This window comes from Flavobacterium sp. KS-LB2 (genome assembly GCF_036895565.1).
Taxonomy (GTDB): domain Bacteria; phylum Bacteroidota; class Bacteroidia; order Flavobacteriales; family Flavobacteriaceae; genus Flavobacterium.
Genome location: NZ_CP145904.1, coordinates 2,479,871 through 2,595,213, shown reverse-complemented (window position 1 = coordinate 2,595,213; position 115,343 = coordinate 2,479,871). Strand labels below are relative to the sequence as shown.

General features: G+C 34.3%; 92 protein-coding genes (2 of these 92 running past the window's edge). 40 read left to right on the top strand and 52 right to left on the bottom strand.

Features of this window, described 5'->3' with window-relative positions:
- A protein-coding gene (locus tag V5J73_RS11015; protein WP_338645863.1) for an MFS transporter crosses the window boundary here: on the top strand, positions 1–998 show its 3' portion. Its footprint begins 214 nt before the window's first position; 998 of the gene's 1,212 nt are visible here — the last part of the coding sequence; the start codon falls outside the window, past its left edge; the stop codon is at positions 996–998.
- A 258-nt stretch (positions 999–1,256) separates the two neighbouring features.
- Positions 1,257–1,895: a peroxiredoxin gene (locus V5J73_RS11010; RefSeq protein ID WP_338645862.1), complete on the top strand. Its 639-nt coding sequence runs from the start codon at positions 1,257–1,259 to the stop codon at positions 1,893–1,895.
- Positions 1,896–1,980: 85 nt separating this feature from the next.
- Here the strand turns inward: V5J73_RS11010 and V5J73_RS11005 are convergent, their stop codons facing one another.
- The 7 genes from V5J73_RS11005 to V5J73_RS10975 all read right to left on the bottom strand — a co-directional run bounded on the left by V5J73_RS11005 (position 1,981) and on the right by V5J73_RS10975 (position 10,175).
- Complete coding sequence (locus V5J73_RS11005; protein ID WP_338645861.1) at positions 1,981–2,862, bottom strand: DMT family transporter; 882 nt, start codon at positions 2,860–2,862, stop codon at positions 1,981–1,983.
- Complete coding sequence (gene nudK / locus V5J73_RS11000; RefSeq protein WP_338645859.1) at positions 2,862–3,443, bottom strand: GDP-mannose pyrophosphatase NudK; 582 nt, start codon at positions 3,441–3,443, stop codon at positions 2,862–2,864. Before nudK ends, V5J73_RS11005 begins: the two co-directional genes overlap by 1 nt.
- A gap of 61 nt (positions 3,444–3,504) precedes the next feature.
- The gene (locus V5J73_RS10995; protein ID WP_338645857.1) at positions 3,505–4,776 is read right to left on the bottom strand and encodes an adenylosuccinate synthase; all 1,272 of its coding nucleotides are present in this window, start codon (positions 4,774–4,776) and stop codon (positions 3,505–3,507) included.
- 58 nt (positions 4,777–4,834) lie between these two features.
- Positions 4,835–5,290, bottom strand: a complete 456-nt coding sequence (locus V5J73_RS10990) for a Fur family transcriptional regulator (protein WP_338645855.1) — start codon at positions 5,288–5,290, stop codon at positions 4,835–4,837.
- A 119-nt stretch (positions 5,291–5,409) separates the two neighbouring features.
- Entirely contained in the window at positions 5,410–7,629 is a 2,220-nt protein-coding gene (locus tag V5J73_RS10985) for a RelA/SpoT family protein (protein WP_338645854.1), read from the bottom strand.
- Positions 7,630–7,721: 92 nt separating this feature from the next.
- Entirely contained in the window at positions 7,722–9,269 is a 1,548-nt protein-coding gene (locus tag V5J73_RS10980; protein WP_338645852.1) for a serine hydrolase, read from the bottom strand.
- A gap of 120 nt (positions 9,270–9,389) precedes the next feature.
- A complete protein-coding gene (locus V5J73_RS10975; protein ID WP_338645850.1) occupies positions 9,390–10,175 on the bottom strand; it encodes a TrmH family RNA methyltransferase in 786 nt (261 codons plus the stop codon).
- A gap of 208 nt (positions 10,176–10,383) precedes the next feature.
- Between V5J73_RS10975 and V5J73_RS10970 the strand changes: the two genes are divergently transcribed.
- Genes V5J73_RS10970 through V5J73_RS10950 form a run of 5 tightly spaced genes read left to right on the top strand, consistent with a single transcriptional unit; the run spans position 10,384 to position 15,332 of the window.
- Positions 10,384–10,986, top strand: a complete 603-nt coding sequence (locus tag V5J73_RS10970; RefSeq protein WP_338645848.1) for a trimeric intracellular cation channel family protein — start codon at positions 10,384–10,386, stop codon at positions 10,984–10,986.
- A 35-nt stretch (positions 10,987–11,021) separates the two neighbouring features.
- The gene (locus tag V5J73_RS10965; RefSeq protein WP_338645847.1) at positions 11,022–11,972 is read left to right on the top strand and encodes a GNAT family N-acetyltransferase; all 951 of its coding nucleotides are present in this window, start codon (positions 11,022–11,024) and stop codon (positions 11,970–11,972) included.
- Positions 11,969–13,093: a DegT/DnrJ/EryC1/StrS family aminotransferase gene (locus V5J73_RS10960; protein ID WP_338645846.1), complete on the top strand. Its 1,125-nt coding sequence runs from the start codon at positions 11,969–11,971 to the stop codon at positions 13,091–13,093. Before V5J73_RS10965 ends, V5J73_RS10960 begins: the two co-directional genes overlap by 4 nt.
- 3 nt (positions 13,094–13,096) lie before the next feature.
- The gene (locus V5J73_RS10955; RefSeq protein WP_338645845.1) at positions 13,097–14,584 is read left to right on the top strand and encodes an oligosaccharide flippase family protein; all 1,488 of its coding nucleotides are present in this window, start codon (positions 13,097–13,099) and stop codon (positions 14,582–14,584) included.
- Between the two features lie 46 nt (positions 14,585–14,630).
- On the top strand, positions 14,631–15,332 hold the full coding sequence (locus V5J73_RS10950; RefSeq protein WP_338645844.1) for an acyltransferase: 702 nt from the start codon (positions 14,631–14,633) through the stop codon (positions 15,330–15,332).
- 1 nt (position 15,333) lies between these two features.
- On the opposite strand, the gene V5J73_RS10945 is transcribed toward V5J73_RS10950, so the two are convergent.
- The gene (locus V5J73_RS10945; protein ID WP_338645843.1) at positions 15,334–16,233 is read right to left on the bottom strand and encodes a glycosyltransferase; all 900 of its coding nucleotides are present in this window, start codon (positions 16,231–16,233) and stop codon (positions 15,334–15,336) included.
- 46 nt (positions 16,234–16,279) lie between these two features.
- Between V5J73_RS10945 and V5J73_RS10940 the strand changes: the two genes are divergently transcribed.
- The 3 genes from V5J73_RS10940 to V5J73_RS10930 are packed head-to-tail and all read left to right on the top strand — an operon-like array spanning position 16,280 to position 18,892.
- A complete protein-coding gene (locus V5J73_RS10940) occupies positions 16,280–17,386 on the top strand; it encodes a glycosyltransferase (protein ID WP_338645842.1) in 1,107 nt (368 codons plus the stop codon).
- A 4-nt stretch (positions 17,387–17,390) separates the two neighbouring features.
- Positions 17,391–17,795: a sugar 3,4-ketoisomerase gene (locus V5J73_RS10935; protein WP_338645841.1), complete on the top strand. Its 405-nt coding sequence runs from the start codon at positions 17,391–17,393 to the stop codon at positions 17,793–17,795.
- On the top strand, positions 17,792–18,892 hold the full coding sequence (locus V5J73_RS10930; protein WP_338645840.1) for a glycosyltransferase family 4 protein: 1,101 nt from the start codon (positions 17,792–17,794) through the stop codon (positions 18,890–18,892). The genes V5J73_RS10935 and V5J73_RS10930 overlap by 4 nt, the downstream gene beginning before the upstream one ends.
- Here the strand turns inward: V5J73_RS10930 and V5J73_RS10925 are convergent.
- Together V5J73_RS10925 and V5J73_RS10920 are read right to left on the bottom strand one after the other, a co-directional pair.
- Positions 18,889–19,779: a glycosyltransferase family 2 protein gene (locus V5J73_RS10925; RefSeq protein WP_338645838.1), complete on the bottom strand. Its 891-nt coding sequence runs from the start codon at positions 19,777–19,779 to the stop codon at positions 18,889–18,891. The two genes, V5J73_RS10930 and V5J73_RS10925, sit on opposite strands and share 4 nt — an antisense overlap.
- Positions 19,779–20,462 (bottom strand): cell division ATP-binding protein FtsE, encoded by a 684-nt coding sequence (locus tag V5J73_RS10920; protein ID WP_338645836.1) that lies wholly within the window; start codon positions 20,460–20,462, stop codon positions 19,779–19,781. Before V5J73_RS10920 ends, V5J73_RS10925 begins: the two co-directional genes overlap by 1 nt.
- Before the next feature lie 248 nt (positions 20,463–20,710).
- Between V5J73_RS10920 and V5J73_RS10915 the strand changes: the two genes are divergently transcribed.
- From V5J73_RS10915 to V5J73_RS10860, 12 genes are all read left to right on the top strand, one after another.
- A complete protein-coding gene (locus V5J73_RS10915) occupies positions 20,711–23,725 on the top strand; it encodes a tetratricopeptide repeat protein (protein ID WP_338645835.1) in 3,015 nt (1,004 codons plus the stop codon).
- Positions 23,726–23,805: 80 nt separating this feature from the next.
- Entirely contained in the window at positions 23,806–24,669 is an 864-nt protein-coding gene (locus tag V5J73_RS10910; protein ID WP_338645834.1) for a PhzF family phenazine biosynthesis protein, read from the top strand.
- Positions 24,670–24,768: 99 nt separating this feature from the next.
- Positions 24,769–26,529, top strand: coding sequence for a TonB-dependent receptor (locus V5J73_RS10905; protein ID WP_338648618.1), 1,761 nt, complete (start codon positions 24,769–24,771; stop codon positions 26,527–26,529).
- 117 nt (positions 26,530–26,646) lie between these two features.
- Positions 26,647–27,096, top strand: coding sequence for a hypothetical protein (locus V5J73_RS10900; protein WP_338645833.1), 450 nt, complete (start codon positions 26,647–26,649; stop codon positions 27,094–27,096).
- Positions 27,097–27,293: 197 nt separating this feature from the next.
- Positions 27,294–28,970 carry an asparagine synthase B gene (gene asnB / locus V5J73_RS10895; protein WP_338645831.1) on the top strand — a complete coding sequence of 559 codons (1,677 nt, stop codon included), beginning with the start codon at positions 27,294–27,296 and terminating at the stop codon, positions 28,968–28,970.
- A gap of 172 nt (positions 28,971–29,142) precedes the next feature.
- Positions 29,143–30,768 carry an amidohydrolase gene (locus V5J73_RS10890; protein ID WP_338645829.1) on the top strand — a complete coding sequence of 542 codons (1,626 nt, stop codon included), beginning with the start codon at positions 29,143–29,145 and terminating at the stop codon, positions 30,766–30,768.
- Positions 30,769–30,962: 194 nt separating this feature from the next.
- A complete protein-coding gene (gene asnB, locus V5J73_RS10885; RefSeq protein ID WP_338645827.1) occupies positions 30,963–32,579 on the top strand; it encodes an asparagine synthase B in 1,617 nt (538 codons plus the stop codon).
- Positions 32,580–32,761: 182 nt separating this feature from the next.
- Positions 32,762–34,705, top strand: coding sequence for a DNA topoisomerase (ATP-hydrolyzing) subunit B (gene gyrB, locus V5J73_RS10880; protein ID WP_338645825.1), 1,944 nt, complete (start codon positions 32,762–32,764; stop codon positions 34,703–34,705).
- A gap of 90 nt (positions 34,706–34,795) precedes the next feature.
- Positions 34,796–35,731 carry a malate dehydrogenase gene (gene mdh, locus V5J73_RS10875; protein ID WP_338645823.1) on the top strand — a complete coding sequence of 312 codons (936 nt, stop codon included), beginning with the start codon at positions 34,796–34,798 and terminating at the stop codon, positions 35,729–35,731.
- Positions 35,732–35,957: 226 nt separating this feature from the next.
- Positions 35,958–38,930, top strand: a complete 2,973-nt coding sequence (gene secDF / locus V5J73_RS10870; protein ID WP_338645822.1) for a protein translocase subunit SecDF — start codon at positions 35,958–35,960, stop codon at positions 38,928–38,930.
- A 134-nt stretch (positions 38,931–39,064) separates the two neighbouring features.
- The gene (locus V5J73_RS10865; RefSeq protein ID WP_338645820.1) at positions 39,065–39,679 is read left to right on the top strand and encodes an acyloxyacyl hydrolase; all 615 of its coding nucleotides are present in this window, start codon (positions 39,065–39,067) and stop codon (positions 39,677–39,679) included.
- A 141-nt stretch (positions 39,680–39,820) separates the two neighbouring features.
- A complete protein-coding gene (locus V5J73_RS10860) occupies positions 39,821–42,061 on the top strand; it encodes a T9SS type B sorting domain-containing protein (protein ID WP_338645818.1) in 2,241 nt (746 codons plus the stop codon).
- Positions 42,062–42,119: 58 nt separating this feature from the next.
- On the opposite strand, the gene lgt is transcribed toward V5J73_RS10860, so the two are convergent.
- From lgt to V5J73_RS10835, 5 genes are all read right to left on the bottom strand, one after another.
- A complete protein-coding gene (gene lgt / locus V5J73_RS10855) occupies positions 42,120–43,046 on the bottom strand; it encodes a prolipoprotein diacylglyceryl transferase (RefSeq protein ID WP_338645816.1) in 927 nt (308 codons plus the stop codon).
- Between the two features lie 68 nt (positions 43,047–43,114).
- Positions 43,115–43,363 carry a membrane protein insertion efficiency factor YidD gene (gene yidD / locus V5J73_RS10850; RefSeq protein ID WP_338645814.1) on the bottom strand — a complete coding sequence of 83 codons (249 nt, stop codon included), beginning with the start codon at positions 43,361–43,363 and terminating at the stop codon, positions 43,115–43,117.
- An 83-nt stretch (positions 43,364–43,446) separates the two neighbouring features.
- Positions 43,447–44,925, bottom strand: coding sequence for a cysteine--tRNA ligase (cysS, locus tag V5J73_RS10845; RefSeq protein WP_338645812.1), 1,479 nt, complete (start codon positions 44,923–44,925; stop codon positions 43,447–43,449).
- A gap of 123 nt (positions 44,926–45,048) precedes the next feature.
- On the bottom strand, positions 45,049–45,720 hold the full coding sequence (folE, locus tag V5J73_RS10840; RefSeq protein ID WP_338645810.1) for a GTP cyclohydrolase I FolE: 672 nt from the start codon (positions 45,718–45,720) through the stop codon (positions 45,049–45,051).
- Between the two features lie 232 nt (positions 45,721–45,952).
- Positions 45,953–47,158, bottom strand: coding sequence for a pyridoxal phosphate-dependent aminotransferase (locus V5J73_RS10835; RefSeq protein WP_338645808.1), 1,206 nt, complete (start codon positions 47,156–47,158; stop codon positions 45,953–45,955).
- Positions 47,159–47,285: 127 nt separating this feature from the next.
- Here V5J73_RS10835 and V5J73_RS10830 point away from each other — a divergent pair, with 127 nt between their 5' ends.
- Positions 47,286–48,617 carry a PDZ domain-containing protein gene (locus V5J73_RS10830; protein WP_338645806.1) on the top strand — a complete coding sequence of 444 codons (1,332 nt, stop codon included), beginning with the start codon at positions 47,286–47,288 and terminating at the stop codon, positions 48,615–48,617.
- 60 nt (positions 48,618–48,677) lie between these two features.
- Here V5J73_RS10830 and V5J73_RS10825 read toward each other — a convergent pair whose 3' ends face one another.
- Complete coding sequence (locus V5J73_RS10825; protein ID WP_338645804.1) at positions 48,678–49,064, bottom strand: DUF1573 domain-containing protein; 387 nt, start codon at positions 49,062–49,064, stop codon at positions 48,678–48,680.
- 160 nt (positions 49,065–49,224) lie between these two features.
- On the opposite strand from V5J73_RS10825, the gene V5J73_RS10820 reads away from it, so the two are divergent.
- Both V5J73_RS10820 and V5J73_RS10815 read left to right on the top strand, forming a co-directional pair.
- Positions 49,225–51,858, top strand: a complete 2,634-nt coding sequence (locus V5J73_RS10820) for a valine--tRNA ligase (protein ID WP_338645802.1) — start codon at positions 49,225–49,227, stop codon at positions 51,856–51,858.
- Positions 51,859–52,083: 225 nt separating this feature from the next.
- Positions 52,084–52,461, top strand: coding sequence for a hypothetical protein (locus V5J73_RS10815; protein ID WP_338645800.1), 378 nt, complete (start codon positions 52,084–52,086; stop codon positions 52,459–52,461).
- Between the two features lie 131 nt (positions 52,462–52,592).
- On the opposite strand, the gene V5J73_RS10810 is transcribed toward V5J73_RS10815, so the two are convergent.
- The 14 genes from V5J73_RS10810 to V5J73_RS10745 all read right to left on the bottom strand — a co-directional run bounded on the left by V5J73_RS10810 (position 52,593) and on the right by V5J73_RS10745 (position 71,148).
- Positions 52,593–54,845, bottom strand: a complete 2,253-nt coding sequence (locus V5J73_RS10810; protein WP_338645798.1) for a TonB-dependent siderophore receptor — start codon at positions 54,843–54,845, stop codon at positions 52,593–52,595.
- Positions 54,846–55,217: 372 nt separating this feature from the next.
- Positions 55,218–56,228 (bottom strand): FAD:protein FMN transferase, encoded by a 1,011-nt coding sequence (locus V5J73_RS10805; protein ID WP_338645796.1) that lies wholly within the window; start codon positions 56,226–56,228, stop codon positions 55,218–55,220.
- 54 nt (positions 56,229–56,282) lie between these two features.
- Positions 56,283–57,413: a chromate efflux transporter gene (gene chrA, locus V5J73_RS10800; protein WP_338645794.1), complete on the bottom strand. Its 1,131-nt coding sequence runs from the start codon at positions 57,411–57,413 to the stop codon at positions 56,283–56,285.
- Positions 57,410–57,835, bottom strand: coding sequence for a DoxX family protein (locus V5J73_RS10795; protein ID WP_338645792.1), 426 nt, complete (start codon positions 57,833–57,835; stop codon positions 57,410–57,412). Before V5J73_RS10795 ends, chrA begins: the two co-directional genes overlap by 4 nt.
- A gap of 262 nt (positions 57,836–58,097) precedes the next feature.
- Positions 58,098–60,281: a PepSY domain-containing protein gene (locus V5J73_RS10790; RefSeq protein ID WP_338645790.1), complete on the bottom strand. Its 2,184-nt coding sequence runs from the start codon at positions 60,279–60,281 to the stop codon at positions 58,098–58,100.
- 228 nt (positions 60,282–60,509) lie between these two features.
- Positions 60,510–60,992, bottom strand: a complete 483-nt coding sequence (locus V5J73_RS10785) for a DUF2271 domain-containing protein (RefSeq protein ID WP_338645788.1) — start codon at positions 60,990–60,992, stop codon at positions 60,510–60,512.
- A gap of 16 nt (positions 60,993–61,008) precedes the next feature.
- The gene (locus V5J73_RS10780) at positions 61,009–62,502 is read right to left on the bottom strand and encodes an ankyrin repeat domain-containing protein (protein ID WP_338645786.1); all 1,494 of its coding nucleotides are present in this window, start codon (positions 62,500–62,502) and stop codon (positions 61,009–61,011) included.
- 451 nt (positions 62,503–62,953) lie between these two features.
- A complete protein-coding gene (locus V5J73_RS10775; protein ID WP_338645784.1) occupies positions 62,954–63,433 on the bottom strand; it encodes a DUF6265 family protein in 480 nt (159 codons plus the stop codon).
- 238 nt (positions 63,434–63,671) lie between these two features.
- Positions 63,672–65,963, bottom strand: coding sequence for a DNA topoisomerase 3 (locus tag V5J73_RS10770; protein WP_338645782.1), 2,292 nt, complete (start codon positions 65,961–65,963; stop codon positions 63,672–63,674).
- Between the two features lie 762 nt (positions 65,964–66,725).
- Positions 66,726–67,154, bottom strand: coding sequence for a hypothetical protein (locus V5J73_RS10765; protein WP_338645780.1), 429 nt, complete (start codon positions 67,152–67,154; stop codon positions 66,726–66,728).
- A 154-nt stretch (positions 67,155–67,308) separates the two neighbouring features.
- Positions 67,309–67,743, bottom strand: coding sequence for a hypothetical protein (locus V5J73_RS10760; RefSeq protein ID WP_338645778.1), 435 nt, complete (start codon positions 67,741–67,743; stop codon positions 67,309–67,311).
- 181 nt (positions 67,744–67,924) lie between these two features.
- Positions 67,925–69,046 (bottom strand): hypothetical protein, encoded by a 1,122-nt coding sequence (locus V5J73_RS10755; RefSeq protein WP_338645776.1) that lies wholly within the window; start codon positions 69,044–69,046, stop codon positions 67,925–67,927.
- A gap of 126 nt (positions 69,047–69,172) precedes the next feature.
- Positions 69,173–69,892, bottom strand: a complete 720-nt coding sequence (locus V5J73_RS10750; RefSeq protein WP_338645774.1) for an SLATT domain-containing protein — start codon at positions 69,890–69,892, stop codon at positions 69,173–69,175.
- 170 nt (positions 69,893–70,062) lie between these two features.
- Positions 70,063–71,148 (bottom strand): PIN domain-containing protein, encoded by a 1,086-nt coding sequence (locus tag V5J73_RS10745; RefSeq protein WP_338645772.1) that lies wholly within the window; start codon positions 71,146–71,148, stop codon positions 70,063–70,065.
- Positions 71,149–71,655: 507 nt separating this feature from the next.
- On the opposite strand from V5J73_RS10745, the gene prfA reads away from it, so the two are divergent.
- Positions 71,656–72,732, top strand: coding sequence for a peptide chain release factor 1 (prfA, locus tag V5J73_RS10740; RefSeq protein ID WP_338645770.1), 1,077 nt, complete (start codon positions 71,656–71,658; stop codon positions 72,730–72,732).
- Between the two features lie 109 nt (positions 72,733–72,841).
- On the opposite strand, the gene V5J73_RS10735 is transcribed toward prfA, so the two are convergent.
- The 9 genes from V5J73_RS10735 to V5J73_RS10695 all read right to left on the bottom strand — a co-directional run bounded on the left by V5J73_RS10735 (position 72,842) and on the right by V5J73_RS10695 (position 78,629).
- Positions 72,842–73,111, bottom strand: coding sequence for a hypothetical protein (locus tag V5J73_RS10735; RefSeq protein ID WP_338645768.1), 270 nt, complete (start codon positions 73,109–73,111; stop codon positions 72,842–72,844).
- 285 nt (positions 73,112–73,396) lie between these two features.
- Complete coding sequence (locus V5J73_RS10730) at positions 73,397–73,741, bottom strand: hypothetical protein (protein WP_338645766.1); 345 nt, start codon at positions 73,739–73,741, stop codon at positions 73,397–73,399.
- A gap of 12 nt (positions 73,742–73,753) precedes the next feature.
- Positions 73,754–74,290 (bottom strand): hypothetical protein, encoded by a 537-nt coding sequence (locus tag V5J73_RS10725; protein WP_338645764.1) that lies wholly within the window; start codon positions 74,288–74,290, stop codon positions 73,754–73,756.
- A gap of 71 nt (positions 74,291–74,361) precedes the next feature.
- The gene (locus V5J73_RS10720; RefSeq protein ID WP_338645762.1) at positions 74,362–74,658 is read right to left on the bottom strand and encodes a YtxH domain-containing protein; all 297 of its coding nucleotides are present in this window, start codon (positions 74,656–74,658) and stop codon (positions 74,362–74,364) included.
- A 27-nt stretch (positions 74,659–74,685) separates the two neighbouring features.
- Complete coding sequence (locus tag V5J73_RS10715) at positions 74,686–74,829, bottom strand: lmo0937 family membrane protein (protein WP_338645760.1); 144 nt, start codon at positions 74,827–74,829, stop codon at positions 74,686–74,688.
- Positions 74,830–74,855: 26 nt separating this feature from the next.
- Positions 74,856–75,494, bottom strand: a complete 639-nt coding sequence (locus tag V5J73_RS10710) for a porin family protein (protein WP_338645758.1) — start codon at positions 75,492–75,494, stop codon at positions 74,856–74,858.
- A 327-nt stretch (positions 75,495–75,821) separates the two neighbouring features.
- Positions 75,822–77,606, bottom strand: a complete 1,785-nt coding sequence (locus V5J73_RS10705; RefSeq protein ID WP_338645756.1) for a sensor histidine kinase — start codon at positions 77,604–77,606, stop codon at positions 75,822–75,824.
- Position 77,607: 1 nt separating this feature from the next.
- Positions 77,608–78,054, bottom strand: coding sequence for a response regulator (locus tag V5J73_RS10700; RefSeq protein WP_338645754.1), 447 nt, complete (start codon positions 78,052–78,054; stop codon positions 77,608–77,610).
- Positions 78,055–78,065: 11 nt separating this feature from the next.
- Positions 78,066–78,629 carry a helix-turn-helix domain-containing protein gene (locus V5J73_RS10695; RefSeq protein WP_338645752.1) on the bottom strand — a complete coding sequence of 188 codons (564 nt, stop codon included), beginning with the start codon at positions 78,627–78,629 and terminating at the stop codon, positions 78,066–78,068.
- Positions 78,630–79,160: 531 nt separating this feature from the next.
- On the opposite strand from V5J73_RS10695, the gene pyrF reads away from it, so the two are divergent.
- The gene (gene pyrF / locus V5J73_RS10690; protein WP_338645750.1) at positions 79,161–80,003 is read left to right on the top strand and encodes an orotidine-5'-phosphate decarboxylase; all 843 of its coding nucleotides are present in this window, start codon (positions 79,161–79,163) and stop codon (positions 80,001–80,003) included.
- A gap of 55 nt (positions 80,004–80,058) precedes the next feature.
- On the top strand, positions 80,059–80,853 hold the full coding sequence (locus V5J73_RS10685) for an ABC transporter substrate-binding protein (RefSeq protein ID WP_338645748.1): 795 nt from the start codon (positions 80,059–80,061) through the stop codon (positions 80,851–80,853).
- Here V5J73_RS10685 and V5J73_RS10680 read toward each other — a convergent pair.
- A complete protein-coding gene (locus tag V5J73_RS10680) occupies positions 80,848–80,997 on the bottom strand; it encodes a hypothetical protein (protein WP_338645746.1) in 150 nt (49 codons plus the stop codon). The two genes, V5J73_RS10685 and V5J73_RS10680, sit on opposite strands and share 6 nt — an antisense overlap.
- 106 nt (positions 80,998–81,103) lie before the next feature.
- Here V5J73_RS10680 and V5J73_RS10675 point away from each other — a divergent pair, with 106 nt between their 5' ends.
- The gene (locus tag V5J73_RS10675) at positions 81,104–81,889 is read left to right on the top strand and encodes an alpha/beta fold hydrolase (RefSeq protein WP_338645744.1); all 786 of its coding nucleotides are present in this window, start codon (positions 81,104–81,106) and stop codon (positions 81,887–81,889) included.
- 261 nt (positions 81,890–82,150) lie between these two features.
- On the opposite strand, the gene purU is transcribed toward V5J73_RS10675, so the two are convergent.
- Positions 82,151–83,005: a formyltetrahydrofolate deformylase gene (purU, locus tag V5J73_RS10670; RefSeq protein WP_338645742.1), complete on the bottom strand. Its 855-nt coding sequence runs from the start codon at positions 83,003–83,005 to the stop codon at positions 82,151–82,153.
- Between the two features lie 121 nt (positions 83,006–83,126).
- Positions 83,127–83,834, bottom strand: coding sequence for a DUF4197 domain-containing protein (locus tag V5J73_RS10665; RefSeq protein WP_338645740.1), 708 nt, complete (start codon positions 83,832–83,834; stop codon positions 83,127–83,129).
- A 288-nt stretch (positions 83,835–84,122) separates the two neighbouring features.
- Between V5J73_RS10665 and V5J73_RS10660 the strand changes: the two genes are divergently transcribed.
- From V5J73_RS10660 to V5J73_RS10650, 3 genes are all read left to right on the top strand, one after another.
- The gene (locus tag V5J73_RS10660; RefSeq protein ID WP_338645738.1) at positions 84,123–87,575 is read left to right on the top strand and encodes a methylmalonyl-CoA mutase family protein; all 3,453 of its coding nucleotides are present in this window, start codon (positions 84,123–84,125) and stop codon (positions 87,573–87,575) included.
- Positions 87,576–87,859: 284 nt separating this feature from the next.
- A complete protein-coding gene (locus V5J73_RS10655; protein ID WP_338645736.1) occupies positions 87,860–88,726 on the top strand; it encodes an alpha/beta hydrolase in 867 nt (288 codons plus the stop codon).
- Positions 88,727–89,645: 919 nt separating this feature from the next.
- A complete protein-coding gene (locus tag V5J73_RS10650) occupies positions 89,646–94,790 on the top strand; it encodes a T9SS type A sorting domain-containing protein (protein ID WP_338645735.1) in 5,145 nt (1,714 codons plus the stop codon).
- A 130-nt stretch (positions 94,791–94,920) separates the two neighbouring features.
- Here V5J73_RS10650 and V5J73_RS10645 read toward each other — a convergent pair whose 3' ends face one another.
- Positions 94,921–95,496: a DUF1543 domain-containing protein gene (locus V5J73_RS10645; protein WP_338645734.1), complete on the bottom strand. Its 576-nt coding sequence runs from the start codon at positions 95,494–95,496 to the stop codon at positions 94,921–94,923.
- 87 nt (positions 95,497–95,583) lie between these two features.
- Here V5J73_RS10645 and V5J73_RS10640 point away from each other — a divergent pair, with 87 nt between their 5' ends.
- Positions 95,584–96,084: a hypothetical protein gene (locus V5J73_RS10640; protein WP_338645733.1), complete on the top strand. Its 501-nt coding sequence runs from the start codon at positions 95,584–95,586 to the stop codon at positions 96,082–96,084.
- Between the two features lie 74 nt (positions 96,085–96,158).
- On the opposite strand, the gene V5J73_RS10635 is transcribed toward V5J73_RS10640, so the two are convergent.
- Both V5J73_RS10635 and V5J73_RS10630 read right to left on the bottom strand, forming a co-directional pair.
- Positions 96,159–97,106: a TerC family protein gene (locus V5J73_RS10635; protein WP_338645732.1), complete on the bottom strand. Its 948-nt coding sequence runs from the start codon at positions 97,104–97,106 to the stop codon at positions 96,159–96,161.
- A gap of 140 nt (positions 97,107–97,246) precedes the next feature.
- The gene (locus V5J73_RS10630) at positions 97,247–98,260 is read right to left on the bottom strand and encodes a glutamine synthetase beta-grasp domain-containing protein (protein WP_338645731.1); all 1,014 of its coding nucleotides are present in this window, start codon (positions 98,258–98,260) and stop codon (positions 97,247–97,249) included.
- 668 nt (positions 98,261–98,928) lie between these two features.
- On the opposite strand from V5J73_RS10630, the gene V5J73_RS10625 reads away from it, so the two are divergent.
- Positions 98,929–101,118, top strand: coding sequence for a glutamine synthetase III family protein (locus V5J73_RS10625; protein ID WP_338645730.1), 2,190 nt, complete (start codon positions 98,929–98,931; stop codon positions 101,116–101,118).
- Positions 101,119–101,225: 107 nt separating this feature from the next.
- The gene (locus V5J73_RS10620) at positions 101,226–102,068 is read left to right on the top strand and encodes an OmpA family protein (RefSeq protein WP_338645729.1); all 843 of its coding nucleotides are present in this window, start codon (positions 101,226–101,228) and stop codon (positions 102,066–102,068) included.
- 225 nt (positions 102,069–102,293) lie between these two features.
- Here the strand turns inward: V5J73_RS10620 and V5J73_RS10615 are convergent, their stop codons facing one another.
- Positions 102,294–102,575 carry a DUF4242 domain-containing protein gene (locus tag V5J73_RS10615; RefSeq protein WP_338645728.1) on the bottom strand — a complete coding sequence of 94 codons (282 nt, stop codon included), beginning with the start codon at positions 102,573–102,575 and terminating at the stop codon, positions 102,294–102,296.
- A 388-nt stretch (positions 102,576–102,963) separates the two neighbouring features.
- On the opposite strand from V5J73_RS10615, the gene V5J73_RS10610 reads away from it, so the two are divergent.
- Positions 102,964–104,142, top strand: coding sequence for an AIR synthase related protein (locus V5J73_RS10610; protein ID WP_338645727.1), 1,179 nt, complete (start codon positions 102,964–102,966; stop codon positions 104,140–104,142).
- Positions 104,143–104,204: 62 nt separating this feature from the next.
- Positions 104,205–104,561 carry a hypothetical protein gene (locus tag V5J73_RS10605; protein WP_338645726.1) on the top strand — a complete coding sequence of 119 codons (357 nt, stop codon included), beginning with the start codon at positions 104,205–104,207 and terminating at the stop codon, positions 104,559–104,561.
- A 191-nt stretch (positions 104,562–104,752) separates the two neighbouring features.
- Here the strand turns inward: V5J73_RS10605 and V5J73_RS10600 are convergent, their stop codons facing one another.
- Entirely contained in the window at positions 104,753–107,593 is a 2,841-nt protein-coding gene (locus V5J73_RS10600; RefSeq protein WP_338645725.1) for a M16 family metallopeptidase, read from the bottom strand.
- Between the two features lie 293 nt (positions 107,594–107,886).
- On the opposite strand from V5J73_RS10600, the gene V5J73_RS10595 reads away from it, so the two are divergent.
- Positions 107,887–108,483, top strand: a complete 597-nt coding sequence (locus tag V5J73_RS10595; RefSeq protein ID WP_338645724.1) for a GNAT family N-acetyltransferase — start codon at positions 107,887–107,889, stop codon at positions 108,481–108,483.
- 17 nt (positions 108,484–108,500) lie between these two features.
- On the opposite strand, the gene V5J73_RS10590 is transcribed toward V5J73_RS10595, so the two are convergent.
- The 5 genes from V5J73_RS10590 to V5J73_RS10570 all read right to left on the bottom strand — a co-directional run bounded on the left by V5J73_RS10590 (position 108,501) and on the right by V5J73_RS10570 (position 112,939).
- Positions 108,501–110,654 carry a PAS domain S-box protein gene (locus tag V5J73_RS10590; protein WP_338645723.1) on the bottom strand — a complete coding sequence of 718 codons (2,154 nt, stop codon included), beginning with the start codon at positions 110,652–110,654 and terminating at the stop codon, positions 108,501–108,503.
- A 203-nt stretch (positions 110,655–110,857) separates the two neighbouring features.
- Entirely contained in the window at positions 110,858–111,265 is a 408-nt protein-coding gene (uraH, locus tag V5J73_RS10585; protein WP_338645722.1) for a hydroxyisourate hydrolase, read from the bottom strand.
- Positions 111,266–111,287: 22 nt separating this feature from the next.
- Positions 111,288–111,815 (bottom strand): heme-binding protein, encoded by a 528-nt coding sequence (locus tag V5J73_RS10580; protein WP_338645721.1) that lies wholly within the window; start codon positions 111,813–111,815, stop codon positions 111,288–111,290.
- A 64-nt stretch (positions 111,816–111,879) separates the two neighbouring features.
- Positions 111,880–112,449 (bottom strand): Crp/Fnr family transcriptional regulator, encoded by a 570-nt coding sequence (locus tag V5J73_RS10575; RefSeq protein ID WP_338645720.1) that lies wholly within the window; start codon positions 112,447–112,449, stop codon positions 111,880–111,882.
- A 253-nt stretch (positions 112,450–112,702) separates the two neighbouring features.
- Positions 112,703–112,939, bottom strand: coding sequence for a hypothetical protein (locus V5J73_RS10570; RefSeq protein WP_338645719.1), 237 nt, complete (start codon positions 112,937–112,939; stop codon positions 112,703–112,705).
- A gap of 641 nt (positions 112,940–113,580) precedes the next feature.
- On the opposite strand from V5J73_RS10570, the gene tgt reads away from it, so the two are divergent.
- Both tgt and V5J73_RS10560 read left to right on the top strand, forming a co-directional pair.
- Positions 113,581–114,711 (top strand): tRNA guanosine(34) transglycosylase Tgt, encoded by a 1,131-nt coding sequence (tgt, locus tag V5J73_RS10565; RefSeq protein WP_338645718.1) that lies wholly within the window; start codon positions 113,581–113,583, stop codon positions 114,709–114,711.
- Between the two features lie 102 nt (positions 114,712–114,813).
- Positions 114,814–115,343 carry the 5' portion of an LptF/LptG family permease gene (locus V5J73_RS10560; RefSeq protein WP_338645717.1) on the top strand. Its footprint extends 559 nt past the window's final position, so the window shows 530 of its 1,089 coding nt (coding positions 1–530); it begins with the start codon at positions 114,814–114,816; the stop codon falls past the right edge of the window.

The window sequence follows — 115,343 nt, the reverse complement described above, 5'->3', positions numbered from 1 at the left end:
CAATCTTGCAACCGTTAGTTGGTTTGTACACGGATAAAAGACCAAAGCCTTTTTCTCAAATTTTTGGAATGTTGTTTACCTTGTCTGGTATTGTCTCTTTGTCCTACGCTTCAAGTTTTGAAATGATTATTGTATCAGTAGTTTTGGTTGGGATTGGTTCTTCCATTTTTCATCCTGAAGCTTCCCGAATCTCCTTTTTAGCCTCTGGTGGAAAGCGTGGTTTGGCACAATCCATTTTTCAGTTGGGTGGTAATGCTGGGACTGCAATAGGACCTTTGTTGGTTGCCTTGATTGTAGTGCCAAATTCTCAGTATTACATTATTTGGTTTGCCATTGTTGCGTTAATTGGATTGCTAGTTTTGAGTAGAATCGCACTTTGGTATCAAAATCATTTGAGTTTGAGAAGTACCAAGAAAGCGGTCATAGATTTGCCGAATTTATCTCAAAAAACAATTGTAATCTCCGTTGGAATTTTGTTGGTTTTGATATTTTCAAAATTCTTTTACATGGCTAGTATGTCTAGTTATTTTACGTTTTATCTCATCGAAAAATTTGGATTATCGGTTCAAGAAGCGCAATTTCATTTGGTTTTATTTTTAGCGGCTTGTGCTTTGGGAACATTAATTGGAGGGCCATTAGGGGATAAATTCGGTAGGAAATATGTGATTTGGTTTTCGGTTTTGGGAGCCGCACCTTTTACCTTATTGTTGCCGTTTGTCGATTTGTTTTGGACAGGCATTTTATCGGTAGTAATTGGAATTATAATTTCTTCAGCATTTCCGGCAATTTTGGTATATGCACAAGAATTATTGCCTAAAAAACTCGGAATGGTTTCTGGTCTTTTCTATGGTTTTGCCTTTGGAATGGGTGGTTTGGGTTCTGCTTTATTAGGAAATCTTGCCGATCACACCAGCATAACGTACGTGTATTATCTTTGCGCTTATTTACCTTTGATAGGAATTATAGCGCTCTTTTTACCCAATCTAAAGAAAAAATAACACTTCTTTTTAGGAGCTTTTTCCTGCTCTGCACTGTATTCCCGATTTAGAAAAACTACGGCTGAAAAAGCCTTGTTTTTCTAAATCGGGAGATGCCGTTGCGATCAGGGCTATTGCGTTTGGTTTTCTCATGACATTTTTTTAGAAGTATTGCTTTCTGGTTTTCATAAACATTAGTACAATTTTAAGATTAGATTTATGCTTTATTGCTTTTATTTCAATACCTTACAGTGTTACTAATCAATAAAATAAACTATTATGGCAACAGTACGATTAGGCGATATTGCTCCTGATTTTGAAGCAGAAACGTCACAAGGGAAAATAAAATTTCATGAATGGTTAGGAGATTCTTGGGGAATTCTGTTCTCCCATCCTGCTGATTTCACACCTGTTTGTACCACAGAGTTAGGAACAGTTGCAAATTATTATCCTGAATTTGAAAAACGAAATGTAAAAGTAATTGCATTGAGTGTTGATGGGGTAGATTCGCACATGGAGTGGATCAAAGACATTAATGAAACTCAAAATACAACTGTAAATTTCCCTATAATTGCCGATGAAGACAAGCATGTTGCTGAATTATACGATATGATTCATCCCAATGCGAGTGAGAGTTTCACCGTTCGTTCGGTTTTTATAATTGGACCTGACAAAAAAGTTAAATTGACCTTAACCTATCCAGCATCAACTGGTAGAAATTTTGATGAATTATTGCGTGTAATTGATAGTTTGCAATTGACAGCTAAATACAGCGTAGCAACACCGGCTAACTGGAAAGATGGTGATAAAGTGGTCATTTCTACCTCGATTAAGGACGAAGATATAGCTGCTAAATTTCCAAAAGGCTACGAAAGAGTAAAGCCGTATTTAAGAATTACACCGCAACCTAATAAATAGTAAACTTTTAGAATTCTTTATAAATAGAAAGCAGAATGAATTTGTTTTTCATTCTGCTTTTTTATTTTGTCAAAAGTTTACTGTTTTACTTCTTATTGGTAATTAATAACCCGGAAATAATGATTCCCATGCTTATGATTTGGGTTAGTAAAATGGCTTGATTTAGAAAAAAATACGCCAGAATTCCACTGAATACCGGAATTAAATAATAAATTAAGGCTGTTTTTGACGTCCCAATTAATCGAATGGCTTCGTTCCATAAATAAAATGAAATCAAGGAAGCGCAAATGCCAACGTATGTGGTTACCAAAACTGTTTTAGTATCAAAAATTACTTTTTTGTGATAGAGGTGCTCATACATATAAAAAGGGAATAGTAAAATTGTACCTATTAGAAAGACACTGAACAAAAATACTTTTGGACTTAATTCATCTGGTTTTTGTCGAACTAATATCGTGTAATAAGCAAAAAAGAAGCAAGCCACAAGCATTAATAAATCCCCAATGGTGAAGCTGATATGGAGTAAAGCTTCTAAAGAGCCTTTGGAAATAAGTACTAGAACTCCTGTAATTATGGTTGTAATTCCCACTATTTTTATATTGGACACTTTCTCTTTAAAAATAATCCGAGAGAGTACCACAATAAATAACGGAATCGAAATAGCGATTAGCGATAAGTTGACTGCACTTGTTGTTCTTCCTGCAAAGTAAATCAGTGTATTAAAAATAGTGATACCCAATACTGCTGTAAGTGTAAGGTACCGAATGTGTTGTTGCACAATTTTGAAATTTTCAACAGTGCTTTTTAAGGCAAATGGTGCGAAAACGATACACGCAACAGTCCAGCGCCAAAAAGCCAATCCAATAGGAGGAATGTGTCCTTTAATGCCACTGGCAATTACCATGTTTACGGACCATAACAAGGTAGCGAATAAGGCAAATAAAACTCCTTTAGTCGTATTATTCATTAAACCAAATTATGAATTTTTGCATATTGTAGCAACATAATCGTCTTTGCGTCTTGCATTTGACCCGATTCAATCATAGCATAAGCTTCGTCAAAAGGCATTTCCATTACGTCTATATTTTCTTCTTCATGTGCTACTCCGCCACCGTCACTCACTTTCATAGATTCATCGTATTCACCAACAAATAAATATAAAATTTCAGTTACAGCACCAGGAGACATATACGTTTCCATTACCTTTTTGACTTTAGAAATACGATATCCTGTTTCTTCTTCGGTTTCTCTGATGATGCATCGCTCCGGATTATCTGCGTCCAAAAGTCCGGCACAAACCTCAATCATCATTCCAGTTTCATTGCCGTTAAGATAGGTTGGCAAGCGAAACTGTCTCGTTAGAATAACTGTTTTTTGTTGTGTGTTATACAGTAAAATGGCGGCGCCGTTTCCTCGATCATAAACTTCTCTTTTTTGGGTAATCCAAGAGTCGTCTTTTTTTTGATAGTCAAAAGTAACTTTGTTTAATATATACCAATTGTCAGATAGCAATTCGGTTTTTTGTATTTTGATTGTTGGATTTTTCATTCGTTTGGATTGGTTTTTAAACTAAAAAAAACGCTCTGAATTTTCAGAGCGTTTCGTAATCTTATTTTAGAATAGTTTGCTTTCTGTCTGGACCTACAGAAACAATTTTGATAGGAACTTCTACTTCTTTTTCAATGAATGCAATGTATTCTTTCAATTCTGTCGGCAACTCATCATATGTTGTCATACCTGTCAAATCCTGTTTCCATCCTTTGAAATCCTGATACACCGGAGTTACATTTTCTGGTTCGATGTTATAAGGGAAATGAGCAATTTTCTCTCCTTTATAGTTGTATTCCGTACATACTTTTAAGGTTTCAAATCCTGAAAGTACATCACCTTTCATCATCATCAATTGCGTTACACCATTCACCTGAACAGCATATTTAAGCGCTACTAAGTCTAACCAACCACAACGTCTTTGTCTTCCGGTTACAGATCCAAATTCATTTCCTACACGTGCCATTGTTGCACCATCTTCGTCGAAAAGTTCTGTTGGGAATGGACCACTTCCTACGCGTGTTACATAGGCTTTGAAAATTCCGTATACTTCTTTGATTTTATTTGGAGCAATCCCTAAACCGGTACAAGCACCAGCAGCAGTAGTGTTAGAGGAAGTTACAAATGGATACGTTCCAAAATCAACATCCAATAATGAACCTTGCGCACCTTCACATAATATTGATTTACCTGCTTTTTGAGCTTGGTGTAAATATTCTTCACTATCAATAAAATCTAATTTTTTTAGTTCTTCGATAGCTTCAAAAAATTCTTTTTCTAATTCTTCTAAATTGTATTGGATTGCAACATCGTAGAATTTAATCATTGCTTCATGCTTGTCAGCCAAAGCTCTGTAGCGATCTGCAAAATCTTCTAATTCAATATCACCTACACGAAGACCGTTTCTTCCGGTTTTGTCCATATAAGTTGGACCAATACCTTTTAATGTAGAACCAATTTTTGCTTTCCCTTTCGAAGCTTCAGAAGCGGCGTCTAATAAACGGTGTGTTGGTAAAATTAAATGTGCTTTTCTTGAAATGATTAATTTGCTTTTGATGTCTAAATTAAATTTTTCAAGACCTTCAATTTCTTTTTGAAAAACAACAGGATCAATTACTACTCCATTTCCAATGATGTTTACAGCAGTCTTGTGAAAAATACCAGAAGGAATAGTTCTAAGAACATGTTTTATTCCGTCAAATTCCAAAGTATGTCCTGCATTTGGGCCTCCTTGAAAACGAGCGATGATATCATAATTTGAAGTTAAAACATCAACAATCTTTCCTTTTCCTTCATCTCCCCATTGTAATCCTAGTAATAAATCTACGGTCATTCTATCTGTTATTTGTAGTTAGTTTTATATTGAAGGGACAACTAGTCTGTTATCCGTACTATTTTTGTTTTTTTATTCCGTATAAATACAAGGAATGATTGGTAATCTCTATGTCAAATATTTCTTCGATTGTTTTTTTGATTGTTTGAATTCTCGGGTCACAAAACTCAATTACTTCACCAGTATCCGTCATTATTATATGATCGTGCTGTTTATCAAAATATGATTTTTCATAATGCGCCTGATTTTGTCCAAATTGGTGTTTGCGGACTAAAGCACAATCCAATAGCAGTTCAATCGTGTTGTATAGCGTTGCTCTACTCACACGATAGTTTTTATTTTTCATTTTGATATAAAGATTCTCTACATCAAAATGTTCTTCGCTATCGTAAATTTCCTGAAGGATAGCATAACGTTCAGGAGTTTTGCGATGTCCTTTTTTTTCAAGATACATTGTAAAAACATTTTTTACAATTTCTTGGTTTTTGGTGTTATCTGTGGAAATGAGTGTCATATGCGGGCAAAGATAAATTTTTTAGTTTAAAGTATAAAGTTTCCCGTTTGTTTAGTTTCAAGTTTTTTTATTTCCTTATTGTACAAACGAAGATTTGAAATAAAAAACGGAATTTCTCACTATGTTTTATACTCTCGTGTTACCTTGTCGATTCCATCAATTTTTTTGATGTTGCTGATCATTTTTTTTAAAATAGTATTGTTTTGAACAATTACCGCAACTTGGCCATGAAAAATTCCTGCATCGGTACTCAAAGAAATACTCTGAATGTTAACATGCATATTGTTTGAAATAACCTTTGTTAATTGATTTGTGAGTCCTAAAACATCCATTCCGGTGATGTTTATGATGGCTTTGAATTCTTCTTGTGACGAGTCAATCCATTTGGCTGTCATTATTCTATAAGCATAGTTGGATTGCATCCCAATAGCATTCGGGCAATCTTTTTTATGTACTTTTATTCCTTCGTTGATGGTTACAAATCCAAAAACGTCGTCGCCAGGAATAGGATTGCAACAAGGCGATAGTTTATAATCCAGTTTGTCGTGTTCTTTACCAAAAACAAGCATGTCATAATTACTGCTTATGACTTGTTTATGAATGTCCTCGTCAGCGGTACTTGGCGAACGTTTCATTTTATTTTTGAAAAAATTAATGAACGTATTGCTTTTTTGTGCTGCATAATCTTTGAGTTGCTGGTTTTCAATGGCGCCAATTCCAACTCTATAAAATAAATCCAAACTCGTTTTTAGCTTGAAAAAGTTAACCAATTCATTAACCACTTGTTCACTCATGGTTATTTTTAAATGTTTTAGTTTTCGAGTAAGGAGTTCCTTTCCTTCTTCACCAATTTTCTTGGTATTTTCGTTTAAAACATTTTTTATTTTTGTTTTGGCTCTGGATGTAGTTACATAATCAAGCCAGTTGATGGTGGGTTTTTGATGTTGTGAAGTAATAACTTCAATCTGGTCACCACTTTTTAATTCAAAGTTCAAAGGAACTAGTTTCCCATTAACACGCGTTCCTCTAGTTCTGATTCCTATCTCAGAGTGAATGCTAAATGCAAAATCAAGTGAAGTGGCACCTTTGGGCAATGACTTTATTTCTCCTTTTGGAGTAAATACAAAGATTTCTTTCGAATATAAATTCATTTTGAAATCCTCGACAAAATCTACAGCATTTGTTTCTGAATTTTCCAGCGCTTCTTTGAGTAAATTAAGCCAAACATCTAGACCGCTTTCTTCAGTAGCACCATTTTTATATTTATAATGTGCGGCATATCCTTTTTCGGCAATTTCGTCCATGCGTTCGCTTCGAACTTGAACCTCTACCCAGCGCCCTTTTGGACCCATTACCGTAATATGTAACGCTTCATAACCAGTAGATTTTGGTGAGGAAATCCAGTCGCGCAAACGACTTGGACTTGGTCTATAGTGGTCTGTTACAATAGAATATATTTTCCAGGCCAGGAATTTTTCCTCATGCGGATTTGATTTGTAAACAATACGGAGAGCGAATTTATCATATACTTCATCAAAGCTTACGTTTTGCGCTTGCATTTTTCGACGAATAGAATAGATGGATTTTGGACGGCCTTTTATAATATACTCAATTCCTTCTTCATCCAAAGCTGTTTTAAGAACTGCTGTTATATCAGCAATATAGGCATCTTGCTCTTCTTTTGTTTCTTTTATTTTGCTGACAATATCATTGTATATTGCTGGTTCAGTATATTTTAACCCTAAGTCTTCCAGCTTGGTTTTTATGTTGTATAAACCCAATCGATGGGCTAAAGGAGCGTAAATATATAAGGTTTCTGATGCAATTTTTGTCTGTTTGTCCTCTTGCATGGATTCCATTGTTTGCATATTGTGCAAACGATCTGCTAGTTTAATGAGAATTACACGAACGTCATCGTTCAGAGTTAATATCATTTTACGGAAATTTTCCGCTTGTAGTGATGCATTTAAATCTTTCTGCACTAACGATATTTTTGTTAATCCCTCTACGATTTGAGCTACTTTAGGATTAAATAAACGTTCGATATCTTGCACTGTGGTAGGTGTATCTTCTACCACATCGTGCAATAAAGCTGCAGCTATAGAGGTTGCTCCCAATCCTATCTCAGATGCAACAATTTTTGCCACAGCAATAGGGTGGAAGATATACGCTTCACCTGATTTTCTTCGTTGTTCTTTGTGTGCTTCTACGGATACATCAAATGCTTTTCGGATGAGTTTTTTGTCTTCATCACTTAGCGTTTGGTAACTTATACGCAGTAACTCTTTGTATTCTTGAGCAATTGCTTTATTTTCTTTTTCTATATCTATTTCTGTCATTGCGGCATGGTTCATTTCCTAAAAATAGCAATAAGCTTGCAGATATGCAAATCTATATTTGAATTTAAGACATAAGAAATTGTGATTTCTATTTAATTTATTCTTTTGAAATCTAAATCCTGAAAATCATAACTAAAATCTGTTAGCTCAGAAATAGGCTTCATCGTTAATCGCACTGCTTTTCCAGTGGCATCACATTCAAAAAATAGATGAGCATCAGCATGAAAATAAGCATTATCCCATTTTACCACATAATTAGTGTCTTTGTAGAAAAAAACTTCACCAGTAAGTTGTGGAGAACGTTTTGAGGCAAAATATAATCTCCCTTTTCTTTCTGAAAGTACCACTTCTCCAAACCAATTGTCTTTGTATGTTCCTGTAAAGCTTTTGAAATCGATTTTAATTTTGTCTTTTTTATTCTTGGCTACGGTTGCCCAAACTTCATCGGTTACTTTGTCAGCAGAAGCTTCATTTTCTTTTAAACTCGCACTGTAATTAGTCACATAATCCTCGGATTGGATGCCTAAATAACTGTCTTTTATAGTGTTTGTAATTGCTCTGAAGGCGGCACCTGATTGCTGATTGGTTAATACAATAATTCCCAAATTCAGTTCTGGTATAAGGGTAACCTGAGTCACAATTCCTTCTAATCCGCCGGTGTGCGTTACTTGTTTGTATCCTTTTATATCGCTTAAAAACCAGCCCAATCCATAACCACTAAAATGAGTATTGTACGGAGGTCTTGTGGTCGCAGGAATTATAGTTTGTAATTGCCACATTTCATCATGCTCTTTTTTAGAAAATAATTGCTTGTTATCAACACCATATTTTCCGTTGTTCATTTGCATAATGGTCCATTTACTCAAATCATTTACACTGGAGTAAATCCCTGCTGCCGCATCAAAAAGTTGGTTTTGGTACCGTTTGATTACTTTTAGTTTACCATCAATAGGGACGTGCGGCGCAATGATGTTTGTAGTGTCTTTTAAACGTAAAAAAGAAGCAGCACTATGATTCATTTCTAAAGGTTTCATCATGCGTTCTTCTACAAAATCACACCAGCTCAAACCACTCGCTACACGAATAACTTCACCAGCAACTATGTACAGTAAATTGTCATAATCATATTGCGTTCTAAATGCTGAAACCGGTTTTAAATACTGTAAGTTCTGAATGATATCTTGCGCTGTAAAGTCACTTCCGTCAGGCCAAATCATCAAATCGCCTGCGCCAAGACCCAATCCACTTCTGTGCGTCAATAAGTCCCGAATTGTAAATTCATTCGTTACATACTCATTGTACATCTTGAAATTTGGAAGGTATTTGATTACTTTATCGTCCCAATTTACTTTTCCCTCATCCACTAACATCGCCAAAGCGGCGCTTGTAAACGCTTTGCTATTGGATGCAATTCCAAAAAGTGTATTGGCATCTACTTTTTCATTAGTCAAGATTGATTTTACACCATATCCTTTGGCGTGAATGATTTTTCCGTCTTTAACAATTGCAACTGCAATTCCAGGAACATTGAATGTTTTTAAAGTGCGCTCCACTAATTCATCGACTTGAGGCGAGCTGATTTGTGCGAAAGAAAGAGTGGTTGAGATTAAGACAATTGCAAGGAATAATTTATGTTTCATATTTTCTGCGTATTTTGTAAAATGGTAATTTTTATTTTTTATGTTTTTTAAATCTGCAATGCTTCGCCAGTTTGAACTTTCAGTTCTCGGGTCTAAAATCGTTAATCTGCAATCTAAAATTTAAAACCCTCTTTGTCTTTTAGCTTCAAAAATTAAAATCGCTGCTGCAACCGAAACATTCATTGAATCGATTTCGCCTTGCATGGGAATAATAATATTTTGGGTTGCTGCTATTCGCCATTCCTCTGTCAGTCCTGTGGCTTCCGTTCCTACGACTAGTGCCGTTGGAGTCGTGTAATCCTGTGTATGATACGAAGTTGAATTCTGTAAAGTAGCACAATAAAAATTGATGTTTCTTTCTTTCAAAAAAGCAATAATTTCTGACGTGGTTCCAGTGGCGATTTGGTTCGTAAATAAACAACCCACGCTGGAACGCACAATATTTGGATTGTATAAATCACTTTTTGGATTGGCAATAATCACCGCATCCAGATTAGCAGCATCAGCGGTACGAAGCAAAGCACCAATATTTCCCGGTTTTTCGGGAGCTTCAGCAACCAGAATCAAAGGGTTTTTAGATAATTTCAAATCCGATAACTGCATCGATTTGGTTTTGGCTACAGCCAAAATGCCTTCGGTAGTATCGCGATATGCCAGTTTTTGATAGACTTCTTTGTTGATTGCTATTAGTTCTGCAGAGTCGTCTAATTGTCTGGCTTCGGTTTCCGAACAAATTTCAGGTAAAAATAATACTGTTTCAATTTGATAACCGCCTTTTACGGCAATTGAAATTTCGCGTTTTCCTTCCATTAAAAAGGTTCCAGATTGTTTGCGAGCTTTAGCTTTGTCCTGTAATTGCACTAAAGATTTTATGTAAGGATTTTGTATCGAAGTGATTTGTTTCAAGAGGTACAACTATTTAGTATTTAGGAAACAAAGATACACAGAGAAAATTCAGTTTACTATTTTTTGGATTCGAATATTTAACTGCTAAAATATGTATGTATGAAATCTATAGAATAAGAGTTGGTTACACCAGTATTTTCTTTAATTTTGCTTCAATCATATTCCATTTATAGTATTTTTTTATTCATTTTTAAATCCAAAAAATAATATGTTCCATTTATTAGACATCATTGGTACGATGGCTTTTGCCATGTCTGGCGCCTTGACAGCAATGAATAAAAAGATGGATCCTTTTGGAGTATTTATCATTGCATTTGTAACTGCTGTGGGTGGTGGAACCTTGCGTGATATCCTAATTGGCCGCACTCCAGTGGGATGGATGCTGGATTTAAAATATGTTTATGTGATTATCATCGGATTTATAATGGCGATTATTTTTAGAAAAAAATTCGATAGATTGCGAACTTCCTTATTTTTATTCGACACCATTGGATTGGGTGTTTTTACTTTAATTGGACTTGAAAAAGGAATGAATATTGGACTTCATCCAGTTATTTGTGTGGCTTTAGGAACCATGACTGCTTGTTTTGGAGGGGTTATTAGAGATATTTTGTGTACTGAAATCCCCGTTATTTTCAGAAGAGAAATTTATGCTACGATTTGTATTTTGGGAGGAATTGTTTTCTTTATCCTTCGAGAATTTAATTTAGAAAACGATGTTTTGTACCTGGGAACCTCTTTAGTTATAATCTCCGTTCGTTTGATGGCGGTAAAATTCAAATGGTATTTGCCTACTTTAGAACATAAATAAAAATTGCTTACTTTCACGAAGTCTAAAATTAAATAGTGAAAAACTACGCTGTCAAACAATACCAAGAAAACGATTATACAAATTGGAATACCTTTATCGGTCAAGCCAAAAATGCTACCTTTTTGTTTCACCGAGATTTTATGGAATACCACAAAGATCGATTCGAGGATTTCTCTTTGATGATTTTTGAGGACGAAAAACTAGTGGCTGTTTTACCTGCAAATAGAGTTGGAGATGACGTTTTTTCGCACAAAGGTTTAACGTATGGCGGATTAGTTTATTTGCCTAAATTAAATGGAGAAAAAGTAGCAACGATTTTGGATGCTGTTCTGTCTTTTTTTAAAGAAAATGCGATACAATCCTTTTATTACAAACCAATTCCTTTGTTTTATGTGTCAAATGGAAATTCCGAAATTGATTTTTTCTTGAATAAAAAAGGAGCGTTTTTGGATAAAAAAGAAATGAATTTGGCCATCAATTTAGCCATGCCATTGACTATTTCAAAAAGTAAATTAAAGCATTTCAGGAGAATTGAAGAACTCGATTTAGAACTAGTCGAAGAACAGCAATTAGAGTCATTTTGGGAATTGGTCTTAGAGCCAAGACTATTAGAAAAACACAATGCAAAGCCCGTACATACGCGACAAGAAATTACAGCACTCAAAGAAAAGTTCCCGAATAATATCAGACAGTTTTCAGCGTATTATGATGGTACTATCATTGCAGGTATAACACTTTTTGAAACAAAAACTGTGGTGAAATCACAATATGGAGCCACCACTAAAAAAGGCGAGGAGATGCGTGCGTTGGATTTTTTATTCATTAATTTGATACAAAAATACAAGAGCGAAGGTAAACTTTTTTTTGATATGGGAATTGTGAACGAGGATAATGAAAAAGGATACCATGCTGGACTTTTGAAGCAAAAAGAGGAATTAGGATGCTCCGTTTACAGTCAGGATTTTTACAAAATGAAGCTGATATGATACGATTTCTTGATTTAAAAAAAATAAACGAACCATATGAAATTGCTTTTCAAGAAAAATTGAAAGTGGTTTTAGCTAATGGTTGGTATGTTTTAGGGAATGAAGTTAAGGAATTCGAAACGAGCTTTGCGAAGTATTGCGGAACACAATACTGCATCGGAACTGGAAATGGTTTTGATGCATTGGTATTGATTTTTAAAGGATACATTCAACTTGGAAAACTGCAAAAAGGTGATGAAATCATTGTTCCTGCAAATACTTATATTGCAAGTATTCTAGCTATTTTAGAAGCTGATTTAATTCCTATTTTGGTCGAGCCAAAATTAGAAACCTACAACATTAACCCCAATTTAATTGTAGAAAAAATCACCTCAAAAACCAAAGGAATTCTTGTTGTTCATCTCTACGGACAATTGGCAGAAATGGATGCGATATATGAAATTGCTCAAGCAAATGATTTGCTGATCATTGAAGATGCTGCTCAGGCTCACGGAGCAATCAAAAATCAAGAATCAAAAATCAAGAATCAGAAATCAAGCGTAGCATATAGTTTTTATCCGAGTAAGAATTTGGGTTGTTTAGGCGACGGCGGCGCAGTTACCACAAATGATGTGGAGTTAGCTCAAGTCATTCAATCGCTCCGTAATTATGGTTCGGAAACCAAATATTACAATGACTACATTGGTGTAAATTCAAGATTAGACGAACTGCAAGCGGCTTTTTTAAATGTGAAATTGCCTTTTTTAGATGCTGATAATGAACAGCGCAGAACAATTGCCAAACGGTATTTGTCTGAAATTAAAAACGACAAAATAATTCTTCCAACAGTATCATTGCGAGGAACGAAGCAATCTAATCACGTTTTTCATTTGTTTGTTATTCGCACGCAAAACAGAATAGATTTGCAGGATTATTTGCATCAAAATGGAATTCAAACGGTAATCCATTATCCAGTTCCGCCCCATCAACAAAAAGCATTTTCTACTAAAGCTTCGGGATGGCATAATCTCACTTTTCCTATTACTGAAAGAATTCACAATGAAGTGTTGAGTTTACCAATAAGTCCAGTTTTAACAATGGATGAGGTGGCTTTTATTATTGAAGTTTTAAATCGATATTAACGAATGTCTGAAACCAAAACTTCATATCATCAAATTTTAAAAACGACTTCGCTTTTTGGTGGTGTTCAATTGCTCACGATTTTCATTGCTGTAATCCGAACTAAATTAATTGCTATTTTTGTAGGTCCGGCGGGAATGGGCATTATTGCTTTGTTGAATTCTGCTATTGGTATCATTAGTGGTTTCTCGGGTTTAGGAATTGAAACAAGCGCAGTCAAGCATATTTCAGCAGAATACAAAAATGAAGATTTGAATACGGTTGCGGTTACGGTTTCAGTGGTTAAAAAAGTAGCATTAGTAACAGGAATCATTGGATCGCTAGTGACGTTGCTTTTTTCAAATTGGTTGAGCCTTATTACTTTTGGCAATACAGACCAAATGCTTTCGTTTATGTTACTCTCCATTGTGTTACTTTTTAGGCAATTGACAGTGGCAGAATTAGCGATTTTGCAAGGGTTGCGAAAAATGCGCTTTTTAGCTAAAGCGAATTTATATGGAAATATTTGCGGCTTGCTACTCTCCGTTCCGTTGTATTATTGCTATGGAATTGACGCTATTGTTCCCACGATAATTGGGATTTCGTTATCGGCTTTATTATTTTCTTTTTACTATTCGAAAAAAGTAGTAATCGAAAGAAGGAGCGTAACAAAGCCGGAATTAATGATAGAGGGAAAGCGTATTATTAAGTTAGGATTTATGCTTACAATAAGTGGTTTGTTGACTTTATTGACTACGTATTTAATCCAAATTTATGTTGGAAAACAAGGTGGTTTAGAACAAGTAGGATTTTATAATGCCGGCTTTACGTTATTGAATTCGTATGTTGGAATTATTTTTACGGTGATGAGTACTGATTATTTTCCGAGATTAGCTTCCATTAGTAATCAAAATGAGGCAGTCAAAACGAGTGTTTCGCAACAATCGTTTCTTTCGATATTGATAATAACTCCTATAATAATTTTGTTTTTAACATTGATTCCGCTTATCGTTAAAGTGGTATTTACACCTGCATTTACTACTATCATTCCGATGGTTTGTTTTGGAATTTTGGCAATGCTATTTCGGGCAGTCTCATGGTCTATGGGATATATTTTGATTGCCAAAGGAGATTCAAAAATGTTTTTAAAAACAGCAATAGGTTTCAATACTGTATCGTTACTATTAAATGTTTTAGGCTATTATTTCTATGGATTGGAAGGACTAGGTTTTAGTTTTTTAGTCTATTATGTGATTCATTTTTTTGGTTTAAAAATAATCACTAAAAAAAGATATGGTTTTTATTTTGATAGTGATTTTTACCAAATATATTTAATTTGTATCCTGATGTGTTTTGCGACTTTTTTGTTTCGATACATTCCGAATCCAATTTTAAAATATAGTTCAATGGCAATAATGGTCGTGCTCTCTATTGTTTTTGTTCTGTTTCAAATGAATAAAAAGGTGGCACTAAAAGGATTTTTCAATGCTTTAATCAAGAAAAAAAATGATTAAAACGGTACAACATAATTATAGAAAAGCAAGATCAATTTATAAAAAAATGCAACTCTTTTACTCCGTAAATTGGACAAAAACGTTGTATTTTAATTTCAAAAAATTTCCTTTTGCTGTTGCTAAACAACTTCCCGTTTTTTTTTATGGAAAAGTAAAATTCACTGCAATAACCGGGGAAATCCATATCATTGGACCTATTAAAAAGGGGATGATTGGTTTTGGGCAGCCGTACGAAATGAACACGCTGCACAAAGGTATTGCCGAAATTAATATTTTGGGTACTATTGTTTTTAATGGATACGTACAATTTGGCAAAGATTATTTTATGTATATTGGAGAAGATGGATACTGTGAATTTGGTCACATGTCATCCTTAGCTTCAAATACAAAGTTAATCTGTATCGAACGAATTGTATTGGGAAATTACGCCCGTTTTGGTTCGGAAGCTCAAATTATGGATACCAATTTCCATCAGATGATGAATACTCAAACTGGCGAAAAATTTAAAATGACGGCACCTATTTCAATTGGGAATTACAATTACGCATCCAACAGAGTGACGGTGTTTCAAGGAACGAAAACGCCTGATTTTTGTACGATAGCTTCAAATAGTTTATGCAATACCGATTATACTTCTTTTGGATCCAATATTTTAATTGGAGGCATCCCTGCAAAATTCATAAAAGATTCTATTTCTAGAGATTGGGAAGGTGAAAAAGCAGCATTGGATGCTTATTTGATGATCTAGTTTAGGAAAAAAGCACTTGTAATCTTAGCTTTATTTCTAAAGAAATATATTTTAATAGTAGTATGTAGTTTACCGTTTTATAGGCCAAAATCAATTCAAAATGGATGCGTTTTAGAACGGCTTTATTCTCTTTTTTTGTTTTATTTAGCGCAATTGCCTTTTTTAGAATTAAATAAGTAGAGTGATTTATTTTTCGGCCTTTAGCATCATTTTTCTTAAAAAAATGAGTTCCTAATGAATTCTCGACCGTCCTTTTTTGGATTAAAATTTCATCAATAAAATCGAAATCATATATTCGAGAGGCGCGAATCCAAAAATCTAAATCTTCATAAGCCAGCGACTCGTCATATCCATTTAAAGAATCAAATACTGTTTTTTTTACCATCGATGAAACGGAACACATGCAATCTCCACCAGTAAGAACAGACTCATAAATGTTGCCCGTGATTCTGGGAGTTATTACTTTTTTGAGATAGTTTACAGGAAAATAATAAGAGTCAAAAACACCTTTTTCAGTAATTAATGTAGCATTGCCATACACAATCCCAATATTTTTATAAGCTGTATTTTTGAACGCATTTATTTGTGAGCTAACACAATGCGGCAATAAAACATCATCGGCCGCCAAGTCAATTATAAATTCACCATTGGCTTTTTTTAAGGCTTTATTAAACGATTTGGTACTGCCTAAATTAAAGTCGTTTGCAATAAATTGGATTTTCGGGAAATCAATACGCCATTTTTCAATTACAGCTTTTGAATTATCGGTACTACAATCATCAACAATAATAAGTTCTATACTAGGATAATCTTGATTAATAACTGAAAACAAACTCTCCAAGATATATTCCTGCTGATTGTAACACAAGCAAATAATGGTGACCAAGGGATTGTCTTGCATATTTTTTTAAAAGAGTTATATTTGATACGAAAATAAGAAATCGATAATGATATTGCCCAACAAAAAAATTAAAATTGCTTTAATTGGTTATCGATTAAGTACTGGCGGAGCCGAAAAGGTGATGGCGGTATTGTCTCAATTTTTTCAAAAACAAGGATTAGAGGTTCATAATATCATCGTTCTTGATTCCGTTTCGTATGCCTATTCAGGAAAACTAGTCAATCTAGGTAAGCTAAAAAATGCATCCAACGGCCTTTTAAATAAATGGAAACGGTTCACTTTTCTTAAAAAATACCTAGACGAAAATCAATTTGATTTCATCATCGATTTCCGATTTAGGATAAAACCCATTCAAGAAGTGCTGATAGCGAAATGGCTTTATAAAACGAAAACTATTTTTACAGTTCATAGTTTTTTAATGGATCATTACCTACCAAACTGGACTTTTCTCAGCCGCTTTATATACGGAGATTGCTATAAAGTAGTCAGTATTTCGGATGAATCCAAAGCTTTAATAGAGAAGAAACACCAGCTTAAAAATGTTATCCGAATTTATAATCCAATTGATATTGATGAAATTACCTTAAAAAGTAAAGCGGAAAATGAGCTTGAATTTGATTATATTATTGGCGTGGGCCAAATGGAAACAAACATCAAACAATTTGATAAACTGATTGAAGCGTATGCTAAATCTGTTTTGTCAACAAATAATATTCATTTGGTTTTACTCGGCGATGGTGAACATAAGCAAATGCTTTTAAATGTGGCTAAAACAAGAAATATTGCCGAGAAAGTACATTTTTTAGGCTATCAGGACAATCCATTTAAATATTTAAAAAAGGCACGATTTTTTGTTTTGAGTAGTTTGAATGAAGGTTTGCCTAATGTTATTTTAGAATCTTTGGCTTGTGAAACGCCAGTTATAGCTTTTGATTGTTCATCAGGACCACGCGAAATGATTCAGCATAAAGAAAATGGACTGTTGGTTGCCAACCAAGATATAGAAAAACTTTCTGAAGCGATGAATTTATTGGTGGAAGACGAAAATTTATATCGATATTGCAAGCAAAATGCGTTGCAAAGTGTGCAATCTTTTTCGGTTTCAACTATTGGAAAACAATGGTTGAATCTAATGAAAATCAGCTTAAAATAGAATTATGACAACATTAAAAGACATACAACTTTTACAAATTCCTGTTGTGGAGGATAGGCGTGGGAATTTAGCATTTATTCAAGATGATGTTATACCATTTGAATTCAAGCGTGTGTATTATCTTTTTGATGTGCCTAGCAATTCCTTTAGAGGCAGTCATTCGCACATCAATCAATGTGAAGTGCTGGTCGCTTTGAGCGGAAGTTTTGAAGTCGTTTTAAATGACGGAACAGAAAAAAAATCATTTCTATTGAATAAACCTAATGTCGGATTGTATATTTCAACAGGAATTTGGAGAGAATTAGAAAATTTTTCTTCGGGGGCGGTTTGTTTGGTTTTGGCTTCTGATGTTTATGACGAAGAAGATTATATTCGGGATTTTAATCAATTTTTGGAATCAAAAAAATGAAACTTTTATACGTTGTTCCCAACATAAATAATGAAGGAGGTGTTGCAAGAGTCCTTTCGGTAAAAACCAATTATCTAGTTGAAAAAATGGGATATGAAGTGCATATTCTGACTCAAAATGAGGGTTTTTCTCCGTTGTTTTATGCTTTTAATTCCAATATTATTTTTCATGATATGGTATTGAAAGGGAACCTATTTCAGTTTTTTAATTCATTTTCCAAAGGGTTAAAAACTAAAACTAAAACCATTCAGCCCGATGTCATTATCGTTTGTGATAATGGTTTAAAAGCGTACTTGATTCCTTTTATTTTAAAAATCAAAATTCCTCTTGTGTTAGAAATGCACAGTTCTAAGTTTATCGAGGAAAGAAAATTGGATAAAAATAGTTTTACTAAAGTGGTTGCAAGTGGTGTTCTTATTTTTAAAAAAATCGGAATACAGCAATACGATCGATTTGTAGTTGAAACAAGCGGTAGTATTGCAGAATGGAATATCAAAAATACTATTGTTATTCCGAATCCTTTATGGTTTGTTTCCTATAAAGTCAGTGCTTTAGAAAATAATAAAGTCATTGCGGTAGGTCGACACACGTACGAAAAAGGATTTGACAGGCTCTTACAAATCTGGAAAAAAGTAGTTGCAAAATACCCCGATTGGATATTAGAAATTTACGGTAAAGCATCAGAAAGTATCGATTTAAAATCCTTGGCTGAAAATCTAAATGTTTCGGAAAATGTTGTTTTTCACGAACCTGTTCAAGATATTGAACAAAAATATTTAGAAGCTTCTTTTTATCTGATGACATCTCGATTTGAAGGTTTTGGCATGGTTTTAATTGAGGCGATGGCTTCGGGATTGCCATGTATTGCTTATGATTGTCCATGTGGGCCAAAAGGTATTTTATCTAATGGCAAAGATGGGTTTTTGATTAAAGATGGAAACGAATCAGATTATGTAAAAGCAGTAGAGCGATTAATTGAAAATGTTACACTAAGAAAAGAAATGGGTAAAAAGGCAAAAGCATCTAGCGAAAAATACCACATCGATGCTATTATGGAAACTTGGAATCAGTTATTTATTGAAATCAAAAACAATTAATTTGTAGCGTTGATTGAGCATAAATATCCAACTCGATACCAATTAAAAAGAAATAAATTAGGATGGTTTCCAGTTAAGTTTTGAACTACATATTTTTCGAAAATAGAATGTATTTTGGAAATGATAAACGTAGTTTTTGTTTTTTTTAGAAAATGATACAATTGAATCAGTCGTACAAATTTGACATCAATTTTTTCTTCTTCGTATAACGAAATCAAATTTTCTAGAGACTCTTTAGTTTTATTCAGATAAACCAAATTAGTATCTATATCTCCATGTTCAACAGGATTTTCAATGTGATTTACTTTAGACTTTAAAAGACTTAACTGATACGAAAGTTGGGTGTCATCATGACCGTATTTTTTTATGTTCTTGTCAAATTTTACTTTGTTGAAACAGTTTTTTTTTATGACAGTATTGTTAAAAAGTAGCGATTGATACGGTTTTTTCTTTCGGTTCGCTGCAGATTTATCTTCAATATATTTCCCGTATTTCCAGCGTAGTTTTTGATTATTGGAAGGGCATTTTTCAGGATGTAATCTACCTCCATAAATAACATCAAAATCCAAAAGATTGTTGATGTATTTTTTTATGTAATGTTCATGAATAATAATAGAGTCTCCATCGATGAAAAGCAAGTAATCAAATTTTGCCTGATTGGCAAGAGAATTTCTGTTCTCTCGATGGGCTACATTTTCTTTTAAGGAGATAAAACTACAATTGGAAAGTGCGTTTACTTTTTCATTCAAAGCGTTTACACTTGAATTAGAAGCGTCGTCTTGGCATAGAATTTCAAATGCTATTTCGCAATCCGTACACTGTTTGTGCAATGCTACAACAAGAGGATACACATTGTAATTGTATATTGGAACCAGAATAGAAAGCATTATGCCGTTCTCTGAACTACTTCAAAGATTTTTGCATCTTCACATTTCAGCGTTTTCGAAGGGAATTTCATCAATAATGCATAATCGTGAGTCGCCATAATGATGGTTTTTCCATTGGCGTTAATCTTTTTTAAGACTTCCAGTACTTCGGCACTCGTTTGTGGATCTAAGTTTCCTGTAGGTTCGTCAGCTAGGATTAATTCGGGATCATTCAACAAAGCACGAGCAATAGCTACACGTTGTTGTTCACCTCCAGAAAGTTGATGAGGCATTTTTTTGCCAAAATCTCTCATTCCTACTTTGTTTAAAACTTCGTCAATTTTATTTTGCATTTTTGTATTGTCTGTCCAGCCAGTTGCTTTCAGTACAAACAGCATATTGTCATTTACGGTCCGGTCCGGAAGTAATTTGAAATCTTGAAAAACAATCCCAATTTTACGTCTTAAAAACGGAATGTCATCTTCTTTTAAAGTGGCTAAATCAAAATCTACAATGTTTCCTTCGCCTTCAGTCAAAGGTAAATCAGCATATAAAGTTTTCATTAAACTACTTTTTCCAGAACCTGTTTTTCCAATAATATAAAGGAATTCACCGTGTTTTACCTCCAAGTCTACTTGGGATAAAATAGATTTTCCTTCTTGAAATATAGTTACATTTTTTAGAGACAGTACGGATTGTGACATAATTTGCATTTGTTTATTGGGTAAAAGTAATAAGATAACGGTTCTATTCAAAATAAATTCTATTCAATTAGATAGAATTCCGGTAATTATAAAAATTAGGAGAAAGTAGCGGCGTTTATAGCGATGATTACTTCACTACTGAAAGTTAAATTCTATGGTGTTAAAAAAAATGTTCATAATAAAAGCCAACAACGACTCGTTATAGACTACAGAATATGATACATTTGAATTATTAAAATAAAATCACAATGCGTAAAATTTCTTGGCTCTTTTTTATTCCAATTTTCATCATAACAGCCACTGTTTCGGCACAAAAATCAACTATTTATACCCACGATTCGAAGGATTTCAACAAAGCGGTTTCTTTATTTAAGGATGAGCAATATGCATCGGCACAACTTATTTTTAATAAAGTAAAGCAAACTGCCACAACTGAAGAATTGAAATCAGATTGTGCGTATTATGCCGCTAATTGTGCCATTCGAACTAATCAATCCAATGCGGATGAGTTGATGGAACAATTTGTTTCGGATTATCCTACGAGCGTAAAACAAAATCAAGCGTTCATTGAAGTGGCTCATTTTCATTTTAACCAAGGGAATTATCCGCAGGCGTTACAATGGTTTGATAAAGTAGATGAAAGTAGTTTAAGCAGAAAGGACCAAGATAAATTCAACTTCCAAAAGGGGTACAGTTTTTTTAATGCCAAAAAGAAAAAAGAAGCTACAGTATATTTGAATAAGGTTGTTAATTCTGCCGAATATGGTTCTCAAGCTAAATATTATTTAGGTTTTATGGCGTATGAAGGTGATGATTACAAGCAGGCAACCAAGTATTTTGATGAAGTTTCGGGTGAAGAAAAATACAAAGAAAAACTTTCGTATTATCAAGCTGATATGAATTTTAAGCTAGGGAACTTCCAAAAAGCAATTGATTTAGGTCAGAAAGCAATGGAAAAATCAAGTCCTTTAGAAAAATCAGAACTGAGTAAAATCATTGGCGAAAGCTACTTTAATTTGAAGCAATATGATAAAGCAATTCCTTATTTAGTAGATTATAAAGGAAAAAAAGGAAAATGGAACAATACGGATTTTTACCAATTGGGATATGCACATTACAAACAAAAAGACTACGAAAATGCTATTTCTCAGTTCAATAAAATTATTGGCGGGAAAGATTTTGTAGCTCAAAATGCCTATTATCATTTGGGTGAAAGTTACCTGAATACCGATAAAAAACAACAAGCTTTGAATGCTTTCAAAAATGCTTCAGAAATGGATTTTGACTTGGCTATTCAAGAAGATGCGAGTTTGAATTATGCCAAATTAAGTTATGAATTGGGGAATTCGTATCAAAGTGTACCCGCCGTTTTACAAGCTTTTTTGAAAAAATATCCAAATAATGCCAACCGTTCTGAGGTAGAGAAATTATTGATTGACTCCTATATTTCTTCTAAAAACTACAAGGAAGCCTTAGTTTTATTGGAAAAAAATAAATCACCTGAAAATAAATTGGCCTATCAAAAAGTTCTTTTTTACAGAGGTTTAGAGTTGTATACCGATGGAAATTATCAGGAAGCCTTGAAAATGTTTACCAAATCTATTGGCGAACAAAGAGATGCAACTTTTACTGCACGAGCGACTTTTTGGAAAGGGGAAACAGAATATGTTTTGAATGATTTTAAAGACGCGTTATTAAGTTTCAAGCAATTCATTGGTGCAAACCAAGCGGCAACAACACCAGAATTTAAAAACAGTAATTACAATATTGCCTATACGTATTTCAAATTAAAGGAATACGATCAAGCAGGGAATTATTTTCAAAACCAAATTGATAAAGCGCCAGCGGATAAAGTACGATTGAATGATTCTTATTTGCGTTTAGCGGATTGCCGTTTTGTGACTTCAAAATACGGCGCGGCAATGGATGCTTATACTAAAGTAATTGAATCTAAAAGTGTTGATGCTGATTATGCGTATTTTCAAAAAGCAATTTGTTATGGATTTGTTGCTAAAAACGATAAGAAAATTGAAGAGTTAAATGCTTTTTTACAAGTGTATCCCAAATCTGAATACAGAGACGATGCACTTTTTGAGCTTGCCAATACGTATGTCGCTGCCAATAAAAATGACCTTGCTGTAAAAACCTATGATCGATTAAACACGGAGTTTAAAAAAGGCTCTTTTACTTCCAGAGCTATTTTGCGCCAAGGATTAGTATATTTCAATACCGACAAAGACGATCAGGCATTGTTGAAATTTAAAAAAGTAGCAGCGGACTTTCCTAGAACTCCAGAGGCTTTGGAAGCGGTAGCAACAGCCAGATTGATTTATGTGGACAATGGTAGAGTAGATGAGTATGCAACTTGGGTTCGTACGTTAGATTTTGTATCTGTAACGGATGCAGAATTGGATAATGACACGTATGAAGCTGCTGAAAAACAATTTCAACAAAACAATACCAAGCAGGCAATAGCAGGATTTAGTGGTTATGTGAATCAATTTCCTCGTGGAATTCATGCTTTGCAAGCGAATTATTATTTAGGTCAATTGTATTTTGCTGATGGTTCAGAGAGTAAATCGATTCCTAATTATGAATATGTAATTGCACAATCCAGAAGTGAATTTACCGAGCAGTCATTGTCGCGATTAGCTCAAGTTTTCCTTAAAAATAAAGAGTATGAGAAAGCAATCCCAGTTTTGTCCCGTTTAGAAAACGAAGCAGATATTTCTCAAAACAAGACTTTTGCACAATCGAATTTGATGAAATCGTATTATGACAAAAAAGATTATCCAAATTCAGTTATTTATGCGGAAAAAGTTTTAATGGATCCAAAGGCAGATGATGCTGTAAAAAGCGATGCACAAATTATTATTGCACGTGCTGCAATAGAAACGGGTGACGAGACAAAAGCAAAAATTGCCTACGCAAAATTAATGACGATTGCTAAAGGAGAATTAGCTGCCGAAGCATTGTATTATGACGCTTATTTTAAAAACAAAGAGGAAAAGTTTGAAGCTTCTAATACTGCAGTTCAAAAATTAGCAAAGAATTATTCCGGATATAAATACTTTGGAGCCAAAGGATTGGTGTTGATGGCAAAAAACTTCTACGGATTGAAAGACAGTTATCAAGCAACTTATATTTTGGAAAATGTGATACAAAATTTCACTGATTTCCCAGATGTAGTTTCTGATGCGCAAAGAGAATTAGATAGTATCAAAGCTGAAGAATCCAAGACGAATTCATCTATAACTAAATAAAGAAGGTGCTGGTTATTTGTTAGAGCAACAAAAAGCAACAAGAAATATTTATAAAAATTGAAACCCAAAAGACAAATAGAATGAACCTATCTTTTTATATCGTTGATGTTTTTGCAGAGAAAAAATATGCAGGCAATCAATTGGCCGTTTTTTTAGGAGCTGAAGCCTTAAGTAACGAACAGATGCAAGAAATTGCGCGAGAAATTAATTTTGCCGAAAGTACTTTTATAACAAAGCTTGATACTGAAAATAATACTGCAACTATTAAAATTTTTACTCCAGAGCACGAAATGAAGTTTGCTGGACATCCAATTATTGGAACTTCGTGGGTTTTAATGAATAAGATATTTGAGCACCAACCGGAATCGATTACTTTATCAGTGCCAATAGGTGAAATTGCAATTCATCAATCGGGGGATTTGGTTTGGCTTCAGGCTGCTCAACCGGAGTTTTTAGATACTTTTTCTACAGTGGATTTTTTATCTTTTAGTAATTTAAGCAGTACTGATTTTCATGATACATTTCCTATTCAGGAGGTGACTACAGGAAGCGCGTTTGTAATTGTTCCTCTCCAAAATAGAAAGGCTTTAGAGAATTTAATTCTGGATAAGGATAAAATGAACGAATGGTTGCAAGCCAATTGTAAAACTAGTCATAGAGCGTTATATTTTTATTGTTTGGAAGAAGCAAAACTGAGTACTAGAATGCTCTGTGTTGAAAATAATCAACTTATTGAAGATGCAGCTACAGGAAGTGCAAGTACGTGTTTACAGGCTTTTCTTTTAAAATATGATGCGTCAGAAATTCAAATAATTAATCATCAAGGCGATTTTATCAATAGGCCATCTCAGATTTATTTTGATGGAAAACTAACAGAAAATCATTTTGATATCAATATAGGTGGGGAGACACAATTCATCGCAAAAGGCGAATGGGAAGTTTAAGCAGTAGGTTTGCAAGGAAGAAGTAGAAATTAAGAAGTAAAAAAAATAAACATGACATTTGAACAATCAAAAATAAATTCATTCACAAATAAGGCAACAATGGTTTCTAGTTCATTCTCTATCGGGCGTGTTGGAGTTGGGATTTTGTTTCTTTTACTTTCACAATTCTCGTTTGCACAAAAGAAGGAGCAAATAGGAAGTGAAACTGTAAATGTGGTAAAACCGTATACGCCAAAAATCTCCGATGCTTTCAAAGCAAAAGAGATACCTGAACTAGACGAGGAAGCAAATGCTCAAAAAGAAAAAATAAAATACACTATTTTCTCTTTTCCTGTAGCTTCGACTTTTACACCGTCTAAAGGAAAAGCCGAAGGTGTAGAGAAAGAAAAACAAGCGCATTTGTTTAAAAATTATGCCACTTTTGGAGTTGGGAATTACGGAACTTTCATTGGGGAATTATTTGTAAATCATGATTTAAATAATACGGATTACGTGGGCGGAATGTTTCGTCATCATTCTTCGGAAGGTGGAATCCAAAATGTAGCATTAGAGGATGGCTTTTATGATACATCGCTTGATTTGATGTATGGTTCCAATCAAAAAGACGTGTTTTGGAATCTTGATTTAGGATATCAAAACCAAATTTACAATTGGTACGGATTGCCGTCAAATTTCGCCAGTACTTTGACGCCCCAAGATAGAACGACATTGATAAACGGGATTAATCCACAACAAACCTACGGAACGATTTCGTTAGGCGGAAATGTTGCTTTTAATGAAGGTGTTTTGAACAAAGCAAGCCTTCAATACCACCATTTTTCGGATGCTTCAGGGTCTTCGGAAAATCGATTTTATGCAAAACCAACCGTGGAATTTGAAGTCATGGAAAGTGCTGTAAAAACAAATATAATTGTTGATTATGTGGGTGGCAGTTTCAAGAAAAATTATTCAAATACGAATAGTGATCGAGTAAAATACGGTTTTACAAATTTTGGAATTGTTCCTAGTTTTGTAATGCAAGAAGAGGATTGGACGTTGAATATCGGAGCTGGATTATTTTATAGTTTGGATAATGTAAACAGCAATAATAAATTTTTAGTGTATCCGCAATTCAATGCTTCATATAAAGTGGTTGGTGATTTGATGATTTTCTATGCTGGAGCCGAAGGGAATTTAGAGCAAAACTCATACATGGATTTTGTGAATGAAAATCCGTTTTTATCACCAACATTGAATATTGCGCCAACAGACAAGCAGTATGATGTTTTTGCCGGATTAAAAGGGAAATTGACGAATACTGTGAGTTATAATGTTAAAGCGTCGTATGTTAACGAAAGAAATAAAGCTTTGTTTAGAAGCAATGATTACAATGAAAATGCAGCTAATGAAGATTATGCTTTTGGGAATTCCTTTCAAGTTATGTACGATGACATGAGAACCTTAAACTTTTATGGAGAATTAAAAGCTGATTTTTCTGAAGATGTATCTTTCGGGATCAACGGAACTTTTAGTAGTTATACCAATGATCTACAACAAGAAGCATGGAATTTGCCAACAATAAAAGTGAGTTCAAATCTGGATGTAAACATAACGGAGAAATGGTTTGCTGGCGCCAATGTGTTTTACGTAGGAGAGCGAAAAGATTTTCAGACCAATACAGCCTTTTCGGCTAATGCTGCTTCTGTAACTTTAAAATCTTATTTTGATGTCAATGCTAATGTTGGTTTCAAATACAGCGATCGATTGACTGCTTTTGCAAGAGCCAATAATATCACTAATAATGCCTACCAAAAATGGTTGAATTACCCTGTTCAAGGATTTCAGGTGATTTTAGGAGTAAACTATAAATTTGATTTTTAAATCCCCAGCCCTCCCCGAAGGAGAGGAAGCCAAAACGGAAAACAATCTTCGCATTTTTATTAAAAAACTTGAAAGCCTGATAGGGTTCAAAACCCTATTAGGCTTGTAATTCAAATTATGACTTTCAAACAAAAAATACATACTCATTATTTACAATTAGTTCAAGATAGGATTGATGTTTTCAAAGACATGATTGCAGCGCTTACTGAAGATTCTAAAAATGATGCCAAAGGTTCTGCCGGAGACAAACACGAAACCGCTTTGTCTATGATGCACATTGAGCAGGAAAAACTCAATCGTAAATTGAGAGAAGTATTGGGTCAAAAAGTAGTTTTAGACAAAATTGATGCGACTACAATCGCTGAAACGATCATTGTAGGAAGCTTGGTAAAAGCAAACGGAATCTATTTGTACCTGAGTGTGGCGCTTCCTAAAATCAATGTCGAAGGAATCAATATTATCGCATTGTCACCACAATCGCCTTTAGGAAATAAACTCATGGGAAATCAAGAAGGTTTTACTTTTGAGATTAATGGTACGAAGTATTTGGTGGAGACTATTGAATAAAATCCGTTTCATCTGCATTCCTTTTTACAATTTTCAACTTCGATTCCTTTTTTATTCTCTTTTTAATTACATTTTAAACACAAATGCTATTTTTTGGTTGTAATTTATAACTAAAAATGGCATTTGTGTTTTTCAATTAGAACTATAACCCCATCTTTGCCTTATCAAAATAAACAAAACATTAAAAATATATAGTTATGTGCGGAATAGTATGTGCCTTTGACCTAAAACAAAAAGCGGAAGTTTTAAGACCGCAAGTACTAGAAATGTCTAAAATTATCCGTCATCGTGGGCCGGACTGGAGTGGAATTTTCAGTAATGAAAAAGCCATTTTGTCTCACGAACGTTTGGCGATTGTAGATCCAGCTTCAGGGAAACAACCTTTGTTCACTGAAGATAAACAATTGGTTTTAGCGGCAAATGGTGAAATTTATAACCACAGAGAATTACGCAAACAATTTGAAGGGAAATACAACTTTCAAACAGAAAGCGACTGCGAAGTAATTCTGGCACTTTACAAAGAAAAAGGACCTTATTTTATAGATGAAATGAACGGAATTTTTGGATTTGCCATTTATGATGTAGAAAAAGATGAGTATTTTGTAGCTCGTGATCACATGGGAATTATTCCTTTGTACATTGGTTGGGATGAACACGGAACTTTTTATGTGGCTTCAGAATTGAAAGCATTAGAAGGATTTTGTACTAAAATCCAATTGTTTCCTCCGGGATATTATATGTCAAGTAAAGACGGAGAATTTGTACAATGGTATAAAAGAGAATGGACAGATTACGATGCTGTAAAAGACAACGTAACCAGCATTGACGAAATTAAAATCGCTTTAGAAGCAGCAGTTCACAGACAATTGATGAGTGATGTGCCTTATGGAGTATTACTTTCTGGAGGATTAGATTCTTCTATTACTTCGGCTGTAGCCAAAAAATATGCGCAAAAACGTATCGAATCCGGTGATGTTGCTGATGCTTGGTATCCACAATTGCACTCTTTCTCGGTAGGATTAGAAGGTTCTCCAGATTTAGCGGCAGCACAAGTAGTGGCGGATCATATTGGGACCATTCACCACGAAATAAAATTCACTATTCAGGAAGGTTTGGATGCAGTTAAAGATGTGATTTACAACTTGGAAACGTATGATGTGACTACGATTAGAGCATCAACACCAATGTGGTTAATGGCGAGAGTCATCAAATCAATGGGAATTAAAATGGTATTATCGGGTGAAGGAGCAGATGAACTTTTTGGTGGATATTTGTATTTCCACAAAGCGCCAAATGCAAGAGAATTCCACGAAGAAAACGTACGTAAATTAGGGAAACTGCACATGTATGACTGTTTGCGTGCAAACAAAAGTTTAGCAGCATGGGGAATTGAAGGTCGTGTACCATTTTTAGATAAAGAATTTATGGATGTGGCGATGCGCGTTAATCCACAAGATAAAATGATCAATGCAGAACATCCAATGGAAAAATGGGTTGTTCGTAAAGCTTTTGAAGAAATGTTGCCGCCAAGTGTAGCTTGGAGACAAAAAGAACAATTCAGTGATGGTGTTGGATACGGTTGGATTGATACCTTAAAAGCCACTGTTGCTATGGAGATTTCAGATGAGCAATTGGCAAATGCTAAATACAAGTTTCCTTTGCAAACGCCAACATCTAAAGAGGAATATTATTACCGTTCTATTTTTCACGAACATTTTCCAAGTGATGCCGCAGCTTTATGTGTACCACAAGAAGCAAGTGTGGCGTGTAGTACAAAAATTGCATTGGAATGGGATGAAGCATTCAAGAATATGAATGATCCTTCAGGAAGAGCGGTAGCTAGTGTGCATGATGATGCGTATGTAAAAGCATAAACAGTAAAAAAGAAGATTTTTAAAATAGATAAAACGCTCTCCTTTTCGAGAGCGTTTTTTTTATGGAAACTATTTTTATGGAGAAGGTTACAATTTGAAAAAAATATAATTACGGCATTGTCTAAAATAATTAGGCGGAGTTTTTTATATTAGCCTAACTAAATTGTTTATTATGAGATCTATTTCATTATTCCTTGCTTTATTTTTATTGATTTCCTGTGATCAAAAAAATAAAATTTCTGTTGATACCATTATTACAGATGCAACCATTTACACAGTAAATAATTCTTTCACGGAGGCTTCTGCTATGGCAATCGATAAGGGAAAAATCGTGGCCATTGGTACAAATCGTGAAATTACCAAACAGTATGAGTCTAAGAATACAATTGAAGCTGAAGGAAAATTTATTTATCCGGGTTTGATTGATGCGCATTGTCATTTTTATAGCTATGGATTAAGCTTGCAGGAGGCTGATTTGCGCGGTACTAAAAGTATGGGCGAAATAATCACTCGTTTAAAGGCTTTTCAAAAAGATAAAAATCCAACGTTTATTGTAGGGAACGGTTGGGATCAAAACGATTGGAAAGTAAAAAAGTATCCTACAAAAGCAGATTTAGACGCTGCATTTCCTGATATTCCTGTGGTGTTGAATAGAGTGGACGGGCATGCAATTATCGTTAACAGTAAAGCGTTGAAATTAGCAGGAATTACAAAAGATACAAAAGCTGTTGGTGGACAAATTGAAATTGCAAATGGAGAGCCAACAGGAATTTTAGTCGATAATCCGATGGAATTAGTGTTTAAAATAATTCCAAAACCGACACGAAAAATACAAATAGCGGCTTTGTTAGACGCTCAAAAAGTGATGTTTGATTATGGATTAACTACTGTAAATGATGCGGGTTTAGATCCTGATGTGATTCATTTGATAGACAGTTTGCAGAAAGCAAAATTGATGACGCTTAATGTATATGCTATGATTACAGCAAATCAAAAAAATATTGATTTATATCTAAAAAAAGGAATTTATAAAACGGATAATTTGAATGTTTGTTCTTTTAAAATGTATGGCGATGGCGCTTTGGGTTCTCGTGGTGCTTGCATGCATAAGCCATATTCCGATAGTCCAAATCAATATGGTGCTTTGTTGGCGCCTATTTCGGGATTAAAAGATGTTGCGAGGCAAATTGCAGCTTCCAAATTTCAGTTGAATACACATGCTATTGGAGATTCTGCCAATACAGTGATTTTAAAAATTTACGCGGATGTTTTAGCTGGTACAAAAGACCGAAGATGGAAAATTGAACATGCGCAAGTTCTGCGTGAACAAGATTTTGATTATTTTAAATTTGGAATTATTCCTTCGGTTCAACCTACGCACGCTACGTCTGATATGTATTGGGCAGAAGACAGATTAGGAAAAAAAAGGCTTAAAAATGCCTATGCTTATAAAAAATTACTTCAAAAAGCAGGAATGGTAGCTTTAGGAACTGATTTTCCTGTTGAGGAAGTGAATCCGATGCTAACTTTCCATGCAGCAGTTGCCCGAAAAGATAGTAAGGAATATCCAAAAGGCGGTTTTCAAATGGAAAATGCTTTGTCAAGAGCCGAAACGTTAAGAGGAATGACCATTTGGGCAGCGTACTCTAATTTCGAAGAAAAAGAAAAAGGAAGTTTGGAAGTGGGTAAATGGGCCGATTTTGTGATGTATGATCAGGATTTAATGAAAGTAGAAGAAAATAAAATAGTGAAAATGAAACCTACGAACACGTATTTAAAAGGTCAGAAAGTGAAATAAGTTTGCGGGCTTTCTTTGATGATTTACAATTGTAATAGAGTAATTTTATTAATGGACTGTTTTAATTACATTTTAAATGTAAAATTAATTTTTTTGTTTTAAATGTGAACTAAATAATGTGTTTGTGTTTTGTATGTGTAACTGCTATTGCATATTTGTCGAGTTGAATTGGTAAGAAATAAAAATGTAGTATTATGTGCGGAATATTAGCCATTATTGGAAGAGCAAAGGATGAACAGTTAGTTGGAGAACTTTCAAAACGAATGACGCATCGCGGTCCAGATGAAAGGGATTTACATGTTACTGAAAAAGGACATATTTTAAGTCATGAACGGTTATCGATAATCGATTTGCATTCCGGAAAACAACCGATACAAGGAACAAAAACGGCCTACATGATTCATAATGGCGAAATATACAATCATCAGGAATTGCGAGATGGTGTTTTAAAAGCACATACATTTAGGACTAAGTCAGATTCAGAAGTTATTGTGCATTTGTTCGAAGAGTTTGGCTATGATTTTTGCAATCGTTTGGATGGAGACTGGGCTTTTGTAGTTGTTGATGGTGATGATTTTATTGCTGGCAGAGATCCAATGGGAGTGAAACCGTTGTATTATGGTTTAGATGAAAGAGGAAGAATCTATTTCTCCTCTGAAATGAAGCCAATCGCTGATCAATGTAAAACATTTTCTACTTTTCCTCCGGGACATTATTACACTGCAAAAACAGGTTTTGTAAAATATTACAAACCGGAATACGAAGATTATTTAAAAGCCGACCAAGAATTAGATTTAGCATTAATCAGAGAGACTTTGATCGAAGCGACTTGTAAGCGTTTAATGAGCGATGTGCCTATTGGAGTATTGCTTTCAGGAGGATTAGATTCTTCTTTGACTTCGGCAATTGCTTCCAGATTATTGGCGGAAAGCGGTAAAAAATTACATTCGTTTTCTATCGGTTTAGATGCAGATGCTCCAGATGCGGCAGCTGCTAGAAAAGTCGCGGAGTATTTAGGAACGGAACATCATGAAATTCACTTTACAGTAGAGGAAGGAATTCAAATCTTGGATAAATTAATCTGGCATCTTGAAACGTATGATGTGACTTCAATACGAGCAAGTACACCTATGTATTTTTTATCAAAAGCGATTACGGATATGGGTATAAAAGTGGTGCTTTCGGGCGAAGGAGCCGATGAGATTTTTGGCGGATATTTGTATTTTAGGAATGCACCGTCAGCGGAAGATTTTCAGAAGGAAACCATCGAAAGAGTACAGAAATTATTCACTGCTGATTTATTAAGAGCCGATAAATCAACGATGGCTCATGGTTTAGAGACTAGAGTTCCATTTTTAGATAAAACGTTCTTAGATTTGGCCGTTCGTATAAAAGCAGAAGAAAAGATGCCGAAAACGTACGATGGAAAAGAAAAATACATTTTAAGAAAAGCATTTGATACACCTGAAAACCCATATCTCCCCGAAGAAGTTTTGTGGAGACAAAAAGAACAATTTTCAGATGGAGTAGGATACAAGTGGATTGATGAATTGATTGATTATTGTGCTACACAAGTTACGGATGAGCAATTAGCCGGAGCTGCAAAGGAATTTCCTTATAACTCACCAGCCACTAAAGAAGCTTATTTTTACAGATCGATATTTAATAAATATTATCCGCAAATAAGTGCGGCACAAACGGTTAGGAAATGGATTCCGAAATGGCAAGAAAACCTAGATCCAAGCGGAAGGGCTAATGCAGCGCACGTTCAGGCAGACACTGAAATTGCCAAAACAGGAGTTACGGTTTAAAACAATATTTTGAATTTTTTATAAATGAAGAACGCTCTCAATTTTGAGAGCGTTTTTTTGTAATTATATGAACAAATGTTAATAACTTAAAGGCTTAAAAAGGGATTTTAACGGTTATATAATTTGCGTTTTTATATATTTGCGTGTTATACAAAAATTACATTTTTTAGAATAAAATATATATGAGCGAAGAAATCAAGAAGGACAGTTATTCAGCAGATAGTATTCAGGCATTAGAAGGAATGGAGCACGTTAGAATGCGTCCTTCAATGTATATTGGAGATGTAGGTGTTCGAGGACTACATCATTTAGTGTATGAGGTAGTAGATAACTCAATTGATGAGGCAATGGGAGGTCATTGTGATACTATCAGAGTTGATATAAATGAAGATGGTTCTATTTCTGTTGAAGATAACGGTCGTGGTATCCCAGTTGGTATTCATAAAAAAGAAGGTGTTTCGGCATTGGAGGTTGTAATGACTAAAATTGGTGCCGGAGGAAAATTTGATAAAGATTCGTATAAGGTTTCTGGAGGACTTCACGGTGTTGGGGTTTCTGTTGTTAATGCTTTGTCTAATCATTTACGCGCAACCGTTCACAGTACTGACGGAAAAATATACGAGCAAGAATATGAAAAGGGAAAAGCGTTATATCCGGTTAAACAAATTGGAGAAACGACGAAAAGAGGAACAATCGTTACTTTTTACCCGGATCCAAGTATTTTTACGCAAACAATAGAGTATTCGTATGATACTTTATCCGCTCGTATGCGTGAATTGTCTTTTTTGAATAAAGGAATCACGATTACTTTTACAGATAAAAGAGAATTAGATAAGGACGGAAATTTTGTTTCTGAAATTTTTCATTCTGATGAAGGTTTAAAAGAATACATTCGATATTTAGATGGAAATCGTGAGCCAATTATTGCGCACGTTATTTCTATGGACCATGAAAAAGGAGAAATTCCAGTTGAGGTTGCTTTAATTTATAACACAAGTTATACAGAGAATATTTTCTCTTATGTAAATAATATCAATACACACGAAGGAGGAACGCACTTACAGGGTTTTAGAACAGGTCTTACGAGATCTTTGAAGAAATATGCTGATGCTTCTGGAATGTTGGATAAGCTGAAATTTGATATTTCTGGTGATGACTTCCGTGAAGGATTGACTGCAATTATTTCAGTAAAAGTGGCTGAACCACAATTTGAAGGGCAAACCAAAACGAAACTTGGAAATAGAGAGGTTGTTTCGCCAGTAAGTCAAGCGGTGAGTGAAATGATCGAGAATTATTTGGAAGAAAATCCAAATGATGCCCGTATCATCGTTCAAAAAGTAATTCTTGCAGCACAAGCGCGTCACGCCGCCAAAAAAGCACGTGAAATGGTGCAACGTAAAACCGTAATGGGTGGCGGTGGATTGCCAGGTAAATTATCAGATTGTTCGGAACAAGATCCAGCAAAATGCGAAGTATATCTTGTTGAGGGAGATTCGGCAGGTGGAACGGCAAAACAAGGTCGTGATCGAGCGTTTCAAGCTATTTTACCATTACGTGGTAAGATTTTGAACGTAGAAAAAGCAATGCATCACAAGGTTTTTGAAAACGAAGAGATTCGAAATATATTTACGGCTCTTGGAGTGACAATAGGAACTGCCGAAGATAGTAAAGCCTTAAATATTGAAAAATTACGCTACCATAAAGTTATCATTATGTGTGATGCCGATGTCGATGGTAGTCACATTTCAACTTTAATTCTAACATTCTTCTTCCGTTTTATGAAAGAACTAATCGAAGAAGGTCACGTATATATTGCCGCACCACCTTTATATTTAGTTAAAAAAGGAAATAAGAAAGAATACGCATGGAATGATGTTCAACGCGATCAAGCAAATGAAAGAATGGGTGGTAGTGCAGCTATTCAACGTTATAAAGGTCTTGGAGAGATGAATGCAGAGCAATTATGGGAAACCACAATGGATCCAAATTTTAGAACGTTGCGTCAGGTTACCATTGACAGTTTAGCGGAAGCTGACAGAGTTTTCTCTATGTTAATGGGGGATGAAGTGCCACCACGTAGAGAATTTATTGAGAAAAATGCAGTGTATGCAAATATTGATGCGTAAATGCAGTTTAATCGTTTGTTTTTGAATAACTAACGATTGATTATTATAGAGATTAACCAAATTAACTAATAACCGAATAAACTTTAAAATATGAAAGTTACCATTGTAGGAGCAGGAAATGTAGGCGCTACCTGTGCAGATGTAATTTCTTACAGAGGAATTGCCAGCGAAGTAGTGTTGTTAGATATCAGAGAGGGTTTTGCAGAAGGTAAGGCATTAGATATTATGCAATGTGCTACAAATACAGGTTTTAATACCAAAGTATCAGGCGTTACCAATGATTATTCTAAAACGGCTGGAAGCGATGTAGTTGTAATTACATCAGGAATTCCAAGAAAACCAGGAATGACACGAGAAGAATTAATAGGTATTAATGCAGGAATTGTAAAAACAGTTGCTGAAAATGTATTGAAACATTCACCCGATACTATAATAGTTGTAGTTTCTAATCCTATGGATACCATGACCTATTTGGCATTGAAATCTACTGGGTTGCCAAAAAACAGAATAATAGGTATGGGAGGCGCATTAGATAGTTCTCGTTTCAGAACGTATTTGTCTTTGGCCTTAGATAAGCCTGCAAATGATATTTCAGCAATGGTTATTGGTGGTCATGGTGATACGACAATGATTCCTTTAACAAGATTGGCTTCCTATAACGGAATTCCAGTTTCTCAATTTCTATCGGAAGATGAATTGCAAAAAGTAGCTGCGCATACTATGGTTGGTGGAGCTACACTTACAGGACTTTTAGGGACATCAGCTTGGTATGCTCCAGGAGCTTCAGTTGCGTTCTTAGTGGATAGTATTTTGAATGATCAAAAGAAAATGATTGCTTGTTCTGTTTTTGTTGAAGGAGAATACGGTCAGGATGATATTTGTATCGGTGTTCCTTGTATTATTGGTAAAAATGGAGTGGAAGAAATCCTTGACATTGAGCTTAATGAACAAGAAAAAGCCTTGTTTTCTAAAAGTGCTGATGCTGTTAGACAAATGAATGATGCCTTAAAATCGATTTTAGCATAAAAAAATACATATATAATAAGGAAGACTGCTATCGTGCAGTCTTTTTCTTGAGATTAATTAATAAATAAATTGGTTAATCTTAACGTTAATTATATATTTGCTCGGTTTAAAAAAATGATGTAGTTCGAGATATTCTTTTTTGAATTTAAAAAATCGATGTCAAGTCTTATTCTATAAGGTTTAAAGCAAAAATAAATAAATAAAAAATAATTAATTTTTAGTAATAATGCAGAATAAAGGACTTATTAAATTTTTCGCAATTCTATTTGCATTGGTAAGTATTTACCAACTTTCTTTCACTTTTGTCGCAAGTAAAGTAAAAAGCGATGCAAAATCTTTTGCTAATGGAAATGCTGACAAAGAAGTAAAATATTTAGATTCTATTGGTAAAGAAAAAGTATTTAACATTGGTTTTACTGATTTTACTTTTAATGAGGTAAGTGACAAACAAATCAATAAAGGTCTTGACTTAGAAGGTGGTATCAATGTGATACTTCAAATATCGGTTAAAGATATTTTAAAAGGATTATCTAATAATTCTAAAAATCCAGTTTTCAACAAGTCTCTCGCTGATGCATCTGCAGATATGCAAGGGAATAAACCGTATTTAGATAAGTTTTTTGATGCTTTTGAAGCAAACTCAAAAGGTACTGTAAAATTAGCTTCTCCTGATATTTTTGCAAATAGAAGTTTGCAAGGTGAAGGTGGTGTTGATTTTCAAATGACAGATTCAGAGGTTCAAAAAGTAATCAAAAGAAAAGTTGATGAATCTGTAGAAAGTGCTTTTGGAGTTTTAAGAAAACGTATCGATCAATTTGGTGTAACACAACCAAATATTCAAAAATTAGGAAACTCAGGTCAAATTCTTGTTGAACTTCCTGGTGCTAAAGATGTAGATCGTGCTAAAAAATTATTGTCAAGTACTGCTCAATTGCAGTTTTGGGAAACCTATAAAATTGAAGAGATTGGTAATTTCTTAATGGCTGCTAATGAGTCATTGAAAAAAACTGAAATTAAAACTACTGAGGTAAAACCAGTTGTGAAAGATTCTTTAAGTGCTTTACTTACGGATGCTAAAGATTCCACAGTAGCTAAAAAGGGGCAAAATCCTTTGTTCGATAAAATTATTGGTCAAGGTGGAGGTCCAGTTTTAGGGCTTTTTTCTCCAAAAGATACTGCTGTAATCAATGGTTATTTAAAAAGAGCTGATATAAGAATTTTATTAGCTGGTGATCAACGTTATGCTAAGTTTGTTTGGGGTATACCAACAACCATAAAAGATGCTAAAGCTAAAGATATTGAAGTTTTAGAGTTATACGCTTTAAAAGGGAATAGAGATAATGTGCCTGCTATGGCCGGTGGTGTGATTACTGATGCAAAAGATACTTTTGATCAATTAGGAAAACCAGCTGTTTCTATGCAAATGAATGGTCAAGGTGCAAAAGCTTGGGAAGAATTAACAGGAAGAGCCTATACACAAAAAAGTAATATTGCGATTGTTCTGGATGATGTAGTTTATTCTGCGCCAGGAGTTTCTACAGGTCCTATATCAGGTGGTAGATCAGAGATTTCTGGAGCTTTTGATGTAACACAAACTAAAGATTTAGCTAACGTATTAAGAGCAGGTAAATTGCCAGCTACTGCTGATATTGTTCAATCAGAAGTTGTTGGACCATCCTTAGGTCAAGAAGCAATTGATAATGGAACGAACTCAGCAATAATAGGGTTGCTTTTAGTATCGCTTTGGATGATGATTTATTATGGTAAAGCGGGTTGGTATGCTAATATTGCATTGGCAATTAACTTACTTTTCTTGTTCGGAATTTTAGCAAGTCTTGGAGCTGTTCTTACATTACCAGGTATTGCTGGTATCGTTTTAACAATGGGAACTGCAGTTGATGCGAATATCATTATTTACGAAAGAGCAAAAGAAGAATTAAGAGCAGGTAAAACGCTAGAAGAAGCGGTTAAGACTTCTTATAGTTGGAGAGGTGCAATGTCTTCTATTACTGATGCGAATGTAACGCACATTTTAACGGGAGCAGTTTTGTTTATTTTTGGTTCAGGACCAATTAAAGGTTTTGCTACAACTTTATTGATAGGTATTATAACGTCATTATTTACGTCTATTTTTATTGCAAGAATCTTTATTGATTGGAACATAAGCAAAAAGAATAATTTGACGTTTGTTACAAACTTCTCTAAGAACATGTTTAACAACTTTCATTTTGACTTCTTAGGAATGAAAAAATGGACGTATTTATTTTCAAGTATTGTAGTTGTCATCAGTGTAATCTCTTTGGCAACAAATGGTTTAGATCAGGGAGTTGATTTTGTTGGAGGAAGAACATTTCAAGTGCGTTTCGAAAAACCAATTGAAACTGAAACGGTAAAAGCAGAGCTAGCTAAAGTATTAGATGGTAGTGCTGAAGTAAAAGTTTTTGGTAATACTAATCAATTAAAAATTACAACTAAATACAAAGTTCAAGAGCCAGGAATTAAAGCGGATGAAGAAGTAAACAAATTATTGTTTGGTACTTTAAAACAGCATTATTCAGCGGATATGACGTATGAGAAATTTGTAAATGCTTACGAAGGTAAAACTTTAGGTATTGTTCAAGCATCTAAAGTAGGTCCTACGGTTGCCGAGGATATCAAGACTAATGCTTATTGGGCGGTTCTTGGAGCAATGGCTATTGTATTCTTATACTTGATGATCAGTTATAGAAAATGGCAATATAGTTTAGGTGCGATTGCAGCAGTAGCGCACGATGTTATTTTTGTATTAGGAATTTATTCTTTATGTTATAAATTTATGCCTTTTGGAATGGAAATCGATCAGCATTTTATCGCTGCGATTCTTACCGTAATTGGGTACTCTATGAATGATACCGTTATTGTATTTGATAGAGTTCGTGAATTTTTAGCTGGTAAAACAAAAGGTTCTTTTGCTGAAATTGTAAATCAATCTATTAATACTACAATGTCTAGAACAATCAATACTTCATTAACAATGATTGTGGTTTTATTAATCATGTTTATTTTTGGTGGTGAATCTATCCGAGGATTTATATTCGCTATGTTAGTTGGTATCATTGTAGGAACTTATTCGTCATTGTTTATCGCTACACCAGTTTTGGTTGACACTATCTCTAAAGAAGATAAAAACAAAGTAGAAGAAGCACATCAAGAAAACTAAAATAGTTTTTACATAGATTTTATTTAAGAGATTCAGCGTAAGTTGAATCTCTTTTTTTTATCCATTAATTAGAATTTATAGTTTTTATTTGTAATTTATTAGTGAGGAAACTAATTGGTTTTAAAATGAATTTTATGTCAAAAAAAATATTTTTTGTTTTAATTATTGTTTTTATATGTCAAACATTTTATGCACAAGATAGAGGAAGTAAAACGAAATTAGGTCTGGCTTATGGTTTTGGAAAGGAATTGAAGAATAGCGATTATACGTATACTAATAATTATTACAAATTACAGTTGTATTATGCATTAAAAGAAACAAAAAACTTTAGGTATGAGCTCTTGTTACAACCAGAGTTGAACTTTGCAAAACACCAGCTTTTGAATCTTTATTTTGTGCAGCCTAGTGATCCAAATTATATTGAAAAAAGAGAACGATATACCAAGTTAAAAGACATAAAAGAATATGTTTTTAATGTTGGCTTTTTGATGCGAAAACCTATTTTTAAAAGAGCAAGTATTTATTTTTTAGGAAGTGTTGGGCCTATGTATACTGATACAGAAACAGAACGGTTGTCAAAAGGTTTTGCTTTTTCTGACGTTCTAGCATTAGGAATTACTTTTAAAATCAATACTATTACAATTGATATAAGACCTAATTTTCGTCATGTTTCTAACGCAGGATTACAAGATTCTAATTCCGGTTATAATACTAAAAATATTGATTTTGGTGTTTCATTTCCTTTGTAAAACAACGGTTTTGTTTTCTAGATCATTTAGATTCAGTTAATATCTCAATACTTATATATTATGAAAGTATAAAATTTATATATTTACTAAATATTTGTTAAAGCTCACTGCTTTTTAGATGAAATTAAAACCTAACTGATAATGGAAAAATTTATTAAGTCTTTCGTTTTTATTTTCTTGATTACAATTTTATCAAATGCAATTCTTCATGCTAAAACCAACAGTATTGGCATGGAAGATAGCAGTGTTGAATTGATTAAAAAAGGTTCGGTTATCACTTCAGAAATAAATGCTAATGCTAAGGGTTTTGTTTTATTTGTTCTAGTTGTGCCACCTACTGTGACTTCTCCTATTTATTATTGCCAAAATGCAACTGCAGTTGCTTTGACTGCTACTGCTTCTCCAGGAGGAACTTTAAATTGGTATGGAACGAATGCAACAGCTGGAACTGCATCAACAACCGCTCCAATTCCCTCAACAGCTACGGTAGGAACCACTTCTTATTATGTTAGTGAAACTGTTGGTGGTATTGAAAGTACACGTTCAAAAATTGATGTTATTGTAGTTGCGGATAATGGTGCAACTATTCTTAATTTTAGATGTGATGCTTCGCAGATTTTGCAAGCTGATAAAGATTCTTCTGTATTTTTTGATTGGTCTAATAATACTTTGATATCTAATTCTTATAATTATACATATACTATTCAAGGAGGTTCTCCTGTAACTGGAAATACCAATGTTTCCCATGTACAGGTATTTGGTATGTTTCCTGGACAATCAGCTACATTAACGTTGTCTTCAGCTACGCATCCTTGTGTGCCTCCACAAACTATTACTTGTAGTGTGCCTTGCGGGTCTTCTACAGTAACTCCAAATTTCCCCGCTATAGCTCCTTTTTGCACCGGAACTCCAGCACCAATATTAGGTCCAACATCTCCAAATGGAATCACAGGAACTTGGGCTCCAGCAATAATAAGTAATACAATCAGTGGGAGTTATGTGTTTACTCCAAATCCAACTTTATTCCCATGTGCTACAACTCAAACTTTGAATGTTGTTGTCACGCCATTAGTTACCCCAACTTTTACTTCCATACCAACGACTGTTTGTCAAAATGCTACTGCGCCAATATTACCAATAAGTTCAAATAATACCCCCGCTATTTCAGGTTCTTGGAGTCCGGCTACAGTTAATACAGCTATTTTAGGCCCCGTTACTTACACTTTTACACCTAATTCTGGTCAATGTACATCTGTAACACCAACTAGTGTGACTATTGATATTGTACCTGTTGTTACGCCAAATTTTGCTAATATACCCCCTTTTTGCACTGGAACTAGTGCGCCACTTTTAGCTAATACTTCTCCAAATGGAATCGTCGGTACATGGAATCCCTCAACCATTAGTAATACAGTTAGTAGAGCTTATGTTTTTACGCCTAGTCCAAATCAATGTGCGACAACACAAACACTAAATGTTACTATTATTCAAAAGACTACTCCTAATTTTTCTGCAATTGCTCCCTTTTGTTCAGGATCTACGGCACCAATATTAGCAGCAACCTCTCCTAATGGAATTACAGGAACTTGGGTGCCATCAACAGTTAGTAATACAACTAGTGGGAGTTATGTTTTTACTCCAGATGCCTCAGAGTGTGCTAATAATCAAACATTAGCAGTTACAGTTAATCCACTTATTTCTCCTGATTTCTCTAATTTTTCAATTTGTATGGGAGGTTTTACACCAATTTTGAGTGCTACATCTCCAAATGGAATATCAGGAACTTGGTCACCAGGAATTATAAACAATATGGCAAGTGGTACTTATGTTTTTACACCAAACTCAAATCAGTGTGCCACCTCACAAACAATTAATGTTACAGTCTCTCCATCAAATACACTTTTAGATGTAAATTGGACAGTTTCAGAGGCTTTTGTAGAAAATCAAGTAGTCACTGTTATCGCTACAGGAACTGGAGATTATCTGTATCAATTAGATGATGGACCCTTTCAAGAAAGTCCAGTTTTCGAATTTGTTTCTTTAGGAACTCATTCCATTACAGTTCAAGACAAGAATGGTTGCAGTCCGCCAATAACCCGAACGAATGTTTTAGTTATTAATTATCCTAAATTCTTTACTCCTAATAATGATGGGTATAATGATACTTGGAATATTTTTGCATTGCAAGATCAATTAAATTCTAAAATTCTAATATTTGATCGTCATGGTAAATTTTTAAAACAAATTTTTCCAGATGGAATAGGTTGGGACGGAACGTATATAGGACAACCAATGCCAGCCAATGATTATTGGTTTACTATTGAGTACACAGAACAAGATATTCCTAAAAAATTTAAATCTCACTTTTCATTAAAAAGATAAAAACAAAAAAGCTTCCCATTTGGAAAGCTTTTTTGTTTTATAAAGAAAGTTTAATGTTTTATACTTTAAGCGGTTTTTCGGCAGTAAAAATAAAATAGAGTCCTATTAGAATAAAAGGAATACTCAACCATTGTCCTGTAGAAAATAATCCTAAGGCACTTTCAAAACCACCTTGACTCTCTTTAACTGATTCTACTACAAAACGAACAGAAAATAATAACACTAGAAACATACCGAATATATATCCTGTTTTATTTCGTTTTTCAGTTTTCCAATACAAGAAAAATAAAATTGCAAAAACAAAAATGTAACAAAAAGCTTCATATAATTGAGTAGGGTGTTTTGCAGGAACTTGTTCTAATAAAGAAGCAAATTTAGGATCAGTTGCTATTGCTTTATAGGCATCTTTAGGATTCGCTATTTGAGTCGCATTCACAGCGTCCATTGGGCTAAAATGATCTCTTATGAATTTTATTCCAAATGGAGATGTTGTCTCATGTCCAATAATTTCTGAATTAAAAAAATTACCTAATCTCACAAAAATGGCTCCACTAGCTACAGGAATTACCACTCGGTCTAAAATCCACATTTGTGGTTTTTTAAGCACATTTTTACTATAAAAGTACATAGCAATTATAATAGAAATGGCAGCGCCATGGCTTGCTAAGCCTTGGTAACCTGTAAATTCAAAGCTTGGAGAAAAACGGAAAGGCAAAATGATTTCCAATAAATGATTTCGGTAATATTCCCAATCATAAAAGAAAACGTGCCCTAAACGCGCCCCAATTAAGGTTGCTAAAACCGTCCAAATAAACAAAGAATCAAGTTTTTCTATAGATTCTCCTTCGCGTTCAAAAATGTGTTTCATGATGTACCAGCCTAATCCAAAAGCAATTACAAACATTAAGCTGTAATATCTAATGATAAAAAAGCCTAAATCTATTCCTTCTGCTGGATTCCAAACGATGTTTAAAGCGTGTGTCATTTAGTGTTAATTTTGTTTATTAGTCGCAAAAATAAAGATTTAAAGTACAATTTCGTATTTAAAAAAAGTTAATGTTTGTGATTGCATACTTTCTTTGGAACAGGATCGTAACCTGTTTTTCCCCAAGGATGGCAACTCAAAATACGTTTTAATCCTAAATAACCACCATAAAATAAGCCATGTACTTGTAATGCCTGAATCATATAAGAAGAACAAGTAGGTTCAAATCTACAGGCTGCAGGAGTAAAAGGGGAAATAGCAACTTGATAAAACCGAACCAATAATAAAAAGGGATAAACAATTATTTTTGATAACATGACTTTAGTATTAGCATTTAAAACTTCACTTTTGTTAATCAAAATTAGTTTTCGGGATTAATCAGTTACTTGGTAAGAAAAAACTAAATGCTAAAAGTAGTTCCTTCTTTTCCGTCTTTTAGCTGAATTCCTAATGCGATTAGCTGATCTCTTATTTGGTCCGACAGTGCAAAATTCTTATTGTCACGGGCTTGTTTTCTCATGTCAATAAGCATATTAACTGTTCCTTCTAATTTGTCATTACTGCTATCAGAAACTTTTTCATCTTCCAATCCTAGTACTTCAAAAACAAAACCGTTCATTGCTTTTTCAAAAGAATTTAAATCCTCGGTATTCAATGTTTCTTTCCCGTCTTTCAATAAATTGATAAAACGGACACCTTCAAATAACTGCGCAATTAAAATTGGAGTATTGAAATCATCATTCATGGCATCATAACACAATTGTTTCCATGTAGAGATATCCAGAGTGCTTTTTGCGTCAGCAGTGATATCCTTAAACGAATGCATTGCTTCCATCAATCGTTTGTATCCTTTCTCTGCAGCAACTATGGCATCATCAGAAAAATCAAGAATACTTCTGTAATGTGCTTGCAACATAAAAAATCGTGCTACCGATGCTGAAAAGGCTTTACTTAAAATGGTGTTTTCTCCCGTCAATATTTCCCTTGGTAAAATGTTATTACCGGTAGACTTAGCCATTTTTTTACCGTTCAATGTAAGCATATTGGCATGCATCCAATAATTAACAGGAGTTTGACCTGTACAGGCTTCATTTTGAGCGATTTCACATTCATGATGTGGAAATTTCAAATCCATTCCACCTCCGTGAATATCAAAATGATTGCCTAAATATTTCGTACTCATTGCCGTACACTCCAGATGCCACCCTGGAAATCCATCACTCCACGGCGAAGGCCATCTCATGATATGTTGTGGTTCTGCTTTTTTCCATAGTGCAAAATCTTGAGGATTTCTCTTATCACTTTGTCCGTCAAGATCACGGGTGTTTGCGAGCATATCCTCAATATTACGGCCACTTAATCGTCCGTAATGATTGGTTTCATTAAATTTTACCACATCAAAATAAACAGATCCATTGGCTTCATAACCAATTCCTTTGTCGATGATGGTTTTAATAATCTCAATTTGCTCAATAATATGACCTGTTGCTGTTGGTTCAATACTTGGCGGTAAGAAATTAAATTCATTTAAAATATCATGAAAATCCACCGTATAGCGTTGCACTACTTCCATAGGTTCTAGCTGCTCTAAACGCGCTTTTTTTGCAATTTTATCTTCCCCTTCATCTACATCATCCACAATATGCCCTACATCAGTAATGTTTCGGACGTAGCGCACTTTGTAATCCAAATGCAAAAAATACCTAAAAATCACATCAAAGGACATGAAGGTACGCACATTTCCAAGATGCACATTGCTGTAAACCGTAGGTCCGCAAACGTACATTCCTACATTTCCTTCATGTATTGGTGTGAAAATTTCTTTTTCTCCCGAAAGAGAATTGTATATTTTTAGATTTTGGCTACTATATAATGGCATTTTTTATTTTTTAGGAGCTTATTCCTGCTTTACGCTTAATCTTTTTATGGCAAAGAAACCATAAAAAGGATACCGCTTCCATCAGGGCTAGGGCTTATCGATACTGTGAAATTTATTTCTATTTTAGAACTTTGTTTCTAATTTGATATAATCCAAAAACTCTCTGCGAGTTACATTATCTTTAAATTTTCCACCAAATTCGGATGTTACAGTGCTACTCTCGATATCACTGATTCCTCTTGAATTAACGCAAAGGTGTTTGGCGTCAATTACACAAGCAACATCTTCAGTTCCTAATGCTTGTTGTAATTCCTGAACAATTTGCATCGTTAAACGCTCTTGTACCTGAGGTCTTTTGGCATAATATTCAACAATACGATTCATCTTAGACAACCCAATTACGCTTCCATTTGAAATGTAAGCGACATGAGCTCTTCCAATGATTGGTAATAAATGATGTTCACAAGTAGAATAAACAATAATGTTTTTTTCTACTAACATCTCGCCGTATTTGTAATTATTGTCAAACGTAGATGCTTTTGGTTTTTTTGCAGGATTTAAACCGCCAAAAATTTCTTTTACAAACATTTTTGCTACACGATTGGGCGTGCCTTTTAAACTATCATCAGTCAAGTCCATTCCTAGTGTTAGTAGAATACTCTCAACGTCTTTTTTTATTTTCTCAATTTTTTCATCATCAGTAATATCAAAAGCATCATCTCTTACTGGATTTTTTGCGGATAAACTTACATGATTATCTCCTATTTCGTCTTGAAATTCTTCGTTTTTTATCATTAAAAGCAACTATTATTGTGGGTGTATATATTTAAGGCGTAAAGATAAATAATAAAAATTAAAGAATTTCTAAAGCGCATACTATTTAATGATGACTTTATAGGCTACAAAGTCACAGGCTAGTTTTTTTTAGTTTTAAAAATCAAAAGGCAATAACTTCAATAGTTATTGCCTTTTGATACAATAGGGATGTTTTAGGTGTCAGTTTAGCACTAAAAAAGCAAAGCTTAAATTAGTTTTTTGATTGCGTTGCATTGTAAACAGGAATTGCTGCTTTCAAAATTGATACCGCACTTATTAAGTCTTCTTTTTTTAATACATAAGCAATTCGAACCTGATTTAATCCCATTCCTGGAGTCGAATAAAACCCGGCAGCTGGAGCTACCATTACAGTTTCACCATTCAAATCATAGGTTTCTAATAGCCATTGTGCAAAATTATCAGCATTGTCAACTGGAAGTTGTGCAATACAATAAAAAGCACCTTTTGGTTTTGATACAATAACGCCTTCAATTTTGTTCAACTCCGTTACTAAAGTGTCTCTGCGTTCTCTGTATTCTGAAATTACTTCATCAAAATAACTTTTTGGAGTATCAAGAGCCGCTTCACTTGCAATTTGTTCAATAGTTGGCGGACTTAATCTTGCTTGCGCAAATTTCATTGCGGTAGCCATTACTTCTTTGTTTTTAGAAACAATACATCCTATTCTTGCCCCACACATACTGTATCTTTTAGAAACCGAATCAATCATAATTGCGTATTCTTCGAGTCCGGGAACATTCATCACTGAATAATGAATATCACCATCATAGGTGAATTCACGATATACTTCGTCAGAAATTAAGAATAAATCATGTTTTTTTACTAATGCTGCCAGTTGCATGATTTCTTCTTTCGAATATAAATATCCAGTTGGGTTTCCTGGGTTGCAAATTAGGATAGCTTTAGTTTTTGGAGTAATAAGTTTTTCAAAATCTTCTATTGCAGGTAATGCAAAACCAGTTTCAATAGTCGAAATTACAGGAACTACAGTTACTCCAGAAGCAGTTGAAAATCCATTATAATTCGCGTAAAATGGTTCTGGGATAATGATTTCATCACCTTGATCCATGGTGCTTCCCATAGCAAACATTAGGGCTTCTGATCCACCAGTAGTAATAATGATATCTTCAATATTTACTGAAATACCTTGATTGGTGTAATAAGCTGATAATTTTTTTCTATAACTTTCGTTCCCAGCAGAATGGCTGTATTCCAAAATAGTTAAATCAATATTTTTAACTGCATTCATGGCAACTTCGGGAGTTTTGATATCCGGTTGGCCAATGTTTAAGTGGTATACTTTATGTCCTTTTTTTTTCGCTATTTCTGAGTATGGAACTAATTTTCGTATTGGCGATTCCGGCATTTGTTTGCCTTTGTTTGATATTTTTGGCATAGTCTTAATTATTGAATTGCAAATTTGCAATTTTTTTTTCGAATTTATTACAATCAATATGCGTATATATTGTTAAATCTGCATTTTTGATATGATTTTTTTAGTATTTTTATGTAAAAGATTAATAATGAAAAAAACAATAATTATAATTCTCCTGCACTTGTTTACTTGCTTTGTTTTTGCGCAACAAGGATTTCAGTTTGATGAAAATAAGAATAAAATTAGCGTACCTTTTAAATTGATTAATAATTTAGTCTTTGTACCTATAAAAGTAAATGGAGTAGAATTGAATTTTTTATTGGATACTGGCGTAGCCGAAACCATTTTGTTTAGTTTAGAAGATAAAAAGGAAGTTCGCTTTTTTAATGCAGAAAAAATATTATTGAAAGGATTGGGCGGGCAAGAAGCTGTTGAAGGGTTGAAATCGACCAATAATATTTTAGAATTTAATAGTATGAAGTATCGCAATCACATGCTTTATATTATTTTGGATCCTGATTTTAATTTATCGTCTCATGTTGGAATTCCAGTTAACGGGATCATTGGATATCATTTTTTTCGAAATAATTTAGTAGAAGTTAATTATAGCAAAAAGAGAGTTATAGTGTATAAAGACAATAGCCAAAACCGAAAAAAGATTAAAAAAAGTTTTAGAACAATTCCTATTACCGTTGAAAAATCAAAACCTTATTTAAAAAGTACAATAATTCAAGATAATAAAGAGATTCCTGTGAAGTTATTGATAGATATAGGAAACAGCGATGCAATATGGTTGTTCCAAGATCGTTCGGAATTGATTAAAATTCCAAATAAAAATTTTGAAGATTTCTTAGGAAGAGGCTTTAGCGGAGATGTCAAAGGGAAAAGAGCCTTGATTAAAAAATTTGAGATGGGAGATTTTGAATTTAATAATCCTGTCGTAGCCTTTCCAGATTCACTATCCATTAGGAATGTTAATATGGTGCCAGATCGAAAAGGTTCAGTAGGAGGAGAGATTATGAAGCGTTTTGCTGTTGTTTTTGATTATCCAAACAGTCAAATACATTTAAAAAAGAATAAGGATTATAGTGCTCCTTTTAGTTATAATAAAAGTGGAGTTGAGATACAACAAAGTGGATTGCAGTGGGTTCAGGAAACCGTTAGAATGGAGACGGTTCCGTTGTCTACAAAATATAATGAGTCTGGTGGTGTTAAAGTATTTATGGATGACTTTAAATATAAATTTCAACTAAAACCTATTTATGAGATTGCCTATGTTAGAGAAAATTCACCAGCTGCTAATGTAGGATTGCAAAAAGGGGATTTAATTATTTTGATTAATAACAATCCCATTCATAAACTTTCATTACAAGAAATTAATGCTCTTTTTAAAGCGGAAGAAGATAAATGGATTACTCTAGAAGTGGAGCGTAATAGTCAAATCTTAAAATTTAGGTTTCAATTATACAATATTTTATAATCAAAAAACGCTTTTGGACCTGCATCCAAAAGCGTTTTAAATCAATTTCTGACGAAAGGATTAATTAGAAATAACTTCTCCTTTAATTTTCAAAGCAACTCTTCCACCATCATAATTAACTGCATTGGACTCTACCGTTAATGTTTTTCGGATTGGTCCAGGAGCCATATTGTATTTTACAGTAATTTTTCCAGTTTTTCCAGGCATAATTGGTGCATCTGGTTTTGTAGGTACTGTACAGCCACAAGTAGAGAGTACATTAGTAATAATTAATGGAGCATTGCCTGTATTTGTAAAGATAAAATCACGAGAGCCATTATCATTCTTGGTAACTTTTCCGTAGTCAATAGTATTGTCTTTGGCTGCAAATTCAATTTTTGGACCATTCTGAGCAAAACTAATACTGCTAATTAATGCGAATGCGAATAAAGCTATTGTTTTTTTCATTTTTTAATATTTAAATTCATTTAGTAAATTTACTTTCTTTTAATTAACGTACAAATTTTTAATTCTCTTTTTATAGTGTACTTAATTATTTACTTTTGTTCCCAATTAGAATTACAAATATCAGACCAAAGTTTAATTTTGGTTTTAACAGTTGCTTTTTATGACAATTCCTGCACAATTTGACGCTAAAACTATTGAGAATAAGTGGTATGACTACTGGATGAAAAATAATTATTTTCACTCGGAGCCAGACCACAGAACGCCATATACTATTGTAATTCCTCCGCCTAATGTAACTGGAGTTTTGCACATGGGACACATGCTAAATAATACCATTCAAGATGTACTAATCAGAAGAGCGCGTCTGAAAGGATTTAATGCCTGCTGGGTGCCAGGAACAGATCACGCATCAATTGCTACTGAAGCTAAAGTAGTTGCCAAATTGAAAGCAGAAGGAATCAATAAAAATGACTTAACACGCGAAGAATTTTTGGCACATGCTTGGGAATGGACCGATAAATATGGTGGTGTAATTTTAGATCAATTGAAAAAACTGGGAGCTTCTTGTGACTGGGAAAGAACTAAGTTTACAATGGATCCTGATATGTCAGCATCTGTGATTCGTTCGTTTGTTGATTTATACAACAAAGGTTTGATTTACAGAGGATACCGAATGGTAAACTGGGATCCTGAAGCAAAAACTACTTTGTCTGATGAAGAGGTAATTTATGAGGAACAACAAGGAAAACTATATTTCTTAAAATATAAAATCGAAGGAAGTGAAGATTTCCTGACAATTGCAACAACGCGTCCCGAAACTATTTTTGGAGATACCGCAATTTGTATTAATCCAAATGACGAACGTTTTACTCATTTGAAAGGAAAAAAAGCGATTGTGCCTATTTGCGGCAGAGTAATTCCAATTATTGAAGATGAATATGTTGATATCGAATTTGGTACTGGTTGTTTGAAAGTGACTCCGGCGCACGATATGAATGATAAAGCTTTGGGAGAAAAGCACAATCTAGAAATTATTGATATTTTCAATGAGGATGCTACTTTGAATAGCTTTGGATTGCACTATCAAGGACAAGATCGTTTCGTAGTTCGTGAGGCTGTTGCCAAAGAATTAGAAACAATTGGTGCTTTAGCAAAAACTGAAATCTACCTGAATAAAGTGGGAACTTCAGAAAGAACAAAAGCGGTTATCGAACCTCGTTTATCTGACCAATGGTTCTTGAAAATGGAAGATTTGGTAAAACCGGCAATCAAATCTGTTTTGGAAGATGGCGAAATCAAATTGCATCCAGCTCGTTTTAATAATACGTATGCACATTGGTTAAATAATATCCGCGATTGGAATATCTCTCGTCAATTATGGTGGGGACAACAAATTCCAGCCTATTTCTACGGGGACGGAAAAGAAGATTTCGTGGTTGCCGAGAATATTGAGGAAGCCTTAAAGCTAGCGAGAGAGAAAACTTTAAACCTGAAACTTGAAACAAAAGATTTAAGACAAGATGTTGACGCTCTTGACACTTGGTTCTCTTCTTGGCTTTGGCCAATGTCCGTTTTTGGAGGAATAATGGATCCGGAAAGCGAAGATTTTAAATACTACTATCCAACGAATGATTTAGTTACCGGTCCAGATATTTTGTTTTTCTGGGTAGCAAGAATGATTATTGCAGGATATGAATACACAGGTAAAAAACCGTTTACAAATGTATATTTGACTGGTTTGGTTCGTGATAAACAGCGTCGTAAAATGTCTAAATCATTAGGGAATTCTCCGGATCCTTTAGATTTAATTGAGAAATTTGGTGCCGATGGTGTCCGTGTAGGATTGCTTTTGAGTGCTTCGGCAGGAAACGATATCATGTTCGACGAAGAATTGTGTAACCAAGGGAAAGCATTCACTAATAAAATATGGAATGCCTTCAAACTGATAAAAGGTTGGGAAGTTTCAGATACTATTCCACAACCAGAATCTTCAAAAGTAGCGATTGAATGGTATGAAGCTAAATTGCAACAAACCCTTCTAGAAATTGAAGATAATTTCGAGAAATACAGAATTTCAGATGCCTTGATGGGAATCTATAAATTAGTTTGGGATGATTTCTGTTCATGGTTTCTTGAAATGATCAAACCGGCCTACCAACAGCCAATTGACAGCCTAACTTTGGCGAAAGCCATAGAAATGCTTGAGAATAACTTGAAATTGTTGCATCCGTTTATGCCATTTTTGACTGAGGAAATTTGGCAAATTATCACTGAAAGAACTATCGAAGAAGCATTGATTGTTTCGACTTGGCCAGAAATAAAACCGTTTAACGCAGCATTAATTGCTAATTTTGAAAACACGATTGAAGTGATTTCTGGAATTAGAACGATTCGTAAAGACAAGAACATTCCGTTCAAAGATACTATTGAACTGAAAGTGGTAAATAATGACAAATCTTCTCCTTATTTTGACTCGGTTGTAACCAAATTAGGAAATATAACTTCACTTGAATATGTTTCGGACAAAGTAGATGGTGCTTTATCGTTCCGTGTAAAATCAAATGAATATTTTATTCCAATCACTGGAAACATTGACGTAGGAGCCGAGATTGCTAAACTTACAGCTGAATTGGTGTACACGCAAGGTTTCTTGAAATCCGTTCAAAATAAATTAGCAAATGAGAAATTTGTAGCTGGTGCGCCGGAGAAAGTATTGGCAAACGAAAGACAAAAAGAGGCAGATGCTTTGGCAAAAATTGAAACTATCGAACATAGTTTGGTCGGATTGAAATAAATAAAAATTGTTTCTGATTTATAATCCCAATACTGAAAATTTTCAGTGTTGGGATTTTTGTTGATATGCGTTTCTGTTTTTTGCAATTTGATACTATTTTATCGATTAACGTCACCGCTATGGTGATTTAAAGAGTATTTTATCCTTTAAACGATTTTTATATACTTACTGAAATATTGTTAATATGTTTGTTTCGGAATTCTCAATTAATACTTTAGTATAACAATGAAAAAAATATTTAGTCCAGCCTATAGACAACATTATTTTGAAGGATATGCAATTGGTTTAAACCCATTTTTAGAATTTAATTATGCAAAAAGGAATGAAGCTTTTATTGCTGGATTTGATTCAGGAAGATCTGATTATGAGTCAATGAACGGATGTATTACTGATGGCATTCCAGAATGTATTGTGACGAACAAAGTTCTGGAAGATTTTCTTATGGCGGGTTTGCTAGGTTTAAGTATCGACACAGATGGTTATACCACACATCAGATGAGTTTGATTGTAAAATGGTATCAAAGTGGTGTGGAAAAATATGAGCCAAATGATAGTATCTCTCTCTTTGAATTACTTGAAAAAAATGGAATTCTGATGGGTTAATGGCAGCATTGTTCCATTTATTTCCATAAAAATACCCCCAAAAAGTGAAAGACTTTTTGGGGGTATTTTTTTATTAGTATGCTAACTCTTAGCAGGAAAATACTTTCGCTTTCCTAAATAGGAGTTGAATATTAGAATTTATATTTTAAGCTTGTCAGCACTTGACGTGGTGCGATTGGATTTACGCTATAATTTTCGTGTACCGTGTAGTTCAACTCATTGGTGATATTAGATAGTTTGCACAAGATGGAAAACTTTTTCCATTCATATCCTGCAGATACATCAATAGTGCTATATCCGTCTAAAGGAACTTCTCTATCCCAAATACCATTTGGTCTAGTACTGTCATATTGATTGTTCCATCCGCCTACACGATTCCCGATGTAGTTTCCTATTGCTCCTAGAGAAATTCCTTTTAATAGTCCCGTTTGTACAGTATAGAAAAAGCTTAAATTAGCTGTATTTGCAGGAGTTCTTGCTAAACGGTCTCCTACTATTGGGCTACCGTTTAAACCTGAAGTTTTTTCATAACGCATGTCGTTATAAGAGTAACCTGCATTAATTCCTAATCCTGCAAAAGGTCTTGCAGTAACGTCTATTTCGACACCTTTACTTTTTGTTTGACCGCTTAATTCTCTCAAGTTAGTATCTATCGGATTTATGTTTAAGGTTCCGTCAGCTCTATAAATCGCAGTTTGAACTAAGTTACTATTTGTAATTTGGTACACCGTTAGATTAGTACTTAAAGCGCCTCTCCAAAAATCTTTTTTGATTCCAGCTTCGTATTGATCTATAATAGAAGGTTCTAATGGTTTTAAGTCTACTGTAGTTCCTGTGTTAGGAGTAAACGAATTCGAGTAGCTTGCAAATAATGACATGTCTTTTGTTGGCTGATATACCAATCCAATTTTTGGCGAAAAGGCATTGTCTAATCGTTTGGTTCCTTCGGTAATCGTTATCGGATTTTTAGTCAAGTTATGAGTTGTAGCTTGCGATTCTTGCCAAGACCAACGCAATCCTGCTAAAAGCTTGATTTTTTCAGTAAAGGAGATTAAATCTTGCGCATAGATCCCAAAACGCTGCGTGTCTGTAAAGACAGTTTGTGTTGATCTGGAATTTGGAATCGCTACTGTGGGAGCACTTGGATCGTATGTAAACAAATTTATTTTGTCATAAATTGTGATTACTTTGCCGCTTGCATCATAAAAAGCAAATGTGTTAGCTGTAGCCAATGAATTTTCGTAATCTACACCTGTGAATATTTGATGTTTGATACTTCCTGTTTTGAAGGTTCCTTGCAAACTCAATTGGTCTCCAAATATTTGCTCCGCATTCTCATTTTGTACTAATCCTCTATTCCAGTCACCTGGAGTTGCGTAGGTATCAAGATTTGATAACTGTGCAGTTGATTTAGATGCTCTACTATAATTCTGAAACGAGGTATTAAAATTTAATTTCCAATTGTCATTAAAGTTATGGTTTAGTAATACCGAAGCACTTGCTGATTTAGTATTTCCATTTGACCAAAGCGCTCCGTAAAAACTATTGCGAGGTAAATCTAAAATGGTTTTGCCAATAATCCCTGTTCCAAAATCTGGAGTCCAATCTGCAGTTAAATAATCACCTTGTACAGTAATTTGTGTTTTATCGGTTACATTAAAAAGAAAAGACGGATTGACATACAAACGTTCATTTTTAACTACATCTCTAAAGCTCTCGGAGTTTTCGTAAGAACCTGTAACTCGGTACGCAATATGCTTATTTAAAGGCCCGTAAAAATCAATTGATGGTTTGTAATAGGAATAACTCCCCGCTTGCATTGAAATTTCTCCTCCGCTATGGAAAGACGGGGTTTTAGTTACTAAATTTAAGATACCTCCGGGAGCAACGTTTCCGTATAATAAGGCAGAACCACCTTTTAGAAACTCTACTTTTTCTAAACCTGAAACTTCTGGTATAGAACCTGCATTATAACGGAAACCATTTTTCAACATATTATTGGCAGACATGTCATATCCTCTTGAGAAAAAAGATTCCTGAGCGCCACCACGAGCCGAACCTACGTAAACACCATTGGCATTTTTGATAACTTCACTCAAACGAATTGCTTGTTGTTGAGTGATAACTTCGGCACCAATAACTTGAACGCTTTGTGGAGTATCCATTGGTTTCAAACCGGATCGTAATGCAGAAACTGGTTTTTTCTCTTTGTTGGAAGTAATGATAACTTCTTTAAGAATGCCTCCTTTTTTGTTTTTTATAGTATCAAATTCTGACGTTGTAGTCTCTCCAAAAATTGTGTTATCAGAAGCATTTGCTGATTGTTGTGCTAAACAAGACAAACTAAATAATAGGGTTAATGTTGGGAGTAAAATATATTTCATGATTGTTTATTTGGAATAATTAAAAATAACGATGCAAATATAAAACCCTAGTTCGGATTAACAAAACTTATTTAGATTAAATATTAATAAGAAGTAAAAAGAGTTTTTAAAAAACTGAATAGTAGTTATTTATAATTGTTCTAATTTGCGATTAATACATAAGAATGGCTTTATTCGCAATCCTTTCTTGTTAAAAAAGGAGGAAATTCAGTAGTTGAAATGAAAATCGGGATACAATTGCAGCTTTAACATCACCTAAAACGATTAAAAGCATTTTAAATGGAGTCCAACAAAGTTTGATTGGTATCGTTTTCATAGGCAACTATGAAACCCAATAGAAGTTTCGAAAAAATAGTTGTTGGTAACAAGCTACTATTTTACTTTTCTTTTGAATTTTTTAATTCGGAAGTTTTTCGATCGAATGATGTTACCATTGTCTGTAATCATGATACAGCTGTATTCTGGATAGTTCTGCAGTAATTGTAGTCCTGCATTAGGACCTAAAACCATTAGTGAGGTGCTTAAACCATTAGCCGTTTCGGCATAGGGGCCAAAAACAGTAACGCTGCATAAGCCTGTTGCCGGGTAACCTGTTGCTGGATTGATAATGTGCGAATAGCGTTTGCCATCAAAAACCACAAATTTCTCATAACTGCCAGATGTGGTTACTGCTTCTTGCGATAGGGGCACTACGGCCAGCAATTTTTCAGTACGAAAAGGATTCGTAATTCCAATATTCCACGCTTTTCCATTAGGTTGTTTACCCCAAGTGCTCATATCTCCAGTACCGTTTATGATTCCGGCTTGTATACCTTTAGCAAGCATCATATTTCTACATTTATCAGTAGCGTAGCCTTCGCCAAGAGCGCCAAAACCAATTTTCATTCCTTTCAGTTTTAAAAAAATGGTGGAATTTACACTATCCAAAACAATGTTTTTGTAGCCTACTTTTTCAACTGATTTTTTGATGGCTTCCGCCGATGGCATTTCAGTCATCGAACCATCAAATTTCCAGATTCGATCCATGGCCGCAAAGCTAATGTCAAAACCGCCATTAGTTGCCTCCGAAAATCGAATGGCACGTTGGGTTAATTCAAAAACCTCTTGGTCAACTTTCACGGGCTGAATACCGGCATTCCGATTCACCTCTGAAACTTGCGAATCGGCTTTCCAGTCCGAAATTAAATTTTCAATTCGGCTAATTTCAGCAATAACGGCATCAATATTTTGTTCTGCTGCAAGCGAATCTTGATCCACAATACTAATGTCAAATCGGCCGCCCATCAGTAAGGTCGTTCTTTTGCGCAGTACTTGGGCGCCAACCGCAGTTTGTACAATAAGCGTTATCAAAAGGAAGAAAGTAGTAATCGATTTTGTTTTCATAATTTTTTTAATAACCAGAACTACCAAGCAGTATCTGCCGTTCAAATACTTTTGTTAGAGTAAAGTAAGCAGGTATCCCAAAAGTGAACCACCTACAACCACTAAGGCGCTGTTAATTTTTTTATAAGCAAAAAGAGCTAGTATACTCAAAATTGCAACCAAGAGGGTTTTCCAATCCATGATGCTATCCGCTCCCATAGACCAACAAACCGATAGAATTATTGCTACTGAAGCTACATTTACAGCATCAAGAAAAGCACCAAACAACACTGAATTTCTCATTTTGTTGACCAAAGGATTGAGCAATGCCACAAATACAAATGAAGGTAGAAAAATTCCAATAGTGGCAACAATCGCACCCGTCCAATCATTAATTTGATACCCTATAAACGTCACCGATGAAAAAACGGGTCCGGGTGTAAATTGCCCAATAGCTATGGCATCAATTAATTGTTGGCGTGTCAAAAGTCCGGTTGCAACTAACTCCGTATCCAGGAATGCAAATAAAACATAGCCGCTACCATATAGTATAGCGCCTATTTTTAAAAAAATCCAAAACAGTTTGGCATTACTGCCAGCCAATAGAGGCGTGGCGAAATTGGGTAAAGCAATCAAAGGTAAAATACTATTCCCTTTCAAGGAGCGATTGTCGTTCCAATACTTCAAAAATAAACCCACAAAACCAGCACCAAAGAGCAAGTAAATTTCGTAATAATGCAACAAAGAACCTATCAAAACTAACAAACCAATGACTGCCAAGGTCACTGTTTTCATAGACTTTTTTGCCAACGGAAAAACCGCTGCAATAATTATAGCAATAATAGCGGGTTTAATTCCGTATATAAAAGGTTGTACAGCTGGTGTTTGCCCATAGGCTTTGTAAGCCCAAGCAAAAAAAGCAGTAATGAGCACCGCAGGTGAGATAAAGCAAAGTCCAGCAACCACTAATCCCTTCCAACCGCCTTTTTCGTAGCCAATATGTATGGCCATTTCGGTGCTATTGGGACCAGGAATCAAGTTGGTAGCGCCTATTAAATCCAGAAAATGTTGCTCGCTAAACCATTTTCGTTTGGCAACCACCTCGTCCTGCATCATAGCAATATGCGCCGCAGGACCGCCAAAACCAATGATGCCCAATTTCAAAAAAAGACTTGCAATTTCGCTTAATTTTACCTTTGCATTCATTTTTTCATTAACTTTCTATCTGCTGACCATAAACCACCTCCTCGAATTAAAATAAACATACTTCCCAAAAGCATCGCCCAATCCGTTCGGCTTCCGTGTAGTAATTCCCAAAATCCTTCATTTAAGTACACTTCAGATTTTGTGGTTGCAAATGCCACTAGCATTATGATAATTAATGGAATAGTTGCTAAACGAGTTAGTAAACCGATTAGGAGTAAGACACCACAAATCACTTCAAAAGATCCTACAAAAAAACCTAAGAATTCAGGTGCTGGCAATCCAATTTTTTCAAACCTTCCTGCTCCTCGAGTAGCCGGAAAAATAAATTTTTGAAATCCTTCGGATACAAATACAATCCCCACAATGAAGCGGATTATGATAGTTGTTTTTGAGCAGTCTGTGTTAATAAGTGTTTCCTTCATTCTATAGTTTTGTGTTTTATAATACCGTAATTAAATTTTTTGCTCAACGAACAATATACAAAATTTAAATATAAACTAAAACCGAAATAATTTGGGCGTGCCCCTCCGTAAAAACTTCGGGTCGTGCTGTACGCTCCCGCTTTTTTTACTCTGCCCCAAAAACGGCATGTTAAAAAAGAGCTCCGCTGCCATCACTCACGTGGGCACAGTACTTAAAAAGACATGGGTTCCAAAAATGTAGCCAAGCGAAAGCGATTTAACTTTAATAGCAATCCGTAAGCACTTGTCCGTTTTCTTTATAAAAAGTAATACCCTTGCTAGATTGGTTCAAACAAATAGTATCGAGTACTTTTTCAACGTCTTTTTGCATCGCAAGCGATCCGCAAATTAAAATTGTACCGCCATCTTGCAACAGTTTTCCAAAAAAGGACGCATCACGCTCAATCAAATCCATTACATATTCTTGTTTGTCCTCACGCGATAGTGCCAATTGAAAACTGGTTAACTGTTTTTTTGCTAACATATCGTAGGCAAATTTTTTGTATCCAGTCACTGTTTCCGTTTCTTGGCGGAAACCACAATACAAATGCAACTTGGTTTTATTTTGGTTCTGAGCCATCATTCCCAAGAACGGTGCAATGCCGGTGCCATTTGATATCATTGCCACTTGAGCTACTTTTTTAGGAAAATGAAACGATTTGTTCTGAATAATTCGTCCTTTAAAAACGCTTCCTTTTTCTAAATCATACAAATAATTGGAGCCCAAACCTGAAGGGTGTAGTTTGACAACCAGTTGTATTTTGTCATTTACTTTTCCAATAGAGTACAAGCGTTCTTGATTGTCATTTGCTGGGTATACTGCAAGCAAATCGCCAGAGGTATGTATAGAAAAAGTACTTGTTTCTAATGTCAATAGAAAAGTATGTTCAGTTTCGGAAATCAAGGTTTTGTCGAGCACTTTTATTTTTTCTAGGTCTTTCGGCACTTCACTGTAAAGGGAAGGAGTAGTAGCTAGGTTTATACCAGTTTGGTCATTCCATAATCGAATCCATGCCACAAATTCTGTAGCCGATTTGTCGTTTACCGTTTGCATGTCCAGCACACGATTTGCCCATTTTTGTTGCGCTAATGCTTGGTCAATTTCAGTGGCATACGCACAAAAGTCAGGATACGCCATCGATCCAAATCCTACAACAGAAAACTGGATGGGTTGTTGTTGCTCTGTTTTTTGTAATCGTGATAAAAAACTTGTGGCATTCGCCGGTGCATCGCCCAAACCATGGGTAGATGTTAATACAATCAGGTGCTCTGCTTTTGGGTAGCTTGTGTACGAGTTTAATTCGCCCAAAAATACTTTTTTGCCTTGCGCTACTAATTGTTTCTGAATAGCATTTGCAAACGCAAGCGTGCTTCCATTTTCGGAACCAACAAGCAATATCAAGTCGCTTTCGGTTGCTTTGAACGTATTTTTGATTCGGCTAGCTCTTCTCTTAAGCGTCATGGCAAAACCAGAATAAATGAAAAATAAAATATTGATGCTGGCTAGTGCCAATACAATTGCCCAGATAATGCTAGAACGCCCCGTATGCAAATCTAAGTTCCATTCGGTTGCAATGGTTTGTAAAGGAAAAGGAGTCTCACTTATAATTGCTCCCGATTGTTGATTTACCTCAATTTCACTATCGTGTAGCGTGATGATGTAAAAATCTTCCGGATCGTCAGAGAAGGGGAATTCTATTTTTTTGACATCGCTTAAAAGAGTCGTTTTAAAAAAATCGATAGTGCTTTTTACAGATGTTGTCGCTGCAGTATTTGCTTCAATAGTATTTTTTTCAAGGAAAAAATTAAATTTTTCAAGTGTGAGATAGCTTCCTGAAACCGAAAGTACAATTATAGGAAGGAGTGACAAGCGCCCTAAGTACACATGATAGTATTGTACAAAATTCTCCTTTACAATTGAGGCGAACAACGCTTTAATTCCTTTTTGACGGTTGAGTAGCAACGCCAAACCTGAAATAGTAATTAGCAGCAATAAAAACGAAACAAAACCAACTATAAATCGCCCCGTTTCTTTTAGAAAAAGAGAGCGGTGAAGCGCAGTAGTCCATTGTATAAATTCGCTTTTTTGTTTGGGAGCGCCTAAAATCTTACCTGTTTTTGCATCGACATAGGCATTTACATCATTTCCATCTTGATCTAGTCCTTGCAGGTTAACAAATTGATTGTGATCTACGGTTAATTCTGTGATTTCGGGATAGGTTTTTCGTAAAATAGACAAGGTTTCTTGAAGGCTAATGGCATCAAAATCAGCAATTTTATAGGGAGGCGTTTTTTCTTGAATGGCATCAAGAGCTAGAATAACACCCGTAACGGATGCTAATACTAAGAATGCTGCAGAAAAAACGGCCAAAGCCAAGTGAGCGGAGCGCCAAAAAGAAAGTGTCATGTTGTAAAAGTATTTTTATGGACTCCAAATTTCATTTCTAAAGATGGAGTAGGATATTAGAAAGTTACTGTAAAGCCAACGAAAGGTTGACTTTACAGTGGTTTTGCGTGAGGGGTTGTAGTGGAGCTCTTTTTTAGAAAGGCTTTTAGCCTTTATAAAAAAAGCGGGAACGGAAGACCCGACCCGACTTTTTTAGAGGGTCACGCCCCAAATGTAAGTAATTTTGTTTTAAATCTTGTTCAAGCGCACATAGCGAATGTAGTTTTTACCCTCGGTTTTTGCAGCTATTCCTTCAGTTGTTAATGGAATCTCAAGATCAGCAGTGTGGTATTTTTGATCTTCTACCGATGTTTCAAAACGCAGCTTAAAACCTTTGTTGATTTTAGCATCTTCAATTTCGATAGTGGTAATGCTACGGTCGCCGCCCGTTACGGATGCACCAGTTTTAGCACTGATGTTTTCAGATTTTTTAGAGTAGAATTTATGCCATTCTTTAATGGTTTTGTACCATTTTTTATCGTCGCCCATGACGTATAAGGTTTTTACGTATTCGCCTTTGGCATTGACTAATGACACTACGATATACGCGCCTTCTCCCATGTAATTAGACATTTGCAACATGCATTTGTATTTGCTTGTTTGGGCTGTAGCCGATGCGGATATGAGGAATAAAAAGGCAATAGAAAGGCTGATTTTTAAGAGTGATTTCATGTGTTGATGCTATTTTTTATTTTAAAAAGTCTAAAGAAATTTTGTTTTGAATTAACGACTCGTTTTCTTGTGCCAAGGCATACGGACTTTCGTCAAAATCAGTTAGAATATCTTTTTTGGCACCGATAGAAAGTAGGTATTTCAAGATAGTGTCGTCCTTAGCAATGAGGGCTGCTTTGTGTAAAGCGGTTAAGCCATCTTTGTTTTTGGTATTTGGATCGATTTTTAAAGCAGCTAATTTTTGTAACAAGGAAAGGTCATTTTTGATTACGGCAAAATGCAATAAAGTGTTGCCGTCTTTTTGAGCAGTTGCCAAATTAAGGCCTTTTTCTTGTAAAAGTTTCGTTTTAATTTCAAACGGATCAGCAGAAGTGGCAGCGCCACGAGGAGCAGGTCGGTAGGATTGTACCAAATAATACCCTAGGTTATTATTGTCCTTGTCAAGTACATTTACGTCAGCGCCTTTGTTCAGTAAGGCAGTAATAGCCTCAGGTGTTCCAACTTTTATGGCCATTGTCAGCGCTGATTCGCCTTTGGCATTTTTAGCATTTATATTTTTGGATACTCCTAAAAATAAGTCCAAAGCAGTGTTGTCGCGAGCAGTAGCCGCGATCATTAAAGGTGTAGTACCTTCGGTTGTTGCTGCATTTACATCTACGCCTTGCGCTAGGAAATAGTTGATAATTTCTGTTTGGTTGGGTTTATTAGCCAAATAATGCAAGACATTTTCGCCCAATTTGTTAGTAGTAGTAGCTTTAATTTTTAGAGTTTCGACTAAGTATTTAAAAGTTTCCAATGAAGTAGTTTCGCGTCGCGTACCTTGTGCAGCAAACAATAAAGCGTTGTTGGTATATTTAACGCCTTTGTCTAAAATTGCTTGTAAAAGCGCGGTATTTCCTGATTTTGCTGCATAGTCAAAAGCGGTGTTTCCATCTGTATCTGTGTCTTTTAATGACAAACCTTTTGTTGTGAAATAGTTGGTAAGACTTAAATTTTTATCGGAAGCGATAGACATTAATAAAAGTGTCACTCCGTCTTTGTATTTTTTCTTTGGGTCGGCACCAGCTTTAAAAAAAGCATCATAAAGTGCAGTGTTGTTTTGACCACCGATTGCTGCAAAAGTCAAAGGCGTTTCTCCTTTACTATCTTCAAGGTTGATATCTGATTTTTTTTTGATGAGGTATTCAACTAGTGCTACATTTCCTTTATTGGAAGCCCAATGCAGATAAATTCGGCTATCATGTGTTATTTTAGTCACTTCATTTCCAGGTTGATCTAATAAAAACTGAATTGTAGCCAAAGGTGCGTCATTGTTGATGGCCATTACGGTTGCATCAAAAGCATTTGAAGTAGCTGCAGCTGGGTTGTTTCCTTTTGTAATTTCAGCTTCTACTGTTGTTACAGTTGGCGCTGATTTCCAGAAGGCCTGTTCTAAAAGACTGTTTTTTTGTTGGGCGTTCATCCATGCAGTAGCGCACAGAGCAAGCGATAAGAATAGATTTTTTTTCATAATTGTTATCAGGCTTCTCATGTAGTATGAGAAAGTATGTTGTTATTTAGATTAAATAAGAATAGTGCAAATGTAAAAATTAAAATGATATCTCAAGCAAATAATGCACCAATAATCACATTTTTTTTAACGGTGTAAGCTGTTTATTTTGCTTTTATCTCTAATATGAATGCAATTGTTAACTACTCATTTGGATATCAAAATCAGTAAAAGGTTTAATATTCTGACCTTAATTTTCTTGATTAAGTATTGGTGTTGTTTTAGTTAGTTATTGTTTTGGTTTTGCTTTTTTTGTTTCATCCACAAAAAAGGTAACAGCTTTTTGTGTTGGCTTTTAATAAGCAAACTGCACTGGAAAGCAATTGTTTTTTTGTTAATCTTCCTTTTTTGAGTACAAAAAAACCTTGCATATTTAGAGCAAGGTTTTGATTATAACCGAAATGTTAAATTTTTATTTGATTTTTTTCATCGAAAACTGTTCTGAACTTGGTTTTCCTTGTTGGATTCCCGAAATTTTAGCTACCAAGCTGTCTGGAGTAATTTGAGTATAACTAATTTTTTGTGGATAATCATGTTTTGGATTTTCAAAAACTAATTGTTTTTCTGTTGCAGTTGTCAGTTTGAAATCAACAGGCTTGTCGTCATTTTGTCCTTTTACGATAGCAGAATAGATTAATTGTTCTCCTTTTTGTTGTAAAGTTATGGTTTCAAAGTGAATGGTGTCTTTCTCTTTAATAAAATAAGAAGTAGCTTGAAAAGTGCTGTCGTTTGCTTTTTCCCAATTTTCCGTTAGATTGCCATCCGGAGATTTGTTTTCCCAATTACCCAAAAGCCAATTGGCAGCTTTTATTTTTTCTTTTTCTTTTACATCCGATTTTTTACAGGAAACTATGGTAAGTAAAAGCACTATAAATATAGTTTTTTGAAACATAAGCTTACATTTTATGTGGTTATTTATATTGAGCTAAAGTATGAAAAAATAGAATAGTGTATTTTTTTAATTTCACAGAGATACGCAAAGAATAATTTATTAAATTTTGTAAATCTCTGTGTTGCCTTTGTGTCACTTTGCGAAATAGCTTTATTGGGACTAAAATTCGTGAAATTGCCTTGTCTGTTCGCTATCGTTCGGGTCGTGTTAACTCTTTTAATGCGTTTGTCTTGAATTCTTAACTACTTTCTTTCAAAATAGTACAAACCAATTCCTTTGTAGGTTTTTGATCTTTTAAATTCGCTCTGACTACATCAAAAGTCACTTTAAAATCGCAGCCTGATTTATACTGACTGCAACCATAAGCCGTTTTTCCTTTTAATACGGTTCCCTTCTGGCATTTCGGACAAGTTAATTCGTCCGGTATGGCTTTCGCCAAAGTTTTTTTCGGTTCCAATTTGAGTTTGAAATTTTCATCAAAGCGAAGCAAACCTTCCACAACGCCTGCATCCGTTTTAAAGTCCTTCAAGTTTACGGTAGATCCTTTTTGAAGCAATCGCATGTATTGATTCTCGGATATTTTTTTCTCTGAAAAAGTGTAAGGCAATAAAAATGTGCAACCCGCTTTATAATCAGAACAGCCAAACGAAGATTTTCCTTTGATAAGTGTTCCTTTTTTACATTTCGGACAGACTTCCGCCAAAATTCCGGCTGCTTTCTTTTTCTCGACTTTTACCACTTCTTTTTGAACACTTCCTGCATGCGAAATATTGGCGCGTCTCGTTTCACTTCGGACTTCATACACCAAAGTTTCAACCATGTGTTTCATGTTCTTAATAAATGAACCCGCGGTAAACGTTCCTTTTTCAATATCTTTCAGTTGCTTTTCCCAAGAACCGGTCAGTTCAGCCGACTTGACCAACTCATTTTGAATCGTATCAATCAGTTGAATCCCTGTAGGTGTTGGCAAAACTTGTTTTTTGTTTCTTACGATGTATTGGCGTCTGAAAAGCGTTTCAATAATATTAGCACGTGTGGAAGGACGACCAATGCCGTTTTCCTTCATCAATTCGCGTAGATCCTCATCATCGACTTGCTTGCCGGCGGTTTCCATGGCACGCAATAAAGTCGCTTCGGTAAACTGATTGGGTGGTTTGGTTTCCTTTTCCAAGAACGAAGGTTGGTGCGGTCCTTTTTCGCCAACAACAAAACTCGGTAATATATCGGCTTCTTTTTCTTTGGCGTTTGGGTCTTCGAAGACTACGCGAAAACCTTTTTTCAAGATTTCCTTTCCGGTGGTTTTAAAATGTACATCCGCCGCTTTCCCAATAACTGTGGTATTAGCAACCAAACAATCGTCATAAAACACGGCAATAAATCGCTTTGTAATAATATCATACACTTGCTGCTGATTGTATTGCAAATTGCTTTGAATCCCCGTTGGAATAATGGCGTGGTGATCCGTTACTTTTTTATCGTTGAAAACTTTGGGCGATTTTTTTATCTTTTTTTCCAAAAGCGGTTGTGTCAACGCCGCATAATTAGTCAGGTTTTTTAGAATCCCAGGTACTTTTGGATAGACATCATTTGGTAAAAACGTGGTGTCAACTCTCGGGTACGTAACTACTTTTTGTTCGTATAAAGTCTGTACAATTTTTAGCGTTTCATCTGCCGTAAAGCCAAATTTGGTATTGCAATACACTTGTAGACCGGTTAAGTCAAACAGTTTGGGAGCATATTCGTTTCCGTTTTTTTTATCGACCGAAACAATTTCGAACTCACTTTCTTTGACTTTATTGGCCAAAATTTCACCATCTTCTTTCTTCAAAAAACGACCCTCTTCGTAGCTGAAAAGTGTCTCTCGATACAAGGTTTGTAATTCCCAATACGGTTGCGGTTTGAAATTCTCAATTTCTTTGAATCGGTCCACGACCATCGCCAATGTTGGGGTTTGCACCCTTCCAATAGACAAAACTTGTTTGTACCCGCCGTGTTTTACAGTGTACAATCGCGTGGCGTTCATTCCTAATAACCAGTCTCCAATGGCTCTGGAAAATCCGGCGTAGTATAAATTATCGTAGTTGGCAGATGGTTTCAAGTTCTGGAAACCCTCTTTTATGGCTTCAGTGGTTAGGGACGAAATCCACAAGCGTTGTACCTCGCCTTTGTACTGCGCTTCGTTCATCACCCAACGCTGAATGAGTTCTCCTTCTTGTCCAGCATCGCCACAATTAATGACCAACTCGGCTTTGTCAAACAAACTTTTTATGATTCGGAATTGCTTTTGGATTCCCGAATTTTCCACCACTTTGGTTTCAAATTTCTCGGGAAGCATGGGTAAGTTGTTCAAATCCCAACTTTTCCAGTGTGGTTTGTAATCATTCGGTTCTTTCAAGGTACACAAATGCCCAAAGGTATACGTTACTTGATACCCATTGCCTTCAAAATACCCGTCGTGCTTGGTATTGGCTCCTAAAACGGATGCGATTTCTCTGGCGACACTTGGTTTTTCTGCAATACAGACCTTCATTTTCTCCTACTGATTTAAGGGTGCAAATTAGGAATTTAGAAATTGGTTTTAAAAAGAAATCGGAAGGAGTTATGAACGGTTGTGTTATTTTTTTGGAGCTGAACGAATGTTTTTTTCAAGGACGAATCGTCCTGCTGTCCGCTGTATCCACGCCAAAAAGCGTGGGATGCCGCTACCATCAGGGCTAAAATTTCGTTTTGTTTTCATGATAACGAAAGAAAATACCGTAGAGGACTTCGCGTATTCTCATTGACTAATAATTTTTTAGGGTAATTTAAAAATGTGGTTTAAATACAACAAAAAATATAAAAAATTGTTGTTTAAAAACAACAAAAAGCACCTAAAAATGTTGTTTGTATTTAACAATTTAATAAAAAGTACACTTTCGAAATAGGAGGCAAAAACAAAACCAGAAAACAAATTATCGATATCCCAGATTCATACATTGCCAAAGATATGATAGAAATAGGGTATGGGACTATAATTCCAGTTTGGTTGTTTGGATTTATGTATTAGTGTAGCATGTTTGTGTTTGGATTTTTTGGTTAAGCAATTATAATATTTAATTGCGTGCTGTGCGAAGTCCCCCGACTTCGTACCTATTATTATATGCCATTGTTATTTTAGCAACCTTTATTTTCCTGTGTTTGTAGATTGTTGGAATAGTTTCGAAGTCAGTAAACTTTGCAGGGTATTCACGATTATATTTTGCTATTACAACTTATTCACACCTTGCAGAGCTGGGTACGCTATTATACAGATTTATATTTTAAAAACATCCAGTCTTTGCATCCAGGGAATTTCTGATTCAACAAACGTAAGTTTGGTCTTGATGATGCGGTCACTTTTATCTCTGGGATTTTTAGTGACAAATCTCGCCTTGGATGTATTGAAATCCAACGTATATTTTTCATCAAAGTCTTCTTGTTTGTTCGAAGAAAAAGTAATCACATTATCTTTAGCAGTCCATCTCCCTTTTCCGTATTTATTTACTTCAGTTGGTATTCCGTTTTTAATTTTAGAATAATAATGAAATAAGAATGTTCCATCCTGATTTAAGGTTAATTTATAGTCGAACATATCATTTTCTGTCGTATTAAGTGTGCGATTGTAATCACCGGCAAATTCATTCGATTGTGCGAATGTTGTAAGGTTGAACAATACAAGTAATGTGGTTAGTAGTAATTTCATTGGTTTGGTTTGTTTAATGGGTTCGTACTTATTTGCTGCTTTTGGTTTATTTGTTAGCGATAGGCTTACGTCATTGTGAGGAACGAAGCAATCCCATCCAGTTTGTCTATTATTTTATTTGCTCCTTGTTGTGGGCACAGTTTGCAAAACTGAGCTAACGATTGAGGTTATTCGCGTGGCTGAGATTTTCTGAATTGGATCCTTGCTTTTTATTTACCACAACTATTTTTGTAGTTTTTACTGTGTAAAATAGAATAACTATTCCAGCAATAATATTTATAGATATTAACGAATAATATTGAAACCAACTTGAGTTTATTCCGTAATTGAAATTCTTTATTATTCCTTGTATTAATTGAATTAACGAAAAAAGAAGCAAAAATAGAATTGTCCAAATTATGATTCCAATTTTCGCGAATTTATGTTTGGCCAAAATAAAAACTAAAAGCAAAAACTGCAATATCATTGGTGTAATACCAATTGATTCATTATAATAAAAAGTTCTAAAAATTGTCTTCAGTAATAAGCCCCCAACAATTAAAATAATTGCCCAGTAGAAATATTTATTTTTAAATTCTGTTTCTTTCATTTCGATGTTTTTTAATACTGTAGCACTTGAATTGATTGATAGCGTTCTGGCGCTTGACGAGATTAGGTCTAAATTAAACCCTATTTCCGGATTTGCGAAATCATCACAAATTCAAAATTAACTTCCCATTAAGTCAATTGCCCAAATCCGTTGTAGTAGCTTTTAGGCGTTCGTTTTTTTCTTAAGGATTCTCTTTCTTCAGTTCCATTTGAATAGTGTCTTTATTGAAAATCATTTCCCATTGCATTGATTTATCTTTAAATTTCGAAATCTGAACAGGAATTGTGTCTGGTTTTTCAGGATTTATTTCGTACGATATTACCTTTAAACTGTTTTCATTATCGTCATAATTATACTTCATAAATATTGACGTACTGTCAACGTACATAGTGGGGTTAGGACAAAATAACAATTTTCCACGTTCTTCAAAATAAATTATTTTCCAAGCTAAAGTATCTTTTTCCCAAGCTTTTTCGGAAACTATTTCACCATTACGTGCCATTTTTTCTACTTTCCATTTACCGAAATATTTCTGTGATTTCCGTACATCATAACTATAATAGAATACAAACAAAAATGGAATCAATATGCACAAAATACGCATTGATTTGCGCAATGTGTTATTTCCAATAGAAGGTAATGTGCTTTTATAACGCCTAAAAAAATCTACTATTTCTTCTTTTCTTTCCAATGATAAATATGATAGTCCAAATACCATAATTATTGATATGAAAGTAGTAAGTGGACCAATTCCATAAAATATATTAATTAATAGAATATTAAATTGAACTGGTAAGAGTGTTATTACTCCCAACAATGTGGTGCGTCTAAATAATAAAAGAATACTTCCTATTATTTGAAATAAACCAATAATGACTGTTAGAAAATATGAATGCCCATAATATTTCCAAGTTAGTTCTTGACCTGTTAATGTATGAACTAATGAATCTTCAATATGATAGGAAAATGCAAAATTGACATCAAATAATTTTTCAAAACCAAATGTAGAAATATAAAAAGCAAGCCAATAGCGCAAAATAGTAGTAAGCCAGATGTAGTACTTTTTAGAATCAATTAAATTATTTTTTTCTTTATAATGCCAATAAAATGATAATCCAATTGAAAAAACAATTCCAGTAATCAAAGATGTCATTCCAATTGGTACTATGTATTTATTCAGTTTATAAGGGAAAAGTGGTAAAATAATATGAAGGACTGAGTCGACTCCACCCACGATTGATAAAAAACTTAAAGTAAATTTTGAAATCCATTTTGTTTTATTCTCTATTTCATTTGAACTCATAGGCTAATTTTAATTTATAATGTCTTTATTTTTGTTTGTGTTCACGAGCGGGACGCTCACGCCAGCGGGGGCACAGAATACAATTCTGCGCTAACGATTGTTGACATCCGTTGGATCGGGTTGCAGTTACTCTTTGGATTGAAGTGTTTCAAACAAATTCATTACTAAAAATATTATAATTGGTCCATACATAAACAAATGATATTTGAAATGAACTCTCCAGTAATATTCAATTTTAGTTAGTAATCTATCTAAAAAATTCAATTTGAAATATGATGGCTTTGTTAACTGAAATTTCGCATAATCTATTGGTTTATGATTTTCATTTCGTTTTAAAATTTTATCATAATCAATACTTATGTTTTTAAGAATATCTTTTTTCATTGGATTATTATTTTCATATGTTTTCACATATCTAAGTTTATCATATAATTCAGAAATGTCTAATGCACAATTATGATATCGTTCGGATTTTAAATTGAAGTTTTCGGAACTTTCTAATTGACTAAATAATAAAATCAGAACAGAGAATGCCATTGATGTAAAATTAACTTGCTCGTCAGTTAATGAGAACATCCAAAACTTTAGATTATAAACATTTACAAGTCCAACAATAATCAAATATGCTGATAAATAACCTACGGTTTGACCAGAAAGTCTATGAAGAATTTCATTTCTATGACTCGCAGCAAATCTAGTACCTTTAGTTGACCACAATTTATAATTAAGCTCAACTTCAAAATCTTTTTGCAAATATGGTGGAATCTGAGGAATCTTATTTTTTAACTTTTTAATTCTTTTTGCTCGCTGGATTTTTTTCCAATAAAGTAGAAACTGTTTTATCATGAATGTCGTTATTTTTTTTGTAATTGCTCCAACGTTATGTTAATGCAGTATATTTGGTATTAAATTAAGCCCATTTTTCGGATTTGCCAAATCATCCAAATACAAAACTATTTTCAAATTAAGCCTAATGCCCAAATTGCTTGTAGCGAGTGTTAACCGTAGTGATTTTATTACTCAAACATTTCGTTTTCTGCTTCATAAGCAATATCAGATTCATTTGGAATACTTGTATATGTGCAATTTATTGAAACATTTGCATCTTCTGGTTTTTCTCCATCTTCAAAATATGCTTCTAATGATATTTCTGCTGTTTGCGTATTTTGCATTTCAATCTGTCTAGTTGCTTTTTCAATGAAATAATATTTATCATCTTCTTTATCATAGCTACTAAATGTATAATCATCATAAGTAACTTGTGCCGTAAAACTTATATCATAATCTAATTGGAAAATATATTCTCCTGAAGACGAATTTTCTTCAACTAATAATGCTTCATAAAGAATAGTTTCTACTATTTTAACATCAGTTATTTCAATTTCAAAACCAATGTCATCATTTATTTTTTCGATAAATGCCTCATTAATTTTCTCAATTATGTTTTCTCGATTAATTTCGAATATTTTAGTAATCCATAAAGTTTCATCTGTTTGATATTGCTTGTTAATTTTATCAAGCATTATCTTTATGTTTGGAATTGTAATGATTTCACTTGATACGTAACTTTTAAAATCTGCATCATCACTTATTACATAGATTTGCTCATTTTCTTTTTTACACCAATTTTCAATTGCTGATAATACAATTGCATCTGGAAATTCATATTTTTTTTTCCCTAAACTAAAAGGTGGTTTTTGATTAAAATAATTATTTACAACATCTGTTATATTAGCAAGTTCGAAAGCTATAAACTTAATTTTTCCCTCCTTTATGAAATTTTCTAATTCAATCGAAAGTTCATCAAAATTTAAATTAACTTCTAATTTTGGTAAATCGATATACGGTTTGAAATTTTGTAAATTTTTTAAAATTTTACCTTTATTTGAAATTGTTTTTTTGAAATTATTAATCTCTTGTTGAGCATTCATTAAATTTTCTTTAATGTTGCTTTGTATTTCGTTTTTTGTAATTTCAGTCAAATATAAATTCACGGTTTCTGAATTTCCAAATTCAGCCAAACGCTGTAAATTTTTATTTTGAAAAAAATTATTCGAAACAAAAACCTCGGTATCTATAAATATATTTCTTGTTTTAAGCATTTTGGTTTTTTATCATTACGGCTAACTTTTAAAAAGGTCTGACGATGTTCGCCTTATCACCCCTAAATCGGGTCGCTTTGTCTGAAAAATGTCAGAGTTTAGTTATTTTCAAATATATAACTTTCTTCCGAAAATACTGATAAAAAATTATCAAGTTTAAATCTCAATTCAAAACTAACTTCTTTCGTTTCAGTAATATTATAGAAAAACGTAAACACAATTAGTTTAACCCAAACGCCTAGCCCTGATGGAAGGGAAAATCCTTTTTTGATAAAATGCGAAGCAAGTTTTATTAAAAAAGATTAGAATGACAGCAGGAAACAGCTCCTGAAAAAGAGTTTAATTGTTTAAAAGTTTAACGTTTAAAGTTTCTACTCATGTACCATTTGTTTTACTGATGACTTAGCGTTCCTTAAGTTATCAATTGATAAGTAATACGCCAAAAACGAGCCTTGCAAACTGAATAGTTTTTTCGTATTTTTGCACTCCAATAAAAGGAATAAGAAAATGTTAGATAGACTTCAAATAGTAAAACAACGTTTCGACGAGATTTCGGATTTAATTATTCAGCCGGATGTAATCTCGGATCAGAAGCGTTATGTGCAATTGAATCAAGAGTACAAAAGTTTAAAAGCTTTGGCCGAAAAGCGCGATGAATACGTTATTTTGATGGCGAATATTGATGAAGCAAACGAAATTATAGCTGATAACAGTGACGCTGATATGACCGAAATGGCGAAAATGCAACTGGAAGAAGCAAAGGAAAGATTACCGGAATTAGAGGAAGAAATCAAGTTTATGTTGATTCCTAAAGACCCGGAAGATGCTAAAAATGTTATGGTGGAGATTCGTGCCGGAACGGGTGGGGATGAAGCGAGTATTTTTGCAGGGGATTTGTTTCGTATGTACACGAAATATTGTGAAAATAGAGGATGGAGAACATCTGTGGTGGATATGAATGAAGGAACTTCAGGTGGTTTCAAAGAGGTGATTTTTGAAGTTACTGGTGAAGATGTGTACGGAACTTTGAAGTTTGAAGCGGGTGTTCACCGTGTGCAACGCGTACCGCAAACGGAAACGCAAGGACGTGTGCACACATCAGCAGCGACTGTTATGGTATTGCCAGAAGCAGAGGAATTTGATGTTCAAATCGATATGAACGATGTGCGTGTGGATTTCTTTTGTTCGTCAGGACCTGGTGGACAATCCGTAAATACAACCAAATCAGCGGTTCGTTTGACGCACATTCCAACCGGATTAGTGGCGCAATGTCAGGATCAAAAATCACAACACAAGAATAAAGATAAGGCTTTTGGCGTTTTGCGTTCCCGTTTATACGAGCAGGAATTAGCCAAAAAACAAGCGGAAGATGCTACGAAACGTACGTCTCAGGTAAGTTCTGGTGACCGTTCGGCTAAAATTCGTACGTACAATTACGCACAAGGTCGTGTAACGGATCACCGTGTAGGTTTGACGTTGTACGATTTAGGAAATATCATGAATGGTGACATTCAGAAAATTGTTGACGAATTGCAATTGGTGAACAACATGGAGAAACTGAAAGAAGCCAGCGAGGTATTTTAAATAAAAAAAGTGAAATTCGTTTCACTTTTTTTTGCATTACTCGGGACCTCAAAGGGAAATGTATTTTTATAAAAATAAGCTATTGAAGCCTATATTTAGTTTTTGAAAACTATTTGTAGGCTTCAATTATTCTATAGGTAACCAAGTCACTTGTACCCATTAGTTTGATTGTTTTTAGTGCTTGGGCTTCTGACAATGCATAGCCACTTGCTGAACCTGTAGTCGTGTTTACTTCCCAGAAATAAACTGTTTTGTCTGTTGATTGGCTGATTGCAATTTTTTGTTTTTTTGAAATTACAGTTTGATCAATTTTTTCGTTAGTGTTTGCAAACAAAATTGTTGTTGCAAGTAAAGATGCTGATAAGATAAAGTTTTTCATGTTTTTTATTTTTACGTTGTTTTATTAACACTGCAAAGATGGGATGACCTTGGATTTTATTTGTTATATAAATTTTTAATTTTCTTGTATAATTCACTTCTATTGGTTTGAAAATCAACTTATTTTTAAGTAACAATACTGTTTTTAGTTCGGTGTTGTTAATCTATTGGTCTGCGGATTTTGAAGCCAGCAAGGCAGGTTTTGTATGGAATTGCGATGCTATCAAAACAAAAAACCAGCGAAAATTACTTTTCGCTGGTTTTTTGTTTTAATAACGAACCTATTTTATTGTGTTGTAAGGTTTGCTTCAATAAGAATTCCTTTTTGTCGCCGAATTGAATTCATAAAAGCTTCGTATTTAGCTGTCGCCGAATCGATTTTGGCATCAAATGCTGCAGTATCTTCTAAAACATCAAGTGTGCTATTAAGTTCAGTAGCTTGTTTTTCAAAGTGCTTTTCAATAATAGACCAGTTTGCAGCTGCATCGGCCGTAGTTTTATTTGTAACGGAATCAATAAAGCGAACATATTTAGTAGTAACTATTTCGGCTTTTTTTTCTTGTTCACTTTGACAAGAAGTGAAAGTGATTGTTGTGAAAAGAAAAACATATAGTAGTATTGAATTTTTCATTTTAGATTTATGTTACAATTTGAAACCATACGCAATTCGAAGAGATAGTTGTCCTAAACCATCTTTGACAACGTCATTTTTAATTACAGGAAAGTCATTAAAATGTTCGTATCTTAAACTGATGTCTATTTTTTCAGTAGCATATCCAATTGCTGGACTTAACAATAAAGAGGTTTTATTATATTCATTTGTCACTGCAAATGCGGCACCTACTTCTCCCATTAAATACAATTGGTCTTTGAGTACAAAAGCTTTGAAACCAGCTTTGGCAGGAATATAACCCAAATCATTGTTATCACCTGACACAAACATATTACTGAATCCTGTGGTTAGAGTTAACGAATATTTTTTAGATAAATCGTATTGGAGTCTTGCATCGGCACCCAAACTGAAATCGTACGGATTGTCAAGAGGAAGTCCTGCGTTGATACCAAATCCAAGACGAAATCCTTGATCATAATTTTGTACCTCTTGCGCGTTTGTCGTCGCTATTCCTAATACAATAGCTAACGTAGTAAATACTGTTTTGATATTGAATGTATTTTCCATAATGATATATTTTGAGTATTCTATTTTTTAAATAATTTTCTAAAACACTTTCCGTTTCATGGGAGTTGCCTTTAGACCATTGGCTTATTCATGTTTTTCAAGTTGTCCGTATTGGCTATTTCTGCTTTTATAACCTCTTTTGAATTTCCTAATAACTGTTGGGATTCATTTTTGAAATTATTAATGGTTTCAGAAATGACACTTGATAATTTACTCGAAGAATCTTTGAGTGAGGTTGCCAAATCAGCGCTTTTGTCAACGATTTTTTTTCTAGTTTCACATCCTTTTGCTGGAGCAAATAGTATTCCTAAAACTGTCCCTACTGCTAAACCTCCAAGCAATCCTACTGCTATATTATTGTTTTTCATGATTTTACTTTTTTTAGATTTATTTTTTTATCCTTTTATCACTCGTAATAAAATAGCGATTACTGCTATTACCAATAAAACATGAATGATGCTACCGATGCTGTAAACAAAGAATCCCAACGCCCAGAGTACAACTAGAACAACTGCGACTATGTATAATAGATTTGACATGAGGTATGTATTGAGTTAGTTTAATATTAAAGTTTTATAGCTGCGTACACACTTAAAACACTGTTTTTAGAATCTGGGAACGTGTACGTTTGTCCAAGAACTGTTCTTTCCTTTCCCACTGTGTTTAATCCGTAATTGTATCTGGCACCTATTCCAAAACTGTCAAAATCAAATCCAATTCCAGCAGCTAAACCATAATCAAATTTATTCAAATCATCTTCATCAACATTTTCTTCAAAGTTGTAAGATCCATCTGCAGATTCGTTGGTGATTTTTGAGTTAACTAAAAAAGCGGCGTATGGGCCGAAGTGAATATTGAAATTCTTAGTAAGATTGGCCTTCAATAATAAAGGAACTTCAATATAGTTCAGTCTAAATTTCCCTGTACCTTCAGCAAATGCGTTGTTGTATTGTAATTCTGCTCCTTTAGTAGTAAAACTAACTTCTGGTTGTAAAGACAAGCTTGAAGATATTGGAAGTTGTGCAAACAAACCAATGTTGAAACCAGCTAGAACATTCTCATCATCCACATCTTCGGTATATAAGTTTGACATATTCAGGCCTCCTTTTATTCCTAATGAAGCTCCAGTTTCTTGTGCTTGAATTGCATTTGTTGCTCCTAATGTTACTATAACAACCGCTAATATTCTCTTTAAATTTTTCATCTTTGGCTATTTTTTAATTGTTTATTTTAGTTTTACAAAGATGCGATGGTTGTTATTACTGCGTGTTACATAAATTTCAAATATTATTACAGAATTTTAATATGGACTTGAAAAAATAGAGAATTTCCCAAGACGATTGGTTACATACAATCGTTTTTATCTAAAAAGTATTGATAGACTCGAAGTAATTGCTTTTGCGTTTTAAGTAGCACTATTTCCTTTTGAAAAAGTAGTGTTTGATTTGGGAAATACTATTTTTTAAAGCGATAAGATTGGCAATAATATGACTATTTGTTGAAGTGAATATCTTCTCTCTATTAGTGCAGTTTAACTAGCAGGAAGATAAATAATAAAAGTTGCTCCTTCATTAGAGACTCCTTTGGCAAAGATAAATCCCTTGTGGTTTTCAACTATTTTTTTACAAATAGCGAGTCCAATTCCAGTTCCTTCGTACTCGTTTTTGTTGTGAAGGCGATTGAAGAGAATGAATATTTTTTTAGCATATTCTTGCTCAAAACCAATTCCATTATCTGATACGGTGATTTTGTGATATTTGGTATTGCTTTGCGCTAAAAATTCCTCGTCATTAGCAATAATTGTCGAACAATTGATTTTGATAATAGGAATTGAATCTTCTTTGCTGTATTTTAAAGAGTTGTTGATTAAATTAATAAACAACTGTTGAATTTGGAACGGAATTACACATAAAACGGGCAATTCATTAGCTTCTATAATGGCTTTTTTCTCTTCAATAATTTGGGCTAATTCTTGTTTTGCATTTTCCAACAAATAATTTAAATCGGTTTCTTCAAAAGCTTTTTCCGCTTTATTTGTTCTTGAAAATTGTAATAAATCCTGAATTAGAATTCGCATTCTGTTTGCAGAGGATTGAATGCTGGACACGTATTGTTGTCCCGCTTTCGATAAATTTTCATAATCTTTACTGACTAATCGAGAAAGAAAAGTTTCTATTTTGCGCAAAGGTTCTTGTAAATCATGACTGGCAATGTAATTGAATGCGGTGAGTTCTTTATTGTTACTTTCTAACTCCCTATTGCGGTCTTCTATGATTTTTTGAGCATACACTTCTTCCGTAACATCGCTCGTGGTTCCTATAAAAGTTTTGTCCCCAGAAGCAACCGTAACAATTCTACCTAATGTTCTGAAATATCTGATCTCGCCATCTTTTCTAATAATACGGTATGTAAAAGGAGCAAGGTCATTAGCAGTAAGAATGCTTTTTGTGTTTTCGATTACAAATTCTAAATCTTCTGGATGGATGAAGTTTAAATATGCCTCTAAACTCGCTACAAAAGATTGCGGTTCACAACCCAATAATCGATATTCATTGTCGGAGAAAGTATAAATGTTTTTTTCAAAATTGAACTGCCACCCTCCAAAACCACCTACTACTTCAGCATGTTTACTAGCTTCATTAGCTACAGAAAGCGTATCGATTGTTATTTTTAGCAACACTAAATCCCTATTCATTTTTATAAATGCGACCGTAATTAGAATCAAGGTTATTAGGAGCGTGAAATAAATCAATAACGGAGTATAATTCATCGTTAACTCATAGTCGTTTTGCCTATTTTTTAAAAGTTTCTGTTGGGTGATCATCATGTCTTCTATTTTAAGGCGAATAGAATCCATGGTTTGCTTACCAATGATTAAATTATGCGTTAAAATCTTTTTGTCATAATTTTCATGTTCAACCAGATAAAGAGACTTAGAAAGGTAGTTTTGTCTTTTGTTAATGTAATACAAAAGTTTTTTTAGATTGCTTTGTTGCGTTCTGCTATTAGCAGTCAGGTTACTCACTCTTGCAAATGATTTTTTCACTAAGTCTTTTGAACGATGATACGGTTTGAGGAAGTTTTTATCATTGGTCAAGAGATAGCCTCTTTGGCCCGTTTCGGCATCTTTTATGGAAGAAATGAGTCGTTCAAGTTCAGCATTCACCTCGTGGCTATTACTCACCCAGACAGACGATTTTTTTAAAACCGTAATGTGCTTGAAAGTAATCCCGCCAATAAAAAAAATAATTGCTACCGAGATGATAAAAATTATTTTTAAAAAAAGAGGTGATTTGTGAAGTTGAATATATTTCATTTTACATTCTCATTAAAAAATTATCTTTATTGAGTCCGGAAGTATGGTATTGCCAATTTATGGTCACCACTTCTGAAAGTACCCTTTTTAAATCCTCAAAATCATTTGGTTTCTTGATGTAAATATTCGCACCATTTACAAAGGTTTCTTCAATATGCTCCTCAGACGATGAGGTTGAATAAATCGCAATGGCAATATCATTTAGTTTTTGATTTTTTTTGATTTCTAATAAACATTCAACGCCATTTTTTTTAGGCATGTTCAAATCTAAAAACAATACGTTAGGCAATATAGAATCTTCATGGTTTAGATAATCCATCAATTCGACACCATCGTTAAAGGTACTTACTTTGGTATTGATTTTTAATTCATCAAAAGCGTCAGTAAAAAATAATCTATCATCTTCGTCATCGTCTGCAAGGCAAATATTTATAAAATCAGTAGTCATATACTATTGGTTTAATTGTTGTTTTTATTGGATAATTCTCTTCTTTTTGAAATAATTTTCTGGAAAGCTGAAGGTGTCATTCCAGTGTTATGCTTGAATTGCGTACTTAAATGTGCTACACTAGAATAATTCAGTTGAATAGAAATTTCAGTTAAATTAAGGGAGGTAGTAGTCATAAGTTGTTTGGCTAATTCTATTTTCTGAATAATGATAAAGTTTTCAATAGAGGTATAAGTAACTTCTGAAAAAATATTAGATAAATACGCGTAACTAAGATTTAATTTATCTGCAATATAAACGGAACTTTTGATATTTAGGGCTCTGTCACTATTAACCATCTCAACTATGGTGTCTTTTATTTTTTGAACCAAAACACTTTTTTGGTTCTCCACTATTTCTATTCCATATTCTTTAAAAATTGCGGTAATTTCTGCAAGTTTTTCAGACGGTACTTTTTCTAAAAAATTAAATTCACCAAACCCAATAGTATTAAATTTATATCCTAATTCAGATAGTTTTTCCTGAACAATTTTTTTTGTCAGTTGGGCATAATCAAATTTCAAATATACTTTCATAAATAGTTTTGTTTAAAGTAAAGATATAAAAAGGTTGCTTTGAAATTCATTTTTTACCATTCTTGAAATCTTTATTTTTTATTATAAACGAATGAATTTAGCAGTTTTTCTCCAAAAAATAAAACCAATTTAATAGATTTAGTTTTGATTATTAATACTTTAAAAATAGATTTTTTTTAGGATATAGGTATTCTCTACTCGTTTTAAAGATCAACAATCGTTAAATTTGTGTTTTTTTTAACATCATTTGCAGGATTCGGCGGTTCTTTTTTTGGAATCTCACAAAGTATTTTTAGAGAGCTACGATTTTGTAGTGTAATAAACCTTAATCAGGAAGAATGTTTTGGATATTATAAATGTTGGTTTTTAATCCATCGTTTTGATGGGAATGTTGCTATATTTTTTTCAATTTCAATTTCTAAAATTTAGGAATAATGCATTTTGATGTCCTACTATAATTTGAAATTTTATTGAAGGATTATAACCGATATTGAATGTATGTTTGTAATTTTGCCGCACAACTACACAAATATGACTACACAACAACTAATTGAGCAAATCAAAATCAAAAAATCATTCCTTACCATAGGACTCGATGTTGATTTGACTAAAATTCCACAACATTTACTAGCATTAGAAGATCCTATTTTCGAATTCAATAAAGCGATAATCGATGCAACTCATGATTTAGCAGTGGCATATAAACCAAACACTGCTTTTTATGAAGCATACGGAATAAAAGGGTGGCTGTCGTTGCAAAAAACAATAAATTACATCAACGAAAATTATCCAGATATTTTCACGATAGCCGATGCAAAGCGAGGAGATATAGGCAATACGTCATCTATGTACGCCAAAGCTTTTTTTGAAGACTTGAATTTTGATAGTGTTACCGTTGCTCCTTATATGGGGAAAGATTCAGTGGAACCGTTTTTAGCTTTCGAAAATAAACATACTATTATGTTGGCTTTGACTTCAAACGAAGGTGCTTTTGATTTTCAGACTTTAATCACGAATCCAGAAGTTTCAGGAGGAAAAGAATTGTACAAACAAGTATTAGAAACGTCTAAATCTTGGAAAAACAGCGAAAACCTAATGTATGTGGTTGGTGCTACTAAAGCCGAATATTTTGCTGAAATTCGTAAAATTGTCCCAGATAGTTTCTTGCTAGTTCCTGGTGTTGGTGCACAAGGAGGAAGTTTAGCTGAGGTATGTAAATACGGAATGAATACTGCTGTAGGGTTACTTGTAAATTCTTCCAGAGCGATTATTTATGCTTCAAATGGAACTGATTTTATTGAAAAAGCAAGAGAAGAAGCTCTGAATATGCAACAGGAAATGGAAGCGATTATAGGTTTAAAGTTTAATGTTTAAAGTTTCAGGTTGCTCACCTTTGGACATTAAACCTTTTAAACTTTAAATAGAAAATATGAAAACTCTAATCGACCAACTCGGGACGTCCCATTTATTTGAAACTTCACCAAAACGTATTATTTCATTAGTTCCCTCGCAAACGGAATTATTGTATGATTTGGGTTTGGAAGACCGAATTGTTGGAATAACAAAGTTCTGTGTGCATCCATATCATTTTAAATCAACCAAGAAAATAGTTGGTGGTACTAAAAAAGTGCATTATGAGAAAATTAGATTGTTGCAACCGGATATCATCATTTGCAACAAAGAGGAAAATACACTTGAAATAGTCGAGGAATTGAGGAAAATTTGCCCAGTTTGGGTAACCAATGTCATCACTATTGAAGATAATTTTCAAATGATAACTGATTTCGGTCAGCTATTCAATTGTAGAACCGAATCTCAGAAATGGAACGACAAATTGGCTTTTGCCTGGAGCGATTTTAAAAACTTCATCAAAGATAAACCGGTTAGAAAAGTAGCTTATTTCATTTGGAAAAACCCTTTTATGGTCGCAGGTTCGAATAATTTTATCAATGAATTACTGAAACTGAACCATTTTCAAAATATTTACGAGAATAAAGGACGTTACCCGGAAATCGAACTCAAAAAAATACGTTTAGAGGGCGATCCGGATTTGGTTTTCCTTTCTTCAGAGCCGTATCCTTTCAAAGAGGAAGATGCATTCGAAATAGGAATACACACGCATCATGCAAAAACGGTATTTGTAGATGGCGAAATGTTTTCTTGGTATGGAAGCAGGCTACTAAAATCGTTTGATTACTTTAAAAAAATGCATCAAAAATTATAATTCGCATTCTTCTAAAATTAATTCTTCTATTGGCACAGTTGACTTAACCGTAGTTTTTTCAATGTTGAAATTCAGTTCTGAGAACATTTGGTATTCTCTTTTAAGATTCTCAATTTCACTTTTCTCTTGCAACAATCCTTTCATGGGTGTAATTTTTTTGCAAATTTACGGTATACAATTATAAAATAAGCATTATTTTTTGTTAAGATTGGGATTTAAAATTAAAGTCCTATTTTTACAAAAAAAACGAGTGATTAATTATACCATTTACGAAAATAAAAACACCGATCAGTGGGTCACTTTTGTACATGGCGCTGGCGGAAGTTCGTCTATATGGTTTAAGCAAATTAGGGATTTCAAAAAACAATATAATGTATTGTTATTGGATTTACGCGGTCATGGGGAATCAAAACCTACTTTAAAGACGGCTTTCAAACAGAAATATACTTTTTCGGCTTTGGCCAATGATATTCTGGAAGTACTAGATTTTTTAAAAATCAAAAAATCACATTTTGTTGGTATTTCATTAGGCACCATTCTCATCAGACAATTGGCTGAAATGTATCCAGAGCGAGTACAAAGTATGATTCTGGGTGGAGCAATTCTTAAAATGAATTTCCGTTCTCAAGTATTAATGCGATTGGGAAATATGTTTAAATATGTATTGCCGTATTTGGTTTTGTACAAATTCTTTGCTTTTGTAATTATGCCTAAAAAAAGTCACAAACAATCGCGTGTGCTTTTTATCAATGAGGCCAAGAAATTATACCAAAAAGAATTTATCAAATGGTTCAAACTAACTGCAGAGATAAATCCAGTTTTGAAATGGTTTCGTCAAGTTGAACTAAATATTCCTACGCTTTATGTAATGGGTGAAGAGGATTATATGTTTTTGCCATCAGTTAAGAAAGTCGTGGAGAATCATTATAAATCGTCAAAACTCTTTGTGATAGAAAAATGTGGACATGTAGTAAATGTGGAGCAACCCAATGCTTTTAACGATGCGGTTCTTTCTTTTATAAATACAGCTAAATAAAAAAAATGCCTGCATTATAAATGCAGGCAATTCTTTAACTAACCAAAACCAAAATAATAAATAACCAGTTTATTACTCCACAAAGGTCGTACATAAAAGCATGTTTCGTTGTTAAGATTTTGTTATTACTTTGTTGGGCATACGTTAAGATTTTTAGCGATCCTTCATTATGATTTAATTAGACTGCCTTCAAAGCTTTTTGTTGGCATTGAATACAGCCCTTTATAATTGAGAATTGTAAAAATTAGACATTTTTGCTTGTTATAAAAACACTACCGTTTTATTGCCATACACCATTGTTTTTCGTTCGGCATGCAGTTTTATGGCTCTTGCCAAAACCATGCGTTCTAGGTCGCGTCCTTTCATAATGAAATCTTCTATGGAATGACTGTGCGAAACTCGGGCAATATCTTGCTCGATAATTGGGCCTTCATCTAATCCTTCGGTCACATAATGACTCGTAGCTCCAATGATTTTCACACCACGTTTAAAAGCCGAATGATACGGTTTTGCTCCTGGAAATGCCGGAAGAAACGAATGATGAATATTGATGATTTGATTCTTGTACTGTGCAATTAAAAGAGGTGTGATAATTTGCATGTAGCGTGCCAAAACGATAAAGTCAATTTGGTATTGTTTTAGTAAATCCAATTGTTTTAATTCCCCTTCGGATTTAATATCTTTAGTGAAAGGAACGTAGTGAAACGGGATTGAAAAGCGTTCTGCAACAGCTCTCAAATCCTCATGATTGCTTATAATCAACGGAATTTCAAGAGGCAATTCACCGGCACTGTATCGTCCTAAAATATCATACAAACAATGATCGTATTTGGAAACAAACAAAGCCATTTTTGGTTTCTCGTCTTGGGTATAGATTTCCCATGACATGTTAAACCGAGTCGCTAAGTTAGTTTGAAAATCAGTTTTTATGGCGTCAATATTCCAGTTTTTGGCACTGAATTCACACTCTAAACGCATGAAAAATACATTTTCATCAGCATCTACATGTTGGTCTAGATAAATAATATTGCCATCAATTGAGGAAATATAATTCGTAACGGAAGCGATAATTGCTTTTTGATCCTCGCAATGAATTAGGATGGTAATTTTTTGCATTCTATATTTATTTCAGCTTAATTTTAGTTTTGAATACTTTTTCAAAACTAAACCTATTCCTTTTTATAAAAAAGTTTGATTTGGCTGTTTTATGTTTGAAAAAAAACAGCCAGATTTCAATTTATATTTTATCCTGCATGGCAAAAACTTTTTGCAATAAAACAGAGGTTCTGGCATTCAAATTAGTTCTAATGTTTTTCTCTTCTACGGCAACCATTTTGAAAACGCCATTCAACGCTTGATTGGTTACATAATCAGTCAAATCAGGATTCACTTTATTCACAAGAGGAATGCTGTTGTATTTTGTAATAATGTTCGTCCAAACTTTATCGGCACCTACTTTTGTAAATGAATTTTTAATCACAGGATTGAATTTTCCGTACAAAGCTGTAGAAGTGCTATTCTGTAAATAATTCGTAGCTGAACTTTCATTTCCCATCAATATCGTTTTGGCATCATAAAAAGTCATGTTTCTTACAGCATCAACAAAAATTGGAGTAGCTTCCTTTACCGCATCTTCAGCAGCACGATTTAAAACTTTCAAACCTTCATCGGCCAATGAACTCAATCCAATTCGTCTCAAACCGGCATCTACTTTTCTTAATTCTTCTGGCAATAAAATTTTTACCGCTTCATTTTTGTAAAAACCATCCGTAGCGGTTAGTTTTGTAACTTGTTTTGAAATCCCATTATTCAGGGCTTCCTTCAATCCGCCAGCAATGTCAACACCGCCAATTCCTTGCGTTTGCGGAAATTGATTCATCACTTGTTGCATTTCGGCACAACCTGAAAGAGAAACTGCTACCACTAAAATTAAAATTTTCTTCATCGTAAAATATTTATTTATTAATTCGCCATCTGGCATTTGTAAAAATACGACTTATTCAAAAACAAAGCCAACTATTCGTAAGGAGCACAAATGTAGTTGAATTAATTATGATTTGTCCTGCTCCCTAAACTCCTGGACGCTGTATTCTCGCCAAAAAAAGCGTGGGATGCTACTTCAATCAGGGGTAAATAACAAAATTCTGTCTTATTTATTAACAACGAGTAGCAACACCAAATAATTTTTAAAATAAAATCGTAAATTGCAGGCTTAAATTATCATATTCATAAAATGGAACAACAAAAGCCATATATCCCTAACAATAAAGTAAGAATTGTTACCGCAGCAGCTCTTTTTGACGGTCACGATGCCGCAATCAATATTATGCGTAGGATTATTCAGTCTACAGGTGTTGAGGTAATCCATTTGGGCCACGACCGTAGTGTAGAAGAAGTAGTCAATACTGCAATTCAAGAAGATGCTAATGCCATTGCAATAACTTCCTATCAAGGCGGACATAACGAATATTTCAAATATATGTATGACTTGCTTCAAGAAAAAGGAGCAGGACAAATCAAGATATTTGGTGGTGGAGGAGGTGTAATTCTACCTTCAGAAATAGCCGAATTACAAGCGTATGGAATTACGCGTATTTATGCGCCAGATGATGGACGCGCTATGGGATTACAAGGAATGATCAATGATTTGGTACAACAATCTGATTTTCCTACAGGTGATAGATTGACAAATGAATTAGAAGAATTAGAATCAAAAAATCCGACCGCTATTGCAAGAATTATATCTGCAGCAGAAAATTTCCCGGATGTTGCGGCTAAAACTTTGGAAGCCATCCAAAAAAAGAATGAAAACAGTACGATTCCAGTTCTTGGAATTACAGGAACAGGTGGAGCAGGAAAATCATCATTAGTAGATGAATTAGTACGTCGTTTTTTAATTGATTTTCCCGAAAAAACGATCGGATTAATATCTGTGGATCCATCCAAACGTAAAACGGGTGGTGCATTATTAGGAGATAGAATCCGCATGAATGCAATCAATAATCCTCGTGTTTACATGCGTTCTTTGGCTACACGTCAATCAAATCTGGCATTGTCTAAATATGTTGCCGATGCGATTCAAGTGATTAAAGCAGCGAAATATGACATCATTATTTTAGAAACCTCTGGCATTGGTCAATCGGATACAGAGATTATGGATCACTCTGATGTTTCTTTGTATGTAATGACACCAGAATTTGGTGCTGCAACCCAATTGGAGAAAATTGACATGCTTGATTTTGCTGATTTGGTAGCGATCAATAAATTTGACAAACGCGGTTCTCTGGATGCTTTGCGTGATGTGAAAAAACAATACCAACGCAACCACAACTTATGGGATGCGGATTTAGATACACTTCCAGTTTTTGGGACAATTGCTTCGCAGTTCAATGATCCGGGAATGAATACGCTGTACAAAGCGATTATGGATAAAGTCCATGAAAAAACAAATTCTGATTTGAAATCAACGTTTCAAATCACGCGTGAAATGAGTGAGAAAATCTTCGTTATTCCACCACACAGAACGCGTTACTTATCAGAAATTGCCGAAAGCAACAGAAAATATGATGTTACGGCAGTAAGCCAAGAGCAAGTTGCCCAGAAATTATACGGGATTTTCAAAACAATTGAAACGGTAGCCAAGAGAACACCTGAACTAAATAAAGCAGGAATCAATGATGATTCCGTTTTACCAACTGCTTTAGAATCTGAAAAACCGGGTGTTGCTGAGGATAAAATATTCCTCAACCTTTTACTGAATCAATTCGATAAAGTAAAAATGGACCTAGATCCGTACAATTGGGAAATCATTTTGACTTGGGACGAAAAAGTAAACAAGTACAAGAATCCAGTGTATACCTTCAAAGTTCGTGACCGAGAAATAAAAATGGCGACGCATACAGAGTCCCTTTCGCATTCTCAAATTTCGAAAATAGCATTACCAAAATACAAAGCTTGGGGTGATATTTTGCGCTGGTGTTTACAGGAAAATGTTCCGGGGGAATTTCCTTTTACCGCTGGTTTATATCCTTTCAAACGCGAGGGAGAAGATCCATCTCGTATGTTTGCGGGAGAAGGCGGACCGGAAAGAACCAACAAACGTTTTCATTATGTGAGTGCAGGATTACCGGCAAAACGATTGTCAACTGCTTTTGATAGTGTAACTTTATACGGAAACGACCCACATGTACGTCCAGATATCTATGGAAAAATCGGGAATGCCGGAGTTTCTATTTGTTGTTTGGATGATGCTAAAAAATTATATTCCGGTTTCGATTTGGTTCACGCCATGACTTCGGTGAGTATGACTATCAATGGTCCTGCACCAATGTTATTAGGCTTTTTCATGAATGCTGCTATTGACCAACAATGTGAGTTTTACATCAAAGAAAATAATCTTGAAAAAGAAGTTGAAACAAAAATCAACAAAATATACGCAGCTAAAGGAGTCGAAAGACCGCATTATCAAGGCGATTTGCCAGCAGGGAATAATGGTTTAGGATTAATGCTTTTGGGAGTTACCGGAGATCAGGTTTTACCTTTGGAAGTGTATAACGAAATTAAAGCAAGAACATTATCTCAAGTTCGTGGAACCGTTCAGGCTGATATTTTGAAAGAAGACCAAGCACAAAATACTTGTATTTTCTCTACTGAATTTGCCCTACGATTGATGGGTGACGTACAGGAATATTTCATTACTAAGAATGTTAGAAATTTCTATTCGGTTTCTATTTCAGGATATCACATTGCCGAAGCAGGAGCAAATCCTATTACGCAATTGGCTTTTACACTTTCTAATGGCTTCACGTATGTGGAATATTATTTGAGTCGTGGTATGAACATCAATGATTTTGGACCAAACTTATCATTCTTCTTTTCGAATGGAGTAGATCCTGAATATGCAGTGATTGGTCGTGTAGCGCGCAAAATTTGGGCGAAAGCCATGAAAAACAAATACGGAGCTAACGAGCGTGCGCAAATGTTGAAATACCATATTCAAACTTCGGGTCGTTCTTTACACGCGCAGGAAATAGATTTTAATGATATTCGTACCACTTTGCAAGCTTTGTATGCGATTTATGACAACTGTAATTCGTTACATACGAATGCGTATGACGAAGCAATTACAACGCCAACCGAAGAATCAGTGCGTCGTGCCATGGCAATTCAGTTGATTATCAATAAAGAATTAGGTCTTGCCAAAAATGAAAACCCAATTCAAGGAGCTTTTATCATCGAAGAATTAACTGATTTAGTGGAAGCAGCAGTTTTATTGGAGTTCGACCGAATTACTGAACGTGGTGGAGTGCTTGGTGCTATGGAAACTATGTACCAACGTTCTAAAATTCAAGAAGAAAGTTTGTATTATGAAACATTGAAACATACTGGTGAATTTCCAATTATTGGTGTGAATACGTTCTTGAGTTCTAAAGGTTCTCCAACGGTAATTCCGGCCGAAGTTATTCGTGCCACCGAAGAAGAAAAACAATACCAAATTGATATGTTGGGTCATTTACACCAGTCGAATCAGAGTAAGGTAAAGGAGCAATTGAATGCTATACAAGAAGCTGCCATTAAAAACGAAAATTTATTTGAATATCTGATGGAAGCGACAAAAGTTTGTTCTTTGGGGCAAATCACTTCGGCTTTATTTGAAGTTGGTGGTCAGTATAGAAGAAATATGTAATTATAGAACCACTTTTTGCATGGCAAAAAGTGTGTGAATCGCTTACCCCGCTTTCGAGCGGGATCTATTCGGGAATAAAAATGAATTGCTTTTCCCCATTTTTATCGGGATCTTTTCAACAAAAGACTTTTTCTGTCCGTTTTAAATTGAACGTAATTCTAATAATTCAGTACAAGAATAAAAGACCTTTCAGTAATGGAAGGTCTTTTTTTTACAATAATTACAGTTTTTATATTATTTATAAGAAAGTGTTATATTTACAATTTACCTTAAAACTGATTCGTATGAAAAAACTTCAAATTGTTTTCTTATTTTTCCTTTTTGGTCATGTTGCTATTTCTTATGCAGCAAAAGCCGATACGTTGCAAATTCCTAGCATGGCTATGAATAAAACCTATAAGGCTGCGGTAGTATTGCCAAATTCCTATTCCAAAAGTAGAATGAATTACCCAGTACTTTATTTATTGCATGGCGCTTATGGTCATTTTAATGATTGGTTGTCAAAAACTCCGGATAAGAATTTATTACACAATTTAGCAGATCAATATAATATTATAATTGTAATGCCTGAGGGAGAAACATTCAGTTTTTATCTGGATAGTCCTGTTAATAAAGGAAGTCAGTTTGAAACTTATATCACGAAAGAAGTAATTGAGAAAGTAGATAACACGTATCGAACCATAAATGACAGAAAAGGACGTGTAATTACGGGGCTCTCTATGGGAGGACACGGAGCATTGTACCTTTCGACAAAACATCCAGAACTATTTTGTGCCGCTGGAAGCATGAGTGGAGCAGTGGATATGGGGAGCATGATGAATCCGGAATCTAAAGAAAGAGTGACTAAATTAATGGAACCTGTTTTTGGAGTTGAAGGGGCATCCCAAGAAGTATATGCTTCGAATGCTGTTTTAAATATGGTGGATAAAATTAAAAGTAATAAACTAGAATTGATTATAGACTGTGGTGTAGATGATTTTTTGATTGAATCGAATAGAGAACTACACCGAAGACTCGTTTACAACAAAGTTTCTCATGATTATACGGAACGGCCAGGAGCTCACACTTGGGAATATTGGGAAAATGCGTTGCCTTCTCATGTGTTATTTTTTAGCAAAATTTTAAGAAACAATACTGTTGTTGTAAAATAGAAATCAGAATAAGATTGTAATTTTTTAATACAAAAGATCTTTCAGTAATGAAAGGTCTTTTTTTTTGCTAATTTATATATTGTTTTTTTTTGATGGATAAAAAGCATTATTTAAAGTCCTTCAGGAGTTTTTTAAAATCTTAAATAGAACTTTTTTAATGTTTTGAGTATTTGAGATTTGCATTTCAATTCAAATAAAAAAATGAAGACTTACAATTAATATGTTAAGAGATTTTGATGTTTTTTAACAGTACTTTTTTATTAACAAAATTTAAATAATAAATTACTTAACTGTCTAATTATCAATAAGTTAACGAGTAGTTTTGTATTAATATTTTTTAACTGTAAACCTTTTCTTAGCGAATAGTGTTTCTTGTCGAGAATAATAGAATTTTATCTTGTTTTAGGATCTTTTGTTTTCTTTTTTTGACGTTATGCCTAACTTTGGTTCAACAAAACTTAATTATTTTAAAGTTTTATAACAACTTAACTATTTGTTTTATAGTGTTTTAAGTTGTTGTTTAAAATAAATAATCTTTGTTGAATAGAGCGCTTCAAAAAACATTTTTTTGAAGGCAATTTGTTTTATTAAATCTTTTGTTAGAACCTTTATTAATTTAAAGACGGATTGTTTTAGATTAAAGTTTAAAGATTGCTTAGCAAAGCAATTGCTGGTAGATAAAAGAATTTAGTTATTGTTTTCTATACTAAAAATCTTTTAAATGATGGATTACTTCGTAAGTGTTTATGAAGGTTAATTTGTATCTCAGTAATTTTTAATGCCCCAGTTTGGAACCTCCTTTTTTTTTAATTTATGGTATTAAACTACACTCTATGAAACAGGACCTTTTCAATTTCTCGAAAACCCAACTTCTACATGCGCTTTCTTATTAATAATATGGTCTTAAAACCAAATTATTATGAAAAAATTTATATTCTATACGATAAAAAGTGTACAAAAAAATGTTCTCACTTTTTCCTGTTATTTCAATACAGGTTTTTCTAGTCTTTTATGGCCAAATTCTATCACTAAAAAACTCTTTATTTGGACAACGTTACTTCTTTTAGTATTTGGTCAGGCTCCTATTTATGGTCAGCTTGTAGGGGGTGCAGCTGTCAAAGCCAATTTTGGTATTGAAGCTGATGGTTACGCTAACTTGTTGCAATTTGGTAACTTTAATCCTGGTCCAGCAAATACGGATGATTGGTTTAATAGCACGTATCCAGGCAGTGGCAAGGGAGTGATAGATATAAGTGGTGCTGCTGCACTGAGAACTTCTATTCTAGCTAATAACAATTTTTCTTTTACAAAAGGGCAGTCAGTAACTACACCTGCTCCTGGTCTTCCATATCCTGTAGTTGACGGCTTTTTATGGATAGATTCTGTGTATGGAAGGGATACTAATTCCGCTCAAGGAAATAGTGATTCAAGTATTTTTGCAAGCTCATCAGATAAAAATGCAGATAATCCAATTACTTGGAGTTTGGGAGCTGGAAGTGTTCCTCAAAAAGATGATATCATTGATGTTATGGCGCATTTACGAGGAACAAATCCCCATGATCCTTCTACAAATCCTGGTTTTCCAATAGATGATAGACCCTTTGATGTGCTTTGGGCCTATGCTGCTGCTACACTGAGATCAACAGATGGTAGCAAGCATATAGATTTTGAATTCTTCAGAACCTTAGTGAGCTATGCTCCGGGAGACCTAGTTTTTGGGAATACAGGCAATGATGGAGGTCGTACTGCATTTACTTTTAACGCTGACGGAAGTGTCAATGTTCCTGGGACTATAATCGTATCGATTGATTATGAAGGCGGTGGATCTAAACCTGAGGTAAGAATCAGAGTATGGATGGATGAAACAGTTTTTAATAATTATAATAATTCGGCAGCCGCAAGACCATTTAGCGTAGTTCCTGGAACTTTTGAAAAAGGAGAGCAAAGTGGTACTTTTGGCTATGGACGTATTGTTTCCAATGATCCAGCCGATGTAGAAAATATTTTTGGAAGGGTTAATGCAGAAGCAAGTACATTGGGCCCACCTTGGGGAACTATTGAAGGACCTAATGCAACATTTTTTGATAATTATCAAACCCTTCAACATGTAGAAATTGGAATTAATCTTACCGCTTTTGGTTTGGACAGAAAAGGACCAGGTTCTGGACCATGTGCCAATGTATTAGGTAGTTTATTAGTTAAAACGCGTAGTTCTGCAGGTGGACAATCTGACTCATTTACGAGTGAGCAAAAAGATTTTGCAGGACCATTCCCATTTGGTAATACGGTAACTCCAACAGTAAGTGCTAGTGTTAATCGTGTAATTACATGTACTAATACTAATGCTACTATTACAGCTACTAATATAGCTCCAACTGGAGCGACTATAGAATGGTATAATCCTTCTAGTGTACTCATTCCTGGGGATAATCCACAAGATCCTGACAGGATAATAATGGAGCCAGGTACTTATACTGTAAAAGTATATGCGCCAGGTTTTGCAGGTTGCTTTGCACAAGCTACAGTAGTTGTAGAAAGAAATATTACACCGCCTAACGCAAATGCAGGAGCCGATAAAGTACTGACTTGTACTGTTACTTCCATCGCTTTGAGTGGTTCGTCTACAACAGCAGGCGCTACTTTCTCTTGGGTTGCTAGTAATGGCGGAAACATTGTTTCTGGAGCTACAACAGCTACACCTACAGTAAATGCAGCAGGTACGTATACATTAACAGTTACTGATCCAGCAAATGGATGTACCGCTACTGATGTGGCTTTAGTAACGTTAAATAATACGCCGCCTAACGCAAATGCAGGAGCCGATAAAGTACTGACTTGTACTGTTACTTCCATCGCTTTGAGCGGTTCGTCTACAACAGCAGGAGCTACTTTCTCTTGGGTTGCTAGTAATGGTGGAAATATTGTTTCTGGAGCTACAACAGCTACACCAACAGTAAATGCAGCGGGTACGTATACATTAACGGTTACTAATCCAGTGAATGGATGCACTGCTACTGATGTGGCTTTAGTAACGTTAAATAATACACCACCGAATGTAAATGCAGGAGCCGATAAAGTACTGACTTGTACTGTTACTTCCATCGCTTTGAGTGGTTCGTCTACAACAGCAGGCGCTACTTTCTCTTGGGTTGCTAGTAATGGCGGAAACATTGTTTCTGGAGCTACAACAGCTACACCAACAGTAAATGCAGCAGGTACGTATACATTAACAGTTACTAATCCAGCAAATGGATGTACTGCTACTGATGTGGCTTTAGTAACGTTAAATAATACACCACCGAATGTAAGTGCAGGAGCCGATAAAGTACTGACTTGTACTTTTACTTCCATCGCTTTGAGTGGTTCGTCTACAACAGCAGGCGCTACTTTCTCTTGGGTTGCTAGTAATGGCGGAAATATTGTTTCTGGAGCTACAACAGCTACACCAACAGTAAATGCAGCAGGTACGTATACATTAACAGTTACTAATCCAGCAAATGGATGTACTGCTACTGATATAGCTTTGGTAACATTAAATAACACGCCACCGAATGCAAATGCAGGAGCAGATAAAGTACTGACTTGTACTGTTACTTCCATCGCTTTGAGTGGTTCGTCTACAACAGCAGGCGCTACTTTCTCTTGGGTTGCTAGTAATGGCGGAAACATTGTTTCTGGAGCTACAACAGCTACACCAACAGTAAATGCAGCAGGTACGTATACATTAACAGTTACTAATCCAGTGAATGGATGTACCGCTACTGATGTGGCTTTAGTAACTCTGGATGCTAATACACCAAATGTAAATGCAGGAGCCGATAAAGTATTGACTTGTACTGTTACTTCTATCGCTTTGAGTGGTTCGTCTACAACAGCAGGCGCTACTTTCTCTTGGGTTGCTAGTAATGGCGGAAACATTGTTTCTGGAGCTACAACAGCTACACCAACAGTAAATGCAGCAGGTACGTATACATTAACAGTTACTAATCCAGCAAATGGATGTACTGCTACTGATGTGGCTTTAGTAACGTTAAATAATACACCACCGAATGTAAATGCAGGAGCCGATAAAGTACTGACTTGTACTGTTACTTCCATCGCTTTGAGTGGTTCGTCTACAACAGCAGGCGCTACTTTCTCTTGGGTTGCTAGTAATGGCGGAAATATTGTTTCTGGAGCTACAACAGCTACACCAACAGTAAATGCAGCGGGTACGTATACATTAACGGTTACTAATCCAGTGAATGGATGCACTGCTACTGATATAGCTTTGGTAACATTAAATAACACGCCACCGAATGCAAATGCAGGAGCTGATAAAGTACTGACTTGTACTGTTACTTCCATCGCTTTGAGTGGTTCGTCTACAACAGCAGGCGCTACTTTCTCTTGGGTTGCTAGTAATGGCGGAAATATCGTTTCTGGAGCTACAACAGCTACACCAACAGTAAATGCAGCAGGTACGTATACATTAACAGTTACTGATCCAGTAAATGGATGTACTGCTACTGATATAGCTTTGGTAACATTAAATAACACGCCACCGAATGCAAATGCAGGAGCTGATAAAGTACTGACTTGTACTGTTACTTCCATCGCTTTGAGTGGTTCGTCTACAACAGCAGGCGCTACTTTCTCTTGGGTTGCTAGTAATGGCGGAAACATTGTTTCTGGAGCTACAACAGCTACACCTACAGTAAATGCAGCAGGTACGTATACATTAACAGTTACTAATCCAGTGAATGGATGTACTGCTACTGATATAGCTTTGGTGACGTTAGACAATACACCGCCGAATGCGGTTGCTGGTCAAGATGTTCAAATTTTGTGTGGTAATACTACTGTTACATTATCAGGATCTTCTAGTACTTTAAATGTAAGCTACTCTTGGGTTGCTACTAATGGTGGTAACATCGTTTCGGGAGCTAATACTGCTAATCCGATAGTAAACCACGATGGAACTTATACATTAACAGTAACAAGTTTAGCAAATGGTTGTACTGCTACTGATCAAGTAGAAGTAACTACTCAGATTTGTGCTAAAGCTTTGTGCACGTATACACAAGGATATTATGGAAATTTTGGTGGTATGGCATGTGCTCCAAATATGGATGCTGGTTTCGATAAATACACAACTTTAGATCTTATAGATAGAGCTTTAGCAGCATATGGCGGAACAATGACTATAGGTTCATTGGGAAATACTGTGATAGTTACAAATACACTTACTGATAGAAATTCGGTTGTAGGTGTTTTGCCTGGTGGAGGAAGCAGTTATGTGTTATCTGGTAGCTACTCTATTAGTGCATTACCTAGTAGTTATTTGACTAAAAAAGGAACTATCAATAACACTTTATTGGCTCAAACGATTACTTTAGGTCTTAATATAGGTATAAATGGAGCTCTTGGTGATTTCGTATTACAAGAAGGAATGTTAGTGACTGCTGCAGCTGAAGGTGGTTGTGGTTCAGATATTCCTAAAGAGCGTCAATGTATCTATGATATTTATGGTAATTTGACTAGTGTGGTAAACGAATACCAATATTACTCAATTGATGCTTCTGTTTTGGCAGCTATTGAAGGAGATAAAACGGTAGAAGGACTATTCAATTTAGCAAATAAAGCCCTTGGAGGTGGAAATACTAATGGAGCTTCACTTACTAGTATCGCTAGTGTTGTTGATAAAATCAATAATGCATTTGATGGTTGTAGAATATTTATGGGATATAATGTTCCTAAATGTAGTGCTACATCAGATTCTAGTACTAATGATACAATAGCGCCGATAGATGCAAAAATTGCTCCTGTAGGTTTTGATGCTTATCCAGTTCCTTTCAAAGATGCACTTACGATCAAATATAAATTTGATTATGTGTCTGATGTGAAAATCGATGTGCTTAATTCACAAGGTGTTTCAGTGCTTACAAAAATGGATAGTAATGGTTATTTGAACAAAGAAGTTACACTAAATCTTAATTCTTATATAGATAGATCTGAGGTGTATGTTGTAAAAGTAACTACCAACAGAGGAAGCAGTGTGAAAAAAGTAATTTCTGCAAAATAGATTTTAATTCATCAACTAATCCAAAAAAATAATTAGGATTAGTTTAAATAATTAAACCTCGAAAGTTTAGCTTTCGAGGTTTTTTATTGGTCATTAAAGAATCAATTTGAGTGGCAGCTCTATCTTTGTGTTATAAATTCTTTAATTTGTCGAGTTTTAAATACCCAATATGCAATTCATCTTCCTTTAATAAAGCCTCCGATTTTGTGATTTTCAAAGCATATATCGCCTTGAATTCTGCGGGGAGCATATCGGCAACTTTATAGGTGTCGTCTACATCAATGCCGTATTTCTCGTCAAGGTGCGACTCAGCTCCTTTAAAACCACAATGCTTATAAAAAGCAGTTGCTTTAGATTTTTTGGTTGCCAAAGCTAATCTATTGGCTACAACAAGCATTTTATAATGGTATTCTTCAAATTCATTTTCTTTATAACCTCCTAGATTGATAAAAAACAACTGAGCTAAAGAAGGAGTTGTTTGGATGTTTTTAGAGATAATTTCGATAGTGAAGTCATTCACGACAGATACTTCTCGCCAAGCGTCAATATGCAGTTTTCCTTTGGCTTCAGGCCAAAAATTTTTAATTTGTGGGATCAAATCTTTTAAGGAATTTCCAATTCCGAAAAAAATATCATGCTGCTCTGTAAAACGTCCAGCCGGCGTACATCCTAGCATTAGCATGTATAATTTAAGTTCTTTTTCCATTTATCAAAAGTACATTATTTTTTAAAATAAACTTTGGCACAATTCATGAATACACTTTTTCAATATAAATTATTAAAGCTATAACTAATGAAAAAAATTACCTTATTTTTAGTTTTCATCGGGATGATGACACTACAAAGTTGCGAAGTAACTGAAATAAATGATACTGTGGATAATGATACCATTAGTGAAGTATTTGAAGTTACCACTTCCTTTAATTCCAATAATAACTACACTACATTGGTAACTTTTAATCCACCAATTTATTCATCGGATGTAGTTTTAGTGTATCACTTGTATGATACTGTAAATGGGGAAGATATTTGGAAACTAATGCCTCAAACGTATTATTTTAGTGATGGAGGAGAATTAGATTTTAATTTTGATTATACGAGATACAATGTTAATATTTTTCTTTCTGCTAATTTTAGTCTGAATACTTTGCCGTCTAGTTGGACTCAAAACCAAACGTTTAGAATTGCAGTTATACCCGCTAATTTTGCTGCAACAGTAAATAAAAATAATATTGATGCAGTAATGTCAGCATTAAAAGTAGACAAAACTGAGATTCAGAAAATAAATTTATAGGTTTTGCTAGGCAATAATAAAAAAAGGAAATCGTGAGATTTCCTTTTTTTATGCGTTTATTTTTATGTGAATTATTACACGAATTCTTTACTACTTTTTCTAAGTGATACAGCAATTCCCAATATAAGTGATAAAGCTATAAAAGCAAGAGAACCCCATTCAGGAATTTCAATGAAATCATGCAGTAGCATTTTTAATCCTACAAAACTTAAAATGGCAATAAGACTGTATTCTAAATAGCTAAATTTTGTCAACATATTAGCCAAGAAGAAATACATGGATCGCAATCCTAAAATGGCAAAGATATTTGAACTAAAAACTAAAAAAGGATCACTTGTTATAGCTAAAATAGCAGGTACACTATCAATAGCAAAAACTACATCCATTACTTCAATGACTACAAGTGCTACAAAAAGGGGAGTTGCGGCAGTTATATGTCTTCTTTTTACAAAAAAATGCTCTTCATCAATGTGATTTGAAATGGGCATTATTTTTTTTAAACTTTTATATACAAAAGATTTTTTAGGCTGAAATTGTTCATCATCACCGCTAAACAACATTTTCATAGCAGTATAAATTAAAAAAGCACCAAAGATATAGGTAGTCCATGAAAATTTATTGATTAGCATAACGCCAAAAAAGATCATTAAACCTCTAAAAACGATAGCGCCTAATATTCCCCAAAATAAAACACGATGTTGGTATTTTTGTGGAATTTTAAAAGCAGAGAAGATTATAGCAATGACAAATATATTGTCTACGCTCAATGATAATTCGATTAAATACCCCGTAATAAATTTTATGGATGCTGTGGCAGGTTTTAATGAATCGGGATTGTCAACATAATTATTACTATAAAGCCAATAGATTACACCAGAAAACATAAAAGATAATGTGACCCATATTGCAGTCCATTTCCCTGCTTCTTTAGAGCTTATGATATGAGGGGTTTTGTTGAATACGCCTAAGTCAAGCGCTAAAAAAAGCATTACTGCTACTAAAAAACAAATCCAGACAATCATAAGTCAAATATTTAAAGTTGCACAAAGATACTTTTTGATTCTTACTTTGAAAAATATTTTTGATAGGATAAATGCCAATTGTATCACAAAAAAAAGTGCCATAACTACGATGGCACTTTTATTATTTTTAAAGCTGTAAATTATAGAACAGAATTTACTGTTTTGATAATTCTAGCTGCAATTTTGTATGGATCTCCGTTTGAAGCTGGTCTTCTGTCTTCTAGCCATCCTTTCCATCCTTTTTGAACGGTCATTAATGGAATACGGATTGAACATCCTCTGTCAGATACTCCGTAAGAGAAATCATGTATAGATGCAGTTTCATGTTTACCAGTTAAACGTAGGTCATTGTAAGCACCATAAACAGCAATGTGTTCAGCGGTTACAGGACGGAAAGCTTCACATATTTTCTCGTAAGTTTCTTGAGAACCACATGTTCTTAGTACTTCATTAGAGAAATTAGCATGCATTCCTGAACCATTCCAGTCAGTATCTCCTAATGGTTTTGGGTGATACTCAATGTAGTAACCATATTTTTCAGTCAAACGGTCTAATAAATATCTAGCTATCCATATTTCATCACCTGCTTTTTTTGCTCCTTGAGCAAACAATTGGAATTCCCATTGTCCACAAGCAACTTCTTGGTTAATTCCTTCAAAGTTGATTCCAGCTGCAATACATAAATCTGCGTGCTCTTCAACAAGTCCTCTTCCGTGTGTGTTTTTTCCACCAACTGAACAGTAGTACATTCCTTGTGGTGCTGGATATCCACCAATAGGGAAACCTAATGGTAATAATGTTTTTGTATCCATGATGAAATATTCTTGCTCAAATCCAAACCAGAAATCACCATCATCATCTATAGTTGCTCTACCGTTTGATGAATGTGCAGTTCCATCAGCATTCATAACTTCAGTCATTACTAGGTATCCGTTGATACGTGTTGGATCTGGATATATTGCAACTGGAACTAATAAACAGTCAGAAGAACCACCTTCGGCTTGTCTTGTTGAAGAACCATCAAATGACCAGTTTCCAATTTCAGCTAAAGTTCCTTGAAAATTTTCATGTTCTTCAACTTTAGTTTTACTTCTAAGATTTTGAGTTGGTTCATAACCATCTAACCAAATGTATTCTAATTTTATTTTAGCCATAATATAAAAAAATAGTGTTAAGAAATCATTTTAATGGAGCTTTTAGCAATAAGTAACTCCTCTACCGTTATGCAAAAATATGTTTTTTATTCAAAAAAAAAAGAGTGACCCCTTTTTTTTGAGTGGTTATTTGTTTAAAATGAAGTGATTTTTTGTTTTAAGCCCCGTAAAAAAGATTGTTTGTTAGAGTGAATTTTATGAATTATCAAAATAAGGCTAAAAAATAGGGGGTGTCGTAAAAAAATGATTTATTTTTGTAAAATTCGTAATTCTGCTAGTTTTTGGTTATTTAACAAATAGAGTTAAGTTTTCAAAAATTATAACAGATGAACTACATTTTCAAAGCTCACGCTTTTTGGACGGTACTTATTTCAATTTTTGAAGTATAAAATTAGAATCAGATTAAGATTTTAGGATTTTGATTTTATTTTTAAAAACAAGTAAATAAAAGTGCTTTTTTGCAATAAAGCAACCGTTTCAACTCAGGGTGTAGGCCGCGAAATTTCGAATAAATTTTGTATTTTTGTAATGCAAGGAGTTTAAAAAAAAACGATAGAAAACAGTGGGATTAATCAAGGAAATTTATATAATTTTTTTGTGTTTCATCAAATCTTCAACAATGAAAGTCAATAATAACTGAATTAATTAATATACTAAACAGAGAACAAATGTCAACAATTCGTTTCCGAGCTTTGAGAGAAGCATCAAACAGAAAGCCTGTTCAATTTGAAGAAACCGATAGAAAATCAACTATTTTTGGTTCAAACGTGTTTAATGATAAAGCGATGAAGCAATATTTGACTTCAGATGCTTTTAAAGCAGTTCAAGGTGCTGTTCAGTATGGCACTAAAATAGATAGAAAATTAGCTGATTATATTGCAATGGGTATGAAAGAATGGGCACTTTCGAAAGGAGTGACTCATTATACACACTGGTTTCAGCCTCTTACAGGAACAACTGCTGAAAAGCATGATGCTTTCTTTGAAACATCGTATGACGGGAGCGATCCAGTAGAAAAGTTTGGTGGTGCGCAATTAGTACAGCAAGAACCAGATGCCTCTAGTTTTCCAAATGGTGGAATTAGAAACACATTTGAAGCAAGAGGATATACCGCTTGGGACCCAACATCTCCAGCATTTATTTTTGGTACCACATTGTGTATTCCAACGGTTTTTATTTCGTACACAGGAGAAGCTTTAGATAATAAAATTCCTTTGTTGCGAGCTTTATCTGCTATGGATGACGCAGCAACTGAAGTTTGTAAATATTTTGATAAAAATGTAAAGAAAGTGACTGCAACTTTAGGATGGGAGCAGGAATATTTCTTAATCGATAAGTCATTAGCAGATTCTCGGCCAGATATTGTTATGACTGGTAGAACGTTGCTAGGACATACCTCCGCAAAAGGACAACAATTAGATGATCACTATTTTGGGTCTATTCCAACTCGTGCTTTAACGTATATGCGAGATTTAGAGCAAGAATGTATGTTGTTAGGAATTCCAGTAAAAACCCGTCACAATGAAGTTGCTCCTAATCAATTTGAATTGGCACCTATTTTTGAAGAGACAAACTTAGCTGTTGACCATAACTGTCTATTAATGGATGTAATGCAAAAAGTGGCGGAACGTCATGATTTGAAAGTATTATTTCATGAAAAACCCTTCAAAGGAGTAAATGGTTCAGGAAAACACAACAACTGGTCATTAGCAACTGATACTGGAGTAAACTTGTTGAGTCCAAGTAAAACGCCTATGAGCAATTTACAGTTTTTGACTTTCTTTATCAATACCATCAAAGCGGTTAATGATTATGAAGCATTACTGAGAGCAGCTATCGCTTCGGCAAGTAATGATCATAGATTAGGAGCAAATGAAGCGCCGCCTGCAATTATCTCAGTGTTTATTGGTGATCAATTAACTAAAGTTTTAGCTGAATTAGAAGGCGTTACTGCAGGGAAATTATCTCCAGAAGAAAAAACAGACTTAAAACTTAATGTAGTAGGTAAAATTCCGGATGTTCTTTTGGATAATACAGATAGAAATAGAACTTCTCCTTTTGCTTTTACAGGAAATAAATTTGAATTCAGAGCAGTAGGTTCTACTGCAAACTGTTCTAATGCCATGACTACTTTGAATGCAATTGTTGCAAAACAATTGAGGGACTTCAAAAAAGAAGTTGATGGTTTGATTGAGTCCAAAGACATGAAAAAAGACGATGCCATCTTCAATGTATTGAGAGAGTATATCAAAGTTTCTAAAAACATTCTTTTTGAAGGAGACGGTTACAGCGATGCATGGGAAATCGAAGCGGCAAAAAGAGGGTTGAGTAACTTCAAAACAACTCCCGAAGCATTGAAAGCAAGAGCTTCAAAACAAGCTTTGGATTTGTTTTCTGAAATGGGTATTATGAATCATATTGAGGTTGAAGCACGTTACGAAATCGAATTAGAGGAATACACTAAGAAAATTCAAATCGAAGGTAGAGTTTTAGGCGATATTTCTAAAAATCATGTAATTCCTACTGCGATTCGGTACCAAAATACATTGATTGAGAATGTTAAAGGATTGAAAGATATTTTTGGAACTGAATTCGAATCAATTGCAAAAGAGCAAATAGTTTTAATCAAAGAAATTTCTGGTCATATCGAAGGAATCAATTCAAAAGTTGAGGAGATGACAAATGAAAGAAAGAAAGCAAACCATTTGACAGATGCTCAAGAAATGGCAGAAGCATATTGCAATAAGGTAAAACCATATTTTGAAATTATTAGAAATCATTGTGATAAATTAGAGCTACTAGTAGATAACGAAATTTGGACATTGACTAAATACAGAGAGTTATTGTTTACAAAATAAACAAAAGATCTCTAAAAAGTAAACCCGATAGCTTTGAAACCTATCGGGTTTTTTATACTATTTTTTTTATTTGTACGTTATTTTAAAATCATAGAAAACCAGTTTACATGAAGATAAGACTTTTTTTGATTTTGTTTTTTTATATAATTACTTTGTCTGCCCAAGATAAATTTGAACTTTTTTTTGATTTTAATCAAGATATAATTAATGAAAAATCACAAAAAGATTTTTGTAAATGGTTAGCCTATTCAAAAAGTAAAGAAATTGTAAAGATTCAAGGATATTGTGACAGTATCGATTCCAATTCTTATAATAAAGAATTGTCTTTTCGAAGGGCTAATAATGTGCGTGCACTTTTAGCATTTAATAAAGTTTATCTTAGCGAAAAATTAGAATTAGTTGCTTTGGGAGAAGATTTTCAACAATTGAAAAATCAAAGTGATAACCGGAAAGTGGTAGTTTATTATAAAGATAAAACCTCCATCAAGAAAAAGAATGATGCTGATACTTTAGTTTTTGAAAATACTCAAGCAAAAGATCTTGCGGTTAATGAAATAAAAAATACTGTTTCTCTACTTGAAAAAGTAAATAGAGCTAAAGTAGGGGATATCATAAAACTCGAAAATCTAAATTTTTACTTCAATTCAGAAAAAATAATTAGAGAATCGGAACCCATTCTTTCTGATCTTCTTCAGGTTTTAAAAATGAATCCTCAATTAAAAATATATATTTATGGTCACATTTGTTGTAATAGCGATCCAAATGATGTTAAACTTTCCTACCGAAGATCTAAGTTTGTATTTGATTTCTTGATAAGAAACGGAATTGCTACATCGAGATTAGGACATAGAGGATTTGGCAGTAGTCGACCAATATTTGCGTTACCGGAAAAGAATGAAACAGAACGAATTGCCAATAGACGTGTCGAGATTCTGGTTGTAAAAAAATAGTATTGGTATTAGTTACGCATAGTCATATGAGGTAAAACTATATTTGGAAATTATCAGAAACCACTGTGAAAGATCTGAGCTACTAGTAGAAAATGAACTTTTAGACAAAGGCTATTTGCGGGGAATTATTGCTTGTAAAGCAAGAGCAATGGTTTTTTTATAGCAAATGCCTTTCCGTATTGGAAAGGCATTTTTTGTTTTTTTACTATATTTAATTCTGTTTAACTAAACCGTTTCTTCTGCGGTTGTTGGGTCAATAACTGCTGATATTCGGTTGATTGAATTTGCAGGAAACCCGCCTTGTTTCGCATGTTCACGAATCATTTCTTCGTTTGGTGCAATATAAGTGCAATAGATTTTGTCAGCAGTTACTTGGCTGTTAACCCACTGGATTTGTGGTCCCATTTTACCTAGTACTCCACAAGATGTTTGCGAAATAGCTTTTAATTGTTCGGCGCTTAAGTTACCCGCACCAGGAATCTCTCTTTCAATTACATATTTAGGCATGATTTTGTTCTATTAGTTTTCCTACTCATATGGCTTTTCGGGATGGCCCCGTTTTTTATAGTGGTCGCTGGATTCCACTGTTATGAATTCAATTCAGAGTTTAAAATTTGTTTAACTTTTGAAAGTAATTTATAAATAAACTTCAATTAAAAGGAATTATATTTTAGGCTGATAGGGATTAAGATAAACGATATTTAAGTGTTTGTTTTGGTATTTAATATATTGATAATTAGTACTATATGTCAAATTTAATAAAATAAAACCACACTTTGTAGCTGAATTGTAGATTTAACGAAACACTTGAAATCCTCATAAGCAAAACCCAAAAAAAATAATTATCTTTGCCGCACAACTAACTGCCCTAAAGCAGGCTTCACAACTATATTACATGAGTTCAGATACTTCAAAAAGATATGCGCTTCGCGGTGTTTCGGCATCCAAAGAAGATGTTCATAATGCCATAAAAAACATTGATAAAGGATTATTTCCACAAGCTTTCTGCAAAATTGTCCCTGATTATTTAACCCAAGATGATGACTATTGTTTGATTATGCATGCTGACGGAGCTGGAACTAAATCGTCTTTGGCGTATATGTATTGGAAAGAAACAGGAGATATTTCGGTTTGGAAAGGTATTGCTCAAGATGCTTTAATCATGAATATTGACGATTTATTGTGTGTAGGTGCAACTGATAATATTTTACTTTCATCTACCATTGGAAGAAATAAAAACCTAATACCAGCCGAAGTAATTTCAGCGATTATCAACGGAACCGAAGAGTTGATTAAAGAACTAGATTCTTTTGGGGTAACCATACATTCAACAGGCGGTGAAACGGCAGATGTAGGCGATATTGTTCGAACAATAATTGTAGATTCAACAGTTACGGCTCGAATGAAACGTTCTAAAGTTATTGATAATGCCAATATTCAAGCTGGTGACGTCATTGTAGGATTGGCCTCTTTTGGTCAGGCCACTTATGAGAAAAGTTATAATGGCGGAATGGGAAGTAACGGATTAACATCAGCACGTCATGATGTTTTTGGGAAGTATTTGGCAAGTAAATATCCAGAGAGTTTTGATGCTGCAGTGCCTGAAGAATTAATCTATTCTGGACAAGTAAAACTGACGGATGCCGTAGAAAATTCACCAATCGATGCGGGACAATTAGTGCTTTCGCCAACCAGAACCTATGCGCCAATCATTAAGAAAATTTTAGATAAATATGCTGCTAATGAAATTCACGGAATGGTGCATTGCAGTGGAGGAGCACAAACTAAAATTTTACATTTCGTAGAAAATTTACACATTATAAAAGACAATTTGTTTCCAGTTCCACCCTTGTTTCAGTTAATTCAAGAGCAATCAAAAACAGATTGGAAAGAAATGTATCAAGTGTTCAATTGTGGTCACCGTATGGAAATTTACGTTCCAGAAACTGTTGCTCAAGACATTATTGCGATTTCAAAGTCATTTAATGTCGATGCACAAATAGTGGGTAGAGTAGAAGCAGCTACTTCAAAAAAACTGACTATTGCCAGCGAATATGGAACTTTTGAATACTAAAAAGCTTTAAATGAAGTTCGTTTTTCAATATTTCAATTCTTTAATCTTTTAATTTTTTATTTATGTACGAACTACTTTTTTGGAAATATCAGGACGGCATTTATCTGAATCATCACTTGGTGTATGAAGCACTTGTAGAGCAGGAAAACGTTGAAGGACTAGAAGCTCTTCCTGTTCAAGTAATCTTGAATAGAATCGCCTCTGTATTCTCAAATTGGGAAAAAGTAGATGAAAATAGTTGGAAAAATAATAATGGAGTAGGTGCATTTCACATTAAAACAACACCTCAAAGCATTCAAATTGATTGCTACGGAACCGATGGTAAAACCATGAACCTCCTTGCTGATACTATGGAGGAATTCAAATGTCCGGCTTACGATCCACAAGTACCACAGCGTTATGACGAAATGAATGAGTAGCTTTTTTTTGAGCTTATCCAGCACTCCGTTAATACTTCCTTAAAAAAAATATTTTTCTAAATCCTTAAAGGAGCTTCCGTTAGTAGCTCTTTCAGGATTTAGAAAAATTATCTTTTTTGCAGTCAGGATTTTCACTTCGATCTGGGCTAAAACAATCAGCGGTGCATAACCCAAATTAGTTTAATATAAACTTATTTTACTGCTGGTGTATTCAAAAGAATCGGTTCTCCAAAACCAATTTGCTCCAGTTTTTTTAATTGTGTTTCAGCATCTCCTACCACTAAATAAATCATTTTATCAGCATTCAAGTACTGCTCTGAAAGCTTTTTGATATCGCTAATGCTACTGTTTTTTACAATATTTTCCTGTTGTTTCGCATAATCATCAGGGTAATTGAAGTTACTGATGTCATACAGCATTTGCAATTTAGCCGAAAGCGTTTCAAACGCTCTGGCATTACTTTTTATTAAATATCCTTTCGTCACTTCAAGATCATTCTCATTGAAGTTTTTTCCATATTGAGATACAATTTCTTTTATCAAACTAACAGATTCAAACGTTACATTGGAACGCACACCACTTGCAATAGTAAACGGACCTTTATTAGCTGAACCATTAAAAGACGAATTGATGCCATACGTATATCCTTTTCCTTCGCGTAATTCTTGCGTTAATTGTGAAGCAAAACTTCCACCACCCAAACGGTAATTCATGATTTTGACAGGATAAAAATCAGCATCCGTAGCAGCAAGAGCTGGATAACCAATTCTAATTACTGATTGTTTGGCGCCTGGAACATCATAAAAATATATTTTGGAAGAAGCTACTGAGCTGGTAGTTGCTATTTTAGGAATGGTAACTTTTTTCGCTTTCCAGTTTTTATTTAAATTGGCTAATGAATTAGTAACCTCCGTTTTTGAAACAGCACCCACAATTTGAAAATCAGCAACTGATGGAGCAGTATTTGTAGTGTAATAATTTTTCAAATCGGTAATCGTAATACTGTTTACGGATTGTTCATTACCAATGCGGTTGTTCGCTAAAATAGATTCGTTTCCATAAATTAATTTCTTGAATTCATTTCGAGCAATACTATTTGGGTCTGCTTTTTGTTGAAGAATTTGGCTCAACGTACTTTGTTTGATCAAATCAAATTCTTTAGCATCCCATCTTGGTTGTAATACTATTTCCTGAACTAATGCCATAGTTGCTGAATAATTTTTGGCTAAGGTATTTCCCGAAATGAAGATGGATTCATCAGTAGCATATGCTCTTATGGTTGCCCCAAGACTTTCGATGGCATTTTCCAATTGCTCTGGAGTTTTGTTCTTGGTTCCTTTTGTCATCAAATCAGCTAACATATTTGAAATTCCAATTTTATTGGTGTCTTCTAGTAACATTCCGCCTTTAATTTGCAATTGAAATTGAACAAGCGGTACTTCATAGTTTTCAATACCCAAAACATTTAAGCCAGAGGACAACTTACTTTTCCATACCGATGGTAATGTGACATCAGGGCTTTCACCATAAGCAGGTTCAACGCTTCGATCAAATTTAGAAGGTGTTTTTTCATAGGTTGCAGCAATGCTAGCGTCAAAGGAATCTTCTTTTCCTTCGATGATTTTTTCCTCTACTACGGCAGCTGCTATAGAACCATCTAATACTAAATTAGCTTCTCCTTTTGGAACAAAACTAGTGGCAACAAAATGCTGTCCTTTGATGTATTTTTGGTACACACGCATCACATCTTCGGGAGTTACGGCAAGAATATTTTTTACATCTTGATTTATATAATCTGGAGTTCCTGCAAAAATCTCATATTGTGCCAGTTGAAAACCTTTTCCAAGAACACTGGATAAATTGGTGTAAAAAGCAGTTTCTTGTCCCGCTTTAATTCGGTTTAAATCTTGTTGTGAAATTCCTTCGGCTTCAAAGTTTTTAAACGCTTCATTTACGCCATTGAGTACGTCATTCAAATTTGTTTTTTCAAAAGCAGTAACACTCAACATGTACTGACCTGCTATTTCTGAATTGTATTGGAATACATCTGCGGCATCGGTTAATTTCTTGTCTTCTACCAAGGTTTTGTACAAAGGTGCTTTTTTACCCTTGGAAAGGTAATTGGCCAAAACTTCCAAAGGATAACTGTCAGGATGATATTCGTAAACAGACGGCCATGTTAGTGTGAGTTGTGGTAATTTGGCAAAATTATCCTCGTAATATAATTTTTTAGTTTCGGTTAATGTCACAGACTGTTTTTCCATTTTTGGAATTGCTTCGCCACGTTTTATTTCGCCAAAGTATTTTTCGACCCATGCCTTGGTTTGTTTTACATCAAAATCTCCGGCAATTGTCAGTGTAACATTGTTAGGCACATACCAACGATTGTAGAAACTTTTGACATCTTCAAGCGTAGCATTTTGTAAATCTTCCAAGGAACCAATAACATCCCAACTGTATGGATGTGTTGCTGGGTATAAATTTTTAGAAATCACAGAAAAATTGTGTCCGTAAGGTCGGTTGTCATAACTCTGTCTTTTTTCATTTTTAACGACCTGTTTTTCTTTAGCTAAAACGGGTTCAGTCACGGTGTTGATAAAATACCCTAATTTATCGGCTTCGGCCCAAATCATTTTTTCTAAAGCATCTTTAGGAACGGTCTGGAAATAATTAGTGCGGTCCCTGCTGGTAGAGCCATTGGCACCAGCACCACCAATACGTGCACTCATTTTATCAAGTCCTCCTTTTCCTAGGTTTTCTGATTCCAAAAAAAGCAAATGTTCGAATAAATGAGCAAATCCGGTACGACCTGCTTTTTCTCTCGCTGAGCCTACATGGCTGGTCAAAGCAACCGCAACTACAGGGTCAGAGCGATCAATGTGCAAGATGACATGTAACCCGTTTTCTAATGTGAACTGTTCAAATGTTACTTTGAATTCTTTTGATTTATCTGTTTTAGTTTGATTTTGGGAATAGGAACTGAATGCAGTAAAAAAAACAAAAGGAAGGATTAAGAACTGGATTGATTTCATGATTTAATTTTTAAAATTGGATTTCGTAGTTATTTATTCACTGACACTAATTTTTACTACCGATAACGAAATTAAGAAAATAAAAAGGAAAAATCTCTAAATGAGAAGAAGTTAAATTTTCAATATTTACACTACATTTACAACTGAATTTAATGCCTCTTAGCTGTAGGAGATTCGATTTGAATTAATGGATAAGCCTTCGATTTCTCTAGCAGGAACAGGTATTGTTCAAATGTAAAAAAGGGATGAAACCTTATCGATTTAGGGTTTTACTTTTCTAAATAAATAAAAAGATGAGCCTAGATTTATCCAGCAATACCATTTTAGAAGACGAAACAGTTTTACTGCGTCCTTTATTAGAATCAGATGTTGAAAATCTATTGGAGATTTCTATGAATGAACCAGAGACTTGGGAATATTCTTTGATACGTGCTAATGGTAAAGAAAATTTAGAGAAATACATTCAGATTGCCCTAAATGCCAAAGCCAATGGAACAGAATTTCCCTTTATTGTTTTTGATAAGAAATCTGCTAAATATGCTGGAAGTACTCGTTTTTATGATATTAATATGCAGTTTAAAACGCTGCAATTGGGCTACACTTGGTACGGAAAAGCATTTCGTGGAACAGGATTAAACAAGCATTGTAAATTTTTGCTCTTGCAGTTTGCATTCGAAACCTTGGGAATGGAACGTGTTGAATTTCGAGCTGACAATACTAACGAGCGAAGTATCGCAGCCATGAAAAGCATTGGTTGTAAAGTAGAAGGTGTGTTGCGCAATCATATGCCTACTCTAGGAAGTGATGCTAGACGAGATAGTATTATATTGAGTATTTTAAGAACCGAATGGTTTGATGCCGTTAAAGAGAATCTAAAAAAGAAGTTATAGTCTATCCATTTTCCTGCTTAAAGCATGGTGTCTGTATTGCCTTTTCGAAATCCTATTAATTGTCGGTATTTAGATTCTGATTCTTTTAAATCTTCCTCCATTTGTTTGTATTTACTAATGTCTTTTATCGTTACCACAGCAGCTACCACATTGTTGTTTTGATCCACTAATGGTCGGCCACTGATTAGCACTCTTTTCTTTTGCTGTGCGACCGAATCCCAAAGAATTATTTCAACATCAGTCGTTATTTCTCCGTTTAGAGCACGCTCCATCGGTAAATTTTGTGATGGGAAAATGGTTTTTTCATCGGGGAAATAAAGCTCAAAATGATTGCTTAAATTGGTAGATATTTTGTCGTCTTCCTCGATTCCAAAAATTTCATTGGCCATATTATTAGCCATAATTATTTTTTTATCGGCGTTTGCCACAATAATTCCTTCACTTATATTTTCAACTATTAGGCGTAATTTTTCTTCATTTTCATAGAGATTGTCTATTGCCTCTTGTTGCTCATTTTCGAGCTCTACAAGTTTTGTAACATTTCGACCTACGGAATAAAAAACGCCATTTTTAAGATCCATATTACTATTCCAATCGAGCCATTTATAAGAACCATCCTTACATAGGAATCGGGTTCTAAAGTTAACCACTGATTCCCCTTTTAAATGTTCTTTCAACACTTCTTCAGTAGTTTTTTTATCATCAGGATGTATTAAATCGATGAATCTAATTCGATCCATATCTTCCTGATTGTATCCGAGAGTTTTTGTGAAAGCTTGATTAATTTTGATAAAATGCTCGTCTTTTGCAACGGTTAAAATATCGAAAGCCATATCAAAAAACATATTGGCTACCTTTAAGGATTCTTCGTTTTTAATAAATTCAGAAACATCTCTTGCAACGGCATAAATTACTCCTGTTTGAATGTCAATGGTACTCGTCCAATCAAACCATTTGTATGAGCCATCTTTTAATAGCTCCCGGACTCTATGACTTACAACGGAGTCGCTAATTTGTAGTTTTTTAATGGCATCCATGAAAATTTTGCCATCCTCAGGATGAATAAAATCTAAAAAAGGTTTGTTGATTATGTCTTTTTGGTCGTATCCAAGTATTCTAGTGAAAGCAGGATTTACTTTTACAAACGTATCATTTTTAATCACGACAAACATATCAAAGGACATGTTAAAAAAGGTATTTGCTACATTCAGTGCAGTTTCAATTTCTTTTTTATCTGTAATATCACTAGCTACGGCATACAATAATGCAGTTGTAACATCAGGAAATACGGACCAAACCAGCCATTTTATGGAGCCATCTTTGCAAATGTATCGGTTTTCAAATTTTATTGAGGGAGCTCCAGTTTGAAGCTTGGCAACTTCTTTTCGTGTGATTTCAATATCATCGGGATGTGTAAATTCTAAAAAACTTTTACTTAATAATTCCTCTTCTGAATACCCTAATGTTTTAATGACCGCAGGATTCACTTTTATGAATTTATCCATAGAGGAAATAATCATCATATCTACTGACATACGGAAGAATTTATCAGCATCTTTGAAAGATTCCTCTAGTTTTTTTCTTTCGGAGATATCCGTAAAAATACCGCCAATGGCATAAATTCTTTTGGAAGAATCGTACAAAGGAAATTTCACCGCGATATAAGTATGTTTTCCGTCAGCGTGTTCAATAATCTCCTCGGTTTTTAATTCTTTTGATGCTTTTATGACCTCAAAATCAGAATTACGGTATGCGTCAGCGGTTGCATAAGGCAAAAAATCATGATCTGTTTTGCCTATTATTTCTTCATTTGAAATTTTAAACAACGATTCAAATTCGTTATTGATAAATAGGTATTCTCCATTTATTTTTTTTATGAATATTGGACTTGAGGTAGCATCAATAATCGATTGTAGTAACTGTTTGTTTTCTAAAAGTAAGTTTTGAGAAATGTTTTTAGCGCGAAGTTGAGCCCTAATAATAAAATAAACTACAGTTAATAAAAGGACAGAAAAAATGATTAACCCAATTTCAATCCAATTCAATGAAGCATCCAAAGCTTGGTTTCGATTGTTATCAATCCGTATAATAAAAATCCAAGCTATAGCAAAAACAACAAATAGGTTGAGGATAAATCCAATGATTATTTTTTTTTCTAAAGAAATTTTCATAGTCGCTCGGTATAAAAATTAAATAGCTGTAACCTCATTATCTATAAAATGATAATTGAATATAAATACATGAAAGTTAGTTAATTAAATTGAATTAACAAGTGAATTTTTCATATTTGTTGCTAAGTAGCGGGCTTTATTTTATCAATGAACCCGCTTTTGGAGGACCGACTTTTATTCTATTTTTTAGATTATCTATCCGTTTAGTTGCCTCTATAAGTTGAATACCCATAGGCAGAAAGTGTTATAGGAACGTGATAGTGATTGTCATCTTTGATTTGGAATACAACCTCAATAAAAGGGTAGAAACTATCCGTATTGTTTTTTTTGAAATAGTCGCTGGTGTAATACGTCAGTTTATAAATGCCTAAATTGGATTTTTCTGTATTAAGAAAATTGGTAATTCTACCGTTGATATCGGTAATTTTTTCATCCATAAACGACCAAGTTTTTGTCTTTTCAGTATATTTTTCTAGTCTGATAGTGACGCCAGTAGCTGGTGTTCCTTTTGCAACATCTAAGATATGGCTTGAAAGTTGAAAGTTGTTTCTTTGAGCAAATGTTACGCTTGTTACTGTTGCTAGAAGGAAGGCAAAGATTATTTTTTTCATTTTTTTCTGTTTTTATATTTAATTATTTGGTAGTCATAATTCCAATTTCAGGTATGGATACCGATTTAGCTATTGCATCATCATTTTCGGGACTGCCACCACCAGCTACTCCAACGCTACCAATTATAGTGCCCTTGAACCAAATAGGAACCCCACCACCTAATAGCAATAATTCTGGAAGTGTATTTAAATTTTTGGTATCTGCATTTGCGATGGCATTTCTCAATAATAGAAGAGTGGGCGTTTTTGTAGACAAAGCCGTGTATGCTTTTCTTCTGGCAGCCTCGGTGTTGTGTGGCCCAACACCGTCTCCACGCGTAATTAAAATAGTGGTTCCCGAAGCATCCAGTAGGGCTATGGCAACTTTTTTATCTAATAAAGTAGCGGTCATAGTAGCGCGTTTACTCAGCTCTAATGCGCCTTCTAAAGTTAAATTGTTAACGGACTTAATGTAAGGATCAATTGTCAGTTGCGATTTTGTTGTTTCGACTGAAGTTTGCCCAAGGCATGCAGTTGAAATTGCCAACATAAATAGGAATATACTTTTCATATTATATTTGTTTTGGCAAAGCTACTTCCTATAAAAATTAAAAACATTGCGCTATGGCAACGTTTTACAATTTCGATTTTATGCGGCTTAATGTATAAGGTGAAATTCCCAAATAGGATGCCACCATCTTATTGGATACTCTAAGTAACAATTGCGGTTGATGTTGAATTAGCCATTTTACTTTGGCCAAAGCATCAAAACCTTGAAACCCATAAATTCTTTTTTGAGCTACTATAAACCCAAGCTCTAGAATTTCAGTGTATATTTTTGCAAATTGAGGAATTGTATTCGTTAAATGATAGAAATCAGTTCTTGAAATACACAATAATTCTGATTTTTCAATGGTTTGTAGGTACTCTTCAGCAGGTTGTTGATCAATAAAACTGGGTAGAGCAGTAGCAAAATTTCCCTCAAAGGCGAAATATCTCGAGTTTTCATTGCCTTCTTTTCCAATAGTAAATAAACGGATGCAACCTTTATTGATAAAATAGTACTGTTTAGATATTTGGTCATAATCCAAAAGGATTTCGTTTTTTTTTGTTTTAATCAGGCTAAAATAGGAATAGATTTCCTCTAGTGTTTTAGCGTCAATATCAGTTTTACTTTTTATGAATTTTTCCAGAGTCGCAAACATTAATTTTAAGGTTTATTTGGTCTAAAAATAGGCTTTATAATTGAACTGCTATCGCGTCCGTTGTAGAAAGAAGAGCAGCGTATTTTGGGCTAAACGAAAATACAATAAAAATGATCAAGTATGTTATTTATAAAACTTATAAATCGTTTTCCGTTAAATATAGTTGCTATTAAAGCTAATGATATTCCAATAAGCTAAGGATTTGATACTATTGTGTTAAGTCGTGATTTTATAACTGGATTATTACTTGGTGCTACATTTGTTTTATATTTATTGGGCTTTCTAAAAATTCAGAATCTTGATTAAATTGTCCTATTGTCGAATTATTAAAATTATTAATGATGTTTTTATTTTCAGTTTCAATTTTATTAAAGTATTCAATTGCTTTAAACTTAATTTTAGCCTTTACACAATTATTTTTTATATTGTTTCTATTTCCAAATCTGATTTCTAAACCTAAATGAATTTCTATAAGCTGTTCTTTTGACAAACTAATTAATTTTGTTTTTAATAATTTTTCATAAAGGACAAATTAATATATTGCCCATGGTCGTTTTCAAATAGATGTTTGAGAATTTTGTATTCTAGGTTTGTTTCATATCGTTTTGTTTCTGACAAATTGAGGCATAACTTGTACTGTACAGAGGAAATAAAGCTTCCTAATATAACCCATTTCTAGATAGACTGGAGGAGATTTGTCTCGTTTAATTGTTCTTAAAGATATTAAAAATTCCTTACAAATGATCTAAAGGAACTATCCCTTGCTGAATATTATTAGAATATAAATGGGATTTATCAGTTAAGTATACTGCTTGTTTGCGTGAGGGATAGTAGTGAAAATCCTTTTTCGTCAGCTCGAGTTTCCGCTTTTTAGCGGAAGTATCGAGAACAAGAAAAAGATTGTAACGTATAGCTCGACCGAAGTTTTTGCGGAGGGCACGCCCAAAATCAGCGATTGAATGGGAATTGTAATTTTGAATGCTATACTTTTCTAATTTTCTTTTAAAAAGTAGTTGTTTGGGGCTGTCAAGAGGCTGATTTTTTACTGTTTGCTAGGGTAAACATTTTTTTGATGTAGATTTCAAATTAACCTATCTTTGCCAGCCGAACAATCGGGAGAAATACGTTACTATGAAGTTTGATTTATTAAAAAAAGATCCACAGTCCAAAGCTAGAGCGGGAACTGTTACCACTGATCATGGTGTGATTGAAACCCCAATTTTTATGCCTGTAGGAACTGTAGGTTCTGTAAAGGGGGTGCATCAACGCGAATTGAAAGACGATATAAACCCAGATATTATTTTGGGAAATACCTACCATTTATACTTGCGTCCGCAAACTGAAATCCTGGAAAAAGCGGGTGGTTTGCATAAATTTATGAATTGGGATCGTAATATTTTGACGGATTCGGGCGGCTATCAAGTGTATTCGCTTTCGGCCAACCGAAAAATTAAGGAAGAAGGAGTGAAGTTCAAATCGCATATTGATGGTTCGTACCACTTTTTTACGCCAGAGAATGTAATGGAAATTCAGCGTACCATTGGTGCCGATATTATCATGGCCTTTGATGAGTGCACGCCGTATCCTTGTGATTATAACTACGCCAAACGTTCGATGAAAATGACCCACCGTTGGCTGGATCGTTGCATCAATCATTTAGATAAGCAGCCTTTTAAGTACGGATACGAACAAACGTTTTTTCCAATTGTTCAGGGAAGTTGTTACAAAGACTTACGCCAACAATCAGCAGAATATATCGCGAATTCCAACCAACAAGGAAATGCGATTGGTGGACTTTCAGTAGGGGAACCAGCTGAGGAAATGTATGCGATGACTGAGGTGGTTTGTGAAATTTTACCAGAAGACAAGCCGCGTTACCTGATGGGCGTGGGAACTCCGATAAATATTTTGGAGAATATTGCTCTGGGAATTGACATGTTTGACTGTGTGATGCCTACTCGTAACGCCAGAAACGGAATGTTGTTTACGGCTAATGGTACGATAAACATCAAAAACAAAAAGTGGGAAGCTGATTTTTCTCCTATTGACGAAATGGGAATCACTTATGTGGATACAGAATATACAAAAGCGTATTTGCGTCACCTTTTTGCTGCCAATGAATACCTAGGGAAACAAATTGCTACAATTCACAATCTTGGATTTTATATGTGGTTGGTTCGTGAAGCCAGAAAACATATCTTAGCTGGCGATTTCAGACCTTGGAAGGAAATGATGGTGAAGAATATGAGCCAGCGATTATAGAAATGTTTAAAGTTTTTTAGTTTAAAGTTTAAAACTCCTTGTGTGAATTTGCAACTGTACTAAACCTTAAACTTTTCAACCTTAAACTTTAAACTTTTTTAAATGCTTACAATAATAGACAAATACATCTTAAAAAGATATTTAGCCACATTTGCGGTTATGTTATTGTTGTTTATCCCTATAGGAATTGTTGTTGATGTATCAGAGAAGATCAATAAAATGCTGGAGAATAAAATCCCATTTTTAGAGATTGCACTGTACTATTACAACTTTACGGTTTATTTTGCGAATTCTCTTTTTCCGATATTTTTATTTTTATCGGTGATTTGGTTTACGTCAAAACTGGCAAATGACACGGAGATTATTGCTATTTTAAGTTCGGGTATTTCATTTACACGTTTTTTAAGACCATATATTATTGGTGCTTCGATAGTTTCTGTCTTTGTATTGTTGATGGGTTTCTTTGTTGTTCCTGCAGCCAGTGAAGGATTCAATAATTTCAGGTACACTTACTTGAAAGGAGGCGGGAAAGAAGCCATGCGTGGTGATAACACCGATGTGTACCGCCAAATCAATGATAACGAGTTTATTTATGTAAACAGTTTTAATGCGGAGTCTAAAACCGCTTTTAA

Coding starts and splice junctions, on each gene's coding strand:
- V5J73_RS11010 (WP_338645862.1), top strand. CDS start 1,257: ATGGCAACAGTACGATTAGGCGATATTGCTCCTGATTTTGAAGCAGAA.
- V5J73_RS11005 (WP_338645861.1), bottom strand. CDS start 2,862: ATGAATAATACGACTAAAGGAGTTTTATTTGCCTTATTCGCTACCTTG.
- nudK (WP_338645859.1), bottom strand. CDS start 3,443: ATGAAAAATCCAACAATCAAAATACAAAAAACCGAATTGCTATCTGAC.
- V5J73_RS10995 (WP_338645857.1), bottom strand. CDS start 4,776: ATGACCGTAGATTTATTACTAGGATTACAATGGGGAGATGAAGGAAAA.
- V5J73_RS10990 (WP_338645855.1), bottom strand. CDS start 5,290: ATGACACTCATTTCCACAGATAACACCAAAAACCAAGAAATTGTAAAA.
- V5J73_RS10985 (WP_338645854.1), bottom strand. CDS start 7,629: ATGACAGAAATAGATATAGAAAAAGAAAATAAAGCAATTGCTCAAGAA.
- V5J73_RS10980 (WP_338645852.1), bottom strand. CDS start 9,269: ATGAAACATAAATTATTCCTTGCAATTGTCTTAATCTCAACCACTCTT.
- V5J73_RS10970 (WP_338645848.1), top strand. CDS start 10,384: ATGTTCCATTTATTAGACATCATTGGTACGATGGCTTTTGCCATGTCT.
- V5J73_RS10960 (WP_338645846.1), top strand. CDS start 11,969: ATGATACGATTTCTTGATTTAAAAAAAATAAACGAACCATATGAAATT.
- V5J73_RS10955 (WP_338645845.1), top strand. CDS start 13,097: ATGTCTGAAACCAAAACTTCATATCATCAAATTTTAAAAACGACTTCG.
- V5J73_RS10950 (WP_338645844.1), top strand. CDS start 14,631: ATGCAACTCTTTTACTCCGTAAATTGGACAAAAACGTTGTATTTTAAT.
- V5J73_RS10945 (WP_338645843.1), bottom strand. CDS start 16,233: ATGCAAGACAATCCCTTGGTCACCATTATTTGCTTGTGTTACAATCAG.
- V5J73_RS10940 (WP_338645842.1), top strand. CDS start 16,280: ATGATATTGCCCAACAAAAAAATTAAAATTGCTTTAATTGGTTATCGA.
- V5J73_RS10935 (WP_338645841.1), top strand. CDS start 17,391: ATGACAACATTAAAAGACATACAACTTTTACAAATTCCTGTTGTGGAG.
- V5J73_RS10930 (WP_338645840.1), top strand. CDS start 17,792: ATGAAACTTTTATACGTTGTTCCCAACATAAATAATGAAGGAGGTGTT.
- V5J73_RS10925 (WP_338645838.1), bottom strand. CDS start 19,779: ATGCTTTCTATTCTGGTTCCAATATACAATTACAATGTGTATCCTCTT.
- V5J73_RS10920 (WP_338645836.1), bottom strand. CDS start 20,462: ATGTCACAATCCGTACTGTCTCTAAAAAATGTAACTATATTTCAAGAA.
- V5J73_RS10915 (WP_338645835.1), top strand. CDS start 20,711: ATGCGTAAAATTTCTTGGCTCTTTTTTATTCCAATTTTCATCATAACA.
- V5J73_RS10910 (WP_338645834.1), top strand. CDS start 23,806: ATGAACCTATCTTTTTATATCGTTGATGTTTTTGCAGAGAAAAAATAT.
- V5J73_RS10905 (WP_338648618.1), top strand. CDS start 24,769: ATGGTTTCTAGTTCATTCTCTATCGGGCGTGTTGGAGTTGGGATTTTG.
- V5J73_RS10900 (WP_338645833.1), top strand. CDS start 26,647: ATGACTTTCAAACAAAAAATACATACTCATTATTTACAATTAGTTCAA.
- asnB (WP_338645831.1), top strand. CDS start 27,294: ATGTGCGGAATAGTATGTGCCTTTGACCTAAAACAAAAAGCGGAAGTT.
- V5J73_RS10890 (WP_338645829.1), top strand. CDS start 29,143: ATGAGATCTATTTCATTATTCCTTGCTTTATTTTTATTGATTTCCTGT.
- asnB (WP_338645827.1), top strand. CDS start 30,963: ATGTGCGGAATATTAGCCATTATTGGAAGAGCAAAGGATGAACAGTTA.
- gyrB (WP_338645825.1), top strand. CDS start 32,762: ATGAGCGAAGAAATCAAGAAGGACAGTTATTCAGCAGATAGTATTCAG.
- mdh (WP_338645823.1), top strand. CDS start 34,796: ATGAAAGTTACCATTGTAGGAGCAGGAAATGTAGGCGCTACCTGTGCA.
- secDF (WP_338645822.1), top strand. CDS start 35,958: ATGCAGAATAAAGGACTTATTAAATTTTTCGCAATTCTATTTGCATTG.
- V5J73_RS10865 (WP_338645820.1), top strand. CDS start 39,065: ATGTCAAAAAAAATATTTTTTGTTTTAATTATTGTTTTTATATGTCAA.
- V5J73_RS10860 (WP_338645818.1), top strand. CDS start 39,821: ATGGAAAAATTTATTAAGTCTTTCGTTTTTATTTTCTTGATTACAATT.
- lgt (WP_338645816.1), bottom strand. CDS start 43,046: ATGACACACGCTTTAAACATCGTTTGGAATCCAGCAGAAGGAATAGAT.
- yidD (WP_338645814.1), bottom strand. CDS start 43,363: ATGTTATCAAAAATAATTGTTTATCCCTTTTTATTATTGGTTCGGTTT.
- cysS (WP_338645812.1), bottom strand. CDS start 44,925: ATGCCATTATATAGTAGCCAAAATCTAAAAATATACAATTCTCTTTCG.
- folE (WP_338645810.1), bottom strand. CDS start 45,720: ATGATAAAAAACGAAGAATTTCAAGACGAAATAGGAGATAATCATGTA.
- V5J73_RS10835 (WP_338645808.1), bottom strand. CDS start 47,158: ATGCCAAAAATATCAAACAAAGGCAAACAAATGCCGGAATCGCCAATA.
- V5J73_RS10830 (WP_338645806.1), top strand. CDS start 47,286: ATGAAAAAAACAATAATTATAATTCTCCTGCACTTGTTTACTTGCTTT.
- V5J73_RS10825 (WP_338645804.1), bottom strand. CDS start 49,064: ATGAAAAAAACAATAGCTTTATTCGCATTCGCATTAATTAGCAGTATT.
- V5J73_RS10820 (WP_338645802.1), top strand. CDS start 49,225: ATGACAATTCCTGCACAATTTGACGCTAAAACTATTGAGAATAAGTGG.
- V5J73_RS10815 (WP_338645800.1), top strand. CDS start 52,084: ATGAAAAAAATATTTAGTCCAGCCTATAGACAACATTATTTTGAAGGA.
- V5J73_RS10810 (WP_338645798.1), bottom strand. CDS start 54,845: ATGAAATATATTTTACTCCCAACATTAACCCTATTATTTAGTTTGTCT.
- V5J73_RS10805 (WP_338645796.1), bottom strand. CDS start 56,228: ATGAAAACAAAATCGATTACTACTTTCTTCCTTTTGATAACGCTTATT.
- chrA (WP_338645794.1), bottom strand. CDS start 57,413: ATGAATGCAAAGGTAAAATTAAGCGAAATTGCAAGTCTTTTTTTGAAA.
- V5J73_RS10795 (WP_338645792.1), bottom strand. CDS start 57,835: ATGAAGGAAACACTTATTAACACAGACTGCTCAAAAACAACTATCATA.
- V5J73_RS10790 (WP_338645790.1), bottom strand. CDS start 60,281: ATGACACTTTCTTTTTGGCGCTCCGCTCACTTGGCTTTGGCCGTTTTT.
- V5J73_RS10785 (WP_338645788.1), bottom strand. CDS start 60,992: ATGAAATCACTCTTAAAAATCAGCCTTTCTATTGCCTTTTTATTCCTC.
- V5J73_RS10780 (WP_338645786.1), bottom strand. CDS start 62,502: ATGAAAAAAAATCTATTCTTATCGCTTGCTCTGTGCGCTACTGCATGG.
- V5J73_RS10775 (WP_338645784.1), bottom strand. CDS start 63,433: ATGTTTCAAAAAACTATATTTATAGTGCTTTTACTTACCATAGTTTCC.
- V5J73_RS10770 (WP_338645782.1), bottom strand. CDS start 65,963: ATGAAGGTCTGTATTGCAGAAAAACCAAGTGTCGCCAGAGAAATCGCA.
- V5J73_RS10765 (WP_338645780.1), bottom strand. CDS start 67,154: ATGAAATTACTACTAACCACATTACTTGTATTGTTCAACCTTACAACA.
- V5J73_RS10760 (WP_338645778.1), bottom strand. CDS start 67,743: ATGAAAGAAACAGAATTTAAAAATAAATATTTCTACTGGGCAATTATT.
- V5J73_RS10755 (WP_338645776.1), bottom strand. CDS start 69,046: ATGAGTTCAAATGAAATAGAGAATAAAACAAAATGGATTTCAAAATTT.
- V5J73_RS10750 (WP_338645774.1), bottom strand. CDS start 69,892: ATGATAAAACAGTTTCTACTTTATTGGAAAAAAATCCAGCGAGCAAAA.
- V5J73_RS10745 (WP_338645772.1), bottom strand. CDS start 71,148: ATGCTTAAAACAAGAAATATATTTATAGATACCGAGGTTTTTGTTTCG.
- prfA (WP_338645770.1), top strand. CDS start 71,656: ATGTTAGATAGACTTCAAATAGTAAAACAACGTTTCGACGAGATTTCG.
- V5J73_RS10735 (WP_338645768.1), bottom strand. CDS start 73,111: ATGAAAAACTTTATCTTATCAGCATCTTTACTTGCAACAACAATTTTG.
- V5J73_RS10730 (WP_338645766.1), bottom strand. CDS start 73,741: ATGAAAAATTCAATACTACTATATGTTTTTCTTTTCACAACAATCACT.
- V5J73_RS10725 (WP_338645764.1), bottom strand. CDS start 74,290: ATGGAAAATACATTCAATATCAAAACAGTATTTACTACGTTAGCTATT.
- V5J73_RS10720 (WP_338645762.1), bottom strand. CDS start 74,658: ATGAAAAACAATAATATAGCAGTAGGATTGCTTGGAGGTTTAGCAGTA.
- V5J73_RS10715 (WP_338645760.1), bottom strand. CDS start 74,829: ATGTCAAATCTATTATACATAGTCGCAGTTGTTCTAGTTGTACTCTGG.
- V5J73_RS10710 (WP_338645758.1), bottom strand. CDS start 75,494: ATGAAAAATTTAAAGAGAATATTAGCGGTTGTTATAGTAACATTAGGA.
- V5J73_RS10705 (WP_338645756.1), bottom strand. CDS start 77,606: ATGAAATATATTCAACTTCACAAATCACCTCTTTTTTTAAAAATAATT.
- V5J73_RS10700 (WP_338645754.1), bottom strand. CDS start 78,054: ATGACTACTGATTTTATAAATATTTGCCTTGCAGACGATGACGAAGAT.
- V5J73_RS10695 (WP_338645752.1), bottom strand. CDS start 78,629: ATGAAAGTATATTTGAAATTTGATTATGCCCAACTGACAAAAAAAATT.
- pyrF (WP_338645750.1), top strand. CDS start 79,161: ATGACTACACAACAACTAATTGAGCAAATCAAAATCAAAAAATCATTC.
- V5J73_RS10685 (WP_338645748.1), top strand. CDS start 80,059: ATGAAAACTCTAATCGACCAACTCGGGACGTCCCATTTATTTGAAACT.
- V5J73_RS10680 (WP_338645746.1), bottom strand. CDS start 80,997: ATGAAAGGATTGTTGCAAGAGAAAAGTGAAATTGAGAATCTTAAAAGA.
- purU (WP_338645742.1), bottom strand. CDS start 83,005: ATGCAAAAAATTACCATCCTAATTCATTGCGAGGATCAAAAAGCAATT.
- V5J73_RS10665 (WP_338645740.1), bottom strand. CDS start 83,834: ATGAAGAAAATTTTAATTTTAGTGGTAGCAGTTTCTCTTTCAGGTTGT.
- V5J73_RS10660 (WP_338645738.1), top strand. CDS start 84,123: ATGGAACAACAAAAGCCATATATCCCTAACAATAAAGTAAGAATTGTT.
- V5J73_RS10655 (WP_338645736.1), top strand. CDS start 87,860: ATGAAAAAACTTCAAATTGTTTTCTTATTTTTCCTTTTTGGTCATGTT.
- V5J73_RS10650 (WP_338645735.1), top strand. CDS start 89,646: ATGAAAAAATTTATATTCTATACGATAAAAAGTGTACAAAAAAATGTT.
- V5J73_RS10645 (WP_338645734.1), bottom strand. CDS start 95,496: ATGGAAAAAGAACTTAAATTATACATGCTAATGCTAGGATGTACGCCG.
- V5J73_RS10640 (WP_338645733.1), top strand. CDS start 95,584: ATGAAAAAAATTACCTTATTTTTAGTTTTCATCGGGATGATGACACTA.
- V5J73_RS10635 (WP_338645732.1), bottom strand. CDS start 97,106: ATGATTGTCTGGATTTGTTTTTTAGTAGCAGTAATGCTTTTTTTAGCG.
- V5J73_RS10630 (WP_338645731.1), bottom strand. CDS start 98,260: ATGGCTAAAATAAAATTAGAATACATTTGGTTAGATGGTTATGAACCA.
- V5J73_RS10625 (WP_338645730.1), top strand. CDS start 98,929: ATGTCAACAATTCGTTTCCGAGCTTTGAGAGAAGCATCAAACAGAAAG.
- V5J73_RS10620 (WP_338645729.1), top strand. CDS start 101,226: ATGAAGATAAGACTTTTTTTGATTTTGTTTTTTTATATAATTACTTTG.
- V5J73_RS10615 (WP_338645728.1), bottom strand. CDS start 102,575: ATGCCTAAATATGTAATTGAAAGAGAGATTCCTGGTGCGGGTAACTTA.
- V5J73_RS10610 (WP_338645727.1), top strand. CDS start 102,964: ATGAGTTCAGATACTTCAAAAAGATATGCGCTTCGCGGTGTTTCGGCA.
- V5J73_RS10605 (WP_338645726.1), top strand. CDS start 104,205: ATGTACGAACTACTTTTTTGGAAATATCAGGACGGCATTTATCTGAAT.
- V5J73_RS10600 (WP_338645725.1), bottom strand. CDS start 107,593: ATGAAATCAATCCAGTTCTTAATCCTTCCTTTTGTTTTTTTTACTGCA.
- V5J73_RS10595 (WP_338645724.1), top strand. CDS start 107,887: ATGAGCCTAGATTTATCCAGCAATACCATTTTAGAAGACGAAACAGTT.
- V5J73_RS10590 (WP_338645723.1), bottom strand. CDS start 110,654: ATGAAAATTTCTTTAGAAAAAAAAATAATCATTGGATTTATCCTCAAC.
- uraH (WP_338645722.1), bottom strand. CDS start 111,265: ATGAAAAAAATAATCTTTGCCTTCCTTCTAGCAACAGTAACAAGCGTA.
- V5J73_RS10580 (WP_338645721.1), bottom strand. CDS start 111,815: ATGAAAAGTATATTCCTATTTATGTTGGCAATTTCAACTGCATGCCTT.
- V5J73_RS10575 (WP_338645720.1), bottom strand. CDS start 112,449: ATGTTTGCGACTCTGGAAAAATTCATAAAAAGTAAAACTGATATTGAC.
- tgt (WP_338645718.1), top strand. CDS start 113,581: ATGAAGTTTGATTTATTAAAAAAAGATCCACAGTCCAAAGCTAGAGCG.